Below are 84,230 nucleotides of genomic sequence, written 5' to 3'. Positions count from 1 at the left end.
GACAAGGGCGCCTATCTGACACACGGGTTCAACTACCCAAAGTCTGGTCGGCGTCACCCTGCCTGACCGTTGCCACCTCCACATTATCCGGCGATGGCGCGGTAGGTTCAATATACGAGGTCTGACATTCGCACACGGGCTCAACTGCTCCGCAGTTGAGCCCGTGTGCGAATGTCAGACCTGACACCCGTTTTTTTCAGACAGACGGTGCAGGATGGCGCAGTCGCGCGCTGGCAGGTCTTGGCCGCACAGGCCGCGGAGGTGGGTTAGTTGCTGTTGCAGCGTGCGCAGTTCGGCGATGCGCTGGCCGACTTGGGCGATGTGCTGGTCCAGCATGGCGTTGACGGTGCCGCAGCTCTGCTCCGGGGCGTCGCGCGCGGCGAGCAGGGTGCGGATGGCGTCCAGCGCTATCCCTAGCGCGCGGCAGTGGCGGATGAATTGCAGCCGCTCCAGGTGCTGCGGCCCGTATTGGCGGTAGTTGCTGGCGGTGCGCGCCGGCTTGGGCAGCAGCCCGGCACGTTCGTAGTAACGGATCGCTTCCGCCGTGTAGCCGGTTTGCCCGGCCAGTTCTCCGATTCTCATCGCTTGACCTTGTAGTTGCTTCAGGGTTTGTAATGGCGACTATACATCAAGGGAGGTTTCATGTCTGGTTGCTGTTCCGGCGGCTGTGCGCCCACCAAGCCGGTGGTGGACCGCCGTTATCGCCGCATTTTGTGGATTGCGCTGGTGCTTAACGCGCTGATGTTCTGCGTCGAACTGGCCGGCGGCCTGGGTGGCGATTCGGCCTCGCTGCTCGCCGATGCCGTCGATTTCCTCGGCGATGCCGGTAACTACGCGCTGTCGCTGATGGTGCTGGCCGCAGCCGCCTCCTCGCGCGCCCGCGTGGCGCTGGTCAAGGGCTGGACCATGGCGGCCTACGGCGCTTTCGTGCTGGCCAAGGTGGCGTGGGATGTGGCCACCGGCAGCGCGCCGCAACCACTTGTGATGGGGGCGATCGGCTTCCTGGCGCTGCTGGTCAACGGCGGCGTGGCGCTGCTGTTGTACGCCTATCGCGATGGCGACGCCAATATGCGCTCGGTGTGGCTGTGCACCAGAAATGACGCCATCGGCAACGCGGCGGTGATGCTGGCGGCGCTGGGCGTGTTCGGCGCGGGCCGCGCCTGGCCGGATCTGGCGGTGGCGCTGGTGATGGGCTTTCTGGCTGTCAGCGGCGCCTGGCAGGTGATCGGCCAGGCCCGGAGGGAGTTGCGGACGGCATAAACATTGTTGGATTTGGTGATTTTCGTAATTGCGTTGTTGAAAATGCAGAAGCACAATGCTGGCACATCTCCATTGAAAGAGAGGCTTATGAGACAGCTCGCAACCACGCCGGTATTCACCGCGCTCGCATCCGCTTTTGCGTTTTCCACTTCCGCTTTCGCCGCGCCTATCGCTACGCTCGACCGCGACGGCGCCTTCGTGTCGATCGAGGCGTATGGCCCGAATGTGGTCCATGTGACCATCGCGGTCGACAAGGACGAGGTGCTGAAAGGCCCCGGCTACGGCATTCTGCCGAAGAACGCCGATAACCAGGCGTTCCGCCACGCCCCCGGCAAGGATGGCGATGTGTTTACGTCTTCCGCCATGACGGTGCGCGTGAATCCGGCGCCGCCGCCATCGGTGCCGACACAGGGGCAGAAGTATTTCGCGCCGTCGCTGGCGCCGGTCGGCCTGCAGGTGCTCAATGCGCGGGGCGAACAGGTGGTCAGCCTGACCGGCTGGGAGATGTCGCCGCAAACCGTCAACACCGAGAAGACGTTCCAGGTCGGCGCCTCGTTTTCGGTGGCGCGCGATGAGCATTACTATGGCATGGGGCAGAATCAGGAGTCGCTGGGGCCTCTGGACCTGCGCGGCCGCGTCCTCGATTGCAAGCATTGGTACGATGCGCCGGCAGGGGAGAGCGTCTGCGTGCCGTTCATGGTGTCGTCCAAGGGCTATGGCATCGTCTGGGACAATCCGTCCGCGACCCGGTTTGTCGCCGGCGTCAACGGCCGCACCGGCTTCCAGTCGAACGTGGGCGAGCGTGTCAGCTTCTTCATCATCACCGGCGCCACGCCGGAAGAGATTTATTCGGGCTACGCGCGCGTGACCGGCAAGACGCCGATCCCGCCGAAGTCCGCCTTCGGCCTGATTCAGTCGAAGGCCCGCTACGACAGCCAGCAGGAGCTGATGCGCGTGGCGAAGACCTACCGCGAGAAGAAGTACCCGCTCGATATCATGGTGCTGGATTGGTTCTACTGGACCCGCATGGGCCAGATGGATATCGATCCGGCGCAATTCCCCGATCCGAAGGGCATGAACCAGCAGTTGCACGACATGGGCATGGAGTCGATCATCTCGATCTGGCCGCGCTATGAGACGTCGAGCCGCTACTTCAATGAACTCGATCACAAAGGCTATCTGCTGAAGGACAAGGATGGCAAGACCGTCGATGGCCTGCCGTTCCGCTCCGACCGCACCGGTGGCCTGATCGACGCCACCAATCCGGCCGCCCGCAAGTGGTTCTGGGAGAAGGCGCGCGACAATATCCTGTCGCAGGGCTTCGATTACCCGTGGCTGGACGAGACCGAGCCGGATCTGGTGCCGAGTGGCTTCTTCTATTCGATCGGCTCGGGCGACCGTTATCACAACCTGTTCCCGCTGCTGCATGTGGAGGGCGTGGCCGAGAACCTGCGCGCGTGGAAGCCGAACAAGCGGGTGCTGATCCTGTCGCGCGCCGCCTATCTGGGGTCGCAGCGCAGCGGCGCGCTGTTCTGGTCCTCGGACATCAAGCCGACCTGGGAAGCGTTGGCGCGCCAGGTGCCCACTGGCCTGAACATGACCGCCTCCGGCATCGCCTACTGGGGCAACGACATCGGCGGCTGGCAGAAACTGACGCAGGTGACGTCGGACGTCCAGCATCCGCTGCTCGATCCATCGGACGCGGTCAACGTGGTGGGCAATTACCGCGACTATCCGGAGCTGATGACGCGCTGGTTCCAGTTCGGGACCTTCCTGCCGACGCTGCGCCTGCACGGCGACCGCAAGGAGGGCGAGATCTGGTCTTTCGGCAAACAGGCGGAGGCGGTGATGGCGCGCTTTAACAAGCTGCGGTATGAGCTGATCCCCTACATCTACTCGCAGGCCAAGTACACCCATGATACCGGCGCGCCGTTCATGCGCCCTCTGTGGATGGACTTCGCCAGCGATCCGAATGTGGCCAATATCGGCACGCAGTACATGTTCGGCCCTGCCTTCCTGGTGGCGCCGGTCACGCAGCAGGGCCAGACCTCGAAGGACGTGTACCTGCCGGCCGGCGCAGACTGGTATAACTTCTGGACCAACGAGAAGTTGTCCGGCGGCCGCTGGGTGAAAGTCGCCGCGCCGATCGATCAGATTCCGCTGTTCGTGAAGGCCGGTTCGATTGTGCCGGTCGGCGCCGCGATCCAGTCCACCGCGACCAAACAGGCTATCGCCAGCATCAATGTCTATCCGGGCAAGAGCGGCGAGTTCCGCCTGTATGACGACGATGGCGTCAGCTACGATTATGAAAAGGGCAAGTCGACCGTCGCCGTCCTCAAATGGGACGACGCCGCCGGCAAGCTCAGTGGCGGCGGCGCCGCGCCGGTCAAGGTGATCGGCAGGTAGGCGCGCACATTTCACCAGTTTTCCTTTGGGCTCAAGTAAAATTCATGTACCAGAGCCCAGAGGATAACCATGCAGCCAAGTGTCGACGCCATTGAGGCAGAACGGTTCCGCCAATTCATTATGGGCGTGACCGACTATGCCATCTATATGCTGTCGCCGCAGGGCGTGGTGATCACGTGGAACGCCGGTGCGCAACGCTTCAAGGGCTACCACCCGGACGAGATCATCGGCCAGCATTTTTCCATCTTTTATACCGATGAAGACCGCGCCAACGTCCGCCCGGCAAAGGCGCTGGCGGTGGCGCGCGCCAGCGGCAAGTTCGAGGACGAGGGCTGGCGCGTGCGCAAGGACGGCAGCCGCTTCTGGGCCAATGTGGTGATCGATCCGATCGTCAATCCGGAGGGCGAGTTGCTCGGTTTCGCCAAGGTCACGCGGGACATCACCGAGCGGCGCGTAGCCGCCGAGCAGCTGGAACGCGCGCGCGAGCAGCTGTTCCAGTCGCAGAAGCTGGAAGCCCTCGGCAAACTGACCGGCGGCATCGCCCACGATTTCAACAACCTGCTCAGCGTGATCATGAACGGCCTGGAATTGCTGCGCATGGCGCGCGACCCGGCCATCGTCAGCCGATCCATCGACACCATGTCGCGCGCGGCCCAGCGTGGCGCGGCGCTGACGCAGCAACTGCTGGCCTTCGCCCGCCAGCAGCCCTTGCTGCTGGCGCCGCACGACGCTGCCCAAGTGATCCGCTCTTTCGAAACGGTGCTGCACCGCGCGCTGCCGGATGCCATGCGCCTGCATCTGCGACTTGACGACGGCCTGCCGCCGGCGCTGCTCGATCCGACGCAGTTCGAGTCGGCGCTGCTCAATCTCGTGGTCAACGCGCGCGACGCGATGGATGGCTGTGGCGATGTGCATCTGGGCCTGTCGGCGGTCACGTTGGCGGACGGTGAGGTGGCGCGCCTGCCTGCCGGCCGCTATGTGCGCATCGATGTGCGCGACGGCGGCATGGGCATGACGCCGGACACCATGGCGCGCGCCATCGAACCCTTTTTCACCACCAAGGAAGTCGGCAAGGGCACCGGCTTGGGACTGAGCCAGGTGTATGGCCTGATGCAGCAATGTGACGGCGCGTTGACGTTGGCGTCGCGCGTGGGCGAGGGCAGCACGGTGTCGCTGTACTTCCCGGCACTGGCGGCGAGCTTGCCGCCAGCGTGAAAGTCCTGCGGGGCCTTAAATGACTTGCTGATGATTGACCCCTGCGCCGGCGCCCAGTTCCGCGCCGGTCAGCGGTTCGGCGCCCGGATCGGACATGGTGCGCGCCGCCATGCGTTTCAGCAGTGCCTCCTCCGCCGTCGTCAGGCCGACCGAGGCCGAACCGTCGCCGCCGTCCACCGCGCATTGCGCGTCGCGGTCGCTGACGGTCTGCCAGTTGTCGTTGTTGTTCCACGGGCCGTGCAGCGCCGGCCCGCCCTGCGACAGATTGAAGTAGACGCTGGTGAACTCGGGCCGCCCGGCCATTTTCCCCGGCGGGAAGCTGGGCTGGATGGCGTACAGCGCCTTTTCAAACGATTTCTGGTGGGCGATTTCGCGCGTCATCAGGAAGCCCAGTGCCTCCTTGACGCCGGGATCGTCGGTCAGGTTGATCAGCCGTTCGTAGACGATCTTGGCGCGCGCCTCGGCGGCGATGTTGGAGCGCAGGTCGGCGGTCGGCTCGCCGATGGTGTCGATGTAGGCGGCGGTCCATCGCACGCCGCCGGAATTGGTCAGCGGCGCGCCGGCGCCGTACAGCAGCTGCGTCACATGGCTGTCGTTGCCGCCGCCGCTGATGGCGCGGTACAACTCGGCTTCCTGTTCCACGCCCTCGGCCAGCCGCCCCTTGGCGCCCTTGTTGAGCATGACCACGATATTGCCGATGACCTCCAGGTGGCTCAGCTCCTCGGTGGCGATATCGAGCAGCATGTCCTTGCGGCCGGCGTCCTCCTCGGCCAGCGCCTGGGTGAAGTAGCGCAGCGCCGCCGCCAGCTCGCCTTGCGGGCCGCCGAACTGCTCCAGCATCAGGTTGGCCAGGCCCGGATTGGTTTCGCTGACCCGCACGGTGTATTGCAGGCGTTTGTTATGAGCGAACATATGAGTCTCCTTAGATGGTTGTGACTTCATCTTAGGAGTCTTCGGCTGGGTTGCGTATCGGTGGTCCGCGCCCATTCCTGTAAGACCGCGCTGGCATCTTGTCACCAGCGGTTATGTAGAGCTTAACCGCTTTTATCGCTCGACAGTGGATGCAGCCGCTGGGCTTGCTGGTCTGGGGCGAGATGCCGTCCGCCTACGCCTTCAGCCCGCGCTCGATGACCCGTCTGGTGAAGGAGTGGACCGAGGCGATCGCGCGCGACTACAGCCATCTGTGCCTGATTGTGTGGGTGCCGTTCAACGAATCATGGGGCGTGCCCAATCTGACCTCGATGCAGGCGCGCCGCAAGGGCACACCTGGGGCTACTCGCGCGCCGGCGACGCGGCGGCCTATCTGGAGCGCTACCGCGCCTTGCTGCGGGTGGTGAACGAGACCATCATGTTCAGCGGTTTCTGTTACACGCAATTCGCCGACACCTATCAGGAGACCAACGGCCTGCTCAACGCCGACCGCTCGCCCAAGGTGCCGCTGGAGCAGATCAGCGCGGCCACCCGCAATGTGCCGCTCTGAGGTCTAAGCGTCGTCCGCTTCGAGGTTGTCGCGGATTTGCTGTAGCTGCGCCTGCAACTGACCGAGCTGATCCGCGCTCAAGCCCGCCAGCGCCATGGCGGCGGCTTGCGCGCCCAGATCGTTCAGGCTGTGGAACATCCGCGCGCCTTCCGGGCTCAGCGTCAGCCGGGTCACGCGGCGGTCCGCCTCGTCGGCCGTCGCCTCCAGCAACTGCTTGTCGCGCAAGCCCTTGAGCAGGCGCGCCAGCTGCGCCTTGTCGCGCCCCGAGTGCGCCACCAGATCGCCCTGGGTCGCGCCCGGATGGCGGGCAAAAAAGCCCAGCGCCTTGTACTCCATATGCGTCAGCTCGTGCGGCGTATCGCGCAGACCGCGCAACTGGCGCGCGCGGAACAAATGCATGATCGAATGGATCGTGTCGAACACCTGTTCGGATTGGTTGACTTTATTAACTTTGTTGCTCATAATGTGGACATTGTCAACTAATTCTGGAGCAGATGATGAGTGGACGGATACAACGTGTGCGGCACGAACTGAAACTGCGCGAACTGCAGGTGGTCAAGGTTGATCAATTGGCGCCGAACTACGTCAGCGTAACATTCAAAGGCGAGACCTTACACGATTTTGTCTCGGCTTCCTATGACGATCATGTGAAATTCTTCGTCGGCGACGAGGTGCGGCGCGATTTCACGCCGCGCGGCTACGACAACGCGGCCGGCGAGCTGACCATCGAATTCGCGCTGCACGCCACCGGCGCCGCCTCGGACTGGGCGCGTCAGGTCGCGCCGGGGCAGCGCGCCTCGATCGGCGGGCCGCGTGGCTCGATGGTCATTCCGATGGATTACGACTGGCTGGTGCTGGCCGGCGACGCCACCGCGCTGCCGGCCATCCGCCGCAGGCTGGAGGAACTGCCCGCCGGCGCCCAGGTACAAGTGCTGGTCTGTGGTGACGAGGCCGGCGCGTTGCCCTTCCGCAGCGAAGCGCAAGTAGTGCTGGAACGCTATGCCGACAGCGAAGCACTGCTGGCGGCGATCCGCGCGTTGCAACTGCCGGCCGGCGAAGGCTTCTTCTGGTTCGCCGGCGAAGCGGCCGCCGCCGCGCAAGTGCGTGACGCCGTCTTCACCGACAAAGGCCACCCGCGCGACGCCGCCCGCATCTCGGCATACTGGAAGCAGGGCGCTTCCGGCCACCACGAAGACCTGTGAGGAGCGGGCGCGGCACGCATCAGCCGATGCGCCATTCCGCATCATCATCTGCCGCGCGCCGCGCTGCTTGAGACACCCGCGAAGCGCGGGCTGAAGGGATCAGTTCAGAACTCTTCCCATTCCGGTTCTTTCTGGATCGATACCCCTGGGACCGGGCGTGGCGGGATGGCGGCGAGCGCCAGCGCCGCTGGCTTGGTGGCGGCGGCCTCGCGCGCCACCGGCGCGGACCTCGCCGGTGGCGCCACGCTGTCGTCGAGCTTGAACTTGCCGACCACCTTGGACAGTTGCGCCGCCTGTTCCTCCAGTGCGGCGGTGGCCGCCGCCTGCTCCACCAGCGCCGCGTTCTGCTGGGTGACGGAGTCCATTTCCGTGACGGCCTGGTTGATTTGCTCGATGCCCGCTTCCTGCTCGCGCCCGGCGGCGGTGATTTCGTTCATGATGTCGGTCACGCGCTCGATGCTGCTCACCACCTGTACCATGGTGGTGCCGGCGTTCGACACCAGGTCGTTTCCGATCTTGACCTTGTCGAGCGAGTCGCCGATCAGCACCTTGATTTCCTTGGCCGCGGCGGCCGAGCGTTGCGCCAGATTGCGCACTTCCGAGGCGACGACCGCGAAGCCGCGGCCCTGTTCCCCCGCGCGGGCCGCCTCGACGGCGGCGTTGAGCGCCAGGATATTGGTCTGGAAGGCGATGCCGTCGATCACGCCGATGATGTCGACGATCTTGTTGGACGAGGTGTTGATCGCCCCCATCGTGGTCACCACGTCGGCCACCACGGCGCCCCCTTTGCGGGCGATCTCGGTGGCCGATTGCGCCAGCTGGTTGGCCTGGCGGGCGTTCTCGCTGTTTTGCTTGACGGTCGAGGTCAGCTCCTCCATCGACGACGCCGTTTCCTCCAGTGCGCTGGCCTGTTGTTCGGTGCGCGACGACAGGTCCATATTGCCCTTGGCGATTTCGGTGCTGGCGGTGGCGATTTCGTTGGTGCCGGCGCGGACCTGGCCGACCATGGGCCGCAGGTTGCCGTTCATGTTCTTCAGTGCCTGCAGCAGCTTGCCGACCTCGTCGGTGCTGGTGACCTCGATTTGTTGGCTCAGGTCGCCGGCGGCCACGGCTTCGGCCAGCACTACGGCGCGGTTGACCGGGCGGGTGATCGAGCGCGCCGTCATGATGCCGATGATGATGGCGGTGATGCTGGCGAAGATGGTCAGCGTGATTGTGAAGATGATGGCCGCCTTGCCGTCCGCTGCCGCCTCGTCGCCATCGTTGCGCATCCGTTCCTGCTGGAAGTCGGCCATGGCCGCCAGCGCGCTGAAGAATTCAGTCTGCGGCGGGCGCAGCTCCTTCAGCAGGTAGGCGCCGGCCGCCGCCGTTTTGCCTTCCTGGACCATGGCCTTACGCCGGCTGCTCCAACGTGAGGGCCAGAACGGCAGCCTCGGTCGCTTCATCCACTCGGTTCTTGATGTTGGGCTTTTTGCGATTGTCGTCGATCAGGGCATCCACGTCGCCCGACTCAACGGCCGACTGGTAGCGGTAAAGGTATCTCGGGAAAATCCCATCACCTTGCAGGCACGGAACACGTTGCCGAGTTCGGCAGCCAAATTTAGCAGGCCGACCTTGTGTTTAATGGCGTTCTGAGGAAAACTACGCATGGGGCTACTCCTTGGCGCTTACGCGCTGGTTTAATAAAGATTCGCACCTCTATCAAACCGGGTAACCCCACCCTTGGCAAGGCCTTACTGTACGATCAGATCTGAACTACTACATGTCAATGCTGGCTTCGTGCACTCATAAAGGCCGCCTGGTCAGGTGACGATGCCGGCCCCGCCGGCATTACGCTCTCTGGGGGCACTGACCGACGCTGTCAGTGGCGCCGCTTGCTGCGCCTTGCGGCATGGTGGCGTACCTAGCAGCCAGAACGGTTTATCTTCAGAACTGTTCCCAGTCCGCCTCCCCTAAGGATGTCTTGATACCGGATAGTTTTTTATGGACATTTTCTCTACAGTGACTCCTGTATGCGCCTGCTTGAATGGAGTTCGGCTTGCGGCTGAGGCGCGCGTGTGACAGTCGAATGCGGTTGCCCCTTCTTAATCTGAAAAACGCTAACTACTTTTGCCAGCTTGCTAGCTTGTTCCTGAAGAGACGCCGACGCTCCTGCGGCCTCTTCAACTAAGGCGGCATTTTGCTGCGTCACACCGTCCATCTCTGTGATGGCTTGGTTTATCTGAGTGATTCCAGATTCTTGTTCGCCACTTGCTGAGGTAATCTCGCCAATTATGTCTGTTACGCGGCGGACACTCGCCACAACTTCTTCCATCGTGTTGCCTGCCTGCGCGACCAACTGGCTACCGACATTGACCTTTTGCACTGACTCGTCAATTAGCGACTTAATCTCCCTCGCGGCAGCCGACGAACGCTGCGCCAAATTACGCACTTCGGTCGCTACCACCGCAAAACCCCGCCCCTGCTCGCCGGCACGCGCCGCCTCAACAGCCGCGTTTAAGGCAAGGATATTAGTTTGGAAAGAAATTCCATCGATCACGCTAATTATTTCTACGATCTTTCGTGCTGACGCATCAATGGCGCCCATCGTTTCCACTACATCGGACACAACTTGACCACCCTTGACGGCGATATCAGAAGCCGAACCTGCCAGGGCATTGGCCTGGCGCGCGTTATCGGCATTTTGCTTTACAGTCGACGTCATTTCCTCCATCGAGGACGCGGTTTCCTCAAGCGCGCTCGCTTGCTGCTCGGTTCGAGACGACAAGTCCAAGTTTCCTGAAGCAATCTGGGTCGATCCGGTCGCAATCGCATCCGCCCCTTCTCGCACTTGCGCCACGATGTTGGTCAGGTTTGAGTTCATTTTCGACAATGCGCTAAGTAATTGTCCTATCTCGTCCTTGCCGCCCTCGCTCACGTGGGAAGTCAAATCCCCGGCAGCTACAGCTTCAGCCAGTTGGAGGGCTTTGCTGACCGGCTTTGTGATTGAGCGGGTAATCAACCATATCAATATGGCTCCTATAGCAACGCTAACGGCCAAAAGGACGATGACTAAAATTTTGGTTCTTGAATAAGTGTCCTGTGAAATGTTGTAGACTCGGTCCGCCTCCTTACTTTGAAACTCGACGTCGTTCTCAATTGCCGCATTCAGTGCTTTAAAGGCATCCAGCGAGGGGCCATTGTACAAAGCTCGCAATTCATCGTTAACGCCGTCCGTCGCGCGTGAAACTTTAAGCAAGTCTACTTGTGCCGCGTAGTAACGGGCCTCACAGCTGCGAATGGTATCCAGCAGCTTACGCTCGGCATCGGTATCTACCGTCTTCGCATAGCCATTTATAGCGGTCGTCGCTTTGGCTTTGCTTTCTTGAATGCGCTGTTCCCATTGGGTGAACTGCGCATCGGTGTTGGCCATGACGTGTTGTGCTTCCGCACGACGAATGCCATCAATTACTGCCCGATAATCGCCAAGCAAGCGGGTCGCCAGCAGCCAATTGGTGGCGATGTCTTTAGTTGCATCGTTAACAGTCGCTAGGCGGGTAATAGAAAATATGCCCAGGATCACAGTTAAGGCTAACACAGCGGCAAAGCCTGCAGTGAGACGAGTTCCAATCTTGAAATTTGATAAATTCATAGCGTTTCCAATTTTGAAAGTAACTTAAGGTCCAAGCCTTTTATTCGGACACACATACAATAGATATCAGCCCGGTGCAGCGCAGAGGTCAGCGACATATGTAACAGGTTATTGAGCGTCGGCGGGGGCAGGGCCGAGGGTGTATGCGTATGGCGAGCTCTTTGAAGCGCTGCTTGAACTCCCTCAGATCGAGGATTGGGAACTGAGATGATAAGAGCAAGATGAGAATGAAACTATTGTACTCCAGTGCAATAAAATTCGTCATTTTCGACTTTTTTTGTGGTTATTTGCCGTCACAAAGCGTAAGCGATGAGTGGTGAATGACCGCTGTAGGGGAGAGGCGTGTCAGCAAGAAGGATAACTTCGCGACCATCCCCCACCACCGCCGGGCGCGGCCAGCTCGACGTGGATTTTATCAACGGCATCAACGGCGACCTGGTCAATTTGTACCGCGTTGTGAAAAAACACCTGAAAGAAAATTAAGGACTTCTTCGTCTAGAAAACAGTTCCGCAACCCAGTAGTGGAACTTGCAGAATCAATAGGTTGCGCCGCCTATTTTGCTTTATCTTGCGGAATCAAATTAAGCGCAAGTTGCTAATCCTAAAGAAAAAGCTTGTAGACTGCTCAACTTCGATTGCTCTTTTGACAAAGTTCCATACCCCCTGTCGAGTGAAATAAACGAATTCAATGATTAAATCATATATTAATTTTCAATCGATTAAAAACCAATTTCAACGAATTTGGTAAAAATATTGATTTTTTGCGAGATGTGTTGCTCCGTGGATACGGCTTACTCGTCACGTGGCCTCATGCCACCCATCGACGCAGCACGTCGGCAAAGGCGGCGGCCGTGAATGGCTTGGCCAGGTAGTCGTCCGCGCCGGCCGCCAGGCAGCGCTGCCGCTCGCCCTCGACCGCGCTGGCGGTCAGCGCCACCACCGGTGTGCGGGCGCGACCGTGCGCGGCTTCCCAGGCGCGGAAGCGCCGGGTGGCTTCGTAACCGTCCATGACCGGCATCATGCAGTCCATCAGCACCATCGCGTAAGGCTGGTTTTCCAGGGCCGCCAGCGCTTGCGCGCCGTCGTGCGCTTCGTCGACAGCCCAGCCCAGCCTGTCGAGCAGGAGGCGCGCCAGTTGGCGATTCATTTCCATGTCTTCCACCAGCAGCACCCGTTTGACCTGCGGCTGGGGCGCGGCGGCCGCCGGCACCGGCGCCGGCGCGCTGATGTAGCGCGTCGGCACCTCGAAGCTAAAGGTGGCGCCGGCGCCGGGCGCGCTATCGCAGTGAATTCGCCCCCCCATCAGTGTGACCAGGCGTTGACAGACTGCCAGGCCGAGCCCGGTGCCGCCGCCGGTCCGATGGCCGCCCGGTTCATCCCGGCTGAACGGTTCGAACAGCCGGCGCCGGGCCTGCTCGCTGACGCCGGTGCCGGTGTCACGCACGCTGTAGCGCAGCAGCCATTGGTCGCCATGGGGGACGGTGCTCAAGCCCAGTTCGATATCGCCGGCGGTGGTGAACTTGATGGCATTACTGAGCAAGTTGTCCAGCACTTGCCGCAGGCGCAGCGGATCGCCTTCGATCATGCCCGGCGGCACCGCGAACTGGCGACGGATCGACAAGCCTTTATGCGCGGCCGACAATTGGTGCGCCGCCAGCGCCTGCTCGGCCAATTGCACCGGGTCCAGCGGCTGGCGCGCGATGGACATGTGACTGGATTCGATGGCCGAGAAGTCCAGCACGTTGTTGAGGATGCCGCACAGTGCCAGCGCGCCTTGCTGGACGTCGCCGGCATGGCGACGCTGGGTTGGGTCCAGCGCCGTCTCCAGCAGCAGTCCGGACTTGTCGAGCACGGCGTTCATGGGCGCGCGTGTCGCGTCGCTCATCAGGGCAAGCAAGCGCGACTTGGCCTGGCTGTCCCGTTCCGCCTGCGCTTGCCGTGTCAGCGCCTGCCCGGCGTCGCGCTCGCGCTGGCGCAGCCGACGAGTGAGCAGGCCGAATACGGCCAGCATGCCGAGCGCGCTCACTGTCGCCACCGCCCCCAGCAGGCGCAGACCCGGCCACCAGCCGGCCAGCAGCGCCGTTTGCTCAACTGTGGCGGTGATCGCCAGCGGGTAGTCGCGCACCGCGCGCATCGCGGTCATGTGGTGTCCGGCTCCCGACAGTGTCACAGTGTGCAATTTGCCGCCGGTGAGCGCCGTCTGGGGCGCTTCTTCCTGGCGACGGGGGCTGGTGTCGCCGGCTTGCCGGGGCCAGCGTGCCAGCAGCGTAAAGTCGCCGCGGTAGAGCGACAGCGAGGCCTGGCCTCCCGGACTGGCACTGCGCAACAGGTCGGCGAAGAAATCGCACGGCATTTCCACCAGCACCACGCCGGCGAAGCGGCCGTGCGCATCATCCAGGCGCCGGCTGACATAAAACACCCAGCGGCCATCGTTGCGGCTGCGCGCCGGGGCGCTGACGTAGGGGCGGCCGGCGGCGTGGTCGCGGTGATAGCTGAAGTATTCGCGGTCACCCAGCCTGAGTGGCGCCGCCGGGTGGACGCCGCTGTCGTTGACCACGGCGCCCTCGGCGTTCACGATGGTCGCCTGCGAGATTTGCGGCAGCATACTGATCTGGTCACGCATGGTGCGATAGACCTGGGCGCTGGCCAGCTCCGCCGGCGTGCTGGCATGGGCGATGCCGTTCAGGCTGTCGAGCAGCAGGTCGCTGGCGTTGATGTCGCGTGCCACTTCTTCCGCCAGTATCTGGGTCAGATCGTCCAGGCGTTGCCGCCAGTCCTCCAGCGCGTGCTGACGCAGCAGCCAGGCCGAGACGGCGATGGTGATCGCCAGCAGGGACAACAGCGCGGCACAGGCCAGCACCGTGGCCGCGCGCGACGTCAGTCGCGGCCGGCTGGCCGTTGTCGTGCCGTCAGGCTTGGATGGCGTCATCGTCAACGCTGGCGGTCACTTCCGCCAGCACTTGATCGAACAGTTGGTCGAGATCATGGACGTCGGCCGGCGTTTGCGCGTGCGCCGCCAACTCCAGTGCCTGGAGCCTCGCCGACAGGCGCGCGGCGCCGACCAGCGTGGTCATGCCCTTGAGCGCGTGGCTGTGGCGGCCGATGGCCGCGTGGTCGTGCCGCCGCAGCGCCTCCGCCAGTTGGCGGAACAACTCCGGCGCGCGTGTCATGAAGGTCTGCGACAGTGCACGGAACGTGTCGTGATCGCCGGCCAGCCGCATCAGCACAGCAGGGTCGATCGCATGGTAGGTGGCGGTGCTCATGGCTCAGGCCTCTTCGCTCAGAATGATGGCGCCGGCGGGCTGCTGCAGGCGCAGATAGGGAAGGGAAACGGTGAAGCTGGTGCCGTCCGGTCCGCTGCTTTCCAGCGCCAGTTGGCCGCCCATCAGCTGCGTCAGGCGGAAGGCGATGGCCAGGCCCAGGCCCGCGCCGCCATGCCCGCGGCTGGCGCTGTCGTCGGCCAGCGTGAATTGCTGAAACAGGCGCTGGCGCACCGCCGGCGGCAGGCCCGGGCCGGTATCGTGGACGCGGAATAACAGCCAGTCCTGGCTCGACTGCAATTGTAGTTGCACGCTGCCCAACGATGTGGCGGCCACGGCGTTACGCAGCAGCATGTCGAGCACGCGTAACAGTTTGGCGCGGTCGCAAATGTAGTGGGGCGGTAGCCCCGGTTCCAGCTGAAGCGCTAGGCGCAGCCCTTTCGCTTCGGCCTCGGCGCGCAGCCCGGCGACGGCGCACTGCGCCAGTTCGTCGAGCGGTTCCCGGCGCAGGTCCACGGTCGCGTGGCCAGACTCCAGGCCGCTGAGTTCCAGCACCGCCTCGACCAATCCGAGCAGGCGCGTGCCGGAGGCATGGATGCGGCTGGCGAAGTGGCCCTGGCGGCTGTCGCCCAATTCGGCCTGCAGCAGTTCGGCGTAGCCCAGCACGCCGTCGAGCGGCGTGCGCAACTCATGGGACATATTGGCCAGGAAGCGCGACTTGGCGAGGTTGGCCGCGCAAGCCTGCTCGCGGCTGACAATCAGGCGACCCATCAGCATGCTCAGGCCCACCGTCATGGCCAGCAGCGCGACGCTGGCCAGGCCCGCCAGCGTCAGGCTCATGCGTTCATGCTCGACCAGCGGCGCCATGACCTCCCGCTGGTCCAGCCCCACCAGCGCCCGCAGTGGCAATCCAGGCATGGGGGCCATCGCGTAGTAGCGCTTGCGGCCGTCGATCGGGCCGGCGTACAGACCGGTCCGGATCGTGCCTCCTTGCATGGCGGCAAACACCGTGCTGTGGCGAATGTCCTGCCCCAGGCTGTCGGTGTCGCCCACCCGGCGCGCCCGCACAATGCCGTCGTCGCCGATCAGCGCCACCGAGCCATGCTCGCCGACGTCCACCGCGCCGTACAGGTGGGTGAAGTACAAGGGGTCGAGCGAGACCACCACCACGCCGCCAAAGCTGCCGTCAGTGAGGGTGATGCGGCGCGAGATTTGCAGCGACCACTTGCCCGACACCCGCCCCCGCACCGGCGGCGAAACATGCAACAGATCGCCGCCGCCGGCGAGATGGACGCGGAAGTGCGGCCGGTCGGCCAGGTTGGTCGGTTTGAATGGCTGGCTGGACAGCACCACGTCGCCATTGGGCGCGATGATGCTGAACAGGTTGTACAGGGTGCCGGCACCCAGGCTGCTTTTGAGTTCCTCGCTGACATTCAGCCCGCGGCCTTCGGCCACATAGCGCTGGCGCAGGAACAGCGCGGCCTGGTCCGCCGCCAGCACGGTGCGCGCGGCGTGCTCGCTGAACAGGCGCCCGAGGTCGCGGCTTTGGCGCTCGGCGGCGGCGATCGTCTGGCGCTTGTCATTGTCCAGTTGCCACAGCGTGCCGCCCCAGATGCCGGCCAACAGCAGCAGCGCGCACAAGGCGAGTGCCCAGCGGATATCCCGAGGTTTTTGTACCGACTGCCACATGGTGTCCTCCCCGGCCTGGCCGTCGTCCGGAATGGGCGGCGCGCTGGCGGTCTGTCCGATACAGCATGCTTCAAATGTAAATAATTGTCAAATTCAATTAATTCGTTGAATTTAGTTGCGATCACGTTCCTGCTGCGCGCAGCAGGCCCGCAGATAGCCGCGCAATTCATCATAGTTGACCGGCTTGTGAAAGAACACCACGCCGCGCGGGACGCCGCCGCGTGCCTGCAACGCTGTCTGTTCCAGTCCCGACAGGATGGCGATATGCATTGGCCTTAGCTGACGGTCGGCCAGGATGGTATTAATCAATTCGTAGCCGTCGATGCCTTCCATCATCACATCGACCAGCAGGATATCCGGCTGGCGGCGCGCGATTTCCAGCAGCGCCTGGTAACCGTTCTCGCAGAATGAGAGACTGGCGGGCAGCGTCCAGCCACCGATGTGCTTCTCGTAAAGCTGGCGTTGCATCGGGTTGTCCTCGACGATCAGGATGCTGGTGCCGGCGCCGGGCGCGGCGACCGGGCGCGGCGCCGGCGTCACCCCGTCGAGCGCCGGTTGTGCCTTGTAGGCCATGACCGCCGCCAGCGGAATGCGGCGGTGTCCGCCCTTGGTCTTCCACGCCTCGATCTGTCCGGCCTCGACCAGTTGCTGCACGGTCGAAACAGAAATCCCCAGCAGTTCGGCGGCGCGCTGGGTGGTACAGACTTCTTCGGTTTGCATTGCACTTTTCATGGTGGTTGATGTTACCAATACACGACAATGGAATTAATTTTACCAAAAATAATAAATTTTAGTAAAAAATGCGGCATAATTGATTTCCATGGGGAAATAATTGGATAACACACATTATGCCGTTGAATGCGGTCAGCGCCTAGAGCCAACAGAAAGGAACCGCCGTGCAAGTATTAGTCATTGACGACAACGAGATGAATCGGGAGCTGTTTTGCCACATGCTGAGCATGCTGGACGTGGCCCATCCCGTCCCCATGGCCGACGCCGCCGAGGCCTTGGACTGGTGCGCCTGTCACACGCCGGATCTGGTGGTGGTCGATTACCGGATGCCCGGCGTCGATGGTCTGGAGTTCCTGCGCCGCTTCCGCGCGCTGACGGGCATGGCTGGGGTGCCGGTAGTGATGGTGACGGCCGATAGTGAGGAGACCTTGTGCCACGAGGCGCTGCGTCTGAGCGCCAACGATTTTCTGACCAAGCCGGTCAACAACGTCGAATTCAATGCCCGGATCGGCAATCTGCTGGCCTTGCGCCAAGCGCAGCAGCAACTGGCCGCCCGCGCCGAAGCGCTGGCGGTGGCGGTGCGCAAGGCCACGGCGGCGGTGGTGGCGCGCGAACACGAGGCCATCGACAGGCTGTCGCGGACGGCGGAATTTCGCGACAATGACACCGGCTGCCATTTGTCGCGCATGGCCGCCTACGCTTACCTGATCGCGCGCCGCCTCGGCCTGGCGCAAACCGAATGCGAGCTGATACGCGACGCCGCGCCGATGCATGACATTGGCAAAGTCGGGATTCCCGATGCGATACTGCGCAAGCCCGGCGCCTTGTCGGCCGGGGAGCGCGAAGTCATCGAACGGCATCCGCAAATCGGCGCCGAGATCCTGGCCGGCAGTGAATCGCCGCTGTTGCAGGCTGGCGCGGTGATCGCCCTCAGCCACCATGAGCGCTACGACGGACGCGGCTACCCGCATGGGCTGGCCGGCGCGGCGATTCCGCTGTACGGTCGCATCGTCGCCGTGGCCGACGTGTTCGACGCGCTGACCACGGCGCGCCCATACAAGGGCGCCTGGGCGCTGGGACGGGCGCTGGATCATCTGCGGACGCAGAGCGGTGGGCATTTCGACCCCGCCTGCGTTGACGCGCTGTTGGGCGACATGGACGCGCTGCGCCAGATCCAGCGGCGTTTTCAGTCAGAGTGCGGCGCATTAGGGAGCGTGGCATGAGCCGCCGGTCGCACCACACTGGTGGCGCCGGGCTGGCGCACTGCCTGCTGGACGAGGTGATCGCGCGCTGGCGCCTGAGGAACGATGCGGAACTTAGCCGGCTGTTGCGGCTGGCGCCGTCGAGCATCAGCAAGATCCGTCACCGGCACGCGCCGCTGACGGCGGAAGTGATGTTGCGCATCCACGAGGCGTTCGATATTCCGATCGCCGAGCTGAAGCGTCTGCAGGCGCGCCAGCACCTGCTGGACCACGCTGCGCCCCTTGATGCGCGAGAGTACCGATAGCGAACCGCCAGGGGTGGCGCCGATGCAACAGTCGCCGCCGGGGACGGCGGAAATCAGGCGCCGAACGGGGCGGTGGTGCTATCGTGAAGACTCTTGATGGATTGCAATATGCCTGATTCCCAACGTTCCCGTCGGCTGATCGCCGCCACCGGCGCCGCCTTGCTGAGCACCATCGCTTGCGCGCTGGGCATTGCCTTGCAGCAGGTGCACGACAGCGAGATCGCCGAGTGGCGCGACCAACTCGACGGTACCGCCTTGTTGTTGGCGGAGCAGACCGCGCACGAAATGGGGGCGGCCGACCTGATGCTGGACGGCATGTTGGAACGGATTCAGCTGCTTGGCGTGCACGACAGCGCCAGCCTGCGGGCTCAGCTCAGCGACGAAGTCGAGTTCCAGCGCTTGCAGGACCGCAAGCGGGTGCTGCCGCAAATTGATGTCGCCACCGTGGTGGCGGCGGACGGCCAGGTGATCAACTTCACCCGCAGCTATCCGGCGCCGCCGATCAACCTGGCCGACCGCGACTATTTTAAAGCGCACCGCGACCATCCGACACTGGGGCTGTATGTCAGCCAGCCGGTGCGCAACAAAGGCAACGGCAGCTGGACCTTTTACTTGTCGCGCCGTATCAACGGGGTGGACGGCGGTTTTCTCGGTGTGGTGCTGGTCGGCGTTGGCAGCCGGCAGATCAGCGACTTCTATGGCAAGATCAAGCTGAGCGACGGCTCCGCCGTGACGCTCTACCGGCGCGACTTCACGCTGCTGGCGCGCTGGCCGCACCAGGACGAGGTCATGGGGAAGATCAACCGCGGCGGCAGCAGCTATGAGGTGATTGAGCGGCAGCGGCGCGAGGCCGGCACCGCCGTGGTGCGCACGCCGCGTCTGGCCGACAACGGCCGGCTGGTCACGCGCATGGGGGCGGCGCGGCTGATCCCGAACTACCCGATGATTATTAATGTAAGCGTGCCGGAGGCGGTGTTCCTGGCGCAGTGGTACCTCTTCGCCTGGCAGTTGAGCATGGTGGGGCTGGTGTGTAGCGTGGCGGTGCTGGCGGCCTGCGTGATCGTGCTGCGCGCCATGCGCCGACGGGACAGCGCGGTACGGGAGCAACGCGCCCTCAAGGCCGAGGCCGATGCCGCCAGCCGCGCCAAGTCGGCCTTCCTGGCGATGATGAGCCACGAGATCCGCACCCCGCTCACGGCCGTCATCGGTTTTGCCGAACAGCTGGAGCATGCCGACCGCGGCGAGACGGCCGAGCTGGGACGCATTATTGTGCGCAACAGCCAGCACCTGCTGTCGCTGATCAACGATATCCTGGATATCTCCAAGGTCGAATCCGGCAAATTGGTGTTGGAGCATGTACCGTTCTCGCCCGACGAGGCACTGGCGGCGGTCAGCGCGTTGATGCGCGGCGCGGCCAGCGTGCGCGGTGTCGATTACCGCGCCGTCACCCATGGCGCGATGCCGGCGGCGGTGCGGGGTGATCCGACCCGCTGGCGCCAGATCTTGCTCAACCTGGTGTCGAACGCCATCAAGTTCACCGAGCGCGGCACGGTGGACGTGTCGCTGTGGTACCAGGACGACGCGCAGTTGCTTTGCTGCCAGGTGCGCGACACCGGCATCGGCATGAGCGACCAGCAGCTGGCTGGCCTGTTCGCACCGTTTGTCCAGGCCGACAGCAGCGTTACGCGGCGATTCGGCGGTTCCGGTTTGGGCCTGTATCTGGTGCGGCAGTTGGCCACGGCCATGGGCGGCGAGGTGCGGGCCGAAAGTGCGCTGGGGCAGGGCACCTGCATGACGGTGACGGTGCGCGCGTTGCCGGCGGCGGCGCTGCCCTCAGTGGCCGAGGTGGATGACAGCGGGCCGGTGGTCGGCCGCGTGCTGGTGGTCGAGGACGGTGCCGACAACCGCCTGCTGGTGCGTTCTTTGCTGGAGAAGATGGGCGCCGAGGTGCGGTGCGCGCAGGATGGCGAACAGGGTGTGGCCGACGCGCTGGCGCAGGCGCCGGACCTGGTGTTAATGGATATCCAAATGCCGGTGCTGGACGGCGTCAGCGCCACCCGGCGTCTGCGCGAGGCGGGGTTTACGCGACCGGTGGTGGCGCTCACCGCCAATGTGCTGGCCGACGACCATGCGCGCTATCTTGCCGCGGGTTTCAGCGATTGCCTGGCCAAGCCGATCGAGCGCCACGCCTTCCAGCAGGTGGTGCGGCGCTACCTGGGCTGCGCCGGGACGGACATCGGCTTTGCCGATCTGCCGGAGTTTGCGCCGTTGCGCCACGCCTTCAAAACCGGCATCGTCGATCGCGTGGAGCGGATCGGCGCGGCGCTGGCGCGCGGCGAGGTCCAGGCGGTCTTCATGGAAGCGCACGCGATCAAGGGCGCGGCGGCGACTTTCGGCTGCCCCGCCACAGGCGCGTGCGCGGCCCGGTTGGAGTCCGCCTGCCACCAGGACGACATGCCCGCGCAGGCTTCGGCGCTGACGGCGTTGCGTGAGGCCGCCGCGCGTGACGCCGGCACGGCGGCGCAGCTGGCGCCGGCGCCGTGAGCGCGGCCGGGGGCGCACCTGGCCGCGGTCAGCCTACCGGCGGCGCGGCGGGTCATATTTTTTCCAGTACTGGAATTCCTCTTCGTGGACTTCAAATTCGAGATCCGCAACGCGGATCTGCAGACGCTCTTGCACGTCGGCCACCGCCTTGTTATAGATAACCGGGCCAATCTCCTCAAGTACAAATCCGAGCAGGCCGCCGGCGGCGATATTGCCGATCTTGTCATCCATATTTTCGTCGAAATATCGTTGGATCGATTGAACCAACTCGTCGCGGACTTCTTTCTTTAACTCGATTGCCACCTTTGTGCTCCTTTACGGCAGTTGTTCACGCCGTGTCCATTCGTCGACCACATCGCCCATGTTGGTGGCGGCGCCACTGCGTACCCAGGCCATGAACTCGCGGTCGAACTTGAAATGCGGGCCGCATTGCGCCGTCATGAAGCGGCGGACGTTTTGGGTATGTCGATAGTCGGCATCGATCAGCGTCGTTCGCAAGATGTCCCCGCCATGCCAATCAAACTTCATGTCCGATGCTCCCGAGGTTGGATGTGGCGTCAGTATGCTACAAATAATGCCGGCGCTGCGCCGGGTGTGGCAAAAAAATCGGTATTGAGGTAGCGCAGTCGTGGCAACGGGACGCGCCTCAGAATGGATGTTCCATTGCCAGGAGGTTGTATGCACCCCGATATTCTGATCCGTCCCGAGCCGGACGGCGATTCACCGGCCCATGATGTGCCGGCCCTGCGCGAACACTTCGAGCGCGAGGGGTATGTTGTGCTGCGGGGCCTGCTGCCGCCGGCGGTCTGCGAAACCGCGCGGCAGGCCTTTCTGCGCGAGGTGTGGCCGGCGCGGCGCGCCTACTTCAAGCGTCACGCATCCGGCCGCTACGAGCGCAATGTCTATACCGAGCATGGCCACATGAAGTATCCGATCATGAATCTGCAGGATATCGGCGGCCGCCGCTTCCGCGCGTTCCGTCAGCACGGGCTGGAGCTGCTGACGCATCCGCATGTGCGCCAGCTGATGCAACAGCTGTTCGGCGAGCCGGCGCGGCTGGTGCACACCATGTACTTCGACGGCAACCAGGCCACCTGGGCGCATCGCGACGGCGATTATCTCGATGCGTCGGCGGCTGGGCAGATGATCGGGGTGTGGATCGCGGCGGAGGATATCCATCCCGACGCCGGCCGTTTCTACCTGGTGCCGGGCAGTCATCGGTCCGCCGTCGGCGCCGTCGATGATCCGAATGGCCCGCGCTACAAGGAGAAAATGGCCGGCATGGCGCGCGATGGCGTGGCGCCGGCGATGCGGCAGGGCGATGTGATTCTGTGGTCGGCGATGACGGTGCACGGCAGCTTGCCGACCATTGATGGCCGTCACACACGCCGTTCCTTCACCGGCCATTACGTGCCGGACTCGAAACCGCTGCGCCGCCATCTGACCAACGCGCCGACCGATCGCTACATCGCCGTCAACAACGTGCCCATCGTGCTGCATGAGGATAGCCACACGCTGGCCGGTGTGCTGAAGGCGACCATCAAGTCCGACTATCCGCTGGTGTATTCGATGCTACGCGCGCTGCGCTGAACGGATGAACAGCGCGGTGGCGATGCCGACCAGGCAGACGCCGATGACGTAGTAGGCGGGGCCCAGCGGGTCGTTCTTCAGCATCAGCGTCACCACCACCGGCGTCAGCCCGCCGAAGATGGCGTAGGAGACGTTATACGAGAACGACAGTCCGGAAAAGCGCACCTGCGCCGGAAACGCCTGCACCAGCACGCACGGCACGGCGCCGACCACGCCGACCGCGAAGCCGGTCAGGCCGTACAGCGGCAGCAGCAGTTCCGGCTGCGCGCGCAGCGTAGTGTAGAACACGTAGGTGCAGACGGCCAGCAGCGCCGAGCCGACCAGCAGCACCGGTTTGGGGCCCAGGCGGTCGGCCAGCACGCCGTAGAAGATGCAGCCCACCGCCAGGCACAAGGTGGCGACGCTGTTGGCCACCAGCGTGGTGCGCGCGTCGATGTGATAAATCTTTTGCAGCAGCGCCGGTGTCATCAGGATCACCACCACGATGCCGGCCGACAGCATCCACGTCAGCAGCATGGCGCCGGCGACGGCGCCGCGATGGTTGCGCAGCACCGACTTGAGCGGCATTTCGGCGGCCAGCACCTTGCGCTGCGCCATCTCGGCGAACACCGGCGTTTCGTGCAGCCAGCGGCGCAAATACATGGCGCCCAGCCCGAATACGCCGCCCAGCAGGAACGGCCAGCGCCAGGCGCCGGCCAGCACCTCGTCCGGCGGGTAGACGGTGTTGATGCCGGTCGCGACCAGCGAGCCCAGCAGGATGCCGAAGGTCAGGCCGGCCGTCAGCATGCCGCAGGCGTAGCCGGTATGGCGCGCCGGCACGTGCTCGGAGACGAATACCCATGCCCCCGGCACCTCGCCGCCCACCGCCGCGCCCTGGAACACGCGCATCAACAGCAGCAACAGCGGGGCGGCGAGGCCGATGCTGGCGTAGGTCGGCAGCAGGCCGATGGCCAGCGTCGGCAACGCCATCATCAGGATCGACAAGGTGAACATGCGCTTGCGGCCCAGCAGGTCGCCGAAGTGCGCCATGACGATGCCGCCCAGCGGCCGCACCACGTAGCCGGCGGCGAAGATGCCGAAGGTTTGCAGGGTGCGCAGCCAGTCCGGCATTTCGGGCGGGAAGAACAACTGGCCGATGGCGTTGGCGAAGAAGACGAAGATGATGAAATCGTAGAATTCAAGCGCGCCGCCCAGGGCCGCGAGCGTAAGGGTTTTGTAATCCTGGCCGGTCAATGGGCGTGCGTCGGTCATGTGTCGGGTCGCTTGTTGTTGGTGTGATTGCCTCCCCGGATATTACAGCATGCGCTGGGCCGGCATGTTGCCGATGGCGGCGGTGCGCGGTATCTTGGTCGGCGCCTTTACGGTGTCGCGCGGTTCATGCTGCGACGCAGTACGAATATTTCTTTACAAATTCCCAATGTAGGCTAAAGTTCATACAAATGTTAGCGCTATCTAGCTCTGGAGGCTGCTATAAAAATGACAAGGGGACTGAGATGACGATACTGGATGTGGCGCCGTGACGGCGGCATGGTCGCTGGTCGCGGTGGCGCTATCGGTCGGCGCGCTGACATTGCTGATCGCCTGGGCCAAGGTGCAGCCGCTGCTGGCGTTCGTGGCGGCGGCGCTGATCGCCGCGCTGCTGCTGGGCATGCCGCTTGAGAGCATTCCGAAATCGATCGACAAGGGCATCGGTGATCTGCTCGGCTCGCTGATCGTGATCGTTTGCCTCGGCGCGGTGTATGGCAAGCTGATCGCCGACAGCGGCGCGGCGCAGCGCATCGCCAGTTACCTGATCGGCGTGTTCGGCGCCGCGCGCATGCCGGTGGCGCTGACGCTGACCGGCTTCGTCGCCGGCATTCCGCTCTACTACAACGTTGGCTTCGTGCTGCTGGTGCCGCTGGTGTTCTCGCTGGTGTACCAGAGCGGCAGGCCGGCGGTGGCGCTGGCGATACCGCTGCTGTGCGGGCTGTCGATCGCGCATGGCTTCCTGCCGCCGCATCCGTCGCCGACCGCGCTGGTGGCGCAGTTCCACGCCGATATGGGGCGCACGCTGATTTACGGGATGATCGTCGCCGTGCCGACGCTGATCATCGCCGGGCCGCTATTCGCCATGACGCTGAAGCGCATCGAGGCCTCACCGGCGCCGATGTTCCGCACCGGCTTGCGCGACGAGGCCGAGCTGCCGGGCGTGTTCAACAGCTTTGCCACGGCGCTGCTGCCGGTGTGGCTGCTGGCGGCGGCCACCGCCGCCAGCGCGCTGCCGATCGCCGATCCGGCGCTGAAGTCGGCGGTGGCCTTGCTGGCCAATCCGATGATCGTGATGCTGGTGGCCTTGCTGGTGGCGGTGTTCACGCTCGGCCTGGCGCGCGGGCAGAAGCTGCCGGCGGTGATGGCCGGCGCCCAGGACGCCTTGCGCGATATCGCGCCGATTCTGCTGGTGATCGCCGGCGCCGGGGCGTTGAAGCAGGTGCTGGTGGATTCCGGCGTCAGCGCGCAACTCGGCATGCAGCTTGGCGCGCTGCCGGTGCCGCCGCTGGTGCTGGGCTGGATCGTGGCGGCGCTGATCCGCATCTGCCTCGGCTCGGCCACCGTGGCCGGGTTGACGGCGGCCGGCATCGTGGCGCCGGTGGTACAGGCGTCCGGCACCGATCCGGCGTTGATGGTGCTGGCGATCGGCGCCGGCAGCTTGATGTGCAGCCATGTGAACGACTCGGGCTTCTGGATGTTCAAGGAGTATTTCGGGTTGTCGTTGAAAGATACCTTCCGTTCCTGGACTCTGATGGAGACGCTGGTCGGCGTTTTCGGGCTCATTTTCGTACTGATTCTCTCCGCCTTTTTAGGATAAACAGATGAAACCAATCTTGACTTTGCTGGCGGCGGCAGCCATCGCCGCGCCTCTACTGGTGCAGGCCGCCTCCGTTTCCGCTTACCAGACCATGCCCGACGATCCGCGCGCGGTGAAGGTGAACGCCGTGGGCGACGGCCGCGCCGACGACAGCGCCGCGATTCAGGCGGCGCTGGACGCCGCCGCCAACCGGGGCGAGGGCGGCGTGGTGTTCCTGCCGTCCGGCCGCTATCGCATCACGCGCTCGTTGCTGGTGCCGCTGGCGGTGCGGCTTTACGGCGTGGGCCCGACGCGGCCGGTGCTGGTGCTGGGCGCGAATACGCCGGGCTTCCAGAAAGGCGTGGCGAACATGGTGGTGTTCACCGGCGGCGACCAGTACACCGTCGGCAAGGTGCCGGTGCCGGTGAAGAGCGCCGTGCCGTTCAGCGAGAAGGTGCGTGACGCGAATTCGGCGACCTTCTATTCGGCGATGAGCAATGTGGACGTTGAAATCGGCGACGGCAATCCCGCCGCCGCCGCCGTGCGTTTGCGCACCGCGCAGCACTCCTATCTGAGCCACATGGATTTCCACATCGGCTCCGGCCTGGCGGGCGTCTACATGGTCGGTAATGAAAGCTTCGACCTGAAATTCTACGGCGGCCGTTACGGCATCCTCACCGAGAAGACTTCGCCGGCCTGGCAGTACACGCTGATGGACACCACCTTCGAAGGCCAGCGCGAGGCGGCGATACGCGGCCACGAGGCCGGGCTGACGCTGGTGAACACCACCATCCGCAACACGCCGGTCGGCATCGACATCAGCCGGGGTTACGGCGATTGGTTGTGGGGCAAGGACGTGCGCTTCGAGAACGTGTCGAAGGCGGCGGTGGTCATTAGCAATGAGGACAATGTCTACACGCAGATCGGCTTCGACAACGCGCTGGCGAAAAACGTGCCGACCTTCGCGCGCTTCCGCGACAGCGGCAAGACGGTGGCCGGCTATGGCCCGCAATACCAGATCAGCGAGTTCAATTACGGTTTGATGCTGCCAGGGCTGAACAGCGTCGGCAAGTTCGGCACGCACGTCAAGGGCGCGGCGTTGAAGGCCTTGCCGGCGCCGGGCAAGCCGGTGATGCGCACCTTGCCGGCCACCGGAGAGTGGGCCAGTGTGCGCAGCTTCGGCGCGGTGGGCGACGGTGTGACGGACGACACGGCGGCGGTGCAGAAAGCCATTGACAGCAAGCGTGTAGTCTATCTGCCGCAAGGCTTTTACATGGTGCGGGATACGATACGCCTGAAGCCCGACACGGTGCTGATCGGCCTTCATCCCGGTGTGACGCAGCTGGTGCTGCCGAATGGCGCGCCTGCCTACGCCGGCGCGGACGGTCCGAAGGCGCTGCTGGAAAGCGCGAAGGGCGGCGACGCCATCGTCACCGGCCTGGGGCTGGCGACCGGGGAAGTGAATCCACGCGCGACCGCGCTGCTGTGGAAAGCCGGCGCGGATTCGCTGGTGGACGATATCCGCATTCAGGGCGGCCATGGCACGCGGCTGTATGACGGCAAGCGCCGCGATCCTTATCAGAAGACCGCCAACTTCGATCCGATCCAGCATTGGGATCGCCAGTATCCGAGCATCTGGGTGACCGATGGCGGTGGCGGCACCTTCATCGCGTGCTGGTCGCCGAGCACTTTCGCGCAGGCGGGCTTCTACGTTTCCAACACCAAGACGCCGGGCAAGGTGTACGAGCTGTCGGCCGAACACCATATCCGCGCCGAGATCGTGCTGGATAATGTGGAGAACTGGGAGTTCCTGGCGCCGCAAACGGAGCAGGAAGTGCGTGACGGGATGGACGCGATCTCGCTGGAGATCCGCAATTCGCGCAACATCACCTTCGCCAACTACCATGCCTATCGCGTCACGCGGTCGATCAAGCCGGCCGTGTCGGCGGTGAAGATGACCAACTCGGAGAACATCCGCTTCCGCAATGTGCATGTGAATGCGGAAAGCGGCTTTGCCACCTGCGATGAAAACGGCTGCGATACCTATCTGCGCGCCAGCAAATTCCCGTTCGAGAATACGCTGCTGGACCTGACCAACAAGCAGGCGGTGCGCGAGCATGAATTCGCGGTGCTGGACATCCGCACGCCGTCGCCCGGTCCGGCGGCCGCCGTGTTTGCGTCGACGGCGCCGGTGCCCGCGCCGGCCGGCCCGTTCGCCGCCGCCAAAGTGGAGAAGCTGGAAGGTGATTTTTACTCGATCGCCGGCGCGGTGGTGGACAGCAAGGGCAAGCTGTATTTCATCGACCGCCGCTTCCACCGCATCTACAGCTGGAGCAAGGCCGGCGGCCTGGCCGTGGTGCGCGATGCGCCGCTGGACGCCGTCAACCTCGCCATCGACAACAGCGGCGCGATCATGGTGCTGTCGTCGTTTGGCCCCGAGGGCACGGTGTACTCCTTCCATCCGGACCAGCCGGCAGGCCCGCTCACGGTGATCAAACCGACGCCGGTGACGGCGCATGCCGCCGCGCGCACGGTGGTGCCGGTGAACTTCTGGCAGAACGGTGAATTCCGCGATCAGCTTAACTTCGACACCTACGAGTTCACCACGCTGGCGGAAATGTTCGCGCGCGATGTGGCGCTGCCGAAGCAGCGCGAATACGTGTCGCCCGACGGTAGCCTGGTGCTGCCGGCTTACCGCGTCTTCAAGCAGGGGCCCGCCGACCATCTGGGCTGGCGCTGGTCCGACACGCTGGATACGTATGGCCTGGTGTCGGCCGGCGCCAATGGCCGCGTGGTGTTCACCAATGGCTCCGAGAACCGCACCTTCAGCGGCGTTACCGACGCCGGCGGCGGCATCACGGACCTCAAGCTTGCCGCCAACCGTGGCGGCGAGAGCGCGGCGGTGGACCGCAAGGGCAATGTGTATGTCGCCAACGGCCAGGTGTTTGTCTATGCGCCGGACGGCAAGGAGATCGGCCGCATCGATGTGCCGGAACGTCCGTTGCAACTGATCTTCGGCGGCGCCGATGGCCGCACGCTGTTCATCCTCACTCATCATTCGCTGTACGCGGCGGGAGGCTTCGATGCGTAATCCATTCTTACTGACACTACTTGCGGTGTGCCTGCACGCCGGCGCGCAGCAACTGCCGCTGTGGCCCGACGGCGCGCCCGGCTCGGAGCAGCGCCGCAACGAGGCGGAGAAGGTGGACAAGGTCTACATCAGCAATGTGCATGCGCCGTCGCTGACGGTGGCGCGGGCCGATGTCCGGCACGCCAACGGCGCCGCCGTGATCATCGTGCCGGGCGGCGGCCACCGCATGCTGGTGTTCCAGAGCGAAGGCATGGTCGCGGCCAAATCGCTCAATCGCGCCGGCGTCACCGCGTTCGTGCTGAAGTACCGTTTGGCGCGCGATCCCGGTTCCGGCTATTCGATTCAAGGTGACGCCGCCGCCGATCTGCGGCGCGCCGTGCGCTGGGTGCGCGCCCACGCGGTCGACTATGGCGTCGATCCGGAGCGGCTGGGCGTGATGGGCTTCTCCGCCGGCGGCGAACTGGTCTCGCTGGTGGCGGACAATCCGGAGCCGGCGCCGGTATCGTCGCGCGCGCCGGACGCCATCGACCAGCTCAGCGCACGGCCGGACTTCCAGATCCTGGTTTATCCCGGCCCGCTGGGCTCGCCTGGGAAGGCGGTGCAGAACGCGCCGCCGGCTTTCATCGTGGCAGGCTCCAACGACAAATGCTGCATGTCGCCCGCGCTGACCCTGTACCAGCAGCTGATTGCCGCCGGCGTCTCGGCCGAGCTGCACTTGTATGCCGATACCGACCACGCGTTCAACATGGGCCAGCGCTCGGAGCGTCTTTCCGACGAGCATTGGCCGGACCGGCTGCGCGACTGGCTGGCCGATAGCGGCTGGTTGGTCCCGCGCCATGGGCGGGTACCACAGGGTGTGCCATCGCCCACGCCATAGTTGTAACAGTGCGTTACCGCACGGCAGGTGCTACGGTAGAATCCGACAATTGGATTCGTCCATTTTCAGGAGGCAGAAATGTCTACCACGCAAACTTTCCGCCCAGACTATCAGTCGTCTGAGGTGGTGGAGGCCGGCATCGAGCGCGCCGACCGTTTGGGCCCCGCGAGCGGGGCCGAATACCTCAGTCATCGGGGGGTGCTGGAGAGCGTGATCAAACGCGTCATCTCCGAGCCGGAGCACCGGCGCAATCCCGGCCGGCTGCGGTCGCGCGACGAGCGGCTGGCCGAGGACGCCTCGCGCATTACCAAATTCATGGCCTGAAGGAATGCTTCAGGCGGCGCAGCTGGAACTGCCAGCCGCGCATCTGCAACCGCAAGGCCAGCGGCGCCAGGCGCAGCCGCTGTGTTCGGTTGCGGTAAATCACCACGTCGCTGAGTGTGCGTGGCTGTCCTCCGAGGCGTGTTTTATAGGCCTCTTTCCCCCATCCAAAGTTAAATGCCGTATGTCATCATGATCGGCGCAGCTGGCGCACATCAGGTAGGCGCACAGGAAGCCTGGCCGGTAGAGATCGTAGGCCGGATCCTGCGCCAGGAAGCGGGCGCTGACCACATCGCCATTGCGGTAGCTGATCGAACCGCCGTAGCAGCGGCCGTCAATGGTGGCGATGCCGGCCAGACCGCAGCGCGCCACCATTTGAATCACGCGTAATTCTTCACAGGCGTCCCAATGCATGGCGTTGCGCCAGCCCTGGCTGCGTTCACGGTGCAGCGCGAGGATGGTGCGCACGTTGATGGTGCTGATGGTGCTGATGGCGCTGGCGGACGCGCTGGTGATCGGCGCCCAGGCCGGCGCGGTGTCCCTGGTGGTGCGTGCCGGCGGTTACGGCGAGACCGATATCCTGGAATCGGTGCGCCGGCTCAACCAGGCCAATCAGCTATGGCTACCGCTGCCACGATAGCGATATGCGCCGCCTTGTAAGATCAGGCTGACAAATGCCTATGTTCCCAGCCTACATATGGCCTGTCATTGCTCCTATAATCGACCGCACACAGCGCGGCTATAGTGTTAAACATCGAACACATACAACAGATGAGGCACACCATGTACGCAGCTAACCAGACTTCCGTTTCCGCCAGCATCCCCCGCGCCATGCAGCACAGCGCCGCGCCGGCCGTCAGCCTGATCGGTGCACAGCAGAATGAACTGCTGCGGGCGCTGTCGCGGGAAGAACTGCTGGACCTGTTCGTCCACCTGGACCTGGTGCCGCTGGACGCGGGCAAGCGCCTGTTCGACACCGGCGACCTGATGGAATACGCCTACTTCCCGACCAACGCCATCGTCTCGCTGCAATACGTGACCGAGGACGGCGGCGCGGCCGAAGTGGCGGTGGTTGGCCGTGAGGGCGTGGTCGGCGTGTCGATGTATGAAAGCGAGCGCGCCAACTGCTGCGCCGTGGTGCAGAGCGCCGGCTACGGCTACCGCATCAAGGCGTCGGTGCTGCGCCAGGCCTTCTTCAGCGGCGGCGCGCTGGCGCAGCAGTTGATGCGTCACACCTCGGCGCTGTTCGCCCAGCTGGCCCAGACCGTTGCCGGTGTGCGTCACGGCAGCATCGAGCAGCGCCTGTGCCGCTGGTTGCTGGAACGCCTGGACCGTTCGCTGTCCAACGAATTGAAAGTGACGCAGGAGATGATCGCCAACATGCTGGGCGTGCGCCGCGAATCGATCACCTGCTGCGCCGGCAAGCTGCAGGAAGAAGGCCTGATCGAATACCGCCGCGGCACCGTCACCATCATTGACCGTCACGCCATGGAACGCCGCGCCGGCGGTTGCTACTCCCCCGCCTAATGCAGATAGCGCGGCGCTTGCTGAGTTTGCTTCAGCTTGCGCTGCACCAGCCGATACCAAGCCTGCGCCCAGCGCGCGGCCGCTTGCGACTCTTCCACCGTCTTCGCCGAAATCGCCCGTCGTACCGCCACCATCTGCCTGTACAGCGCATAGGCGGCGGGGTGGTAATTGCGTGGCTTGATGAGGTGCGTGTGGGTATCCATAGATTGCATTGTGCGCGTGGCCTGTGGCTGCGGCTGTACGGTGTCTCACCTTCAGCCGGTGTGCCGGTGTTGGGTGGCTGCCTCAGCGCAGGCGCCAAAGCGGGACGGCGGTGGCGTCCAGCTTGCGCGGCAGCAGACCTTCGCCCAAGAACGCATCGGCAATGCGCTGCTGCTCGCCCAGCGCATCCTTCAGCACGGGACGCACGTCGTAGCTGCGGCGGCTGTTGGCCAGTTCCACCGTCGCCGCATCCAGTCCCCATGCCGGCGCCAGCAATTCCGCCGCCTCCCTGGGCGACTGCTTGATCCACTTGCCCGCCTTGCGCAACGCTTCGAAGACCACCGGCAACACCTCGGGATGCGCCTCGGCATAGGCGGTCGACGCCAGATAGTAGCGCTGGTAATCCGCGATGCCGCGCCCATCCGCCAGAATCCGCACCGGTGATTGCCGCTGCACGCCGGCCAGATACGGGTCCCACGTCACCCACGCCGCCACCGCGCCACGCTCGAACGCCGCGCGGCCATCGGCGGGCGTCAGATACGCCGGCTCGATATCCTTGAAGCGCAAGCCCGCTTTTTCCAGCGCCGCGATCAGCAGATAATGACTGCCGGCCGCCTTGGTCACCGCGATCTTCTTGCCCTTCAAATCGGCCACGCTGTTGATCGGCGAGTCCGCGCGCACCACAATCGCCTGCGCCGAAGGCGAGGGCGCTTCCTGCGCAAAGTACGTCAGCCTGGCGCCGGCCGCCTGCGCAAACACCGGCACGGTATCGGCCACGTCCGCGCTCAAGTCCACGCCGCCAACATTCAAGGCCTCCAGCAACGGCAGGCCGCTGGAAAACTCATGCCATGTCACCTTCACACCCAGCGGCGCCAGGTCCTGCTCCAGTTGCCCGCGCACCTTCAGCACCGTCAACAGCGTGGATGACTTCTGATAACCGATGCGCAGTGAAGAAGGCGTTTTCTGCGCATAGGCCGTGAACGGCAGCAGGGAAAGGAGGGAAAGCAGTGTGCGACGTTGCATGGTGGGCTCCGAAAAGTGTGATTCCTTGATGGTACGGCCTGGTCAGCGCGTCAAGGAACGAATCCTTTCGTCTTTGAATATAGCGCCAGCGGATATCGGATCACGAAAACACATTATTCTTAAAATTCATATTTGAATATAATAAATAATTAGTTTATACATAATCTTGGCGCGTCATAAGATCGGCTCAACCTCACCATTTGGAGCGATTTATGACCGTAACGCGCAGGACATTCCTGATGCAGCTGGCCGCCACCAGCGGCTACACCGCGGCAGCCGCCGCCATGACCACACTGGGACTGGGTGCCCCCGCCATCGCCCACGCCGCCGGTCAGAACCCGCCGCTGGCACTGGCGCCAGGCTCCGGCAAAGGCATCACAGTGCTGGTGCTGGGCGCCGGCATCGCCGGGCTGGTGTCGGCCTATGAGCTGCGCAAGGCCGGCTATCAGGTGCAGTTGATCGAGGCACGCGACCGCGTCGGCGGCCGCAACTGGACCATCCGCAACGGCACCCGCATAGAACTTAACGACGGCACCACGCAGGTGGCCAATTTCGAGCCGGGTCACTACTTCAACGCCGGCCCGGCGCGCCTGCCCAGCCACCATCAGACCATTCTTGGCTATTGCCGTGAATTCGGCGTCGAGCTGGAAGCGGAAGTCAACACCAGTCGCAGCGCCTATTTCTTGCCGGACGCCGCCAAGGGCGGCAAGCCGATACAGCTGCGCCGCGCCGTCAACGACGCGCGCGGCCACATTGCGGAACTGCTGGCGCGCGCCACCAGCAAGGGCGCGCTGGATCAGGAGCTGAGTGTGGATGATCGCACCAAACTGGTGGAATTCCTCAAGGTCTACGGCGACCTGACGCCGCAGGCCGAATTCAAGGGCAGCGAGCGTTCCGGCTACAAGGTCTATCCCGGCGCCGCCGAACAGGTAGGGGAGCGCAACGAACCGCTGCCGCTGGAAGCCTTGCTCGATCCCGATTTGTGGACCGCGCTGATCTTCGACGAACTGCTGATCTTCCAGCCCACCATGCTGCAACCGGTGGGCGGGATGGACCGTATTCCAGAAGCTTTCCATCAACGTCTGAAAAACGTGTCGCGCCTGAATACCGAAGTCAAATCGATCCGCAACAAGGATCAGGGCGTGGAGGTGGTGGTGCGCGACCGCGCCAGCGGCAAGCAGCAGACATTGTCGGCGGATTACGCCATCGTCACCTTCCCGCTACCGGTGCTGGCACAGGTTGAGAACAACTTCGCGCCGGCGGTGCAACAGGCCATCGCTAACATCCACTACGACACCGCCAGCAAAATCGCCTGGCAGTCGCGCCGCTTCTGGGAGAGCGAGTCCCAGATTTACGGCGGCATTTCGGTGGTCAAGCACGAGACCTCGCTGGTCTGGTACCCGAGCGGTGGCTTCCACAAGAAAACCGGTGTGCTGGTCGGCTGCTACAACATCGGCCAGAACGCGCGCGACTTCACCGCGCAGCCACTGAGCGCGCAATTCGCGTCGTCGCGCACCGTCATCGACCGCCTGCATCCCGGCCATGGGCTGGAGCTGAAAAATCCCGTCAGCGTGGCCTGGCACAAAGTGCCGTACAGCCTGGGCTCCTGGGTGCACTGGGCCACGCCGGCTGAAAAGGAATACACGCGCCTCAACCAACCGGAAGGCCGCGTGCACTTCGCCGGCGAATACCTCAGCCAAATCGGCGCATGGCAGGAGGGCGCCGCCTTGTCGGGCCACCACGCCGTCGCCGCCATCGCCCAGCGCGTCGCCACCAAATAACCACAAACCAAAGGACTCTCCATGAAAATCTCCCTGCTGTTCGCAAGCCTGCTGCTCGTCATCCCCGTCGCTAACGCACAACAGATCAAGCGCACGCCCATCCCCAACTCCAACTTCCCGATCTCGGTCGCGGTCAGCGTGCCGGCCAACGCGGAAACGGTCTACTTCAGCGGCGTGCTGCCGGAAAGCGTCGACGGCGACACGCAGACGCAAACGCATGCCGTGCTCACGCGCCTGAAGGCCGCATTGGCCAACGAAGGACTGACCTTTGCCGACGTGGTGTCGCTGCGCGTATTCCTGGTCGGCGATCCTAAACTGGACAACAAGCTGGATTTCAAAGGCCTGAACGCCTCCTTCGGCCAGTTCTTCGGCACAGCCGAACAGCCGAACAAGCCGGCCCGCACCGCGCTGCAAGTGGTGGCGCTGCCGCTGCCTGGCGCGCTGGTCGAAATCGACCTGATTGCCGCCCGCAGCAAATAATAAACCACAATAAACCACAACCTCCCTGGAGTCAGCCCGCATGAATCAACCGCAATCGAACCCGCGCCGCCTGCCGTTGGCGCTAGCCATCTCCCTGCTGTACGTCGCCAATCCGGCATGGGCGGACGATGCCGCCGCACCCGCCACCACAACGGCCGCCATCGGCGCGATCCAGGACGTGGTGGTCACCGGCACCCGCGACACCCAGCGCTCGGCAGGCGAGAGCCTTAGCCCGATTGACGTCATCAGCGCCAAGGACTTGCAGCGCACCGGCCAGACCGACCTGCGCGACGCGCTGGTCAAGCTGCTGCCCTCGGTCAGCCGCCTGGCGCAGACCGGCGACGCCGCCAACCTGACCAGCGCCCTGACGCTGCGCGGCCTCAGTCCCAACCATGTGCTGCTGCTGGTGAATGGCAAGCGTCGTCACACCTCGGCCAACATCACCGCCGATCCTGGCTCGCAGCAGGGCGCCACGCCGGTCGACATCGACCTGATTCCGGTCAGCGCTGTGGACCACATCGAAGTGCTGCGCGACGGCGCCGCCGCCCAATACGGCTCGGACGCGATCGCGGGCGTCATCAACATCATCCTGAAGAACAGCAGCAGTGGCGGTGGCCTGACCTTGACCAGCGGCGAATACTACAAGCATGACGGCTTTACGCTGGGCGCGGCGGGAGACGCCGGCATCACGCTGGGCGAAGACGGTTTCCTGCACCTGAGCGCCGAGTACCGCCGGCATGAACACAGCTTCCGCAGCGGCCCGGATGAACGCACCGGCACCTATGCCAACAAGACCCTGGGAGATCCCTACATCCGCCGCGAATCCTTCGGCGCCAACGCCGGCATCTCCCTCGGTCAGGATGTGGAACTGTACGCCTTCGGCACCGTGGCGCACCGCGCCGGCGGCAGCTATCAGAACTATCGTCTGCCATCGCGCTTGCCGCGGCTGTATCCGAATGGTTTCTCGCCGGTGGAAACCAGCAATGAGACCGATGGCGGCATCACGGTCGGCGTCAAAGGCACGGACCTGGTGGGGTGGCGCTGGGACCTGAGCGGAACCTGGGGCACCGACAACGTCAAGATCAACATGAGCGATTCGGCCAACACCGACTTGTATGCGGCCACCGGCGCCACGCCGACCAGCTTCCACCTGTCGCAATTCCAGAACACGCAGCAGGGTGTCAACGGCGATATCGCGCGCTCCTTCGACACCGGCGCGCTGCCAGCCGCATTGAGCGTGGCGCTGGGCGCCGAGTATCGCCGCGAGACCTATGAAATTGGCGCCGGCGATCCCGCTTCGTACTATGGCAGCGGCGCGCAAGCCTTGCCTGGACTGTCACCGGTCAGCGCCGGCAAGCATTCGCGCAATATCGCTGCGGCCTACGCCGACTTCTCCACCAAGTTCACGCCGCAATGGGAAGGCTCGCTGGCTGGCCGCTATGAGCATTACAGCGACGCCGGCAGCACCCGCAACGCCAAGCTGTCGACCCGTTACGAGTTCACGCCGGTGCTGGCGCTGCGCGGCACCGCCAGCACCGGCTTCCGTGCGCCGTCGCTGGCGCAGGAGTACTACACCAGCCTGGCCGTGTCGCCGACCACCGCTGGCGGCCAGTTGGCGGTCAATTCGGATGCGGCGCGCCAGCTGGGCGCGACGCCGCTGCGGCCGGAAAAATCGCGCAGCTACAATCTGGGCCTGGTGGCCGAACCGATCGAAAACCTGCACCTGACGCTGGACGCTTACCGTATCGATATCCGTGACCGCATCGTGCAAGGCGGCACCTACAGCGGCCCGGTGGCCATTGCCGCGCTAACTGGCGCCGGCATCAGCCTGCCGATCGGCCTGTCCTCGGTGAGCGCCAGCTACTTCGCCAACGGCGTCAACACGCGCACGCAGGGCCTGGACCTGGTGATCAATTACCCGACCAATCTGGGAAGCGCCGGCCGTATCGACTGGGACGCCAGCGCAAACATCAACAACAGCAAAGTGACCAAGGTTGGCATCGACGGCAACGGCAAGACTCTGCTCAACGCCCAGCAGGTTGGCTATCTCACCACCGCCACGCCGAAGAACAAGCTGATTGTCGGCGGCGCCTGGACGCTGGACCAGTGGAGCGTGAGTCTGCACGCCACCCGCTACGGCAAAACGGCGACCGAGGCCACCTTCTACTCGGGCCCGAACATCTACTCGACATCGGTGTTCAACCACATCGAGAACCAGCCGAAAACCATCACCGATCTGGAAGTACGCTACGCGGTGACCAAAAAGTTGCAGATCGCCGGCGGCGCCAATAATCTGTTCGATGTGTATCCCACCAAGGTACCGGCCGTTAGCCGCTATCTCGGCGTGTATCAGTACGATACGGCGTCGGCGCAAATTCCGTTTAATGGAGGCTATTACTACCTGCGCGCCAGTTACAAGTTCTGATGCTGTTAAGATAATGTCTGATTTCGCATGGCTTACTTTGACAACGACATGAAAATAGATGACATCAGCGCCTTTGTGGCCGTGGTGCGCAACCAGTCGGTTAGCGCCGCGGCCGAGGCTCTGGGACTGACCCAGTCCGCCATCACGCGGCGCGTGCAAAACCTGGAGCACGCGCTGGGTGTGGAACTGCTGGACCGCAGCGTCAAGCCGCCCAAGCCCAGCGCCATGGGACGCCAGGTGTTCGACCAATGCGGCAAGGTGCTGCAGGAAGTCGAGCGCCTGCGCACGCTGGTGCAGACGGACCACGCACCGACCGGCTTGTTCCGCATCGGCGTGATCCAGACCATCGGCGACGTGGTGCTGCTGGATACCTTGCAAAAGCTGAACCGCAGCTTTGCGGGGCTGCACACGGAAGTATCTTCCGGCTGGGGTTCGCAGCTGGTGGAGCGGGTGGCCAACGGAGAAATCGATGCGGCTGTGGCGCTGTTCCCGGCCACCAAGGTGCTGCCCGAAGGGCTGGTCGGCCGCGCGCTGGGACGGATCGAACTGGTGGTGGTGGCGAAGAAGGAGGCGATGCAGAAGCGCAGCTACAAATTGCGTGACATCTTCGGCACCGGCTGGGTGCTCAATCCGGACGGTTGCGGTTTTCGCGCCGGCCTGGCACGGGCGCTGGCGGAGCAGGGGCTGTCGTTCCAGATCAATCTGGAGACCTTCGGCACCGACTTGCAGCTCGGGCTGGCGGCCAATGGTGTTGGCCTGGGGCTGATGCCCAGGCCGATTCTGGAGCGCAGCCGGCACCGCGCGCACCTCGATATCGTCAACGTCTCGGACTTCAAGCCGGTGCTGGATATCTGGCTGGTGCAACCGCGGCAGCCAGGACCCGTGCAGCACGCGATCGACTTCTTTGCGCAGGCGGTGCAGCACGCGTTTGCTGAATCGCCGCTCAAGATCGTCGCGCGATAATTATTCCGGAAAATCATATATCGTTAGTTGAAACGATTAGTTTTATCATAATAATTTGCTCCCTATACTGGCTACAACAGTTTGAAATAGGGATGCAAACATGTCGGCTTCAACGCTTCACACGCAAGTCTTTCGCCGCGCCTTCGGACCGCTGGTCCTGCTGGCGCTGTGGGAGACCGCCTCCCGCACCGGCCTCCTGCCGGATCGCATACTCGCAGCGCCCTCCCAGATTTTCGTCACGCTCGGTGAACTGATCGCCTCCGGCGAAATCGGCAGCAACGTGCTGGTGTCCTTGCAGCGCGTGATCACCGGCCTGGCGTTCTCGCTGTCGCTGGGCACCGCGCTGGCGCTGGTGGCCGGCCTGTCGCGCCAGGGCGAGGTGGCGGTGGACTCCTCGATGCAGATGGCGCGGACCGTACCTTTCCTTGGCTTGGTGCCGTTGTTCATCCTGTGGTTTGGCATCGGTGAATTCACCAAGATCGCGCTGATCGCCTACGCCACCACGTTCCCGATGTACCTGTCGCTGTATAGCGGCATCCGTGGCGTCGATTCCAAGCTGGTGGAAGCGGCGCGCCTGTTTGGCCTGAGCTATCCGCAGCAGATCGTGCACGTCATCCTGCCGGGCGCCTTGCCGTCTTTCCTGATTGGCCTGCGCTACTCGCTGGGCGTCAGCTGGCTGTCGCTGGTGGTGGTGGAGCAGATCAACGCCACCGCTGGTCTGGGCTACCTGATTAACAACGCCCGCGACTTCATGCGCACCGACGTCATCGTCGTCTGCCTGATGGTCTACAGCCTGCTGGGACTCGCCACCGACCTGCTGGTGCGCGGCATCGAACACTACGCGCTGGCCTGGCGTCCGACTTTCATCAAGGATTGAGCATGCACAGCCTGACTCTGAACCTGCCTCGCCAGAAGGCGCAACACGACGACGCGCCGGCGCTGCCGCGCAGCCCCGTGCAGGCGCGCCAGCTGAGCAAGCGCTTTGGCGCCAACACCATACTCGATAAGCTGGACCTCGATATCCGCGCCGGTGAATTCGTCGCGCTGCTGGGTCGCAGCGGTTCCGGCAAGACCACGCTGCTGCGCGCACTGGCGGGGCTGGATCGCATCAGTTCCGGCACGCTGGATGTGCCGCAGGCACGCGCCGCCGTGTTCCAGGAGCCGCGCCTGATGCCGTGGAAGCGCGCTTGGCGCAATGTCACACTGGGCCTGAAGATCGATCAGCCGCGTGAACGCGCTCGCGCCGCCCTGGGGGAAGTAGGGCTGGCGCACCGCGAAAACGCCTGGCCATCCACGCTGTCCGGCGGCGAAGCGCAGCGTGTGGCGCTGGCCCGCGCCCTGGTGCGCGAGCCGCAATTGCTGCTGCTGGACGAGCCGTTTGCCGCGCTGGACGCGCTGACCCGCATCCGCATGCACCAGTTGATCCTGTCGCTGTGGCGTCAGCATCGTCCATCGGTGCTGCTGGTGACGCATGACGTCGACGAAGCGGTGCTGCTGGCCGACCGCGTGCTGGTGCTGGAGCAGGGGCGCATCGCCGCCGACATCAGCATCACTCAGCAGCGTCCGCGCAGCGCCGAGGCGCCGCAGTTCCAGAAGGTGCGTGCGCAACTGCTGCAATTGCTGGGTGTTGAAATCGAAGCGCCCGCCGCCGCGCCGCAGCCCGAACAGCCAACGCCTGTCGTCACGCCTTTTAACTTCAGTAACTTCTCAATCTGATCATGACTTCTGTCCTTCGCCTGCCAATCGCAGAACACAGCCACCAGCTGGACAGCCCGGAGTTCGCGGCGCTGCTGGAAACGCTGACCGCCGAATTTGCCGCCACCGCCGCTCAGCATGACCGCGATGGCAGTTTCCCGCACCGGAATTTCGAACGCCTGCACGAACTGGGACTACTCGGCCTGACCGTGCCGCGCGCCCTGGGCGGCCTGGGCGCCAACCTGGCGCAAACAAGGCGCGTGATCGCCGCGGTGGCCCGTGGCGAGCCATCCACCGCGCTGGTGCTGACCATGCAGTATCTGCACCACGCGTCCGGTCGCCAGATCAAATGGCCGCAACACCTGCTGCAACGCGTGATCGATGAAACGCTGCGTGACGGCGCCTTGATCAACGCGCTACGCGTGGAGCCGGAACTGGGCACGCCGGCACGCGGTGGCCTACCGGCTACCGTCGCCCGCCGCACGCAGGAAGGCTGGCGCATCAGCGGCCGCAAGATCTACTCGACCGGTATCCCGCGCCTGACCTGGCTGGGCGTGTGGGCGCGCAGCAACGACGCGGAACCGTTGGTCGGCAGCTGGCTGGTGCGCCGCGACACGCCGGGCATCACCGTCATCGAAACCTGGGACCATCTGGGCATGCGCGCCACCGGCAGCCACGAAGTCATATTCGACAACGTGCTGGTGCCGCTGGACCACGCGGTGGAAGTCGCCCCGGCCGGTGCCGCGCCGGAGCTGGACGGCTCGCTGCTGCTGTGGATGTCCGTTCTGCTGTCGGCCATCTACGACGCCGTGGCCCGCTCCGCGCGCGACTGGCTGGCCGGCTGGCTGGAAGAGCGCGTGCCAGCCAATCTGGGCGCTCCCTTATCCAGCCTGCCACGCTTCCAGGAAGCGCTGGGCCAGTTGGACGCCTGGCTATTTTCCAACCGGCTGATCCTCGACGCCGCCGCCAATGGCGCGGTGACTGCGGCGGACGCTTTCCGCATCAAATACCTGGTGACCAACACCGCCATCCAGGTCGTCGAGAAGGCGATTGAGCTGAGCGGCAATCCTGGCCTGTCGCGCGCCAATCCGTTGGAGCGCCACTACCGCGATGTGCTGTGCAGCCGCATCCACACGCCACAGAACGACACGATTCTGATCAATAGCGGACGCGCCGCCTTCGCCGCGCGCGCCGCCACAAAAGCTTCTCTCTCCGGCGTCGCCGGTATTTCAACCATCAATGCAAAGGACGCATCATGAGTATCGAATTTATCGGCTTCAGCGCCACCCAGGAAGTTTCGGAAACCGTGCTGCCGCAAGGCCCGGTGGTCAACAAGAGCTTCCTCGGCGCGGTGGCGCGCGCTCACGAATATGCGGGCTTCGACCGCGTGCTGGTGGCGCACAGCAGCGCCTCGGTGGATGGCTTCCAGGTGGCCTCGTACATCGCCTCGCAGACCGATAAGCTGGGCATACTGCTGGCGCACCGTCCGGGCTTCGTTTCGCCCACGCTGGCGGCGCGTCAGCTCGCCACGCTGGACCACTTCAGCGATGGCCGTCTGGCGGTGCACATCATCAGTGGCGGCGACGACACCGAACAACAGCGCGACGGCGACTTCCTCGATCACGGCCAGCGCTACCAGCGCACCGACGAATACCTGGACGTGGTGAAGAAGACCTGGACTTCCGAAGGCCCGTTCGACCATGACGGCCCGCTGTACCACCTCAAGGGCCAGAACGCCGGCGTGCGCCCCGTGCGCGACCAGCACATTCCGGTCTACTTTGGCGGCTCGTCGGAAGCGGCGATTGAAGTCGCCGGCAAACATGCGGACGTCTACGCGCTGTGGGGCGAATCGCTGGCGCAGGTGGAAGACACCATCAAGCGCGTGCGCGCCGCCGCCGCCAAACATGGCCGCGCCGACAAGATCCGTTTCAGCCTGTCGCTGCGCCCCGTGCTGGCGGACACTGAAGAAAAGGCATGGGCCAAGGCCGACGCCATCCTCGCCACCGCGACCGAGCGCGTGAAAGACAATCTGCATTTCAGCAAACGTCCACAAGATCCGCAAAACGCCGGCTCGAAGCGTCTGCTGGAAACCGCCGCCCAGGGCAAGGTCGTGGACGAGCGCCTGTGGACCGGCATCGCCGCGCTGACCAAGGCCGCCGGCAACTCGACTGGCCTGGTAGGCACGCCGGAACAGGTGCGCGACGCGCTGCTGAAGTACTGGGAACTGGGCGTGACCACCTTCCTGATCCGCGGCTTTGATCCAATTCAGGACGCGCTGCAGTACGGCCGCGAATTGATTCCGCTGGTGCGCGCGGCCATCGCCGAACGCGAGGCGCGGGATCAGCGTCTGGCGGCATAAACGGAGCGAAGGCGATGAGCGCAGTGAAGAATGATTTGATCGTAGCCAGTCAGTTCGACCCCAAGGTCAACGCACTGCTGGCCCAGCGCACCGGCCTGGCGGTGCGCGACGTGGCGCCCGGTCCCCTGACCGAGCTGCCGCCGGGCGCGGACGTACTGTTTGCCTTGCCGGCGCCGAAAGGCCAGTCGCTGCTGCATGTGCCGGCGCCACAAGGCTGGAGCGATGTACGCTGGGTGCAGCTGGCTTCCGTCGGCATCGACTACTACCCGGACTGGCTGTTCAACGGACCGGTGGTGACGTCGGCGCGCGGCACGGCGTCGATCGCCATCGCCGAATACGTGCTGGCGACGATCTTCGCGGCCGCCAAGCGCATCCCGGACATCTGGCTTGAACAGGCCAGCGACTGGCGCCGCATCCAGCTTGGACTAGTGCAGGGCACGACGCTGGGCTTGTACGGTTTCGGCTCCATCGGCCAGGCGCTGGCGCAACGCGCGCTGGCGCTTGGCATCAAGGTGATCGCGCTGCGCCGCTCGGACGCGCCGTTTGAAGTGGATGGCGTTGAGCGGGTTGACTCGCTGGAGCAGCTGGTGGCACGCTCCGACCATCTGGTGCTGGCGGCGCCGTCGACGGCCGACACGCGCCATGCGATCAGTCGCGCTTCGCTGGCGCACGCCCGCCCGCATCTGCACCTGATCAATATCGCGCGTGGCAATCTGGTTGACCATCAGGCCTTGCTGGATGCGCTGAACGAAGGCCGCCTTGCGCTGGCAACACTGGACGTGACCGATCCCGAGCCGTTGCCGGCTGGCCACGCGTTTTACGGCCATCCGCGTGTGCGCCTGTCGCCGCATATTTCGCCCAGCACCGAGCAGATCGTGCCCGCGCTGATCGACAAGTTTGTGCTGAACCTGGACCGCTTCCGCAGCGGACAGCCATTGACCGACGTGGTGGATACCGCGCGCGGCTACTGAGAGAGGACTCAAAATGAGCAGCTCCGCACCACTGTATTCCGCGCCGCTGTCGCGCCCCCATCTGCGCGCGGTCGGCAAGACGCATCCGCGTCCCGCCATCTACAGCGCTCCGCGCGATGAGCAGGGCAACATCATTTTCGCCCAACCACCGGAGCCGGAAGGCTTCGAGGCGCAGCGTCGTCACCGCAAGGAGCGGCTGGCCGTGTCCTTCCGCCTGTTCGCGCGCTATGGCTTCGATATGGGCGGCGCGGGTCACATCACGGCGCGCGATCCGGAGTTCCCGGACCACTTCTGGGTCAATCCGGCCGGGGTGTATTTCGGCCATGTGCGCGCCTCGGACCTGCTGCTGGTCAGCCATGACGGCAAGGTGGTGGAGGGTGACGGCTTGCTGAACCGCGCCGCCTTTGCGATTCACTCCGAACTGCACAAGGCGCGTCCGGACGTGATCGCGGCGGCACACTCGCATGGCTTGTATGGCAAGGCTTTTGCCGCGCAAGGCCGGCTGCTTGAACCGCTGACGCAGGACTCCTGCGCCTTCTATCAGGATCACGCGATCTTCCAGGACTTCAGCGGCGTGGTGCTGGATGCCAGCGAAGGCCAGCGCATCGCCGAAACGCTCGGCCAGCGCAAGGCGGTGATCCTGCAAAACCATGGTCTGCTGACGGTCGGCGCATCGGTGGAGTCGGCGGTGTGGCGCTACATCGCCTTCGAGAATGCGGCGCAGGCGCAACTGCTCTCGGAAGCCGCCGGTCTGACCAAGCCGATTCCGCACGAGGTGGCGTTGCACACCTCGAAGCAGATGGGTTCCGAAGCCGGCGGCTGGTTCAGCTTCCAGCCGCTGTGGGATGTGATTACGCGCGAAGAGCCGGATTTGTTCGACTGACAGGAGAACCATCATGACCAGCGCCACGCTATCGTTGAAGGACGCCCACGCCGCGTCGCCCGCCATCAGCCCAGTCGTCTCCTGCACCGAGCCGTCCACGCTCGCCGCCACGGTGGCCGGCGCCGGCTTTGCCTCCTGCCTGGATGCCGGCGGCGGCCAGCACTGGCTGCGCCGTCCCGGCGCCGTTGCCACGGTGGCGATCCATGGCGCCGCGCTGCTGGCCATCTGGAGCTGGTCCAGCGGCGTGATCAAGCCACCCGTGGCGCCGCCGGTGATAGAACTGATCCGCATCCAGCCGGAACCCAAGCCGGAAATCACGCCGCCCAAGCCGGAGCCGGTCAAAGAAAAAACGGTGGCGCTGGCGCCGCCAAAACCGGCGGTGCCGCCGTCGCCGGCGCCGAAAACTGTTGAATCCTCTGCGGCGCAAGCCGAGACCTACACGCCACCGCCACCAGTGCAAGCCGCGCCACCCGGGCCGGTAACGCCGCCGCAGCCGGCGCCGGCACAAGCAGCGCAGCCGGCGCCGGCACAAGCAGCGCAGCCGGCTGCACCGAAACAGATCAGCACCGAGGGCATACCGACCGATTACGTCAACCAGGTCTACGCCCGCATCAACCGCAACGCGGACTATCCACGCGAAGCGAAGATGCGCCGCCAGCAGGGCAAAGTCGGCTACCGCCTGACGCTCAATCCGGACGGCTCGCTGGTCAGCTTCGATATCCAGTCCTCCGGCGTGGAAGCGCTGGACGAGGCAGCGCGGGAAGCCATCCGCCGCGCCGCGCCGTATCCGCGCCTGCCCGATCTGGGCGGCGGCAGCTATCTGCTGGCCGGGAATATTGTCTTTAAAATTAACTAACAAGGAACCGCCATGAGTGCTACCCAAGTCGCCGCCCATCTGACGCCGCTGGAGTTGTTCGAGCAGGCCGACGTGATCGTGAAATCCATTCTCGTTTTGCTGACACTGGCCTCGCTGGTTAGTTGGGGCGTCATCATCGACAAGCTGCTGCGCTTCGCGAAGCTGCGCCGCAACGCCGTCAACTGGACGGCGGCGCTGGCCGGCCAGCGTTCGCTGAACCGCCTGGCGCAGGAGCTTAAGCAGCATACGCAAGATCCGTTCGCCCGCATCTATCACGCCATCGTCGACGAGTGGCAAATCACGCACCGCCTACATTTGCAGGGGAACGAGTCGGGCCGCGACAGTTTGAAGGAGCGCGTCAACCGCGTCGGCCAGATCGCCACCAATGTGGAAGTGGAGCAGTTGCAGCGTGGCCTGTCCGTGCTGGCGACGGTTGGTTCGGTGGCGCCGTTCGTCGGCCTGTTCGGCACCGTGTGGGGCATCATGAATGCCTTCCAGGGCATCGCCGCCAGCAACAACACCAGCCTGGCCGTGGTGGCGCCGGGTATCGCGGAGGCGCTGTTTGCGACGGCTCTAGGCCTGGTCGCGGCGATTCCGGCGGTGGTGGCCTACAACCGCGCATCCGGCGACTTGAATCACTATGCCGGCCGTCTGTCCACGTTGGTCGGCCTGGTCGAAGTGCAGCTTTCGCGCCAGCTGGAAGCAGGCGAGTCGCAAGTGGAGAATGTTGATGTGGCGCCGGCCAAGGGTGATCATTCCGGGAATAACGTGACGGCGTTGTCGGCGCAGGGAGCCTGAGATGGGCGTGCGTTTATCCTCCGGTCCCGCGACCCGTCCCACGCCGGTCAGCGACATCAATGTCACGCCGCTGGTGGACGTCATGCTGGTGCTGCTGATCGTGTTCATGGTGGCGGCGCCGATGATGACAGCCGGCGTCAAGGTCGATCTGCCGACTTCCAACGCCAAGCCTCTTCAGGAGCCGAAACCGCCGATCGTGGTCAGCATCAATGCCGAAGGCACAGTCTACGTCAACCAGACCGCCGCCACGCCGGAAACGCTGCTGCCGTTGATGGCGCGGGAGTCGGGCGGCGACAAGGAGCGCCGCATCCACTTGCGCGGCGACCAGGCGCTGGCCTACGGTCGCGTCGTGCAGACCATGGGGGCGCTCAACGACGCCGGCTATGCCCGCATCGCGCTGGTATCGGAACAACCAGCTCAATAACTCACACTCAAAGGTTGGAAGATGTATTCGATCACTTCGAAGGGCGGCGCTCGCCGTCAATTCTTGCGGCGCGGCGCGGCGATGGCGGCTCTGGTGGCCGGCTGGAGTAACGCCACCCGCGCGGCGGCGGCCCAACTGCGCGACACCACGCTGCGCATCGGTACTTACAAGGGCGGCGATAGTTACTACTTCAACGAGGCTGGCGTCGACAACATACCTTACAAAACGGCGGTGGCGGAATTCGCCGGCGGGAACCTGATTGTGGAAGCCATGTCTTCCGGCTCGCTGGATTTCGGCGGCATGAGCGAGATCCCGCCGATCTTCGCTGCGGCCGGCGGCGCGCCGATGAAGGTGATCGCGGTGCTGCGCGGTGATGTCAACAACCAGGTGGTGCTGGTGCCGAAAAATTCCGGCATCACCGATCCGGCGCAATTCAAGGGCAAGCGTATCGGCTACGTGCGCTCGACCACTTCGCATTACTTCCTGATTCAGCTGCTGAAGGAAAACGGCCTGACCTTCAAGGACATCGAGCCGGTGGCGCTGCTGCCGCAGGATGCCCTGGCGGCCTTCAAGAGTGGCCAGCTGGATGCGTGGGTCATCTACGGCCTGGTGGTGGAATTCGCCAAGAGCCAGGGCGCGCGCGTGCTGCGCACGGCCAAGGGTTACCTGTCCGGTAACTATGTGATCAGTGCCTCGACCCCGGCGATCGCCGATCCGCTCAAGCACCAGGCCATCGGCGACTACCTGCAGCGCGTGGCCAAGGTTTACGACTGGATCAACAAGAATCCGGACCGATGGGCCACACGCAGCGGCCAGATCGCCGGCGTGCCGCCGCAGTTCTTCCTCAATCAGGTAAAGAGCCGCAGCGAACCATACAAATTGATACCGGTGGACGAGGCGGCGATCAAGTCACAGCAAAAGGTGGCTGACGTGTTTGCGGAAGCCGGCCTGCTGTCGCGCCGCGTGGATGTGCGTCCGATCTGGGATACCAGCTTTGCCAAATATTTGACCTGATTAAAAGAGAGGAAGAAAAGGTATGCAGCATTTTTCGAAAAAGACCGCATTGACGCCATTGAGCCTGGCCCTGCTGGCCATCGGTACGCCGGCATGGTCGCAGACCAGCGTGGGACAGGTGCAGGATGTGGTGGTGACCACCGCCGTGCGCGGCGAGGCCCGTACCGTGGCCGACAGCCCGGCGCCGGTGGACGTTATCAGTGGCGAACAGCTGATCCACACCGGCCGCGCGGAACTGGCCGAGGCGCTGGCGCGCCTGCTGCCTTCCTTTAACTTCGGCACCAACCAGGCGGGCGTGAACTCGGTGGTGCGGCCGGTGAGCAATCGCGGCCTGGGCCCGGCGTACACACTGGTGCTGGTGAACGGCAAACGCCGCCACAACAGCGCGCTGCTGACCAACGGCGGCGGCGACACCAGCGGCGTCAACGCCATCGATCTGGATACGATTCCGCTCAGCGCCATCGACCATATCGAGGTGCTGAAGGACAGCGCGGCGGCGCAATACGGTTCGGATGCGGTGGCCGGCGTGGTCAATGTGATCCTCAAGACCGGCAACCACGGCGGCCAGATCGCCGCCAGCTACGGCAAGCTGAAAGAAGGGGATGGCGACCTGACCAGCAAGAAGCTGGAAGGCGATGTCGGTTTCGCGCTGGGCGAGGATGGTTTCGTTCACATCGGCGCGGCGGCACGCAAGCGCGGGCAGGCCTGGTACAACTTCCCGTCGACCAATCTGGTGGCGTATTCGCCGGCGTCGAATCCGAAGAACGCTACCTGGAACCGCGACGGTGCGCATAACGGCGATCCGGGTATCGAGGCTTATGACGTGGCCTTCAACGCCGAGAAACCATACAGCGCCGATGTGACGTTGTACGCCTTCGGCACGGCAGGCACGCGCAACACGGTGGCGGGGAATAACTTCCGCCGTCCGAACGGCCTGGCGACCATCGCGCAGATTTTCCCGGGCGGTTATTTCGCGCTGAATAATATGAGCGCCTACGACTTCCAGCTGAATCTCGGCGCACGCGGCAAGACGGCTGGCTGGAACTGGGACATCAGCACCGGCTACGGCAAGAACCGCGCCCGCCAATACAGCAATCTGACGCTGAATCCATCGCTAGGCACGGCGTCGCCGACCAGCTTCGATAATCTGGCGACTTACCAGTTCGAGCAGTGGACCACCAACGAGGACTTCACGCGGGCGGTGGATATCTGCTGGAAAAAGCCACTGCAATGGTCGTGGGGACTGGAACAGCGCGTCGAACGCTTCTCGACGTTTGCCGGCGACCGGCTGGGCTACGTCAACGGGGGCTATGTCTTCAAGGCGGGCGATCAGGAGGGCAATCCCAACGTCGGCAAGCCGGCGGCGGTGGGCGCGCAGGCCGGCGTGGCGCTGTCGCCGGCCGATGCCACCAGCATCCGCCGCACTGTGCTGGCGGTGTACAACGACCTTGGCTTTTATCCGACCGAGGATTGGTTCGTTGACGGCGCAGTGCGATTCGAACATTACAACGACAGCGCCGGCAACACGGCCAGCGGCAAGATCAATAGCCGCTACGATTTCTCGCCGAAGGCGGCGATCCGCGGCACAGCGGGCACCGGCTTCCGCGCGCCTTCGCTAACGCAGACCGGCTATTCGCAGACCGATAACCGGACCAACATCAATCCGGTGACGGGCGTGGTGGAACCTAGCCTGTCCAAGCTGCTGCGCAATGATTCTGACCTGGCGCGCAAGTTTGGCGCGCGTGACCTGGACCCCGAGAAATCGGTCAACTTCGGCCTGGGCATTGTGCTCAAGCCTGCGGATAACATCAACGTGACATTGGACGGCTATCAGGTCACGGTGAAAGACCGCATCGTCCGCACCGGCTACATGTTTGGCCCGGCCTTCGCGCCGACGCTGATCGCGGCAGGCCTGACCGGCACGGAGTGGGTGCAATACTTCGCCAATGCGGTCGATACGCGCACCCGTGGCGCCGATCTTGTGGCCGACATCACCAGCGATTACGGCAATGCGGGCCTGGTGCGCTGGGGCGCGGCGCTGAACTGGAACAAGACCACGGTCACCCACATCAATGCGACGCCGTCGCAGATTACCGCGCTGGGGGCGAATCCCGGCGGCAGCGCCGTGTGGTTTGGCTACTCGGCCGGCGGCGGCATCGGCGACTTGAGCGCGACGCCGAAGACCAAGTTGATTCTTTCGGCGCGCTGGTTCTTCGGAGATCTGGAAGCCACGGTGCAGACCACGCGCTATGATTCGTACACTTGGCAGACCACCGCCAATCGCGCGCAGGATTATCACTTCGGCGCGAAGTGGTTGACGGACCTGGACCTGAGCTACGCGGTCACCAAGAAGACCAAATTGGTCATCGGCGCGGCCAACCTGTTTAACACGCGTCCAGACAAGAACGGCCCTGGGGATGCCAACTCGGGCGGTAACAGCTTTGTCTACGGCCCGGCGCCGTTCGCGCCCAGCGGCGCCTACTACTACGGCAAGGTGACGTATGACTTCTGATCCGGACCGTGTCCGCCGTCGTCTGCTCGCCGCGCTTCCCGCCGCCGCGTTGGTGGGCGCTTGCGGAAAGGCGAGCGTGTCACAGAATAGCGCCACGCCGGACCTCTCCAAAGTCACGCTGGTACTGGGTGATCAGGTCAAGCTGTTGCAAACAAAAGCCGAAGCGGCCGGCGTGCTGAAAGACGTCCCTTACAAAATCCAGTGGGCCAGCTTCCAGGGCGCCGCGCCGCTGTTTGAAGCGGTGGTCTCCGGCGACGTTGACACCGCCATCGCCGCCGATACGCCGGCGCTTGCGGCAGCCGCCGCCGGCGCGCGCATCAAGGTCATCGCCGCCAGCGTTTCCTCGCCCAGCGCGGTGGCGATTCTGGTGCCGCCGGATTCGCCGATCAAGACGGTGGCCGACCTCAAAGGCCGCAACGTGATTGTTTCGTCGGCGCGCGGCAGCGTCGCCCACTTCCTGCTGTTTGGCGCCCTGCGCGAAGCGGGCCTGCAGCCGCAGGACGTCAACACCGGCTTTCTGCTGCCAAGCGACGCCGCTGCCGCCTTCTCCAGCGGGAAGATCGAAGCCTGGGCCACCTTCGGCACTTATCAGGCGGCCGCCGAGATACGCGGCGCGCGCGTGCTGCGCGACGGCGTTGGCATCAACTCCGGCGTCGGCGTGCTGACCGCATCGGACGCCGCACTGGCCGATGCCGGCAAGCGCGCCGCCTTGGCCGACGTGTTAAACCGGCTGGCGCAATCGAACGTGTGGGCCAATGCCCATCCGAAGGAGTACGGCAACGTATTCCAGCGCCTGACTGGCCTGCCGGCCGATGTGACCAAGCTGCACGTCAGCCGCGACAGGCCGCAGCTGCGCGCCGTCGACAACAATATTATCCGCCAGTTGCAGGAAGTGGCGGACACCTTCTACGAAGCCAAATTATTCCCCCGCCGGGTAGACGCGAGCAAGCTGGTGGATACCAGCCTGTTCCATCCCGCCTGACCCCATCACAAAGGAGCATCACCATGAGCACTCGACAACTGAAACTCGGCTTCATCCTGCACGGTGTGGGCCCCGGCTGGGGCGACTGGCGACATCCGGACGCCGATCCGACGGCCAGCACCAATATCGACTTTTATCTGCATCAGGCCAGACTGGCGGAACAGGCCAGGTTCGACTTTTTGTTCGTCGCCGACAGCGTGCACATTACCGAAAAATCCAGCCCGCACTACCTGAACCGCTTCGAACCGCTGACTATTTTGTCGGCGCTGGCCACGGCCACCCAAAACATCGGCCTGGTGGGCACGCTGACCGTCAGCTACAGCGAGCCATACACGGTGGCGCGCCAGTTCGCGTCGCTGGACCACATCAGCAAAGGCCGCGCGGGCTGGAACGTGGTGACCTCCTGGCTGTCCGGCAGCGCCGACAACTACGGCAAACCAATCCATCCACCGCACGAAGTCCGTTACCGCATCGCCGCCGAACACCTGGAGACGGTGCAGGGCCTGTGGGACTCGTGGGAAGACGATGCGCTCACGCGCGACAAGGCAAGCGGCCAGTTCTTCGATCCCGCCAAGCTGCACACGCTGAACCACAAGGGCGAATTCTTCTCGGTGCGCGGCCCGCTGAACATCAGCCGCTCGCCGCAAGGTCAGCCGGTGATCTTCCAGGCCGGCGCCTCGGAGGATGGCCGCAATTTCTCCGCACGTTATGCCGATGCCTGCTTCACCGAGAACTCGTCGCTGGAAGCTTCTCAGGCCTATTACGCCGACATCAAGCGCCGCGCCGCCGCTTTTGGCCGCGCGCCGGAACGCCTGAATGTGCTGCCAGCGCTGCGCGCCATCGTCGGCCGCAACGAGGGGGAGGTCGAGCGCCTGTACCAGGAAGCGGTGGGCCTGATCCGCGTGGAAGACGCGCTGGTGGCGCTGGCGCGCTCCTTTAACGAGCATGACCTGAGCCAGTATCCGCTCGATGGCCCGTTCCCGGACATCGCCCACTTCGGCGCCGATAGCAACCGCAGCTCGTCCGAACGCATCGTGCGCACCGCGCGCGAAGAAAACCTGACGCTGCGCGAAACCGCTCTCCGCTACGCCAGCCCGCGCCGCGAATTTGTCGGCACCGGCATGCAGGTGGCGGACGCCATCCAGCGCTGGTTCGACAACGGCGCCGCCGATGGCTTCATTCTGTTCGAATCGCTGCCGCGCCAGCTGGAGGCGTTCGTGTCCGACGTGGTGCCGGTACTACAGGAGCGCGGCCTGTTCCGGCGCGAATACGAACACACCACCTTGCGTGGTAATCTGGGTCTGGATGTGCCGGAAAACCGCAACACCGCTGCACGCCGTCAGGCTGCGTAGGGAGAGAACACGATGAGTGAAGCACAACAACGCGAACTGGCGCCGCGCCTGCGGCAGTTCGTCAACCAGCTGGAATCCATCATCGGCCAGAACGAGGCGCAGGTGGTGGAGCAGGGTGCGGCCGCGCTGCGTGACCTGATCGCGCACGACGACTGGCTGCCGCGCGAGGCCGCCGAACCGCATCCGCAGTTTTACCGCCAGTACCTGCTGTACCGCGATCCGGCGGCGCGTTTCTCGGTGGTGAGCTTTGTCTGGGGGCCGGGCCAGTCGACGCCCATCCACGACCACACCGTGTGGGGCCTGATAGGGCTGCTGCGCGGCGCCGAGATCTCGCATGATTTCCGCCGCACGGCGGACGGCAGGCTGGAACGCCACGGTGAGCCGCAGCGGCTGGAGGCCGGCACCGTGGTGGCGGTGTCGCCAACGCTGGGCGACATCCATCAGGTTTACAACGCCTTTAACGACCGCGTGTCGATCGGCATTCACGTCTATGGTGCGGACATCGGCGCGATGGATCGTAGCGTCTACACGCTGGATGGCCAGGTCAAGCCGTTCCGCTCCGGCTACACGCCGCAGATACCCTACCGCGGCTACGAGCAGGTGAGGGCGGATCTGCTGGACGGCCGCGAGATCGCCTTGCTGGATGTGCGCGAGGAAGACCCACACGCGCAGGCGCACCCGCTGTTCGCGGCCAACTTCCCGTATGGCCGCATCGAGATCGACGCCTATACCAAGCTGCCGCGCCGCGACGCGCCGATCGTGGTGCTGGACGACGGCGAAGGCCTGGCGCTGCCGGCGGCGTTGCGCTTGCACCAGCTGGGCTACACCGAAGTATCGCTGCTCGATGGCGGCGTCTCAGGCTGGCGTGCCGCCGGCGGCGAGTTGTTCCGCGACGTGAATGTGCCCAGCAAATCCTTCGGCGAACTGGTGGAGCATGAGCGGCATACGCCCTCGCTGTCCGCGCCGGAGGTGCAAGCGCTGATCGATCAAAAAGAGAACATCGTCATCCTCGACGCGCGCCGCTACGACGAATACCAGACCATGAGCATCCCCGGCAGCATCAGCGTGCCTGGCGCGGAGCTGGCCTTGCGCGCGCGCGAACTGGCGCCCGATCCATCCACGCGCATCATCGTCAACTGCGCCGGGCGCACGCGCAGCATCATCGGCACGCAGTCGCTGATCAATGCCGGCGTGCCGAATCCGGTATCGGCGCTGCGCAACGGCACCATCGGCTGGACGCTGGCGAGCCAGCAACTGGAGCATGGCCAGTCGCGCAGCTATCCACCGGCGTTGGAGGCCAACCGGCAAGTGGCGGCGCGCGATGCGCGCGCATTGGCCGACCGCGCCGGTGTCAAACGGCTTGACCGCGCCCAGTTGAGCGAGCTGCATGCGGACCGCGTGCGCACCAACTACTTCTTCGACATCCGCAGTCCCGGCGAATACGGCGACGGCCATCCGCCGCGCTTCCGTTCCGCGCCGGGCGGGCAACTGGTGCAGGAAACCGAACAGTTTGCGCCGGTGCGCGGCGCCCGCATCGTGCTGGCCGATAGCGACGGCGTGCGCGCCAATCTGACCGCGCATTGGCTCAAGCAGATGAACAACGACGTCTACGTGGTCGATGGACTGCAACCGGAAGACTTCAGCGTCGCCGGCGCGTGGAAGGACGAGTTGCCGCCGCCACCGCAGGTGGACGAAATCAGCGTCGAGACGCTGGCGGAGTGGCTGGCTGCCGCGCCGCAGCAGTTTGGCCTGCTGGATTTCACTTCCGGCGTCAACTACCAAAAGCGGCATATTCCGGGCGCGTGGTTCGCGCTACGCTCGGAATTGGCGGCGGCGCTGGCGCAATTGCCGGACGGTGTGCAGCGCTATGTGCTCACCTGTGGCAGCAGCCTGCTGGCGCGCTTTGTGGCGGCGGACCTGCGCACGCTGACCAAGCTGCCGGTACTGGTGCTCGCGGGCGGCACGTCCGCCTGGGTGGCCGCCGGCAAGCCGGTGGAAAGCGGCGCGACACGATTGGCGTCACCGCTGATCGACCGCTATCGCCGTCCCTACGAGGGCACGGACAACCGCGCCGAAGCCATGCAGGCTTATCTCGATTGGGAGTACGGACTGGTGGCACAGCTGGACAAAGACGGCACGCACGGGTTTTTTATCGTTTAATTGACTTGCTGCATTGCAATAATCGTTGTGATGCAGCATAATTTTCTGATGGTCCGGATCGGGCTTCATGGGGAAAATAGCAATGACGATTACCAAGCGTTTGATTCTGACGTTGTCTCTGGCGCTGGCGGCGCTGATTTTTGTGGGTGTGTCCGGGCTGAAGCAGCTGTCGAACGCGCATCAGCGGCTGGACATGGTGCAAACGCGGCTGATTCCGAGTGTGGCCAGTCTGAACAGCGCCAAGGGCTATATGACCGACACCCGCCTGGCGGGCTATCGTCTCTCCGTTTTCTCCAACCAGGCCGACAAGACCGCGCTGGATAAGGCCTACAACGACGCCCACGCCAAGTTCGACGAGGTGATCGCGGACTACGAAAAATCACGCATCTTCGACCAGACCGACCGCAAAATGCTGGAAGCGGACAAGGCGGCGATGGCGGCCTATCGGCAGACGCTGGTGCCGTTCATCGCCGGCGCCCATGCCGGCGATCTGGACGCGGTGCGCGCCACGCTGGAAGCGGGCACGCCGTTGGCGCTGTCGGCGGCCGCGCTGAAGAAAGCCTTCGACGACCATATCGCCTACAACAACAAGCTGATTGAGGACGTGCGCGCGCAGAGCGTGGCCCAGTACAGCTTCGCCTTCCGCCTGATGGTGTCGGTGATTGCGCTGGCGGTGCTGGTGACCGGCGCGCTGGCATGGTCGCTGTACAGCACCATCAAGAGCAGCCTGGCGTCGATTCGCGGCACGCTGGAAGATGTCAGCCAGTCGCTGGATCTGACCAGGCAAATCAAGGTCGAACGCATGGACGAAATCGGCCACACGGCGGTGGCCTTCAACAAGCTGCTGGAGCAGATCGCCGGTGTGATCGAGACCGTGCGCGCTTCAACCAGCGCGGTGGGCGCGGCCTCGCAGCAGATCGCGGTGGGCACGGGCGATCTGTCGCAGCGCACCTCGTCGCAGGCGGCGGCGCTGGAACAGACGGCGGCCAGCATGGAGCAGCTGACGTCCACCGTGGGCCAGAACGCGGACAACGCGCGGCAGGCGAATCAGCTGGCGCGGTCGGCGTCCGATGTGGCGACGCAGGGCGGCGCGGTGGTCGAGCAGGTGGTGGTCACCATGGGGTCGATCAACGAATCGTCGCGCAAGATCGTGGACATTATTTCGGTCATCGATGGCATCGCGTTCCAGACCAATATCCTGGCGCTGAATGCGGCAGTGGAAGCGGCGCGGGCGGGTGAACAGGGGCGTGGCTTCGCGGTGGTGGCGACCGAGGTGCGCAATCTCGCGCAGCGCTCCGCATCGGCGGCGAAGGAAATCAAAGAACTGATCGACGATTCGGTGGAGAAGGTCGGCTCGGGCACCAAACTGGTGGAGCAGGCCGGCAGCACGATGCATAACGTGGTGGCCAGCATCAAGCAGGTGACCGACATCGTCGGCGAAATCAGCGCCGCCACGCAGGAGCAGAACGACGGCATCGAGCAGGTGCACCGCGCCGTCACCGAGATGGATCAGACCACGCAGCAGAACGCCGCGCTGGTCGAGCAGACCGCCGCCGCCGCCAACACGCTGCGCGACCAGGCCGATAAGCTGGAGCAGGTGGTCAGCGCGTTCAAGATCGGCGCCCCGCCAGCCGTTTACACGCCGCCCGCCAAACCGCGTCCGGCGGCGACGGCGATCGCGTTGCCGAAACCGGCGCAGCGCGCCAAGCCTGCCGCACCGAAACCGGCGCCGCAGAAACCGAAAGCCGCCGCATCTTCCGGCGACGAGTGGGAAGAGTTCTGATTGACTGCTTGCCTGTTCCTCGTCGTTGTAGGGTAATGTATCAGCGTCTCTGTCATTCCACCCTACTTGAATACAAGGTGCCCCATGAAACGCTCTTTGCTGTTGCTGTTGTTCGCGGCATCGCCGTTGTTGGCGCGGGCCACCGAGGCCACCGATAACCAGCTGATTGAGCAAGCGGTGCGTGATTATATCGAGTCGCAGCATAAGCCGGATGCGGAGCGGATGGCGCGGTCGCTCGATCCCAAGCTGGCCAAACGCACATACTGGCAGGCGGCCGATGGCACGCAGTTCATCATGAACACCGACCGCGATACGATGATCAGGGTGGCGCAGACCTATAACAAGGATGGCGCCAGGTTCCCGGCGCAGCCACGCGTTGACATCAAGATTCTCGATGTCGATCAACGCGTGGCCACCGTCAAGCTCACCGCCGACGATTGGATCGACTATATGCATCTGTATAAAAACCAGGGTAGCGAATGGAAGATCATCAACGTATTGTGGCAGTACCATGACACCTCGCGCCAAGTCAGCAAGAAGTGACGTATCGGACCCATCGGACCCATCGGCCGGTTGGGAAGCGATCGCGGCTGAATTCCTGGCGGCCCGCTCCGATATCGGCGCTGGCGTCGCGCGTCAGTGGGCGGGCACGCTGCGGCCGGGTGGCGAGGTGGTGGACATCGGTTGCGGATCGGGCGCGCCGATCGCGCTGGCGCTGGTGGCGCAGGGATTGACCGTCTTCGGCATCGACGCTTCGCCGACGCTGCTGTCCGCCTTCCGCCGCCGCTTTCCCGGCGCCCCCGCGGCATGCGAGGCAGCGCAGGACAGCACGTTCTTTGGACGACAGTTCGATGGCGCCGTTGCGGTGGGATTGATGTTCCTGCTGGCGCCGGAGGATCAGCGCAAGCTCATTGCCGGTGTCGGCCAGGCGCTCAGGCCTGGCGGGCGTTTCCTGTTCAGTGCACCGCGCACGCCGTGCGAGTGGCAGGACCTTCAGACCGGCCGCGGGTCCGTGTCACTCGGCGAGGCGGCATATCAACGCTTGCTTGCCGCCGCGGGCATGCGGCTCAGCGGCAGCTACGTTGATGAGGGCGGCAACGATTACTTCGACGCCTCCAACTGCGGACGATAGTTCTGGTGCGGTTCCAGCGACGACAGCCGGACGGCGCGGTACAGCGGGCACACGCCTGACAGCGCGCTCAGCAGCGGCACGGCGCCGATCCAGCCCCATGCGTCCACCAGACCGGTGGACGCGGCGGCGATCAATCCCAGTCCCACGGCCACCCGCAGAGCACGATCCACAGTACCAACATTGCTACCCATGATTTCTCTCCTTTTCACTTGATGTGCCGTCAGTATGAAGCACAGTGCGGGAGCAAAAATATGACCTGAATCAAATTATCTCAATTTTCCGCTTCCGGGCTGAGCACCATCTCCACATGGTTCTTGCGGTCCAGGAAGCGTTGCGCCGCCGCCTGGATATCTTGCGCCGTCACGTCATTGACGCGCTGCTCGATTTTCAGGATTTCGTGCGGGTCTTTATCTTCCAGCACGCTCTGGCGCAGGTAGTTCATCCAGTAGCCGTCCTCGCGCAGCGCGCGCCGGTAGCTTTGCAGGCGGGCTTGCTTGACCTTGTCCAGATCCGCCGCCGTCGGGCCGTTGGCCTGCAGGCGCTCGATCTCGCTCCAGACGGCGGCTTCGACTTTCCCCACGTTCTGCGGTGACGTGGGCAGCACGATCGCCACCGCGTAGCCGCCGCGCGGGATTTTGTCGTAGCGCACGCTGGCGTTGCCGGAGTAGATCAGCTTCTGCTTCTCGCGCAGCTCGTCGGTGATGCGCAGGTTCAGCACATCGGCCAGCAGGCCCAGCGACCAGGACTCGGGATAGGAGTAAGCGAGGTCGCCGCCGAAATCAAAGGTGACCTGGCTCTTTTGCTCCACGCCGGCCTTGACCTCCTGCCGCACCACGCCGCGCACCTGGCGGATGTCCGGATCGCGGTAGGTCAGCGGCACGTCGCCGACCGGCAGCGTCGCCACATAGGTCGCCAACAAGGGCTTGAGCTGGTCGATATCGAAATCGCCGACGAAGATGTAGGTCATGCCCTTGGCGCTGGACATGCGCGCGCGTTGCAGGTTCAGCGTGCGGTCCAGGTTCAGTGCCTCGAAGTCGGCCGGTTGCGGCGGCAGATCGAGTTGCGGATGGTTGCCGTAGACGGTTTTCATGCGCGCCTCGGTGAAACGCATCTCCGGCATGGCGGAGCGGTTGCGCACGGCTTCGGCGTTGCGCGTCACGAAGGAGCGGAACAGGTTCTCGTCGCGGCGCGGGCTGGTGATGGACAAGTAGTTCACTTGCAGCAGGGTTTCGATGTCGCCGCTGCGGCTGCTGCCGCTCAGCAGGTCGGCATAGGACGCCAGTTGCGGGTTGTAGGCCACCGCCTTGCCGGCCAGCATCCGTTGCAGGTCGGACGGCGTGTAGGCGCCGATGCCCATCGCATTTTGTACCGCGCTGGCGAAGCGGGCGGTGCGCTTGTCGGCTTCCGGGAAGGCGTACACGCCGCCGGGGCGCGCCGCCAGCATGCTCACCTTGTCCTTGCTGAAGCCGGTTGGCTTGAGCAGCACCTTGACGCCGTTCGACAGCGTCAGCGTGGTCACGCCCAGCGTTTTGTCTTCGCTCTGGGCGACGATGGCGCCGGGTTCCGGCTTGTAGCTCATCAGGTTGACCGGCAGCGCTTTCTCGGCGATTTTTTCCACCGGCAGTTTGGCGGCCGCCTCGGCGCGGGCCAGCAGCTCAGCGCCGGTCGGCGCGGCCTGGCCGGCGGCGACGCTGTTGGGGTGGGCGGTGTACAGCACCAGTTTCGGCGGCGTGGCCGGGATGATGCTCTTGACGTAGGCGTTGATTTCGTCGAGCGTGATGCTCGGAATCAGTTCCTTGGCGTAGTCGTTTTCCGTGTCGATGCCGGTGATGATGCCGCCGGCCAGAAAGTGGCGGATGTATGCCCCCAGCACCGCCGCCGAGTCACGCGTGGCGCGCGATTTGGCCGCGTATTCGTAAGTCGCCAGCAGATTCTGTTTGGCGAAGTCGAGATCGCCGGCGGCGAAGCCGAACTGGCGTGCCCGCATGTTTTCCTGCACCAGCGCGTCGATCGCCGCGTTCACGCCGGCCTTGCCGATGCTGGCCGCGGCGGTGAAGCCGAACTGGTTGACGCCGAACGGTACCGTGGTTTCGCCGGCGCCGCCGCCGAGGAACGGCGGTTCCGCCAGTTGGGTCAGGCGGCTGAAGCGTGTTTTCATCAATTGGGTGAACAATTGCCGGATCAGTGCCTCGCGGAAGTCGCCGACGGTTGCCGGCGGCTTGCGGCCGAAGCTTGAATAGTAGAGCTGCACATTGTTGGTCGGCGCCTCCTTGTCGAGGAAGACCACGGCGTCCGCCTTCGTCAGCGGCGCCGGCGTGTAGGCCGGGCGGGGGCGCGGACTGGCGGGCATCTTCAGGCCGGCGAAGTGACGCTGGATCATTTTTTCCGCCGCAGCGGGATCGATGTCGCCGACCATGATCACGGCCATCAGGTCCGGACGATACCAGTCGGCGTAGAAGCGGCGTACGGCGTCGGCCTTGGCATGCAGGATCGACTCCTCGGTGCCGATCGGCAGCCGGTCCTGGTAGCGCGAGCCATTGGCCAGCTTCGGCAGCATCGATTCCAGGCTGCGCTGGCCGTAGCCGCTGCGCGCGCGCTTTTCCTGCAGCACGATCTGGCGTTCATCGTCGATGTCCTGGTCGTTCAGCGTCAGGCCTTGCGCCCAGTCTTGCAGCACCGTCATGCCCTGTTCCAGGTTGTCCGGCTTGTCGGTCGGGATGGGCAGCATGTAGATGGTCGCGTCGAAGCCGGTGGAGGCGTTCAGGTCGGCGCCGAAGCGCACGCCGATCGAGCGCAGGTAGGCGATCAACTCATGCTTCTTGAAGTGCGTGCTGCCGTTGAAGGCCATGTGCTCCAGCAGATGGGCCATGCCGCGCTGGTCGTCATCTTCCAGCACCGAGCCGGCGTTGACCACCAGGCGCAGCTCGACGCGCTGGGCCGGTTTGGCGTTCTGTTCGATGTAGTAGGTCAGACCGTTGTCGAGCTTGCCGACTCGGACGGCGGGATTGGACGGCATGCGCTCGCTCAGCGCGGGCGCGGCGGCCGTGCTGATGGTCAACAGCAGGCCGGCGATCAGCGCGGCAAAGGTCAGTGGTTTGGTCATGGCGGTGGGTTCTTGTGATGGTCTCTACGCCAGACTTTAATCAAAAAACATCTTTCCATCAAGCTAACATTGATCAACCGGTTGAGCGAAAGGGGCGGTGTATGGCTTAGGACCGTATGCCGTAAAATAGCTGTCCGCCCATTAGCATTTAATAGTCATAGGAATGAGGAACGGATGGTAGTCTGGAAGGTCGCGCTATTCTGGCTGGGGCTGATGTTCTCTGTATTGGCTGTCGGTGCGCCTTCGGGGGCCGACGTCACCTTCGAACGCCGCACATGGTCGCCCGTGGAGGGCGCGCCATCGAGTGCCTGGCACATTGCGCAGAGCGCGGACGGCTTGTTGTGGTTTGCCAGTCCCAGCGGCCTTCACCGCTTTGATGGGGAAAAGTTTCAGCGCGTCGGGAACATCTATGGACACCCACTGGTGTCGCATAACGTCAATATTGTGGTGGCGCTCAGGCAGGGGATAGCGTTGGCTTACTCCTTCGGCGGCCTCTCCGTGTTTTCAGCACAGGGGGTGACCCACTATGACAAGCGCAACGGTTTGCCGCCAGGTTCGATTCTGGCGATTGTGGAGACCGCGGATGGCATTCTGTACGCCGGTACGTCGGCAGGTTTGGCGGTGCTCGGTGGCGGCGCGTGGAAAGTCCTCCGGAATAATGGTCTGCCCGACGGCTCAGTGCGCACCATTGCGGTTGATCGGGCCGGGACAATGTGGGTGATCGTCGGCGACCAGCTTTACGGCCGGCCGGCGCGCAGCGCCACGTTCGCGCCGGTGATGCGGGCGTTTCCGTCCACCGTTCCGGAAATTGCCAGAGGAAAACTACTCGTCATTTCTACGCGGGGCGAGGTGGTTCAGGTTGAAATCGGGAAAAAGCCGGTCGTGGTGCTGGAGAAGGTGTCGGCGAATTTCGACGGTGTTTACGATGGACCGCTGTCCACCCTGTGGGGATGGCTGGGAGGGCAAGGTGGCCTGGTTCGACTTCGCGAGGAGAGCGGTGGACGCTATGTTGTCGCCGAAAGGTTTGAAAACTTAAAGAACGGGAATAACCCGATTGTGTCCTCGTTGATGGACCGGGAAGGCAACGCCTGGTTTGGGACGCTGAACGGCGTGCAGCGATTGCGGGCCCAGCGCATACACGAAGTGAGCGTGCCGAATGATGTCTTTATGCCGTATGTCCATCGCGGCCTCCATGACTCGATGCTGTTGTCCGGCATCTTCGCGCATCAGATCGTGCGCCTTACAGAATCAGGTCACGCCAAGGTCGCCGACCTGGCGGACGTTGCCGCGCTGTGGCGCGCGGGGCCCGACAGTGTATGGGCCGGTTCTGCCGCCGGATTGTTCCACATCCACGCGCGCGGTGTAGAAAAATGGCCGCTTCCGGCCGAGGTAAAGCCGGGAAGGAGCGTGCAATCGATTGCGGTCGATCAGGCTGGCGTGGTATGGGTGTCGATCATTCGCAGTGGGTTGTATCGATTCGCAAACGGCGAGTGGACCCGCATCGACACCGATGTGCTGGGAGAGGATGGCATGCCTGTTTTCCTGCACGCCACGGCGTCGGGCCAGGTGTGGATGGGGCTGACGAATAGCCGCATCGGCCAGATTGTGAACGGCAGGGTGCAAGCGGTGCCAGCCGACAAGGCGCGCGACATTGGCAGCGTGCTTAGCCTGATAGAGATCGATGGCCGGCTGGTCGCGGGCGGCGAGAAGGGCCTGGTCTGGGTTGACCCGCGCGGCAACAAGCCCATGTTGCCGGACAATGAGCCAGCTTTTCGCGGCGTGTCGGGCTTGGGCCTGGACCGGCGGGGCGGCTTGTGGCTGAATGGCCTGGATGGCATTTATCACATTTCCAAAGAACAGCTCTCCGCATTCTGGTCCGCGCCGGAGCGCCGGCTCAAGTGGGAAGTGTTCAGTCTGGCCGATGGCGTGCGGGGCGCCGCCACCCAGATCCGTCCATTGCCCAGTTTGTCCGTGGCGGAAGACGGGCGGATTTTCTACGCCACCAATAGCCAGGTGGGATGGATCGATCCGCTGGATGTGCGCCGGAATCAGCGCGCGCCGAATGTGCTGGTGCTCGGACTTCGCGCCGGGGACAAGGAACTGCAGCCGCGAGGGAAGATCCAGCTGGCTTCGGGGACGACCTCGATTGAGATCAAGTACGCCGTTACCGCGATGTCGATTCCCGAGCGGGTGAAGATCAAGTATCAGCTTGGCGGTGTGGATCGCGGCTGGCAGGTGCCAAGCGGCGAGCGCGTGGCGCGCTATACGAATCTGGAGCCAGGCAGTTATACGTTCCGCGTGATCGCCGCCAATGAGGATGGCGTGTGGAACAACGAAGGCGCCACGTTGGCGTTTGAGATTCTGCCGGAATTTTGGCAGACGTGGTGGTTCCGCGCACTGGTGCTGACCATTCTGGTGGCGATGATTTTCACCTTGCACCGATGGCGTATCGCCTCCGCCGCCGCGCGCATCGCCGAGCAGGTCGCGACCCGGTTGGAGGAACGCGAGCGGATCGCCCGCAGCCTGCACGACAATCTGCTGCAGGGTGTTCAGGCGCTGATCCTGCGATTCAGCACCGTGCTGCGGCGCTTGCCCGAAGGAAGTCAGGAAAAGCGCATTCTGGACGATGTGTTGGGGCAGGCCGAGAGGCTGGTGGAGGAAACGCGCGATGAGGTGATGGCGCTACGGCATCAGTGGTCCACCGAGCAGATCGTCGCGCAGTTCTCGGCGGAGCTGGAGGCGATGAAGCCAGGCGCCAAAGCCAGCCTGACGCTGACCGTCAGCGGCAATCTGGCGCACATGCGTCCCGACGTGGCACTGGAGGTGTGTCAGGTCTTGAAGGAGGCGGTGACCAACGCGGTACGCCATGCAAACGCGTCGGAAATCAGCGCCACGCTGACGGTGAGTGCAAGCGGCATTGAAGCGGTGGTTGTGGATAACGGCATCGGCATTTCGCCGGAGGTCGCCCTGAACGGCACGGCCGGACATTGGGGCATCATCGGCATGCGCGAACGCATCTCGAAGCTTGGCGGCCTGCTGACCATCGTTGGCGGCGAAGCGGGAACGACGCTGCGATTCACAGCGGGGTAGCAATGCTTCGGCGGCGGCAATGACTTCTTCAAAGCCTGAGGCGGCACCGACGTCGGCGGTGCGTCGCGCCTGATCGATGTGTGTCTCGACCACGGCGTGTCGATGTTCGCCACCGCCGACGTGTACTCGGACGGACTGGCCGAACAAATCCTCGGCGCGAGTTGGCGTTGCTTGCCAGCTGACCGGCAAGATCCGGCGCGGCCAACCGGCCAAACCGCTCACGCGCGCGCACGATATTGCTGGCACTGGTCCGCATTTCGAGGAGGAGCGCCTGTTTCGCATCGTCGAGGCGCTGGAGGTGGTGGCTGGGCAGACCGGTAAATCGATACCGCAGATTGTGCTGAAACGGCTGCTGGGGAAGAAGACGGTTTCCAGCGTCATCATCGGCGCGCGCGATGAGAAGCCGTTGATCGAGAATATCGGCGCCACCGGCTGGTCGCTGACGCCGGAGCAGAATGCGCTGCTAGAGCAGGGCAGCGATGCGCCGCCGGCTTACCCGACATGGCACCAGCGCGGCTTCGCCATGCTTAATGAGGAATAGCTCATACTCGACCTGACACACAGCGTCCGATTGATGGCTGGCAGCATCCGCCCGAGGCTGTGTGAAAACGCAAAAACACAAAATTTTCACGGGTATGCATCGTTGTCCATCCAGCGAGTGGGAATTTCTAGGAAATGGGGAAACTGGTACCGGGTAGCATCGCGCATCGTGTACCTCTATTAGTAGTCAGGTAGGGAGGGTGGAGGTGAGGGTGTGTCAAGCCAGGCATGTAGCCTTACTTCATTACCAGAGCTGTAGCCCCGATTAGCCAGCCGAGAATGAAGCTGATGCCATAACCTGCCAGTGGCACCGGGAACGCGCCATACAAATAGGCAAAACCGGACACCAAAAAATACGTCGCTAATCCCGCAGCTGCGGGACGCTTGTTCACGTCATTCGCAAGAAACCAAGGGCTGAGGGATGTGAGTAATAAACAGGCTCCGCCGCAGAACGCCAGAATGGGTGAAACTTCTGCAGCCAAATGAAAAATACCCTCGACGTGAGGCACTGAATCGAGCGGATCTGGCCTGCCGGCGCAAATCAGCAAGGTAACTAATGCCACTGGGACGATCCAACGCAGCAACATGAAACTGCGCTGCGCAACGGCCCACATTATGGCCGCAGCGATCAAAGCTATCAACTGGGATATATCCGGTTGCCACGCCAGGGTGGCAGCCATCCCCAGCGCGGCAACCGCATATCCCGGCTGCCCGTTCACTCGAATTCCGCGATCCGTGAGCAAGATTGCAGAGGGCATGACGAGCGCAGCAACATTCAGTTGCACAGAGCCGACGGCGAGCCAGCGATGCACGCCTGCCTGATCGGGTCCCACCAATATACTAAGTGCAAGCGCGACGATCATCATTACCGCCACCCAAGGTGAGGGCATTCGGAGCCTGCGGACTCCAGCGCATAGCGCGACCGTTACGCACCACATCGCCGGATTACGTAACCATAAGCTCGCCACTCCCCCTGTTCCAATGATCGCTATGGTGCCGGCCAGGACGGTGAGGCCGGAGAAAACCACAAACGCGACCTGAAAATTACGCTCATGTTTGGACCATGCCCTTGGGGCTGCTGATACATCCGAATTATAAAAAGCAGTCATATTTTCTTTCGCGCGTGACTGTCAGCTACTGGCCGGATGGGGACGACTAGGCGTCACCTAGAACACTACCATGATGATAGAACCGGCGACGATCAAGGCGGCGCCCAGCGCGGCTGGCCAGGTCAGAGTTTCACCAAGGAACAAGACACCGAGGATAATCGCCAGCGCCACGCTGAGTTTGTCGAGCGGCGCGACCTTGCTGACCGGGCCTAGCTGCAAGGCATGGTAGTAACACAGCCACGACAGACCGGTGGCGATCGCGGATAACACGAGGAATAGCCAGCTGCGCATGCCGATGCCAGCCGGGCTGCGCCATTCGCCACGCAGCGTCACGATGCCGGCAATGACGACCAAGATGACGATAGTACGGATAAACGTTGCCAGGTTGGAATTGATGCCGACCACGCCCAGTTTGCCAAAAATCGCCGTCAGCGCGGCGAACACCGCAGAGGCAAGCGCAAAGGCGATCCAGTTTGAAGAAGGTGACATGGCACTGTTTTCCATTATTGAACGCGCAGGAGGGTAAAGTTATACCCGCTACGGAATAAACCTAAGGGGCGATTTGCTCGATGTTCTTCTGATCGAAAATGAGTGTCCTGGTTGTGCTGCCGATTTGCAGATTGACCGTGTTTCTCTGTGACGGAATGAAGTCGATCAGCACCGCGTTGTGAATCCGGTCGCCTTTGGCCAGCCGGGTCTTGGGCACTTCCTGAAAAATGACGACACTGTCGGCATCCACCTTGGCGCCGATCCAGTGCAGCGGCAGGCGCTTGCCGTCCGCCCTGGTGACGGTGAACTGCTGTTCCACGTAGCGCCGCAACGCCGCTTCGCTGTCGGCCCGGCCGAGATCAATCTGGCGGCCATTGATTTCTGTGAGCAGCGCGGTGAGATCGTGCCCGGTGTAGGTGTGCACGATCTCGCTGCTGCCGGTGCGCTCGTTGTAGCTGATGTCCGCCATCCCCATGTGGAAGTTATGGGCGGCGGCCGTCACGCAGGTCAACACCAGCATGACGGCGGCAACGACGCGCAGGCGACGCTTCATCACTTGTTATCGTCCTTCTTCAGCGGCGTATTGAAGTCGCGCATCAGGTTATTTTTATCGCGCTCGGTCTTGAACAGTTCCAGCCGCGATTGCGTCACCTTGCGAGGCCACGAGTTGTTGGACGTGTCGATGTCGGCGGTTTCCCAATACGGGTCCTGGGTCAGGCCCACCATCGGCTCGTCGGTGACGATCAACTTGGTGATCTTCTTCGGCGAGTAGCGCCATACTTCGGCCGGAACGCGCTCGATGTACTTCTTGCCGCTCTTGAGTTCAATCTCCAGAATCAGCGGCATCACCATGCCGCCCAGGTTGGAGAAGTCCACCAGGTACAGGTGCTTGCCCTGATCCAGCAGCTTCTTCTCCCACGGTTCCAGATTCCCGATCGCCTCGGCGTAGCTGTTGCGGTCCTTGTTGGTGACGGTGAACTCGTCATGCTCGTTGTAGAAGTCCTTCAGCTCCGGATGCGCATCCACGCGCTTCGGCAGCGCCTTGTTGCGTTGCTCGGACACCGAGAGCGGCTGCTCGTCCTTCTGCGCTTTTTTCCATGCCTTTTCCTTTTCCGGATTTTTGCTGCTGATGCCGTACTCGTTGATGCCATCGATGCTGATGTCAACCGGATCGGTGGTGTAGAACCAGCCGCGCCAGAACCAGTCCAGGTCCGTGCCGGAGGCGTCTTCCATGGTGCGGAAGAAGTCCGCCGGGGTAGGACGCTTGAACTTCCAGCGCTGCGCGTATTCGCGGAAGGCGTAGTCGAACAGTTCGCGGCCCAGAATGGTCTCGCGCAGGATGTTCAGGCCAGTGGCCGGCTTGGCGTAGGCGTTGTTACCCACCTGGAGCAGGGACTCCGAGTTGGTCATGATCGGCACCTGGTGCTCGCTCTTCATGTAGTCCACGATGTTGCGCGGTTCGCCACGGCGCGATGGATAGCCGTCTTCCCATTCCTGCTCCGCCAGGTACTGCACGAAGGTGTTCAGGCCTTCATCCATCCAGGTCCACTGACGCTCGTCGGAGTTGATGATCATCGGGTAGTAGTTGTGGCCCACCTCGTGGATGATCACGCCGATCAGGCCATACTTGGTCTGCTGCGACCAGGTCAGCTGGCCGGTCTTCTTGTCCTTGGTCGGGCGCGGGCCGTTGAAGGAGATCATCGGGTATTCCATGCCGCCCACCGGGCCGTTGACCGAGATCGCGGTCGGATACGGGTAGTCGAAGCTGTACTTGTTGTACTTGTCGATGGTGTGGATGATGGCCTGGGTGCTGTACTTGCCCCACAGCGGATTGCCTTCCTTCGGATAGTAGGACATCGCCATGACGTCGGTCGTATCCTTCTTGTAGCCTTGCGCATCCCAGATGAACTTGCGGCTCGACGCCCAGGCGAAATCGCGCACGTTGTTGGCCTTGAAGTGCCAGGTCTTGGTGGCGGTGCTGCGCGATTTCTCGGCCTGGGTGGCCTCTTCCTGGGTGACGATGACCACTGGCGCGGTCGCGGTCTTCGCCTTTTCCAGGCGCTGGCGCTGGGTAGCGGTCAGCACGTCGTTCGGGTTTTGCAGTGCGCCGGTGGAGGCCACCACGTGGTCGGCGGGGACGGTCAGCTGCACGTCGTAGTCGCCGAATTCCAGCGTGAATTCGCCGGTGCCGAGGAACTGCTTGTGCTGCCAGCCGTAGACGTCGTAGTAGGCCGCCATGCGCGGGAACCACTGGGCGATTTCAAACAGGTCGTTCTTGTCTTCGTCAAAGTGCTCGTAGCCGGAACGGCCGCCCAGCACTTTTTGCTCGTTGATGTTGTAGGACCAGTCGATATTGAACACGAACTTGTCGCCAGCCTTCAGCGGCTGCGGCAGGTCGATGCGCATCATGGTGCGGTTGATGACGTATTTCAGCGGCTGGCCGCCGGCGGCCACGGTCTTGATCTGAAAGCCGCCCTCGAACTCGCGGCCGGCCAGGATGCCACGCATCCCTTCGAACTTGTAGCCGTCTTCCGGCGACGACGACTTGGCCCACGCCTCGCGCGAAGGCTGGGTGAGCATCATGCGGGCGTCGGAGTCCTTCTTGTAGATGTTCTGGTCCAGCTGCACCCACAGGTAGCTCAGCGTGTCCGGCGATTGATTGTGATAGGTGATCTGCTCACTGCCGGTGATGGCGCGCTTGGCTTCGTCCAGCGTGGCGCGGATGGTGTAGTCGGCCCGCTGCTGCCAGTAGGCGTGGCCCGGCGCACCGGAGGCGGTGCGGTAGGCGTTGGGCGTCGGCAGGATTTCTTCGAGTTGACGGAATTTGTCGTCGAATGGTTCCGCCGCGTAGGCGGACACCGTAAGGCAGAGGGCCAGTAAGCCAAGCTTCTTTTGCATCGGAGTGTTTCCTCTTGATAAGAGGATAAATTGTATAGCAGGTTTTCAATCGATTACCTGCTGATACAATAAAATACAAACCTTTTTTAGTGCTTGGCCTGGGTTTCCTGGAACTGGTAGTGGGCGTCGTCGGTGGCGGTGACGGCTTTGGACGGCACATCCAGTTGCATCAGCTTCGAACCCGCGCCGGCGCTGGCTTGCGGCCACTCCGGCTGGCCGGCGCCATTCGGGTTGCCGGTTTTGATGAAGTTGGCGAAATAACCCTGCATCTGCGTCGACAGCGCGTAATCCTCGGCGGTCCACGCATAGGTCTTGTTGCCGGCCAGGTTGCCCATCGCGTATTCGATTTCCACGGAGTGGCTGGCGCCTTCCTGGCCTGGACGTGGACGCGTGTAGTAGTAGCGGTAGGTCGGTTTGCCGCCGGTGCGGGCGTGGCTGTCGATCCACTTCCAGGTGCTGTAGCCGATGAAGCGGTCGCTGGCCAGTTCCGTCGCCGCCTGTTTGATGTCGCCGCTGTAGGCTTGCCGCGCGGCGGAGGCCTGCTCGCCGTAGATTTTTTGCAGCGCGGCGCTGAAGTTTTCCGCCGTTGGTTCGGCGTCGCCGAGGATTTGCTTGTAGTGGCCCTCGTAGGAGTTCCAGCCCGCCAGCAGCGGCACCTTGGCCTGTTCGCCCGCCGCGAAGATGGCGACCGGCGAGCGCGGGATCACATAACCGTCCTGGATAGCAAAGAACCACGTCTTCGCTGTTTTCAGCGCATCCAGCACCTGCTGGGCGGGCAGGGCGCGCAGTTCTTTCAGCGTCGGCGCGTTGGCCGCCTGGGCGAAGCTGGTGCCCATGCCTTCGGCGGCGGCCAGCGGCATTGGCGGCGTCAGGCCGAGCAGCGAGCCGCTTTCGCCGATGGCGCCGGCGAACAGACCCTTGGCCTGCGGGTTGATCATCTGCGCGCTGACCGAGAACGAGCCGGCCGATTCACCGGCGATGGTCACGCGCGACGGATCGCCGCCGAAAGCCGCGATGTTCTTCTTCACCCATTGCAGCGCCATCGCCTGGTCCATCAGGCCGTAGTTGCCGGACGAGTGGTGTGTCGCTTCCTTGGTCAGCTCCGGGTGGGCCAGGAAGCCGAACACGTTGAGGCGGTAGTTGATGGTCAGCGTGACCACGCCCTTGGCGGCCATGCTCTCGCCGTCGTAGCGCGGCTCGGAACCGTCGCCCGCCGCAAAGCCGCCGCCGTAGAAGTAGACCAGCACCGGCAGCTTCTCTTTTGGCGACTTGGCCGGCGTCCAGACGTTGAGGAACAGGCAGTCCTCGCTCATGCCGTCGGAGCGGAATACCATGTCGGAAAACAGCGACGGCTGCATGCAGCGCGCGCCGAAGTGGTCCGCCTTGCGCGTGCCTTGCCATTTCGCGGCCGGCTGCGGCGCCTTCCAGCGCAGTTGGCCCACCGGCGCCGCCGCATACGGAATGCCCTTGTACGCGGTAACGCCCGATGCTTCGGATACGCCTTCCACCACGCCGGTGGCGGTGGTGGCGCGCGGCGCGGCGCTTGCCGACAGGGCAAACAGGGAAGAGAGCAACAGCAGACCGGCTTTTTTCATGGTGTGTGCGTTAGTTGGGTTATTTGGCTTTGCCGGCGATTTTGGTCGACGGGCGCAGGCGCGGTGCGGCGTCGGACTGGCGACGCACCAGTATGTGTTCCATCACCACGTGGTGCGGCGTTTCCGGTGTGCCGTTGCGCTGGGCGCGGATCAGGCGCACCAGGAACTGCACGGCTTCTTCGGCCATGTCGGCGATCGGCTGGCGTACCGTGGTCAGTTCCGGCCAGATGGTGGTCGCCAGCGCGGTATCGTCGAAGCCGGCCACCGTCAGGTCGCCCGGCACGTCGAGGCCCAGGCGGTGGGCGATGGCCACCGCCGCCGCCGCCATGTCGTCATTGCTGGCGAAGATGGCGGTCGGGCGCTGTTCCTGCGACAGCAGGTTTTCCGCCGCGTCCAGGCCGGAACGGTAGGTGAACTGGCCTTGCACCACCAGCTCTGGCGCCAGTTGCATGTGTTTGTCCGCGAGCGCGGCCTTGAAGCCGGCCAGACGGCGCGCGCTGGCGCTCTGGTTAGGGTGGCCGATGACGAAGCCGATGCGCTGGTGGCCCAGCGCGATCAGGTGGCACGTCATCGCGTAAGCGGCTTGGTAATCGTCGATGCTGACGCCACCGACGCGCGGGTCGGGCTGGCCGCAGGCCACCGTGATGGCAGGCGTGCCGGAAGCGGCGATCAGGTCGATCAGGTTGCGGGTGTCGCACAACGGCGGCGGCAGGATGATGCCGTCGACGCCATTGGCAATCAGGCGGCGCGCCTGCTCAACGCCGTGTTCATCGGCCTCGCATTTTTCCACCACCAGTTGCACGTTGTTCGGGCTGGCCTGGTTCAGCAGGCCGACCAGGAATTCGCTCAGGTAGCCGGCCGATGGATTCGAATACAGGAAGCCGACACGGATCGGGCGCGATCCCGCCAGGCGGCGGGCCGCCTGGTTGGGGACGTAGTTGAGGGCAGCGACAGCCGCATCGACACGGTTGCGGGTTTTCTCGCGGACGTTGGTATCGCCGTTCATCACGCGCGACACCGTCATCGGGGATACGCCAGCCAGTTTTGCCACGTCGGCCATGGTTGGCGCCTGCGAACGGATCTGCGCGGCCGGTACCGGGGCCGGTTTCACCTTAGTTTTTGTCATCTGTCCTCTGTTGATAATTAAGCTATGTTCAGCCCCGGACTTTACCACAAGCGCGGCCTACCAATGGCCAGGCGCATAGGGGAAGGTCACGGATTTGTAGTATTCCAGCGAATGCGCCGGTGCTTTCACCCCGGCCGGCAGCGGCAGGCCGGACACCGACTGAAAGTAGGCGATGCAGGCGTCGCGCCACAGCAGGGCGTTGGCCATCTGGCGGGTCAGGCGCTGTTCCTCTTCGGTGTAGCGGCGGGCGTCGATCAGCGGTTTCAGCGCCACCCACTGGTCATGAAGGGAGCGCGCGTCGGCCAGGCCTTTGTCGTAGTGCGCCAGCAGCTCGGCCCACAGCGTGCGGCCTGACCGCATCTTGTAGTCCCATGGCAGATGATGGAACCACAGCAGGAACTGCTCGGGCGTGGTCTTCGGATCGCTGTACTGGCGGGCGAACTCCGGCGCGTATTGCGCCAGCGCGTTGCTGCCCTTGGCGGTGCGGTCAAAGCCGATGCCATCGCGGCCGGCGCGGTGGTAATAAACCGGATTCCAGTCCGGGCGCTCCAGATTGTCCACCCACGGAGCGGGGCCGTGGTGGTGGCCGGTGCCCATGATGTGGTGCAGGCCCAGTGGCGTCATGTAGTTGACCACCGTCTCGCGCGATTCCATCATCATCTTGACGATGGGCGCGACAACCCGCTGGTCCGCGCCGAAGGTGAGTGCCGCCCATTCTGCTGCGACGTCCTTTGCCTTGGCCTGCTGGTTCCAGGCCATGCGTCCGAAGGCGTACCAGTTGGCCTGGTCGAAATGCGAGCCGGCCCAGTTGCGGTCCGTGCCGATGTTGGATACGCCGGCGATGCCGCTCAGCGTCTTGGCCACGGTGCGGCCGCCCGCCGCGGTCATGGTGTCGGCTTGCAGCGTTTCTTCAAACATCGTGCCCAGGTAGGCCATATCGGTGGAGAAACCCAGATACTCCTTGGTGATCTGGAACTCCATCATGACCGGCGTTCTCAGAGCGCCGAACAGCGGGTGGAACGGCTCGCGCGGCTGGAAGTCGATGGCGCCGTTCTTCACCTGTACCAGCACGTTCGGGGCGAACTGGCCGTCCAGCGGCTTGAATTCGTCGAAGCCCTGCTTGGCGCGGTCCTCGCCGATATGCGTGCCTTTTGGCGCGTAGACGAAGGCGCGCCACATGACGATGCCCTTGTGCGGCGCCAGCGTGGCGGCCAGCATGTTGGCGCCGTCGGCGTGAGTGCGGTGATAGTCCTGCGGGCCAGGCTGGCCCTCGGAGTTGGCCTTGACCACGAAGCCGCCGAAGTCGGGAATGGTCTTGTAGATTTCATCGGCCTTGCGCTTCCACCACGCCTGCACTTCAGGCGACAGCGGATCGGCGGTGCTGGTTTCCTTCAGCTCCAGCGGCGTCGACCAGCGGGCCGACAGATACACCTTGATGCCGTAAGGGCGCAGCACATCGGCGATGGCGGCGGCTTTGGCGATGAACGGCGCGGTCAGCACCTCGGGCTTGGAGTTGACGTTGTTGAGGACCGTGCCGTTGATGCCCAGCGAGGCGTTGGCGCGGGCGTAGTCGGTGTAGCGCTGGTCCTTGATGTCCGGCAGCGCCCACCAATCCCAGATCGACTGGCCGGAGTAGCCGCGTTCCACGGTGCGGTTCAGGTTATCCCAGTGATTCAGCAGGCGCAGTTGCAGTGTTGGCGCGGACGACGCTTCCAGTTTGGCGCCGGTGCCGATGTCGCGCAGCCAGGCGTAGGTGCCGTACAGCAGGCCGATGTCGCTGTTGGCGGCGATCAGCGTGACGTTGTGGCCCTGGACGCGGGTCTGGCGCAGCAGATAGCCTTCGTTGCCCAGCGCGGCCAGTTCGGCGCGCAGCGGCGATGTGTTCGAGTTCAGTTCCGGCAGGCGTGCCGGCGTCGCAAGCAGCAGGGCGCCATCGGCGATGCGCGTTGCCGGCGCCGGCGCGCGGCCAAGCAGGCCGCCCAGGCCTTTTTGCAGCTCATCGAGGGCCGCTTGCGTGGTCGGCGTGGCGGCGCCGGGCAGCACGATGCTGCGCGCTTGCGCCTGCACGCTGGCTTGCGCCGACTTGTCGAGCGGGCGGTAACGCAGCCACAGATCGTAGCCGTCTTCGTTCGGCGGGGCGGTTGCGGATGCCGTCGCGGCCAGCGTGAAAAGCAGCGCTGCCAACGCGGCGGATAAAGAAAATCGCATCATGTCTCCAATTTATGGTAGCGTAATCATTTGATTATGCCACGATGTTAGCAAACATTTCCAATGAGGAGTGAGACAAAAATGAAGATATCCCGTCGTAGTATGTTGGCCCTGATGGCGGCCAGCGGTCTGGCGCCGCTGCATGCCGCTGAAATGCCGGAACCCTTGAAGGTACTGGGCAAGCGCAAAGGGCTGAATGTCGGTAACGCGATAGGCGGCCGTCATTTCCGCGATCCGGCCTACCAGGCGCTGATGGCGCGCGAGTGCAATATGCTGGTGGCCGAGAACGAGGGCAAGTGGCAGGCGCTGGAACCGCAGCCCGGCCAATACAATTTCGGTCCGGCGGACGAGATGTATGCGTGGGCCAAGTCGCAGGGCATGCTGATTCGCGGACATAACCTGATCTGGCAGGAAGCCAAATGGCTGCCGAAGTGGGTCAACGACTACGACTTCGGCGCGCAGCCGGCCAAGGCGGCGGAAGCGCTGCTGCGCAAGCATGTGACGACGGTGTGCGACCATTTTGGTGATGCCATCTACAGCTACGATGTGGTCAACGAGGCGGTGGACCAGAAGACCGGCGAATTGCGCAAGAACGTCTTCACCGAGCGTCTTGGCGCGGTGCCGCAGATGGATCTGGCGTTCCGGCTGGCGCACGAGCGGGCGCCGAAGGCGGACCTGGTCTACAACGATTACATGGGGCCGGACGCGGACAGCGCCAAGCATCGCGCGGGCGTGCTGAAACTGCTGCACGATCTGAAGTCGCGCGGCACGCCGATTCATGCGTTGGGGCTGCAGAGCCACATTGGTTCCTCGGATGATTTGAGCACTGCGGCGCGTCAGCGCGAGTGGCGCAAGTTCCTGGATGAGGTGACCGGCATGGGACTGGGCTTGCTGATTACCGAGTTTGACGTCAATGACCGCAAGCTGCCGGTGGATATCGCCAAGCGCGATGCCGGCGTTGCGGCGCTGGCAAAGGACTATCTGGATGTGACGCTCAGCTATCGCCAGTGCCGCGATTTTCTGCTGTGGGGCATGACGGATGACGCCAGCTGGCTGCAGGTGTGGAAGGAGGCCAAGCGCGAAGATGGCGCGCAGATGCGGCCAACGCCGTTCGACGACCAGCGCCGCGCGAAGCCGCTGCGCGACGCCATCGCCGCCGCCATCAACGCCGCTCCGGTTCGCGCCGTAAGCTAATCCGAAAGTCGCCGCCGCATCGTTCCCGCGAAAGCGGGAATCCATGCTGTTTAGTTCAAACGAAAAACGTTCTCAGATTTAAGTAATCCACGATAGATCAAAAAATCCCATTGGAGGTAGATGAATTCGGTACCGTTTGGCAGAGTTTTGATGCCGAATTTTTCTGGATAGTAGCTGTTCTGAAAAATGCCCTTGTTGTCCATTTCTTGTGCGACAGCAAATAGGGTGGCGGTCTCTATGACTGCGCACGAAAGCAAGTTGCCACCTTGTTGATCCAGGAAGGCTTGCACCGTGAAGTGAGGGAATAGGTGCCCCTTGTCACGGTTCTGTATCGACGTGAGTCGTTTGGCGAACTCAGTAGGCTGCCCGGAAGGGACACGGTAACGGATGCTGAACGTATCGTAACGATTCGACCATTGCACACGACTGGCAAGGCCACGCATCATGGGAACGCCCTTGTCGACCTGCCAGGCATCGATGCCTGCAAGAAGGTCCAGGTCGTCTTTGAAATCGGCGGTTGCTACTGCTTCCACTGGTTTCAAGGTGCCGCCCCCTACAACCGGGAACGAACTGACGACAGGCCACACTACTTTTTGGAAGTCTGCAGCACTTTGGGACAGTGCCTGGAAAAATGGATCATTCATCTTATGTGGCTATGTGGCGGCGGAGGAGAGTTCTTGTTATTGAAATGAAATTCATGTTTCCAATTTGCAAGTCTAACATTTCAAAGTGCCAAGAAACTCACCAATTGTCACGCTTGTTGTACATAGCCGGAGGACCCGGCTACAACTGGTGCTGTATGGATTCCCGCTTTCGCTGGAATGACCGGGGGCGGCATTTGCGGTTATTGGCGCGGGCTTTCTGGCGGGCCGAGGTAACTCGGGCGCTGGCCACCCGCGTTGAGCACCAGCTTTTGCAGCACCACCCCTGGGTCAACAGCCCAGAACTTCAGCGTGTGCTTGCCCGGCTTGTCGACTTGGTGACGCGAAGTCAGCACCGTCGCGCCATCGGACACCGTGCGCTCCCATGCTCTCTCGCTACCATCCGCATGGATGTTGATGATTTGCGGCGCCTCATCGTCAATCGAAATGGCGTAGCGCAGACCCGCTCCCGGCTGGAATTTCTGCGTCGGCGCGAGCGTCGTCTGCACCTCCACCTTGCCGGCACTGAATAGCTGCATCTCATATTCCAGACGCATGCGCGGCCGCTCCTCGGCTGGCGCGTCGGCCGGCAGCGTGGTCATGCCGGACAGCGTGCGTCCATGGTCCGGTATCTTCAGCCAGCTGCGCTTGTCCGCCGCCACCGCCCGCGTGTAGTGCTCCGCCTCCATCGACACCACACCTCCGGTCTCGATAAAGCCTGTCATCGCGCCCGCGCCGGCCGGCTTGCGCAGCGGGACTTTGACCGTCGTCTTCACATCGGCGCCGCTGATCGTCAGCGTCGCGCTGCTCACGCCCTCCGGAACGTCCGCCCAGCGTGCATTCACCAGCACGCGCTGCTGATTGGTGACCTTGCCGGTCGGTTTATCCAGTGTGATCCACGGTTCGCTGGCGCTGATCGTATAGTCGAATGGCTGCTGGCCGCGATTGAAAACGTCGAGGAACACGGCTTTTTTGTCGAAGACATCCAGCGTCGGCAAACTCAGCACGCCGGTTTCGCGGCCCGGCCACGCCATGGCGCTGCCTTCCACCGCCACGCCCATGTCCGCGGCTTTGGGCACCTGCATCTGCGTCACCGGCGGCATGACGTTGCGCGGTGGCTGGTTCCAGTAGGTGTAGCCCAGATGCGTCTGCGACATCATGTGATGCCACTTGCCGCCGCTGATATCCTCCTGGTAGCGGCGCGCCAGCTCGGCGTCCTCCGCAAACAGGGCGCGCGCACGCGCCGCCAGATCGTTGGTCGCGGCGCGCCCCTGAACCCCGTACAGTTGATTCAGGCCAGCGGTCACGTACAGATCGTTCACCACCGCGCTGGCCTTGACCGGGTAGAGCACCAGCTGGAAGAACGCGTCCCGCTTGTCGACCGGCAGCGCGGCCGATATTTTCTCGGCCCGCGCGGCGATGGCGTTGTAGTCATCGACAATCCGCTGCGCCTCGTTGTAGTTCACCAGACTGTAGGTAGTAGGCTCCAACTGCTCCGGTTTGCGGCGGCCGTTATATTTGGCGTATTTGCCGACGATATCGGCGATATCGTCCGCGTGCTCCGGGCCGAATTCGCGCGTCGCCCACAGCTTGAGGTAATCCGGCAGACGCTCGGCCGGCCATGCCGCCGGATTCCACGCATAGGTCAGGAAAAACTCGATCGGCACTTCCATCGGTTTCAGGTCGCCGACGTTGACGATCCACATGCGGTTGGCCTGATACTGCCACGCCAGATGCATTTGCTCCCACACCTTTGGCAGCGGCGTCACATTGAGCCACTTGTACGACCGCGGACCGCCGACATAATCGAAGTGGTAGTACACGCCGGCGCCGCCGGCGCGCTTGCGCTCAGCGGCGGTCGGCAGGCGGCGGATATTGCCCCAGTTATCGTCGCACCACAGCAGCATCACGTCATCCGGCACGCGCATGCCTTTTTCGTAATACTCCTGCACCTCCTTGTACAGTGCCCATACCTGCGGCACTTTGGTGACATCCGGGTTGACCTCCTTGGCGATGATCTTGCGCTGGTCGGTCACGATACGCTCCAGCAGCGACACGTTGGCGCCTTCCGACATCGGCTCGTCACCGTCGCCGCGCATGCCCAGCGTGATCACCTTCTCCTGGCCCTGCGAAACGCGCATGCCCTGAGTCCAGAACTCGCGCAGCGCTTCCGGCGCGCGGTTGTAGTCCCACGGCTTGCCGCCGCCATAACGGCGCCATTCGTCGTGCGCGCGCATCATCGGCTCGTGGTGCGAGGTGCCGATGACGACGCCGTAGTCGTCGGCCACCTTGCCGTTCTGCTTATCGTCATCGTAGAAGGCTTTGCCCCACATGGCCGGCCACAGGTAGTTGCCGCGCATGCGCAGGATCAGCTCATACACTTTTTCGTAGAACTGGTGATTGAAGCCGCCATAACGCTGCTTGACCCAATCGGTCAGCGCCGGCGCCTCGTCATTGAGGAAAATGCCGCGATACTGCACCACCGGCGCATCGCTGACCGGCGCCGAGGCCGAGGCGTACACGCTCGCATGCTTCGCCGCCGGCACGTCGGCCCACCAGTTCCACGGCGATACGCCGATCTGCTCGGACATCTCGTAGATGCCAAAGATGGTGCCGCGTTTGTCGCTGCCGGCGATCACCAGCGCGCGCTCCACGCCGGGCAAGGGCTTGCGCAGCGTTTGCACCTGCCAGCCTTCCCATTTGCCCTTGATGGCCGAGACGTCCAGCTTACCCTCCGCCACCAGTTGATCGATCAAGGCGCTCTTGCCGATGGTGCCGATGATGACCACATCCGCGCCGGTCGGCTTGCCGTCCTTGTTCAGAGTCGGCTCGGTGGCACTGACGCGGGCGATGTCCGCCCGCAGATCGCCGGCCGCGCGCAGCACGCCGGCATGGTCAGCCGAATCGACATACAGTTTCGCGGCCTGGCCGTTACGGGCCAGCGCCACCGCATCGGTGGGCGGTTGATCGAACCATGCCAGTTTTTTCTGGCCCAGCGCCTGCGCGGGCAGGGCGTGGCAAAGCAGGGCAACCAGCATGGCCCCCGCGGCAAAAGCACCTTGTCTCATGTTTTTATTTTTCCAGTGGCGTGTAATCGAACCAGGCAAAATCGGCGGCGGGCATGGTTCCCTGTTTGCCGGCGCCTTCGGCGTACATGCCGATAAAGACGCCGGTAAAGCCGCCCGCCGATTCCGATGACAGCGGTGCGGTCGGCAAGGTGGCGCCGATCTGCTTGAGCGGACCGCCGGCGCTGCTATAGCTGAACGCATAGCGGTCAGGCCACGATTCCACCTGCAGCGTCACCGGACCGGCCGGCAGCGGCGTGGATGCGGCCAGCGTGGTCACGCCAGCGGTGCGTGACACCAGTTCCAGTCGGCGCTCCGGCGCGCCGGTGATGCGCAGTTGGTAGTAATTCTTCTCGTTCTGGCGCAGCACCAGGCCGGCGGCCTGGGTGGCTGCGGATGGCGAGAACTCGATCTGCGTGGCCGCGCGCATGCGCATATGCTCCTGGCGGCGCGCCACAAAGGCCGGCTGCGCGATGTCGTTCATGGTGACGCTGTTGCCCTTCAGGCGCAGATAGCCTTTGCGTTCAGTCAGCGACCACAAACCGTCGCCGGGTCCACGCAGCAGCGACCATTGCAGGCCAAGCTTCGGCGCGCTGAAGTCGTCGCGCACCGGTTCCGCCGGCCACGGCGCGGAAGGCGGCAGTCCCTCGGCCGACATTTCCATCTGCAGCGGCTTGTTGTCGTTGACGGTGAGCCAGCCCTTGTCGTTCCACTTCACCGGCGCCAGCAGCGTTTCGCGGCCCAGGTGGTGACGCTTGTCGACCGGCCGGATGCCCAGCAGCGGCATCCACCATTTGCCTTCCGGCGTTTGTACCAGATCGCCGTGACCGGTGGCCTGCAACGGCAGTTCCGGATGGTCACGGTGGGTCAGGATGGGATTGGCCGGGTTGGCGGTGAACGGGCCGAATGGTGATGATGACCGTGCCATCGTCAGGCTGTGTTCATACGAGGTGCCGCCTTCGGAGATCATCAGGTAGTACTGGCCTTCGTGCTTGTACAGATGCGGGCCTTCCGGCCATACGCCGCCGGTGCCGGACCAGATCAGGCGTGGTGGCTCCAGCAGCTTGCCGGCCTTCAGGTCGATCTCGGCCTGATAGACGCCGCCGTTCCGGCCACCGCCATGGCGGGTGTAGTACACCTTGCCGTCATCGTCGAAGAACAGCGATGGGTCCATGGCGAAGGTCGGGTCGTTCAGCCACACCGGTTCCGACCATTCGCCGGCCGGGTCTTTGGTGTGCACGTAAAACGCGCCGCCGCCCTCCATATTGGTCGTCACCATATAGAACACGCCGTCGTGGCAGCGCAGCGTTGGCGCGTAGATGCCTTGCGAGCTGCGGGTCTTGGCCAGATTCAGCTGGCTAGCGCGCGACAGTGCGTGGCCGATCTGGCGCCAGTGCACCAGATCCTTGCTGTGATAGATCGGCACACCGGGGAAGTATTCAAAACTGCTGGTGGCCAAATAGTAGTCGCCGCCGACGGCGCAGATGCTAGGGTCGGCGTGGAAGCCGCTCAGTATCGGGTTGGTGTAGGTGGTCGGTTGCGCCGCATGCGCAACAGGTCCGACCAGCATGGCGCTGGCCATTAGCGCCGTTAAACCGGCGCGGGCTGCAATCATCATCTATTTGTCTCCACATTTTTTTTGTAGTGCCGCCAGCGGCACGGTTTCGGCCAGCGCGCGATAGCCCGCCAGCGATGGATGCAGGCCGTCGCCCGAATCGTAAACTTTCTTGATGCGCGATGGCTGCTCCGGATCGCGCAGCGTGGCGTCGAAATCGGCCACCGCGTCGAACACGCCTGATGTACGCAACCACTTATTCAGTTCCTGACGGTCCGCTTCGTTCTCCGCTTCCGGATGGTAGTAAGTGCTGCCGGAATAGGGCGTGATGGTGGCGCCGATGATGCAGATGCCATGCGCATGCGCGCGTTCGGCGATCTGGCGGTAGGCCATCTTCAGGTCGGCCACCAGTTGCTCGCGGTCGGCCGGCGTATCAGGGCCATTGCGATGCTGGCCGCCGAGATCATTCACGCCGACCAGCACCAGCGCGTGCGTGACGCCGGCGCGCGAGATCACGTCGTTATCGAAGCGCGACGCCAGATTCGGCCCGAGGCCATCCCTCAGCATGCGGCCGCCGCCAATGCCGGCGTTCAGCACGCCGAGCGTCTGGCCGCTGTTGCGCAGGCGCGCCGCCAGCACGTCCGGCCAGCGGGTGTTGGTGTCGTTCGGGATGCCGTAGCCGTCGGTGATCGAATCGCCGATGGTGACCAGCGCGCCGACGCTACGCGGCGCCAGCACCTCGACGTCGCTGATGGCATACCAGCGAGTGATTTTTCCCACATCCTTGCCCGCGTCCGCCCATGCAGGGTCCATCACGCGGTTGCCCTTGGCGAGGAAGGTGGTGGCGCGCGCGCCGTTATGGCTGGTCTGGCGCGCCGGCTCGCTCTTGAAGTACAGCGATATCGCCAGATTGTCGGCCGGCTTGACCTCCATGGCGACGGCGTCGCTATAGTATTCCGCGCCGGATGGAATGGTCACCGAGGCGCGGCCACCGAAGGTCAGCGGGCGCAGAGTAGGGGGCTGAATGTCGGCCTGGCCGGGCGCCTTGGCCAGCGCCACGCTGGCGCCGTCGAGGGTTAATGGTGCGGTGCCGTAAAGGTTGCTGACGCGGACCCGGAACTGCGGTCCACCCAGAGTGAGATGGACGGTCTGGCGCAGGCTCGCATCGCGCCAGTTCTCGGCCGCCAGCGCATTCGCCTCATCGGGAATTTGCTGCGCCGCACCCCAACTCGCCACCCAGTGCCGGGCCGGCGCCGGCGCGGCGGACGCCGCCGTATGCATCAAACAGGCTGCGAAACAGGAGACCAGCGCGGCGCCCAAATAACGGGGTAAAGCGTGTTGACTTGGTTGCATAAATCCTTCACACTCATAAAATGTTAGCGCTATTCATTTTAGGTTAACCCGATGGTACATGCAACAAAAATGCCGGGTGCCGACAATACAAAACGAGGAGACTCTGTGAAGAACAATCTGCAACACGCGCCGGCATCGGCGCACCTGCCGTCCGATCTGGCGGACGCCCTGCTGGTAGGCCGCGTATGGCGCGGCGGCGACATCAACGGTCCGAGCGTGGTGGTCGTGCGCAACGGCGAAGTATTCGACATCACCGCGCAAGTGCCGACCGTCTCCGACCTCCTTGAACGCGACGACGTGGTGGCCTTCGCCAAAGCCGCGCGAGGCGAATCGCTGGGCCGCGTGGAAGCGCTGGTGGACGCCGCGCTGACCGGCGCCGCCGACGCGCCGGTGCGCCTGCTGGCGCCGAACGACCTGCAAGCGATCAAGGCCTGCGGCGTGACCTTCGCCGTCAGCCTGCTGGAACGCGTGATCGAGGAACAAGCCGGCGGCAACCCGGCCAAGGCCGATGAGCTGCGCGCCACGCTGCTGAAGGATATCGGCGCCGACCTGTCGGCCATCAAGCCTGGTTCGCCGGAAGCGGAAAAACTGAAACAACAATTCATCGCGCGCGGCGCCTGGTCGCAGTACATGGAAGTGGGCATCGGCCCATACGCCGAAGTGTTTTCGAAATCGCAGCCGATGTCGGCGGTCGGTTTTGGCGCGGACGTCGGGCTGCACCCTGAATCGAAATGGAACAACCCGGAGCCGGAAGTTGTGCTGGCCGTGAACAGCCGCGCGCAGGCCGTCGGCGCCACGCTGGGCAACGACGTCAATCTGCGCGACATCGAAGGCCGCAGCGCGCTGCTGCTGGGTAAAGCCAAGGACAATAACGCCTCCTGCGGCATCGGCCCGTTCATTCGCCTGTTCGACGAACGCTTCACCATCGACACCGTGCGCAACGCGGAGCTGCGCCTGGTGATCGAAGGCGCGGAAGACGGCTTCCGCCTGGAGGGCGAGAGCCGCATGCGCGAAATCAGCCGCGATCCGCTGGACCTGGTGTCGCAAACCAGCGGCGCGCACCACCAGTATCCGGACGGCTTCATGCTCTTCCTCGGCACCATGTTCTCGCCGATCAAAGACCGTGGCGCGCCGGGCGCCGGCTTCACCCACAAGCTGGGTGACCGCGTCAGCATCAGCAGCCCGTCGCTGGGCATGCTGGTGAATCACGTTTATCGCAGCGACGCCATCACGCCATGGACCTTCGGCGTGCGCGCGCTGTATCGCAATCTGGCCCAACGCGGCCTGCTCAAGTAAACAACCAAAAAACAAATCTCTGGAGAGAATAAATGGGGAAACCTTTGGTCTTCGCTACCTACCCGGACCTGGCAGGTAAGCGGGTTCTGATCACCGGTGGCGGCAGCGGCATCGGCGCCGGCATCGTGGATGCTTTCGTCAAGCAGGGCGCGCAAGTGTTCTTTGTCGATATCGTCGAAGACGCATCGCGCGCGCTGGTGGAGAGCCTGAAAGACGCCAAGCATGCGCCGGTGTTCTTCAAATGCGATCTGACCAATCTGGATGCGCTGTCGCAGGTGATCGCGCAGATCGAAAAGGATCACGGCGCGATTGAGGTGTTGATCAACAACGCCGCCAACGATCATCGTCACGAAGTGCACGAAGTGACCGGTAAATATTGGGACGACAGCCTGGCCGTCAATCTGCGCCACCAGTTCTTCTGCGCGCAGGCCGTGGCGCGGGGCATGAAGAAGGCCGGCGGCGGCGTGATCCTGAACTTCGGTTCGATCTCGTGGCATCTGGCGTTGCCGAACCTGACGCTGTACATGACCGCCAAAGCCGCTATCGAAGGCCTGACCCGCGGCCTGGCGCGCGATCTGGGCCAGGACGGCATCCGTGTCAACACCGTGATTCCTGGTTCGGTGCTGACCGAGCGCCAGAAGGCGCTGTGGCACTCGCCTGAAGCCGGCCAGGCGATTCTGAAATCACAGGTCTTGCCGCAGCCGGTGGAGATCGAAGACATCGCCGCCATGGCGCTGTTTCTGTCCTCCGACAGTGGCCGTCGCTGCTCCGGCCGCGATTATTTCGTTGACGCCGGATGGTATGGCGCATGAGCCTCTACCAGCCTGAATGCATCTGGCCTCTCGCCGCCACGCTGGCGGAAGGGCCGGTATGGCACGCTGAAGACAAGGCGCTTTACTTTGTCGATATCAAGCAGCGCGCGATTCACCGCTGCGCCGAAGACGGCAGCCGCCGCCAAAGCTGGACGGTGCCGGACGAAGTGGGCTTTGCGCTGCCGGTGCACGGCGGCGATTTCGTCTGCGGCCTGCCGGGCCGCGTTGACCGTTTCTCCTTCGAGACCGGCGAGCTGACCACCATTCAACAACTCGAAGCCGACATTCCGGGCAATCGCCTGAACGACGGCTATGTGGACCGCCGTGGCGCGCTGTGGTTCGGCTCCATGGACAACGCCGAAGTGGCGCCCAGCGGTTCGCTGTTCCGCCTCAGCGCCGCCGAAGGCCTGCAACACAAGGATGGCGGCTACGTCATCACCAACGGCCCGTGCGTCAGCCCGGACGGCCATACCTTCTATCACACCGACACGCTGGAAAAAACCATCTACGCCTTCGACATTGACGAAGCGGGTGCGCTGTCCAACAAGCGCGTGCTGGTCAAGATCGCCGGCAGCGGCTATCCGGACGGCACCGCGGTCGACGCCGACGGCGTGCTGTGGGTTGGCCTGTTCGCCGGCGCTCGCATCGAACGCTACTCGCCAGCCGGCGAACTGCTGGACAGCATCCCCATGCCGTGTTCGAATATCACCAAGGTCACGTTCGGCGGCGAGGATTTGCGCACCGTGTTCGTGACCACGGCCCGCAAGGGACTGTCGGCTGAAGAATTGAGCCGGGAGCCGCTGGCCGGAGGCATTTTCAGCTTCCGCGTCGCCTCGCCGGGACAACTGCAACATCTGTATTTACCAGAATAGGCACTCTATGAGCACCCAACCACGCCGCTACCGCTCGCAGGACTGGTTCGATAATCCGGACCACATCGACATGACCGCGCTGTACCTTGAGCGCTTCATGAACTACGGGATCACGCCGGAGGAACTGCGTTCCGGCCGTCCTATCATCGGCATCGCCCAATCGGGCAGCGATCTGAGTCCGTGCAACCGCATCCACCTGGAACTGGCCAAGCGCGTGCGCGACGGCATCCGTGACGCCGGTGGCATCGCGATGGAATTCCCGCTGCACCCGATCTTTGAAAACTGCCGTCGTCCAACCGCCGCCATCGACCGCAATCTCGCCTATATGGGCCTG

71 protein-coding genes and 1 pseudogene (1 of these 72 only partly in view) are annotated in these 84,230 nt (G+C 63.7%); 43 read left to right on the top strand and 29 right to left on the bottom strand.

The annotated features are described in order from the left end of the window. Nucleotides 1-174: 174 nt before the first annotated feature. Nucleotides 175-582 carry a Cd(II)/Pb(II)-responsive transcriptional regulator gene (gene cadR / locus GTP44_RS12395; protein WP_161019677.1) on the bottom strand — a complete coding sequence of 136 codons (408 nt, stop codon included), beginning with the start codon at nucleotides 580-582 and terminating at the stop codon, nucleotides 175-177. A 60-nt stretch (nucleotides 583-642) separates the two neighbouring features. On the opposite strand from cadR, the gene GTP44_RS12390 reads away from it, so the two are divergent. The 3 genes from GTP44_RS12390 to GTP44_RS12380 all read left to right on the top strand — a co-directional run bounded on the left by GTP44_RS12390 (nucleotide 643) and on the right by GTP44_RS12380 (nucleotide 4,881). After that, the gene (locus tag GTP44_RS12390; RefSeq protein ID WP_161019676.1) at nucleotides 643-1,260 is read left to right on the top strand and encodes a cation efflux transmembrane domain-containing protein; all 618 of its coding nucleotides are present in this window, start codon (nucleotides 643-645) and stop codon (nucleotides 1,258-1,260) included. 87 nt (nucleotides 1,261-1,347) lie between these two features. Further along, nucleotides 1,348-3,666 carry a glycoside hydrolase family 31 protein gene (locus GTP44_RS12385; protein WP_161019675.1) on the top strand — a complete coding sequence of 773 codons (2,319 nt, stop codon included), beginning with the start codon at nucleotides 1,348-1,350 and terminating at the stop codon, nucleotides 3,664-3,666. A 69-nt stretch (nucleotides 3,667-3,735) separates the two neighbouring features. Further along, nucleotides 3,736-4,881: a PAS domain-containing hybrid sensor histidine kinase/response regulator family protein gene (locus tag GTP44_RS12380; protein WP_161019674.1), complete on the top strand. Its 1,146-nt coding sequence runs from the start codon at nucleotides 3,736-3,738 to the stop codon at nucleotides 4,879-4,881. Nucleotides 4,882-4,896: 15 nt separating this feature from the next. On the opposite strand, the gene GTP44_RS12375 is transcribed toward GTP44_RS12380, so the two are convergent. Next, nucleotides 4,897-5,793: a manganese catalase family protein gene (locus GTP44_RS12375; RefSeq protein WP_161019673.1), complete on the bottom strand. Its 897-nt coding sequence runs from the start codon at nucleotides 5,791-5,793 to the stop codon at nucleotides 4,897-4,899. A gap of 304 nt (nucleotides 5,794-6,097) precedes the next feature. Between GTP44_RS12375 and GTP44_RS27495 the strand changes: the two genes are divergently transcribed. Then, the gene (locus GTP44_RS27495; RefSeq protein ID WP_229256301.1) at nucleotides 6,098-6,361 is read left to right on the top strand and encodes a hypothetical protein; all 264 of its coding nucleotides are present in this window, start codon (nucleotides 6,098-6,100) and stop codon (nucleotides 6,359-6,361) included. Nucleotides 6,362-6,364: 3 nt separating this feature from the next. On the opposite strand, the gene GTP44_RS12365 is transcribed toward GTP44_RS27495, so the two are convergent. Continuing rightward, nucleotides 6,365-6,823: a MarR family winged helix-turn-helix transcriptional regulator gene (locus GTP44_RS12365; protein ID WP_161019672.1), complete on the bottom strand. Its 459-nt coding sequence runs from the start codon at nucleotides 6,821-6,823 to the stop codon at nucleotides 6,365-6,367. Between the two features lie 35 nt (nucleotides 6,824-6,858). Between GTP44_RS12365 and GTP44_RS12360 the strand changes: the two genes are divergently transcribed. Then, nucleotides 6,859-7,563 carry a siderophore-interacting protein gene (locus tag GTP44_RS12360; RefSeq protein ID WP_229256888.1) on the top strand — a complete coding sequence of 235 codons (705 nt, stop codon included), beginning with the start codon at nucleotides 6,859-6,861 and terminating at the stop codon, nucleotides 7,561-7,563. Between the two features lie 104 nt (nucleotides 7,564-7,667). Here the strand turns inward: GTP44_RS12360 and GTP44_RS12355 are convergent, their stop codons facing one another. The 7 genes and pseudogenes from GTP44_RS12355 to GTP44_RS12325 all read right to left on the bottom strand — a co-directional run bounded on the left by GTP44_RS12355 (nucleotide 7,668) and on the right by GTP44_RS12325 (nucleotide 16,875). Beyond that, complete coding sequence (locus GTP44_RS12355; protein WP_308494340.1) at nucleotides 7,668-8,951, bottom strand: methyl-accepting chemotaxis protein; 1,284 nt, start codon at nucleotides 8,949-8,951, stop codon at nucleotides 7,668-7,670. A gap of 7 nt (nucleotides 8,952-8,958) precedes the next feature. Next, nucleotides 8,959-9,212: pseudogene (locus tag GTP44_RS12350) on the bottom strand (helix-turn-helix domain-containing protein); the annotation flags it as partial. A 347-nt stretch (nucleotides 9,213-9,559) separates the two neighbouring features. Further along, the gene (locus tag GTP44_RS12345) at nucleotides 9,560-11,194 is read right to left on the bottom strand and encodes a methyl-accepting chemotaxis protein (RefSeq protein ID WP_161019669.1); all 1,635 of its coding nucleotides are present in this window, start codon (nucleotides 11,192-11,194) and stop codon (nucleotides 9,560-9,562) included. A gap of 808 nt (nucleotides 11,195-12,002) precedes the next feature. Continuing rightward, nucleotides 12,003-14,123 carry a hybrid sensor histidine kinase/response regulator gene (locus GTP44_RS12340; RefSeq protein WP_161019668.1) on the bottom strand — a complete coding sequence of 707 codons (2,121 nt, stop codon included), beginning with the start codon at nucleotides 14,121-14,123 and terminating at the stop codon, nucleotides 12,003-12,005. Beyond that, complete coding sequence (locus GTP44_RS12335) at nucleotides 14,104-14,457, bottom strand: Hpt domain-containing protein (protein WP_161019667.1); 354 nt, start codon at nucleotides 14,455-14,457, stop codon at nucleotides 14,104-14,106. The genes GTP44_RS12340 and GTP44_RS12335 overlap by 20 nt, the downstream gene beginning before the upstream one ends. Nucleotides 14,458-14,460: 3 nt before the next feature. Beyond that, nucleotides 14,461-16,143, bottom strand: a complete 1,683-nt coding sequence (locus GTP44_RS12330) for a cache domain-containing sensor histidine kinase (protein WP_161019666.1) — start codon at nucleotides 16,141-16,143, stop codon at nucleotides 14,461-14,463. Between the two features lie 111 nt (nucleotides 16,144-16,254). Further along, nucleotides 16,255-16,875, bottom strand: a complete 621-nt coding sequence (locus tag GTP44_RS12325; protein ID WP_161019665.1) for an excisionase family DNA-binding protein — start codon at nucleotides 16,873-16,875, stop codon at nucleotides 16,255-16,257. A 164-nt stretch (nucleotides 16,876-17,039) separates the two neighbouring features. On the opposite strand from GTP44_RS12325, the gene GTP44_RS28205 reads away from it, so the two are divergent. From GTP44_RS28205 to GTP44_RS12310, 3 genes are all read left to right on the top strand, one after another. Continuing rightward, nucleotides 17,040-18,098, top strand: coding sequence for a response regulator (locus tag GTP44_RS28205; protein ID WP_161019664.1), 1,059 nt, complete (start codon nucleotides 17,040-17,042; stop codon nucleotides 18,096-18,098). Next, nucleotides 18,095-18,382, top strand: coding sequence for a helix-turn-helix domain-containing protein (locus GTP44_RS12315; protein WP_161019663.1), 288 nt, complete (start codon nucleotides 18,095-18,097; stop codon nucleotides 18,380-18,382). The genes GTP44_RS28205 and GTP44_RS12315 overlap by 4 nt, the downstream gene beginning before the upstream one ends. A gap of 108 nt (nucleotides 18,383-18,490) precedes the next feature. Further along, the gene (locus tag GTP44_RS12310; RefSeq protein ID WP_161019662.1) at nucleotides 18,491-20,926 is read left to right on the top strand and encodes a hybrid sensor histidine kinase/response regulator; all 2,436 of its coding nucleotides are present in this window, start codon (nucleotides 18,491-18,493) and stop codon (nucleotides 20,924-20,926) included. Nucleotides 20,927-20,959: 33 nt separating this feature from the next. On the opposite strand, the gene GTP44_RS12305 is transcribed toward GTP44_RS12310, so the two are convergent. Both GTP44_RS12305 and GTP44_RS12300 read right to left on the bottom strand, forming a co-directional pair. After that, a complete protein-coding gene (locus GTP44_RS12305) occupies nucleotides 20,960-21,229 on the bottom strand; it encodes a DUF2164 domain-containing protein (protein ID WP_160988871.1) in 270 nt (89 codons plus the stop codon). A gap of 12 nt (nucleotides 21,230-21,241) precedes the next feature. Continuing rightward, nucleotides 21,242-21,454 carry a DUF6434 domain-containing protein gene (locus GTP44_RS12300; protein WP_161019661.1) on the bottom strand — a complete coding sequence of 71 codons (213 nt, stop codon included), beginning with the start codon at nucleotides 21,452-21,454 and terminating at the stop codon, nucleotides 21,242-21,244. Nucleotides 21,455-21,604: 150 nt separating this feature from the next. Between GTP44_RS12300 and GTP44_RS12295 the strand changes: the two genes are divergently transcribed. After that, on the top strand, nucleotides 21,605-22,516 hold the full coding sequence (locus tag GTP44_RS12295; RefSeq protein ID WP_161019660.1) for a phytanoyl-CoA dioxygenase family protein: 912 nt from the start codon (nucleotides 21,605-21,607) through the stop codon (nucleotides 22,514-22,516). Here GTP44_RS12295 and GTP44_RS12290 read toward each other — a convergent pair. Continuing rightward, nucleotides 22,499-23,767: an MFS transporter gene (locus GTP44_RS12290; RefSeq protein WP_161019659.1), complete on the bottom strand. Its 1,269-nt coding sequence runs from the start codon at nucleotides 23,765-23,767 to the stop codon at nucleotides 22,499-22,501. The two genes, GTP44_RS12295 and GTP44_RS12290, sit on opposite strands and share 18 nt — an antisense overlap. Nucleotides 23,768-24,032: 265 nt before the next feature. On the opposite strand from GTP44_RS12290, the gene GTP44_RS12285 reads away from it, so the two are divergent. The 4 genes from GTP44_RS12285 to GTP44_RS12270 all read left to right on the top strand — a co-directional run bounded on the left by GTP44_RS12285 (nucleotide 24,033) and on the right by GTP44_RS12270 (nucleotide 29,632). Then, complete coding sequence (locus tag GTP44_RS12285; RefSeq protein ID WP_371867213.1) at nucleotides 24,033-25,361, top strand: gluconate:H+ symporter; 1,329 nt, start codon at nucleotides 24,033-24,035, stop codon at nucleotides 25,359-25,361. 4 nt (nucleotides 25,362-25,365) lie between these two features. Beyond that, nucleotides 25,366-28,431: a glycosyl hydrolase family 28-related protein gene (locus GTP44_RS12280; protein ID WP_161019658.1), complete on the top strand. Its 3,066-nt coding sequence runs from the start codon at nucleotides 25,366-25,368 to the stop codon at nucleotides 28,429-28,431. Further along, nucleotides 28,424-29,308 carry an alpha/beta hydrolase gene (locus GTP44_RS12275; RefSeq protein ID WP_161019657.1) on the top strand — a complete coding sequence of 295 codons (885 nt, stop codon included), beginning with the start codon at nucleotides 28,424-28,426 and terminating at the stop codon, nucleotides 29,306-29,308. Before GTP44_RS12280 ends, GTP44_RS12275 begins: the two co-directional genes overlap by 8 nt. 78 nt (nucleotides 29,309-29,386) lie before the next feature. After that, entirely contained in the window at nucleotides 29,387-29,632 is a 246-nt protein-coding gene (locus tag GTP44_RS12270) for a hypothetical protein (protein WP_160988877.1), read from the top strand. 99 nt (nucleotides 29,633-29,731) lie between these two features. Here the strand turns inward: GTP44_RS12270 and GTP44_RS12265 are convergent, their stop codons facing one another. After that, on the bottom strand, nucleotides 29,732-30,097 hold the full coding sequence (locus tag GTP44_RS12265; protein WP_161019656.1) for a GNAT family N-acetyltransferase: 366 nt from the start codon (nucleotides 30,095-30,097) through the stop codon (nucleotides 29,732-29,734). Between GTP44_RS12265 and GTP44_RS12260 the strand changes: the two genes are divergently transcribed. Both GTP44_RS12260 and GTP44_RS12255 read left to right on the top strand, forming a co-directional pair. After that, the gene (locus GTP44_RS12260) at nucleotides 30,087-30,269 is read left to right on the top strand and encodes a P-loop NTPase family protein (RefSeq protein WP_161019655.1); all 183 of its coding nucleotides are present in this window, start codon (nucleotides 30,087-30,089) and stop codon (nucleotides 30,267-30,269) included. The genes GTP44_RS12265 and GTP44_RS12260 overlap by 11 nt on opposite strands. Before the next feature lie 143 nt (nucleotides 30,270-30,412). Then, on the top strand, nucleotides 30,413-31,156 hold the full coding sequence (locus GTP44_RS12255) for a Crp/Fnr family transcriptional regulator (RefSeq protein ID WP_161019654.1): 744 nt from the start codon (nucleotides 30,413-30,415) through the stop codon (nucleotides 31,154-31,156). On the opposite strand, the gene GTP44_RS12250 is transcribed toward GTP44_RS12255, so the two are convergent. Both GTP44_RS12250 and GTP44_RS12245 read right to left on the bottom strand, forming a co-directional pair. Then, nucleotides 31,153-31,368, bottom strand: a complete 216-nt coding sequence (locus tag GTP44_RS12250; RefSeq protein WP_229256887.1) for a hypothetical protein — start codon at nucleotides 31,366-31,368, stop codon at nucleotides 31,153-31,155. The two genes, GTP44_RS12255 and GTP44_RS12250, sit on opposite strands and share 4 nt — an antisense overlap. Before the next feature lie 73 nt (nucleotides 31,369-31,441). Next, a complete protein-coding gene (locus GTP44_RS12245) occupies nucleotides 31,442-32,380 on the bottom strand; it encodes an aliphatic sulfonate ABC transporter substrate-binding protein (protein WP_161019653.1) in 939 nt (312 codons plus the stop codon). A gap of 212 nt (nucleotides 32,381-32,592) precedes the next feature. On the opposite strand from GTP44_RS12245, the gene GTP44_RS12240 reads away from it, so the two are divergent. The 21 genes from GTP44_RS12240 (at nucleotide 32,593) to GTP44_RS12140 (ending at nucleotide 56,950) form a co-directional block, all read left to right on the top strand. Then, on the top strand, nucleotides 32,593-34,161 hold the full coding sequence (locus tag GTP44_RS12240; protein ID WP_161019652.1) for a flavin monoamine oxidase family protein: 1,569 nt from the start codon (nucleotides 32,593-32,595) through the stop codon (nucleotides 34,159-34,161). A gap of 21 nt (nucleotides 34,162-34,182) precedes the next feature. Continuing rightward, a complete protein-coding gene (locus tag GTP44_RS12235) occupies nucleotides 34,183-34,641 on the top strand; it encodes a RidA family protein (protein WP_161019651.1) in 459 nt (152 codons plus the stop codon). Nucleotides 34,642-34,681: 40 nt separating this feature from the next. Continuing rightward, nucleotides 34,682-37,066 (top strand): TonB-dependent receptor plug domain-containing protein, encoded by a 2,385-nt coding sequence (locus tag GTP44_RS12230; protein WP_161019650.1) that lies wholly within the window; start codon nucleotides 34,682-34,684, stop codon nucleotides 37,064-37,066. A gap of 48 nt (nucleotides 37,067-37,114) precedes the next feature. Then, entirely contained in the window at nucleotides 37,115-38,029 is a 915-nt protein-coding gene (locus GTP44_RS12225; protein ID WP_161019649.1) for a LysR family transcriptional regulator, read from the top strand. A 100-nt stretch (nucleotides 38,030-38,129) separates the two neighbouring features. Beyond that, nucleotides 38,130-38,906, top strand: a complete 777-nt coding sequence (locus tag GTP44_RS12220) for an ABC transporter permease (RefSeq protein WP_161019648.1) — start codon at nucleotides 38,130-38,132, stop codon at nucleotides 38,904-38,906. Between the two features lie 2 nt (nucleotides 38,907-38,908). Beyond that, nucleotides 38,909-39,745, top strand: coding sequence for an ABC transporter ATP-binding protein (locus tag GTP44_RS12215; RefSeq protein ID WP_161019647.1), 837 nt, complete (start codon nucleotides 38,909-38,911; stop codon nucleotides 39,743-39,745). A gap of 2 nt (nucleotides 39,746-39,747) precedes the next feature. After that, nucleotides 39,748-40,983: an acyl-CoA dehydrogenase family protein gene (locus GTP44_RS12210; RefSeq protein WP_161019646.1), complete on the top strand. Its 1,236-nt coding sequence runs from the start codon at nucleotides 39,748-39,750 to the stop codon at nucleotides 40,981-40,983. Next, nucleotides 40,980-42,083, top strand: coding sequence for an LLM class flavin-dependent oxidoreductase (locus GTP44_RS12205; protein WP_161019645.1), 1,104 nt, complete (start codon nucleotides 40,980-40,982; stop codon nucleotides 42,081-42,083). Before GTP44_RS12210 ends, GTP44_RS12205 begins: the two co-directional genes overlap by 4 nt. A gap of 35 nt (nucleotides 42,084-42,118) precedes the next feature. After that, complete coding sequence (locus tag GTP44_RS12200; protein ID WP_229256886.1) at nucleotides 42,119-43,054, top strand: D-isomer specific 2-hydroxyacid dehydrogenase family protein; 936 nt, start codon at nucleotides 42,119-42,121, stop codon at nucleotides 43,052-43,054. A 13-nt stretch (nucleotides 43,055-43,067) separates the two neighbouring features. Further along, entirely contained in the window at nucleotides 43,068-43,937 is an 870-nt protein-coding gene (locus GTP44_RS12195; RefSeq protein ID WP_161019643.1) for a class II aldolase/adducin family protein, read from the top strand. A gap of 13 nt (nucleotides 43,938-43,950) precedes the next feature. Further along, the gene (locus tag GTP44_RS12190; RefSeq protein WP_161019642.1) at nucleotides 43,951-44,793 is read left to right on the top strand and encodes a TonB family protein; all 843 of its coding nucleotides are present in this window, start codon (nucleotides 43,951-43,953) and stop codon (nucleotides 44,791-44,793) included. Between the two features lie 12 nt (nucleotides 44,794-44,805). Next, complete coding sequence (gene tolQ / locus GTP44_RS12185; RefSeq protein ID WP_161019641.1) at nucleotides 44,806-45,591, top strand: protein TolQ; 786 nt, start codon at nucleotides 44,806-44,808, stop codon at nucleotides 45,589-45,591. A 1-nt stretch (nucleotide 45,592) separates the two neighbouring features. Further along, nucleotides 45,593-46,015, top strand: a complete 423-nt coding sequence (locus GTP44_RS12180; protein WP_161019640.1) for an ExbD/TolR family protein — start codon at nucleotides 45,593-45,595, stop codon at nucleotides 46,013-46,015. A 21-nt stretch (nucleotides 46,016-46,036) separates the two neighbouring features. Continuing rightward, entirely contained in the window at nucleotides 46,037-47,029 is a 993-nt protein-coding gene (locus GTP44_RS12175; protein ID WP_161019639.1) for an ABC transporter substrate-binding protein, read from the top strand. A gap of 22 nt (nucleotides 47,030-47,051) precedes the next feature. After that, nucleotides 47,052-49,541, top strand: coding sequence for a TonB-dependent receptor plug domain-containing protein (locus tag GTP44_RS12170; RefSeq protein ID WP_161019638.1), 2,490 nt, complete (start codon nucleotides 47,052-47,054; stop codon nucleotides 49,539-49,541). Between the two features lie 76 nt (nucleotides 49,542-49,617). Beyond that, nucleotides 49,618-50,523, top strand: coding sequence for an ABC transporter substrate-binding protein (locus tag GTP44_RS12165; RefSeq protein ID WP_371867211.1), 906 nt, complete (start codon nucleotides 49,618-49,620; stop codon nucleotides 50,521-50,523). Between the two features lie 23 nt (nucleotides 50,524-50,546). Then, nucleotides 50,547-51,875, top strand: a complete 1,329-nt coding sequence (locus GTP44_RS12160) for an LLM class flavin-dependent oxidoreductase (RefSeq protein WP_161019636.1) — start codon at nucleotides 50,547-50,549, stop codon at nucleotides 51,873-51,875. 510 nt (nucleotides 51,876-52,385) lie between these two features. Beyond that, nucleotides 52,386-54,035: a rhodanese-related sulfurtransferase gene (locus tag GTP44_RS12155; protein ID WP_202424060.1), complete on the top strand. Its 1,650-nt coding sequence runs from the start codon at nucleotides 52,386-52,388 to the stop codon at nucleotides 54,033-54,035. Nucleotides 54,036-54,117: 82 nt separating this feature from the next. Next, the gene (locus tag GTP44_RS12150; protein ID WP_161019634.1) at nucleotides 54,118-55,818 is read left to right on the top strand and encodes a methyl-accepting chemotaxis protein; all 1,701 of its coding nucleotides are present in this window, start codon (nucleotides 54,118-54,120) and stop codon (nucleotides 55,816-55,818) included. A gap of 84 nt (nucleotides 55,819-55,902) precedes the next feature. Next, nucleotides 55,903-56,361 carry a nuclear transport factor 2 family protein gene (locus GTP44_RS12145; protein ID WP_161019633.1) on the top strand — a complete coding sequence of 153 codons (459 nt, stop codon included), beginning with the start codon at nucleotides 55,903-55,905 and terminating at the stop codon, nucleotides 56,359-56,361. After that, complete coding sequence (locus GTP44_RS12140; RefSeq protein ID WP_161019632.1) at nucleotides 56,330-56,950, top strand: class I SAM-dependent DNA methyltransferase; 621 nt, start codon at nucleotides 56,330-56,332, stop codon at nucleotides 56,948-56,950. The genes GTP44_RS12145 and GTP44_RS12140 overlap by 32 nt, the downstream gene beginning before the upstream one ends. Here GTP44_RS12140 and GTP44_RS12135 read toward each other — a convergent pair. Together GTP44_RS12135 and GTP44_RS12130 are read right to left on the bottom strand one after the other, a co-directional pair. Next, nucleotides 56,920-57,141 carry a YgaP family membrane protein gene (locus GTP44_RS12135; protein WP_161019631.1) on the bottom strand — a complete coding sequence of 74 codons (222 nt, stop codon included), beginning with the start codon at nucleotides 57,139-57,141 and terminating at the stop codon, nucleotides 56,920-56,922. The two genes, GTP44_RS12140 and GTP44_RS12135, sit on opposite strands and share 31 nt — an antisense overlap. Nucleotides 57,142-57,221: 80 nt before the next feature. Beyond that, nucleotides 57,222-60,053, bottom strand: coding sequence for a M16 family metallopeptidase (locus tag GTP44_RS12130; protein ID WP_161019630.1), 2,832 nt, complete (start codon nucleotides 60,051-60,053; stop codon nucleotides 57,222-57,224). A gap of 174 nt (nucleotides 60,054-60,227) precedes the next feature. On the opposite strand from GTP44_RS12130, the gene GTP44_RS12125 reads away from it, so the two are divergent. Both GTP44_RS12125 and GTP44_RS12120 read left to right on the top strand, forming a co-directional pair. Beyond that, nucleotides 60,228-63,143 (top strand): sensor histidine kinase, encoded by a 2,916-nt coding sequence (locus GTP44_RS12125; protein ID WP_161019629.1) that lies wholly within the window; start codon nucleotides 60,228-60,230, stop codon nucleotides 63,141-63,143. Between the two features lie 76 nt (nucleotides 63,144-63,219). Beyond that, nucleotides 63,220-63,684 carry an aldo/keto reductase gene (locus GTP44_RS12120; protein ID WP_202424058.1) on the top strand — a complete coding sequence of 155 codons (465 nt, stop codon included), beginning with the start codon at nucleotides 63,220-63,222 and terminating at the stop codon, nucleotides 63,682-63,684. Nucleotides 63,685-63,919: 235 nt separating this feature from the next. Here the strand turns inward: GTP44_RS12120 and GTP44_RS12115 are convergent, their stop codons facing one another. From GTP44_RS12115 to GTP44_RS12085, 7 genes are all read right to left on the bottom strand, one after another. Further along, on the bottom strand, nucleotides 63,920-64,549 hold the full coding sequence (locus GTP44_RS12115) for a hypothetical protein (RefSeq protein WP_161019628.1): 630 nt from the start codon (nucleotides 64,547-64,549) through the stop codon (nucleotides 63,920-63,922). A 300-nt stretch (nucleotides 64,550-64,849) separates the two neighbouring features. Then, nucleotides 64,850-65,281 (bottom strand): EamA family transporter, encoded by a 432-nt coding sequence (locus GTP44_RS12110; protein WP_161019627.1) that lies wholly within the window; start codon nucleotides 65,279-65,281, stop codon nucleotides 64,850-64,852. A 61-nt stretch (nucleotides 65,282-65,342) separates the two neighbouring features. Further along, nucleotides 65,343-65,834, bottom strand: coding sequence for a DUF6702 family protein (locus GTP44_RS12105; protein ID WP_202424057.1), 492 nt, complete (start codon nucleotides 65,832-65,834; stop codon nucleotides 65,343-65,345). Then, nucleotides 65,834-68,179, bottom strand: a complete 2,346-nt coding sequence (locus GTP44_RS12100) for a M1 family metallopeptidase (protein WP_161019625.1) — start codon at nucleotides 68,177-68,179, stop codon at nucleotides 65,834-65,836. The genes GTP44_RS12105 and GTP44_RS12100 overlap by 1 nt, the downstream gene beginning before the upstream one ends. Nucleotides 68,180-68,265: 86 nt before the next feature. After that, on the bottom strand, nucleotides 68,266-69,774 hold the full coding sequence (locus GTP44_RS12095; RefSeq protein WP_161019624.1) for a carboxylesterase/lipase family protein: 1,509 nt from the start codon (nucleotides 69,772-69,774) through the stop codon (nucleotides 68,266-68,268). A gap of 19 nt (nucleotides 69,775-69,793) precedes the next feature. After that, nucleotides 69,794-70,900, bottom strand: coding sequence for a LacI family DNA-binding transcriptional regulator (locus tag GTP44_RS12090; RefSeq protein ID WP_160988890.1), 1,107 nt, complete (start codon nucleotides 70,898-70,900; stop codon nucleotides 69,794-69,796). Nucleotides 70,901-70,957: 57 nt separating this feature from the next. After that, a complete protein-coding gene (locus GTP44_RS12085) occupies nucleotides 70,958-73,108 on the bottom strand; it encodes an alpha-glucuronidase family glycosyl hydrolase (RefSeq protein ID WP_161019623.1) in 2,151 nt (716 codons plus the stop codon). An 81-nt stretch (nucleotides 73,109-73,189) separates the two neighbouring features. On the opposite strand from GTP44_RS12085, the gene GTP44_RS12080 reads away from it, so the two are divergent. Beyond that, nucleotides 73,190-74,302, top strand: coding sequence for an endo-1,4-beta-xylanase (locus GTP44_RS12080; protein ID WP_161019622.1), 1,113 nt, complete (start codon nucleotides 73,190-73,192; stop codon nucleotides 74,300-74,302). Nucleotides 74,303-74,352: 50 nt separating this feature from the next. Here the strand turns inward: GTP44_RS12080 and GTP44_RS12075 are convergent, their stop codons facing one another. From GTP44_RS12075 to GTP44_RS12060, 4 genes are all read right to left on the bottom strand, one after another. Next, complete coding sequence (locus tag GTP44_RS12075; RefSeq protein ID WP_160988893.1) at nucleotides 74,353-74,946, bottom strand: hypothetical protein; 594 nt, start codon at nucleotides 74,944-74,946, stop codon at nucleotides 74,353-74,355. Nucleotides 74,947-75,146: 200 nt separating this feature from the next. After that, nucleotides 75,147-77,981, bottom strand: coding sequence for a glycosyl hydrolase 115 family protein (locus GTP44_RS12070; protein ID WP_229256885.1), 2,835 nt, complete (start codon nucleotides 77,979-77,981; stop codon nucleotides 75,147-75,149). A gap of 34 nt (nucleotides 77,982-78,015) precedes the next feature. Further along, nucleotides 78,016-79,626, bottom strand: coding sequence for a glycoside hydrolase family 43 protein (locus GTP44_RS12065; RefSeq protein ID WP_202424056.1), 1,611 nt, complete (start codon nucleotides 79,624-79,626; stop codon nucleotides 78,016-78,018). Then, nucleotides 79,627-80,844 (bottom strand): SGNH/GDSL hydrolase family protein, encoded by a 1,218-nt coding sequence (locus tag GTP44_RS12060; protein WP_161019684.1) that lies wholly within the window; start codon nucleotides 80,842-80,844, stop codon nucleotides 79,627-79,629. Between the two features lie 177 nt (nucleotides 80,845-81,021). On the opposite strand from GTP44_RS12060, the gene GTP44_RS12055 reads away from it, so the two are divergent. The 4 genes in view from GTP44_RS12055 to GTP44_RS12040 are tightly spaced (at most 32 nt apart) and all read left to right on the top strand, a layout consistent with a single transcriptional unit that may run on beyond the window. Further along, complete coding sequence (locus GTP44_RS12055) at nucleotides 81,022-82,212, top strand: fumarylacetoacetate hydrolase family protein (RefSeq protein WP_371867210.1); 1,191 nt, start codon at nucleotides 81,022-81,024, stop codon at nucleotides 82,210-82,212. A 32-nt stretch (nucleotides 82,213-82,244) separates the two neighbouring features. After that, nucleotides 82,245-83,024, top strand: coding sequence for a D-xylose 1-dehydrogenase (xylB, locus tag GTP44_RS12050; RefSeq protein WP_308494339.1), 780 nt, complete (start codon nucleotides 82,245-82,247; stop codon nucleotides 83,022-83,024). Next, a complete protein-coding gene (locus GTP44_RS12045; protein WP_161019620.1) occupies nucleotides 83,021-83,896 on the top strand; it encodes an SMP-30/gluconolactonase/LRE family protein in 876 nt (291 codons plus the stop codon). The genes xylB and GTP44_RS12045 overlap by 4 nt, the downstream gene beginning before the upstream one ends. A 7-nt stretch (nucleotides 83,897-83,903) precedes the next feature. After that, nucleotides 83,904-84,230: the 5' portion of an IlvD/Edd family dehydratase gene (locus GTP44_RS12040; protein ID WP_160988896.1), read on the top strand. 1,449 nt of this gene lie beyond the right edge of the window; the window shows 327 of its 1,776 coding nt (coding positions 1-327); it begins with the start codon at nucleotides 83,904-83,906; its stop codon lies off the right edge, out of view.

Origin of the sequence: Duganella lactea, from assembly GCF_009857505.1 — a bacterium.
Taxonomy (GTDB): Bacteria; Pseudomonadota; Gammaproteobacteria; order Burkholderiales; family Burkholderiaceae_D; genus Rugamonas; species Rugamonas lactea.
Note: the sequence above shows the minus strand (reverse complement) of the source record. Positions and strands in the feature narration are given on the sequence as shown.

Coding starts and splice junctions, on each gene's coding strand:
- GTP44_RS12245 (WP_161019653.1), bottom strand. CDS start 32,380: ATGCAACGTCGCACACTGCTTTCCCTCCTTTCCCTGCTGCCGTTCACG.
- GTP44_RS12085 (WP_161019623.1), bottom strand. CDS start 73,108: ATGCGATTTTCTTTATCCGCCGCGTTGGCAGCGCTGCTTTTCACGCTG.
- GTP44_RS12235 (WP_161019651.1), top strand. CDS start 34,183: ATGAAAATCTCCCTGCTGTTCGCAAGCCTGCTGCTCGTCATCCCCGTC.
- GTP44_RS12140 (WP_161019632.1), top strand. CDS start 56,330: ATGACACCTCGCGCCAAGTCAGCAAGAAGTGACGTATCGGACCCATCG.
- GTP44_RS12310 (WP_161019662.1), top strand. CDS start 18,491: ATGCCTGATTCCCAACGTTCCCGTCGGCTGATCGCCGCCACCGGCGCC.
- GTP44_RS12365 (WP_161019672.1), bottom strand. CDS start 6,823: ATGAGCAACAAAGTTAATAAAGTCAACCAATCCGAACAGGTGTTCGAC.
- GTP44_RS12175 (WP_161019639.1), top strand. CDS start 46,037: ATGTATTCGATCACTTCGAAGGGCGGCGCTCGCCGTCAATTCTTGCGG.
- GTP44_RS12190 (WP_161019642.1), top strand. CDS start 43,951: ATGACCAGCGCCACGCTATCGTTGAAGGACGCCCACGCCGCGTCGCCC.
- GTP44_RS12325 (WP_161019665.1), bottom strand. CDS start 16,875: ATGAAAAGTGCAATGCAAACCGAAGAAGTCTGTACCACCCAGCGCGCC.
- GTP44_RS12145 (WP_161019633.1), top strand. CDS start 55,903: ATGAAACGCTCTTTGCTGTTGCTGTTGTTCGCGGCATCGCCGTTGTTG.
- GTP44_RS12160 (WP_161019636.1), top strand. CDS start 50,547: ATGAGCACTCGACAACTGAAACTCGGCTTCATCCTGCACGGTGTGGGC.
- GTP44_RS12290 (WP_161019659.1), bottom strand. CDS start 23,767: ATGACCGACGCACGCCCATTGACCGGCCAGGATTACAAAACCCTTACG.
- GTP44_RS12120 (WP_202424058.1), top strand. CDS start 63,220: ATGTGTGTCTCGACCACGGCGTGTCGATGTTCGCCACCGCCGACGTGT.
- GTP44_RS12075 (WP_160988893.1), bottom strand. CDS start 74,946: ATGAATGATCCATTTTTCCAGGCACTGTCCCAAAGTGCTGCAGACTTC.
- GTP44_RS12295 (WP_161019660.1), top strand. CDS start 21,605: ATGCACCCCGATATTCTGATCCGTCCCGAGCCGGACGGCGATTCACCG.
- GTP44_RS12385 (WP_161019675.1), top strand. CDS start 1,348: ATGAGACAGCTCGCAACCACGCCGGTATTCACCGCGCTCGCATCCGCT.
- GTP44_RS12105 (WP_202424057.1), bottom strand. CDS start 65,834: ATGAAGCGTCGCCTGCGCGTCGTTGCCGCCGTCATGCTGGTGTTGACC.
- xylB (WP_308494339.1), top strand. CDS start 82,245: ATGGGGAAACCTTTGGTCTTCGCTACCTACCCGGACCTGGCAGGTAAG.
- GTP44_RS12150 (WP_161019634.1), top strand. CDS start 54,118: ATGACGATTACCAAGCGTTTGATTCTGACGTTGTCTCTGGCGCTGGCG.
- GTP44_RS12225 (WP_161019649.1), top strand. CDS start 37,115: ATGAAAATAGATGACATCAGCGCCTTTGTGGCCGTGGTGCGCAACCAG.
- GTP44_RS12195 (WP_161019643.1), top strand. CDS start 43,068: ATGAGCAGCTCCGCACCACTGTATTCCGCGCCGCTGTCGCGCCCCCAT.
- GTP44_RS12250 (WP_229256887.1), bottom strand. CDS start 31,368: ATGCAATCTATGGATACCCACACGCACCTCATCAAGCCACGCAATTAC.
- GTP44_RS12220 (WP_161019648.1), top strand. CDS start 38,130: ATGTCGGCTTCAACGCTTCACACGCAAGTCTTTCGCCGCGCCTTCGGA.
- GTP44_RS12315 (WP_161019663.1), top strand. CDS start 18,095: ATGAGCCGCCGGTCGCACCACACTGGTGGCGCCGGGCTGGCGCACTGC.
- GTP44_RS12130 (WP_161019630.1), bottom strand. CDS start 60,053: ATGACCAAACCACTGACCTTTGCCGCGCTGATCGCCGGCCTGCTGTTG.
- GTP44_RS27495 (WP_229256301.1), top strand. CDS start 6,098: ATGGGGCGTGCCCAATCTGACCTCGATGCAGGCGCGCCGCAAGGGCAC.
- GTP44_RS12060 (WP_161019684.1), bottom strand. CDS start 80,844: ATGCATACGGCGGCGTCCGCCGCGCCGGCGCCGGCCCGGCACTGGGTG.
- GTP44_RS12280 (WP_161019658.1), top strand. CDS start 25,366: ATGAAACCAATCTTGACTTTGCTGGCGGCGGCAGCCATCGCCGCGCCT.
- GTP44_RS12080 (WP_161019622.1), top strand. CDS start 73,190: ATGAAGATATCCCGTCGTAGTATGTTGGCCCTGATGGCGGCCAGCGGT.
- GTP44_RS12045 (WP_161019620.1), top strand. CDS start 83,021: ATGAGCCTCTACCAGCCTGAATGCATCTGGCCTCTCGCCGCCACGCTG.
- GTP44_RS12300 (WP_161019661.1), bottom strand. CDS start 21,454: ATGAAGTTTGATTGGCATGGCGGGGACATCTTGCGAACGACGCTGATC.
- GTP44_RS12205 (WP_161019645.1), top strand. CDS start 40,980: ATGAGTATCGAATTTATCGGCTTCAGCGCCACCCAGGAAGTTTCGGAA.
- GTP44_RS12210 (WP_161019646.1), top strand. CDS start 39,748: ATGACTTCTGTCCTTCGCCTGCCAATCGCAGAACACAGCCACCAGCTG.
- GTP44_RS12070 (WP_229256885.1), bottom strand. CDS start 77,981: ATGCTGGTTGCCCTGCTTTGCCACGCCCTGCCCGCGCAGGCGCTGGGC.
- GTP44_RS12090 (WP_160988890.1), bottom strand. CDS start 70,900: ATGACAAAAACTAAGGTGAAACCGGCCCCGGTACCGGCCGCGCAGATC.
- GTP44_RS12260 (WP_161019655.1), top strand. CDS start 30,087: ATGGTGCGCACGTTGATGGTGCTGATGGTGCTGATGGCGCTGGCGGAC.
- cadR (WP_161019677.1), bottom strand. CDS start 582: ATGAGAATCGGAGAACTGGCCGGGCAAACCGGCTACACGGCGGAAGCG.
- GTP44_RS12380 (WP_161019674.1), top strand. CDS start 3,736: ATGCAGCCAAGTGTCGACGCCATTGAGGCAGAACGGTTCCGCCAATTC.
- GTP44_RS12345 (WP_161019669.1), bottom strand. CDS start 11,194: ATGAATTTATCAAATTTCAAGATTGGAACTCGTCTCACTGCAGGCTTT.
- GTP44_RS12275 (WP_161019657.1), top strand. CDS start 28,424: ATGCGTAATCCATTCTTACTGACACTACTTGCGGTGTGCCTGCACGCC.
- GTP44_RS12375 (WP_161019673.1), bottom strand. CDS start 5,793: ATGTTCGCTCATAACAAACGCCTGCAATACACCGTGCGGGTCAGCGAA.
- GTP44_RS12155 (WP_202424060.1), top strand. CDS start 52,386: ATGGATCGTAGCGTCTACACGCTGGATGGCCAGGTCAAGCCGTTCCGC.
- GTP44_RS12115 (WP_161019628.1), bottom strand. CDS start 64,549: ATGATGATCGTCGCGCTTGCACTTAGTATATTGGTGGGACCCGATCAG.
- GTP44_RS12125 (WP_161019629.1), top strand. CDS start 60,228: ATGGTAGTCTGGAAGGTCGCGCTATTCTGGCTGGGGCTGATGTTCTCT.
- GTP44_RS12270 (WP_160988877.1), top strand. CDS start 29,387: ATGTCTACCACGCAAACTTTCCGCCCAGACTATCAGTCGTCTGAGGTG.
- tolQ (WP_161019641.1), top strand. CDS start 44,806: ATGAGTGCTACCCAAGTCGCCGCCCATCTGACGCCGCTGGAGTTGTTC.
- GTP44_RS12255 (WP_161019654.1), top strand. CDS start 30,413: ATGTACGCAGCTAACCAGACTTCCGTTTCCGCCAGCATCCCCCGCGCC.
- GTP44_RS12340 (WP_161019668.1), bottom strand. CDS start 14,123: ATGACGCCATCCAAGCCTGACGGCACGACAACGGCCAGCCGGCCGCGA.
- GTP44_RS12230 (WP_161019650.1), top strand. CDS start 34,682: ATGAATCAACCGCAATCGAACCCGCGCCGCCTGCCGTTGGCGCTAGCC.
- GTP44_RS12180 (WP_161019640.1), top strand. CDS start 45,593: ATGGGCGTGCGTTTATCCTCCGGTCCCGCGACCCGTCCCACGCCGGTC.
- GTP44_RS12360 (WP_229256888.1), top strand. CDS start 6,859: ATGAGTGGACGGATACAACGTGTGCGGCACGAACTGAAACTGCGCGAA.
- GTP44_RS12100 (WP_161019625.1), bottom strand. CDS start 68,179: ATGCAAAAGAAGCTTGGCTTACTGGCCCTCTGCCTTACGGTGTCCGCC.
- GTP44_RS12240 (WP_161019652.1), top strand. CDS start 32,593: ATGACCGTAACGCGCAGGACATTCCTGATGCAGCTGGCCGCCACCAGC.
- GTP44_RS12330 (WP_161019666.1), bottom strand. CDS start 16,143: ATGTGGCAGTCGGTACAAAAACCTCGGGATATCCGCTGGGCACTCGCC.
- GTP44_RS12110 (WP_161019627.1), bottom strand. CDS start 65,281: ATGTCACCTTCTTCAAACTGGATCGCCTTTGCGCTTGCCTCTGCGGTG.
- GTP44_RS12065 (WP_202424056.1), bottom strand. CDS start 79,626: ATGATGATTGCAGCCCGCGCCGGTTTAACGGCGCTAATGGCCAGCGCC.
- GTP44_RS12135 (WP_161019631.1), bottom strand. CDS start 57,141: ATGGGTAGCAATGTTGGTACTGTGGATCGTGCTCTGCGGGTGGCCGTG.
- GTP44_RS12355 (WP_308494340.1), bottom strand. CDS start 8,951: ATGGTCCAGGAAGGCAAAACGGCGGCGGCCGGCGCCTACCTGCTGAAG.
- GTP44_RS12095 (WP_161019624.1), bottom strand. CDS start 69,774: ATGAAAAAAGCCGGTCTGCTGTTGCTCTCTTCCCTGTTTGCCCTGTCG.
- GTP44_RS12215 (WP_161019647.1), top strand. CDS start 38,909: ATGCACAGCCTGACTCTGAACCTGCCTCGCCAGAAGGCGCAACACGAC.
- GTP44_RS12335 (WP_161019667.1), bottom strand. CDS start 14,457: ATGAGCACCGCCACCTACCATGCGATCGACCCTGCTGTGCTGATGCGG.
- GTP44_RS12390 (WP_161019676.1), top strand. CDS start 643: ATGTCTGGTTGCTGTTCCGGCGGCTGTGCGCCCACCAAGCCGGTGGTG.
- GTP44_RS12170 (WP_161019638.1), top strand. CDS start 47,052: ATGCAGCATTTTTCGAAAAAGACCGCATTGACGCCATTGAGCCTGGCC.